Raw genomic sequence first — 112153 nt, forward strand, 5'->3', positions numbered from 1 at the left:
AAACAGCGATTCGCAAAATACGAAATAACTAGCTTTCATACCTAAATCACAATTTTCATGACGCGGCACCTTTTCGATGGCTGAAATGAAATCGTATCCTAAAAACCCGACCGCGCCGCCTGTAAACGGCACTACTTCTCTCAACGGTCGGACATCAAGCGCCTGCTCAGCCCATTGAAACGCCTCTTTCAACGTCGGCATTACAACTTGTTCGTTTCCATTTTCGTCTTTCACGGAAAACGTCTCGCCTGTTTCGCTTTCGAGTGTCAAAAACGGCGCGACCCCGATAAACGAATAGCGAGCCCATGGCGATTCATCGTCTTTGCTTTCGAGCAAAAACACCGCTTCATCACGCAAATTGCTAAATACTCCAAGCGGTTCAATGACATCGGCTAAAAATTTGCGCACAATCGGGATAGTGCGGAACTCGTTGGCATCCGCTAAAAAAGCGGCTAGCCCATTCGTGGACATCCCTTCTCCTCCCTTCATGATCAGCGGGCGGAGAATGAGGGTTTATGAGGCGAAAAGAGGAAAGAAAACGCCCAAAGACGACCGTCTTTGGGCAGATGTCAGCAAACAAATAACAAACGCTCACCTCAGCTAAACTCGCTCATTCTCATCTACCCTACACTCGTTCTCAGCTCTCGCTCCACTTCTTCCGAAGTCCGCCATGCGGCGGGCAAAGAAGTTATTTTAACTATATTACATTTCTGTCTTTTTTGTCAACGACAAATCCGGGCGCAGTATGGCCGCATCCTTTAAATATACATGGCAAATCTCATCCTGCTTTTTCTCCGTCGCCACCGTCATCATGACTCGGATGCAACGTGGCAGCGAGCCGGGCACCGGAATTTCCCTTGTGCACATGACCGGCACGTACGTCCAACCGTCAATCCGGCGCAACGCCTGTGCCGGAAATGCGGCGTTGATATCATCCGTGACGGAAATGAGCACAAACGAAACATCATCGGCGACGACCCCGTTCGCCTTAATCATTTCACGCAACAGTATTTCGGTAGCCGTCACGATTTCTTCGGCTTCATTTTGTTCAACCGTAATCGCTCCGCGAATGCCGCGAATCATCGTCCTCCCCCCTGTTTGGCGAACTCATCTAGCCAAGCGAGCAGCTTATCATCTTCTAATTCCACGACTTCGACGTCGCCGATCTCGCGCAAGAGCACCATCCGCACCGTCCCGGCGTATGCTTTTTTGTCACCTTTCATTTTCTCAAGCAACCGATCGGCCTCCACCGTCGTCGGCAGCGACACCGGAAAACCGTATCGGGCAAACCATTCGGCAAAGCGGTGCTCAGCAAACGAGTGGCCATAAAGCCGTTCACTGACAAACACGGCAAACAGCATGCCGATGGCGACTGCTTCCCCATGGGTGAGCGTACCGTAACCAAGTTCACTTTCAAGCGCATGGCCGAGCGTATGACCAAAATTTAAATGGGCACGCACGCCGGTTTCTTTTTCATCTTCACGTACGATAGACGCCTTAATATCGATGCCTTTTTCAATACAATAGGTGAGCGCTTCGCCGCGCAAATCGGCGAGCGTCTTCACTTCCGCACGCAGCCATTCATAAAAGCGGCGGTCACGGATGAGCGCATGTTTGATCACTTCGGCAAACCCCGACCGGAGTTCACGCTCAGGCAGCGTGCGCAAAAAAGTCGTATCATACACAACCGCTTCCGGCTGATGGAAGGCACCGATCATATTTTTACCAAGCGGATGGTTAATCGCCACTTTGCCGCCGACGGCGCTGTCATGAGCCAAGAGTGTTGTCGGCATTTGAATATAGCGGATGCCACGCATATAGGTGGCCGCGACAAATCCGGCTAAATCGCCAACAACGCCGCCGCCAAGCGCGATAATGACTGAACGGCGGTCTAAGCTGCACTGGAGCGCCGCTGTTTGGCAGGCGTAATAGTTGTCGAATGACTTGGCCGCCTCTCCGCTCGGGATGATATAGGCATATACGTCATACTCAGCAGCGGCAAGCATGGCGCGCACCTCATCCAAATAAAGCGGCGCCACCGCATCGTCGGTAATGATAAACAGCTTCGTCCCCGGTGGACAGGCGAGCGAGCGGAGCAGGCGCGGCAACGCGCGAGCCGCCCCATCGCCCAGCAGAAGCGGATATTGTTTCGTCGCCGTTTCAATCGTCCGTTCCATCATCGTTAAAACTCCCTTGCATAGCGGCGAGCGCGCTCAATGTTTTCTTTGATCAAGTCAATCCGATCTTGCCCGAATTGCTCAACGATCGCCGCCGCCACTTCCCAAGCGACGACCGCCTCGGCAACGACGCTTGCCGCCGGTACGGCGCAGCTGTCTGACCGCTCGATGCTCGCTGTAAACGGTTCTTTCGTGTCGATATCGACGCTTCCAAGCGGCTTGTACAACGTCGGAATCGGCTTCATCACCCCACGCACAACGATCGGCATCCCGGTCGTCATTCCGCCTTCAAAGCCGCCAGCTCGGTTCGTCCGGCGCGAAAACCCCTGTTCCGGGCTCCAAATGATTTCGTCGTGCACTTCGCTTCCCGGCCGGCGCGCCGCCTCAAATCCGATGCCGAACTCGACGCCTTTAAAGGCGTTAATGCTGACGATGGCAGCGGCAATTTTCGCATCGAGCTTCCGGTCATAATGAACATAGCTGCCAACTCCGGCCGGCACTCCTTCGACGATCACTTCGACGATGCCGCCGATCGAATCACCGTTTTTCTTCGCTAAGTCGATCGCTTCCATCATTTTTTGCCCTGCCTCCGGATCAAAACAGCGCACCGGGGATTCCTCTGTCACTTTTTGCAGCTCGTCAAGCGAGCGGTAATCGAGCTTCTCGGCACGCACGCCGCCAATTTCTAGCACATGTCCGGCGACGCGAATACCGACCTCTTCGAGCAGACGTTTCGCCACGGCCCCGGCGGCTACACGCACAGTCGTTTCCCTTGCCGACGAGCGCTCGAGCACGTTGCGCATATCGCGATGCCCGTATTTCAAGGCTCCATTTAAATCAGCATGCCCCGGGCGCGGGCGCGTTACTTTTCGCTTGACTTCGGTTTCATCATCAATCGGCTCAACAGCCATAATCGTTTGCCAATGTTGAAAATCACGGTTCTCAACAACAAGCGCAATCGGCGAGCCGAGCGTTTTGCCATGGCGGACGCCGCCGACGATTTTGACCTCATCTTTTTCAATTTGCATGCGCCGGCCGCGTCCATACCCTTTTTGCCGGCGAGCGAGCTCTTTATTAATATGCTCGGCGCGCAGCTCGAGCCCCGCCGGCACCCCTTCTAAAATGGCCGTCAATTGTGGTCCATGCGACTCCCCTGCCGTCAAATAACGCATATCTGTCTCTCCCTTCAGCTCTTTAACGCGTTTATGTAAAAATATATCATAAATTAAAAAAATGAAAATAGTTTTTCTGTAAAAAAAGTGGGCAAAGCCCGCTATGTTCTCCGATAAAAAAACGTCTCCTCGACTTCAAACCCGTACGAGCCGGGATTGAAAATTTGCTCCGTGCTGCCAACAAACAGCACACCGCCCGGCCGGAGCGCGTCACGGAATTTTGGATACAACGCCCGTTTCGCCTCTTCGGTGAAGTAAATGAGCACATTGCGGCAGACAATCAAATCAAATGGCCCCGGAAACGGATCGGCGAGCAAATTATGTTTTTGAAACGTGACCGCTTGTTTCACCTTTTCGTCTATTTTATAATACTGTCCGTCTTTCGTAAAAAACTTTTTTTTCATTTCTTCCGGCAGCTCAGCGAGCGACCGTTCGCCGTATACCCCAAGACGCGCGCGAGCGAGCGCATTTTCATCAATGTCAGTTGCCAACACCGACACACGGTGAAGCGGCAGGTATTTCGCAAGCACCATCGCGAGCGTATACGGTTCCTCGCCGGCCGAGCAAGCAGCACTCCATACTCTTGGACGCGGATTTTCCGCCAACAACCGCGGCAAAATAATGCGCTCAAGCACGTCCCACCGCTTCGCGTTGCGGTAAAATTCTGACACGTTGATCGTCATCCGGTCTAAACATTCATGCCATAGCACCGGGTTTTTTTCCATCTCCGCAAACAGTTCGGCAAAGCTGTTTAATCCTTTTTTTACATATAAAGACGTTAAACGCCGCTTCATTTGTGCCTCTTTATACAATGAAAGATCAATACCGGTTTTTCGTTTCACTTTCGCAATAAATTGTGCATAATCATCCATCGGTACTGCCCCCTCTCCCGTTATCGTGTCGTCCTCATAAAATGGCAAAAACCGGCCAAGTTGTGGCCGGTCTTCACATTAATATAGCCATTCGTTCATCAGTTTTGTATATGTAATGAGCTCTTCTTCTTTGAAGAACAAGTTGATCTCGCGTTCCGCGCTTTGCGGCGAATCGGAACCGTGAATGACGTTTTTGCCGACCGTCAAGCCGAAATCTCCGCGAATCGTCCCCGGTGCGGCGTCTTGTGGATTCGTTTTCCCCATCATTTGCCGGGCGGCAGCGATCACGTTTTCACCTTCCCACACCATCGCGAATACCGGTCCGGACGTAATGAAATCAACAAGCTCGCCAAAAAACGGACGCTCTTTATGTTCGGCGTAATGCTGCTCAGCCAGCTCACGCGACACTTGCATCAGCTTGGCGCCGACAAGCTGGAATCCCTTTTTTTCAAAGCGGGAGACAATTTCACCGATTAAATTGCGCTGAACCCCGTCTGGCTTTACCATTAAAAATGTCCGTTCTTTCATTGACTCTCCACCCCTACTGTCGTATGTACTAGGAAACGGGTTCCCCTCATCATAGTACCATTGTTTCGCGTCATTGGCAATAATGTCCTTGAAAGCGTTAATAATCCCTTTTCCCGATGTAGAGGGCGAGATCATGCAACAAGGTGCGCGCCTTATTGGCGGGCAATTCACCGAGCAGACGGAGCGCTTTTTCGAGGTAGCGGTCGCTTAATGCGTACGACTGGTCAATGGCATCCGTTCGCTTAATGGCGGAAATGACAGCTGCCATCTCATCCGCATTGGTTTCCGGGCTGACAGCGGTGATCGCCGCTTTCAACCGTTCATCACGAAGCGCGTACAGCACCGGGAGGGTGATGTTTCCTTGCAGCAAGTCGCTTCCCGCCGGCTTGCCCAATTGCTCTTCCGTGCCTGTAAAATCGAGGATATCATCCGTAATTTGAAACGACATGCCGACATAATGGCCAAACCAATACAGACGTTTAGCCACCGATTCCGGGGCGCCAGCGGCCAGAGCGCCAAGCTGGCAGCTAGCAGCGATCAGCAGCGCCGTTTTCCGGCGGATGCGCCGCAAATACGTGCGGAGTGGTTGTTCAAACCAGTATTTGTCTTTAATTTGCTCAATTTCCCCGCGGCACACTTCGACAATCGTTTTCGCGAGTACTTGGTGAGCGCGTGGGTCGTCAAGTTCCGCCATCCGTTCGAGCGAACGGGCAAACAAATAATCGCCCGTGTACATGGCAAACCGATTGCTCCATTTCGCTTTGATCGTCGGTCGGCCGCGGCGCAAGTCGGCATCGTCGATCACGTCGTCATGGACGAGCGATGCCATGTGAATGAGTTCGAGCGCTACAGCTACATGCTTGATCCGCTCGAGATCATAATGGCCAAAGCGGGCGGCAAGCAAGACAAAAACGGGACGGATCCGCTTTCCGCCCGCCTGCAATAAATGCAGCGCCGCTTCCCCAAGCGGCCCATATTCCGACTGAACCGTCCGCTCGAGCTCTTGTTCGACCGCCGCCAAATCCTTGCTTAAAAACGAATACATCGCCTTTAACTTCATGAATGTTCACCTTGACTCATCGTTTGTAACCTAAATGCATCGCCGCCACGCCGAACGTGTACGGTTTGACCTCGACATCGACAAAGCCAGCGGCGCGAAACATTTCCGCCAGCTCATCCCGCCCCGGGAACTCGCGCGCGGACTCTTGCAACCACGAATACTCCTCATAGCTTTTGGCCAATAGTTTGCCAAACAGCGGCATAATAAACCGGAAATAAAAATAGTAAAGCTGGCGGAAGCCAAATAGCGTCGGCTGCGACGTTTCCAAACAGACAGTCATGCCGCCCGGTTTCGTGACCCGGTGCATTTCTTTCAGCACCGTCATATAATCAGGGACGTTGCGCAAGCCGAAACCAATGGTCACGTAATCGAACGAATTGTCAGGAAACGGCAGCTGCATGGCGTTGCCATGAATGAGCTTCACATTGTGCAAGCTGCGCTCTTTCACCTTTTGCTCGCCGACTTTTAACATGTTTTCGCTGAAATCGAGGCCATACACTTCCCCCTCTGGCCCGACCGCCTCGGCTAAGGCGATCGCCCAGTCGGCCGTCCCGCAGCAAACATCGAGCGCTTTTTTCCCTTTTTGCACATTCATCCGTCGCATCACGTCTTCGCGCCATTTTAAATGGCGACGGAAGCTGATGACGGAGTTCATCCGATCATAATGAGTGGAGATTTTTTCAAACACACGATGAACTCGCTCTTCCTTTGATTGATGCATCATTCTACCCTTCTTCCACCGTCTTTTTGGCGATGGCTGAAAATCCACCGGAAAGCTCAGTCACGCGGAGCGCCAGCACGTCGTTTGGCAGCAATTTCGCCGTGAACAAAGCTTCTTTGCAATGGTCGATATAGCGGTTGCAAAGGCGAAGCAAATACCGTTGTTGCTCGTTTGTCAGCACCTTCGCCCGCGGGAATGCGATATGCGCCATTTGCTCAAAGAGCACTGACGTCCCAGTGCCGACGAACGATTCCCGTTCTTGAAGCAGACGCCGCAGCAATAAGTAATGGTACGCAAACTGCCCCCACTGCGGCACTGCCATGCGATCGGCAAGTTTTGCAAGCAACGCTGATTCGATCGTGCCGACCGCTGCAAATAGCGTCTCGATCCGCTCCGAGCTTTTTTCATAAAGACGTACTTTTTGTTCGTTAATGTCGCGGATCGCTTCGGCGAACAAACGGATGAGCGCGATATCGCCAGAACGCGCCAACAACTCGTAATACAGTCCGCTGTACAAATCGCCGGCGAGGACGATAAGCTGCCGCGTCTTCAAATCATCGCCGCTATCTGTTACCTCATCATGGGTATCAAGGGCGATCTGCACGAGCATCATGGCGATGATATACCGATCCGATTCATTCGGCGCCGCTGGAGCATCAGCAAACATCGACAGCGCCAACAGCAACCGGTCTTCATCGACAGCCGGCGCCGGCACATGCTCGCGCAAATATGAATGATTAAGCAGCCGTTCAATTTGTTCCTTCAATGACGCCAATTTCACCATGATGTCATTCACACGAATCACCCTTGTCCCCGAGAAATATCCGCACCGCAATGACGGACTCATTATAACACAATTTTGTCGAAAACGCTCTAGTTTGCTAGAAATTTGCGCGGTTACTTTTTCCCTTCCGATTCGATTGCGCCATGGCGCGTTTGAATATACGCCTTACCTCTCACTTTAATGGCTGACGTATGTTCTGTAAACTGGGCGATCAGCACTTCACCTTTATCGAGTTTTTCCGAATGATGAAACCTCGTATCCGCGCCGCGCGTCAGCCCAATGACGTTCACTCCGTCTTCGAGCGCTTTAATGACGACAAAATCGCTGTTCGTATACATCATTTGCCCTCCTTACGCTTTAATTAACGAAAGCACTTCGGACCGAGCGTTGGCGTCTGTTTCAAACACACCACGCACCGCCGTTGTGACTGTTTTCGCCCCCGGTTTCTTTACGCCGCGCATCGTCATACACATATGCTCCGCCTCAACGACAACCATGACTCCGTGCGGCTCGAGCGCTTCGACGATTGAATCGGCCACTGTCGCCGTGATGCGCTCTTGCAACTGCGGACGGCGCGCCACCGCTTCGACAGCCCGGGCAAGTTTGCTCAACCCGGTCACTTTTCCTTCGCGCGGAATATAAGCGACATGAGCGACGCCGAAAAACGGCACTAAATGGTGTTCGCACATCGAATAAAACGGAATGTCTTTAACAAGCACGAGCTCCTCATGTTCCTCGCTGAATACGGTTTGAAAATGCTGCTTCGGGTCTTCCCGAAGCCCGGCGAACACCTCAGCATACATTTTTGCCACCCGTTTTGGTGTATCAATAAGCCCTTCACGGTTCGGATCTTCGCCGATCGCTTCCAAGATGAGGCGGACCGCATATTCAATTTGTTCATAATTGATCTCTGACATACAAACAACATCCTCCTGCGTCATAAAAGCTGCATGTAATCCGATTCTAGCATAGGGAGCGAAAAAAAACAAAAAAGAAGGGCAGTTGATCACCTGCCCTTCCCTCCTAAGCTCCTGCTTCGGCTATGTAGGCTTATTTTACAGCATCTTTTAATGCTTTGCCTGGTTTGAATGCAGGAACTTTGCTTGCCGGAATTTCCATTTCTTCACCCGTTTGCGGGTTGCGTCCTTTCCGGGCAGCGCGCTCGCGCACTTCAAAGTTCCCAAAGCCGATTAATTGCACTTTATCGCCTTTTCGCAACGCTTCTGTAATCGAGTCAAATACCGCATCAACGGCTTTTGTTGCATCTTTTTTGGAAAGACCGCTTGTTTCAGCTACTGCGTTGATCAATTCCGTCTTGTTCATGCCATTCACCTCCTCCCAAGGGAGCTCATCTTGTTTACTACCATTTGTGCACACTTTTCTGCTTTTCTATACATAGACATTAACAGATTTGGCGGCGAAAAGGTTGGCGCACGCAAGAATAAGCGCTGCACCCGCGTAGCCAATGATTCTGTTTTCATTCAGAACGACTGACAGAAAATGCGCCCGCACCCGCCGCCGATCGAGGCGTCCCCTTGACAGTTCAGGCGCCACCCGCCTCCTCAAGATGAGGCGGAAGGAGCGACGGAACTGCCTTCGTTCCGCCAAGATGCGGTGACATGCCTAATCTTAACCAATTTATCGCGATAATTCAACATCTTTTTCGCCAAAGCGGCCAATTTTAGGCATATTTCACCAAAACAATGATTTCAGATAAAAGATTACCATAACGCCATGCGCATAATCAAGTGCCAATCCTGATTTCTCAAGGGTTTCAGCGATTTTTTTCTCCTATGAAAGATTAATGGCGAAAAAAAAGAGCTCCCGGATTGGGAGCTGAGCGCGCGGTCTTCGTTTTTCTATAAAATAATGGCGATGAGGCCGCCGGAGCCTTCGTTGATGATGCGTTCGAGCGTTTCTTTCAGCTTGTAGCGGGCGTTTTCTGGCATGAGCGCAAGTTTCGCTTGGATGCCTTCGCGGACGATCGAGCTGAGCGATCGGCCGAAAATATCGGAGTTCCAAATCGACAGCGGATCGTCTTCAAAATCTTGCATTAAATAACGAACGAGCTCTTCGCTTTGTTTTTCCGTACCGATAATCGGCGCGAATTCCGATTCGACATCGACTTTAATCATATGGATGGACGGAGCAACCGCTTTTAAGCGAACGCCAAAGCGCGATCCTTGGCGGATGATTTCCGGTTCGTCAAGGCTCATGTCAGACAAAGCAGGCGAAGCGATGCCGTATCCTGTTTGTTTGACCATTTTCAATGCGTCAGCGATTTGATCGTACTCTGCTTTTGCATGGGCGAAGTCTTGCATAAGCTGGAGCAAGTGATCTTTGCCGCGAATTTCAACGCCGACGATTTCTTTTAAAATTTGGTCGTACAGCTCATCCGGCGCATACAAGTCAATTTCGGCGATCCCTTGCCCCATTTCGATGCCGGCAAGCCGTGCCTTTTCAATGAAATCGTACTCAGCAAACTGCTGAACAACCCGATCAACATCGCGCAGCCGCTTAATGTCTTTCACCGTGTCGCGTACCGCTTCCTGATAGCTTTCACGCAACCAATGGTCCTCACGAAGCACCATCACCCAACTCGGCAAGTTGACGTTCACTTCGAGCACCGGAAATTCATATAATGCCTCACGAAGCACGTTATATACATCGGTCTCGCGCATGCTTTCCACGCTCATAGCGAGCACCGGGATGTCGTACTTTTCAGCAAGCTCGCGGCGGAGCGCTTCGGTTTCCGGATGATGCGGCCGAACGGTGTTGACGACCATAATAAACGGCTTGCCGACTTCTTTCAGTTCGCCAATGACCCGCTCCTCAGCTTCTACGTAGTCTTGACGTGGAATTTCCCCGATCGAGCCATCCGTCGTAATGACAACCCCGATCGTCGAATGTTCTTGAATGACTTTCCTTGTCCCGATTTCTGCCGCCTCTTGAAACGGAATCGGCTCTTCATACCAAGGGGTGTGGATCATCCGCGGGCCGTTTTCATCTTCATACCCTTTCGCGCCAGGCACGGCATAGCCGACGCAGTCGACAAGGCGAATGTTGACTTCAAGCCCGTCATCGACTTTCACCGTCACCGCTTGGTTTGGCACGAATTTCGGTTCCGTCGTCATAATCGTTTTGCCGGCGGCGCTTTGCGGCAGTTCGTCTTGGGCGCGCGCTTTATCGGCTTCGTTTTTAATGTTTGGAATGACAACAAGCTCCATAAACCGTTTAATAAATGTCGATTTTCCGGTACGGACAGCGCCGACAACGCCTAAATAAATGTCGCCGCCAGTCCTCTCGGCGATATCTTTAAAAATATCGACCTTTTCCAAATGACTCCCCTCCAGTCCTTCGGTCGTTATTAGAAACAACGAAATCAACTAGTATGATAGGACACTATATGCATATGATGTTGTCCTATTCGGTTATGACTAAAAAGCGATGAAAAAATCCCTTCTCTAGAATGTATTTTCCTAGAGAAGGGATGATGACTCATTTCGTGAAAAAAATCGGCTCGTTCGTTTTGGCATCGATCGTATACGGAAGGGAGTACGCCGGTACAAAGAGAGAGTGATCCGTCAACAGAGCACGGATGTCATCTCCCGGCTTATAATGGTGCGGATATTTTTTCAAGGCGTTATACAGGTCAGAACGGTAATCAATGTAAATTTCCCCCCTGCCGTCAATGACAAACGACAAGTTGTTGCCGGAAAACGGACTGACCGCGTATGGCGGCTCTTTGTAGCCGAGTTTCTTGTAATCGAGTGTAAACACACCTGGCGCGACAACATCTTTAAACGGCGGATAACGGTGCTCATCCGTATACATCTTCAGCCGCAGCTTCAGATCGCGGATGCGCTCAGCTAAGCGTAAATCGAGGAGCTTGACCGTTGGGTTCGTTTCCGCATCAATAATGACATATTGAAAGACGCCTCCACTTTCATAGGCGTTTCCTGGCGGTTCCTGCATATAGCGCGGAACGAGTTTTTGGAAATCAATTGGGTACTTTAAGTAAACCGGCGTTTTCATATCGCGCGTTTTAATCGGCAACAGTCCGCCGGTCGCCTTCCGGTACTCATTAACCGCCGATTGGACGGCCGCCACTTGGTCTTTGTAAGGGATTTGGTTTTGTTTTAGCCGCTCTTGCGGATATAAACACCCAGAAAGCGGCACGATAAACAGGCAGACTAAAAGGAAGCGAGCAATCTGTTTCATGAGTTCCTCCATCCTTTGACTATTGCGGCGTCGGTCCGCTGAACACAACGAAAAAGATGATGATGCCAGCTAACACTAACAGAATATAGGCAATAAACGACAAAAGAAAGCTTAACCATTTGATCTTGATCTTATAGCGGCTCAAATAAATGAAGCCGACTGAAATAAACATAAATACCATCGAGGTGATGGCGATCCACATTTTTGCCAAAGCTGGTGACATGGGCGTTCCTCCTTTTTCGACAACTACTATTATAGCATCGCCATAAAAAAAGCTGAAGTAAAGCGGGGCTTTCTTTACTTCAGCATCGCCTTATACCCTTCCGGAAGCTCGAGCCGATGATGGTTCGTCATATTGTATGCAAAACAGAGACGACTTGTATCACCATCCGCCTATTTTCGGTGTTACTGTTCGGCAAAAATGTTCATTAAATCGTTCATTTCCTGCTTTTTTCCGCGCGCCATGAGTGAATCGACCGCTTCTTTCGGATTTTTTCCGTCAAACAGCACTTCATAGAGCACTTCGGTAATCGGCATTTTCACACCGAGCTCTTTTGCCAACTCATAGGCGGCTTTTGTCGTCCGCACTCCCTCAACAACCATCCCCATGCTTTCAAGCACATCATCAAGCTTTTTTCCTTGGCCAAGCATATGGCCGGCTCTCCAGTTGCGGGAATGAACACTTGTGCACGTGACGATCAAATCGCCGACCCCAGCCAGTCCGGCAAACGTCAACGGGTTAGCGCCGAGGGCGCAGCCAAGACGGGCTATCTCAGCCAATCCCCGCGTAATCAGAGCCGCCTTTGCGTTATCTCCATAGCCAAGCCCATCGCTGATGCCGGCGGCTAATGCAATAATGTTTTTCAGCGCCCCGCCGACTTCGACACCGACTAAGTCAGGGTTCGTATAAACGCGGAAATAGTGGTGATTCATAAATACATCTTGAATACACTGTGCCGCTTCCATGTTCGGCGATGACACTGCCACCGTCGTCGGATGGCGGAGCACCACTTCCTCAGCATGACTCGGCCCGGAAAGGACGACGACGTCCTCTAGCCATTCACTGATTTCTTCGGTGACAATTTCCGACACGCGCTTATGCGTCCCCGGCTCGATTCCTTTACTGACGGCAACGATCGTGATCGGCGCAGCCAAACACATGCGCGCTCTCTGGAGTACCTCGCGGATCGCTTTCGTCGGCACGGCTAGCACAACAATGGAAACGCCATCAAGCGCGGCGCCAAGGTCGTCATAACCGATAATAACCTCCGGCAGGCGGACGCCTGGCAAATATTTTTCGTTTGTCCGCTGTTCATTGATCTCCCTCACTTGTTCAGCCCGATGGCTCCAAAGCCGAACGCGGTGCCCATTGTCAGCTAAAACGAGCGCCAACGCCGTCCCCCAACTTCCTGCCCCCAATACGGTAATGTTCTCCATCGCTTCCCACTTCCTTTGCCCGATTGTCACTTTCCTGAAAAACGCTGCTCGAGGTCAAATCACCTTCGCCTTTGGATGGCCAGTCTCTTCCGGCGAAGAACATGTGCCCGCCGCGACAAATCGCTCACGCTTTTCTTTCTGTCTAGCTTTGGCGCCTAGCTCTCTTCCACCAAATAACCTCCCCCTCGGGGTGCAAGCCCCCCTGTGGCCGGAGAATGTTTGACTTCGAGAGCTGGTCTCGGCGCCGCCGCTTTTCTTATTTCCGCGGGCGGGCAATGATTTTGATCGGTGTACCTTCGAAGCCGAACGCGTCGCGGATGCGATTTTCCAAAAATCGTTCGTATGAAAAGTGCATGAGTTCCGGATCATTGACAAAAGCGACGAACGTCGGCGGTTTGACGGCGACTTGCGTCATATAATAAATTTTTAGGCGCCGACCGTTATGCGTCGGCGTCGGGTTCATCGCCACCGCATCCATAATGACTTCATTGAGCACGTTCGTTTGAACGCGCATCGCGTGGTTGTCACTTACGAGTTGCACGAGCGGCAACAGCTTATGAAGCCGCTGTTTTGTCTTCGCCGACACAAATAAAATCGGTGCATAGTCCAAAAATGGAAAATGATCGCGAATTTTCCGCTCAAATTCCACCATTGTTTTATCGTCTTTTTCGACGGCATCCCATTTATTGACGACGAGAATGACGCCACGCCCTGCCTCATGTGCATACCCGGCGATTTTTTTATCCTGTTCAATAATCCCTTCCTCTGCGTTCAGGACAACGAGCACGACATCCGAGCGCTCAATGGCTCTTAGCGCGCGCAACACACTGTATTTCTCCGTGCTTTCGTAAATTTTTCCTCGTTTGCGCATTCCTGCTGTATCGATAATAACATATTTCTGACCTTCGCGGACAAACGAGGTGTCCACAGCGTCCCTCGTCGTGCCGGCGATGTCGCTGACAATCACTCGTTCTTCCCCTAAAATGGCGTTAACCAGCGACGATTTACCGACGTTTGGCCGGCCGATGAGGCAAAACTTAATCACGTCTTCCTCATATTCTTGGCCGTGATCTTTCGGAAAATGGCGAGCAACGGCGTCAAGCAAATCGCCAAGTCCCGTTCCGTGCGCCCCAGAAATGGGGTACGGCTCGCCAAAACCAAGAGCGTAAAAATCGTAAATCAAATCACGCATCTCCGGGTTATCGATTTTATTCACGGCGAGCACGACTGGCTTATTCGACCGGCGCAGCAGTTTCGCCACTTCTTCATCAGCGGCTGTCACACCGTCACGGCCGTTCGTCATAAAGATGATGACGTCCGCCTCATCGATGGCGATTTCTGCCTGCTGACGAATTTGCACAAGCAGCGGCTCATCACCGATGTCAATGCCTCCCGTGTCAATTAAATAAAATGAATGGTTCAACCATTCGGCGCTGCTGTAAATGCGGTCGCGCGTCACCCCCGGTACATCCTCAACGATGGAAATGCGTTCTCCGACGATGCGGTTGAAAATGGTTGATTTCCCCACATTCGGACGGCCGACAATGGCCACGACTGGATTTGCCATGCTACCACCCTTTATCCTCATTTTTACATCGTTTTGCTCTTGAAAAAAAACGCCCTGCTCCTAGGGCATCGGTTCACCACCGTTAAGCGTACTGACGCTCCATTTCTTTTACTGCCAAAGTTATGGGGAGCTGCCTCCTCTTTTTTTACATGTTTTGTCCATTTAGGTTACATGAACATGTGCAGTTTTACCCATCAAGGATATCTTTTGGTGATGAACCAAGACATGCTACAACTGCTTTATTTTATCAAAAAGCGAAACGTCCAACAACCGCTTTAATGCTTGACAATCACAAACAATCCGTCACTTAGTTCATGGGCGATGCCGTCTAAAATCGCCTCTAAATTGGTAGCGATCTGTTCCATTTCCTCTTTTGTGCGGCAAACGAAAATCGGGGCACCACCGGCCACGTTTTCAGCATTGGTCGTAATAATGGCCAAAATCATTTTTTCATGCGTCATCACTGCCGCCTCCTCTCCGTTTCCACCGCCGTTTCGCCGGCATGCGGATGGCGCTCTCAAGCACCGGAACATTTTCAATGACCGCTTTCGCCTTTTCGACATCCTTCACTTGCGGCAAAATGAAAACGCCGACGCGACCGTCGTTTAAATCGCGTTTGGCAAGCGGCACGAGCGCCGGTGTTCCCGAGTCACGGTAAATGCCAAGCGCCGTCGATACATCGTGCAAAATCGCTTGCCGCTGCCCAAGGTTGGCGATCGTTGTTCGGGCGTTGAAGTTTTTCGGCGTCAAAATAAAGCCCATCCCGTAACGCAAAATCTCTTCCCTTCGCGCCGGCAACCCGATATTCATAATGTAAATATTGTCGACATAAAGCCCTGCTCCTTCAAAATGAGGCTTGACATATTTCACATCGGCGATATCTTTCAACCGGCTTCCGCTCATAAACCGCCGCGCCACCATTATGCCGATGACGCTGACCACGAGCGCAGCCCAAACATTCCACATTAAATAAAAGAGCGTGGAGAAAAAAGAGACGAAAATAACTAAATAGTTCCGCCCTTCAAAAACAATCGCAATACCTTCAATGTATGTTTTTCCGCGCGGCACTAGTTCATACTGATCCAGCTCGTTTAACGTATTGCGCTCCATATTGCGTACGTCGCGAAACTGCGAAGCCGCCAACGCCAAAAACGTGATGGCCGCAAATTCTTTTTCCATAATCGCCGGCACAGCAATCGTACCCAAGCCGGCTGCGATGGCTCCTAACGCGATATGGATCGTCCGGCCGTGCAAGTATGTCGGGTATTGGCGGTAATCAGTGCGCAATAAATAAAGACGCGTTAATACCCCAACAGCCACACCGTATAAAATTGGAAATGTATATTCGTTCACGGCTGTCTCGTCCCCCCTACAGACCGTTTTTCCTCAAGCTGAAGTGAAAGGAAGCGAATCATTTCCCAAGCGAGCAAACATGACGCGCTAATCGCTGTCACATCTAAAAAAGAAAACGAACCGAGCACGTAGTCAGGCCCCATCCGGTGAATGGCCGCAGCGTACACCGCTTCCCCTTGGCAACCACCGAGCGCCAAACAAAGAAGGCGGTCGACAAGACCACGGTGGAACAGGCAGCTGACGAGGGCGAGCCACCAAGCGAGCATCCACTGGCCATCGAACCAAATCCAAACTGGGTCAAACAAGGCAAGCAAACGGAAGGCGGTGTAAGCAAACGCCAATCCGGACGCCGATAACGCCATCAACAGCGGGTGGCACGGCCGCCGCTCGACCGCTGTGTAACAGGAAAAGAAAAAAAGCACAAAAAAGGACAACGCCACATGAATAGAGCCAACTTCCACCGTCAACGAGGCCGAACTGATCATGAAAAGCGCAAACACCGCCAGTTTCGTGCGGACGGCGGTCTTTTTCATAAAAAACGTTGCCACAAGCCATACCGACCAAAAAAAGAGATAAAAATACATCCCTTCCATTTTTTCCACCCCTTATTATGTTCATTATGCCATTTTTTATCCTCTTCTAACCGGCAAGACCGGCATATAGAGATGAATGACTGTTTTCCATTGTTAAACATGCATAGAAAAACCATCGCCCGGTCATAGTAACAAATGATCATCACATAGAAAGGAGCGGGATTTGGTGGGAAAAGATCGGCAGGAGAAAAAGTTGAAACAGTCGCGGCAAGTTGAGTCAGACCGTGATCAGTCGCTTTCCTATAAAGGGGCAAGCCGGCTCGATACGCCGGAAGAGGCACGCGAACGGAACAGATCCTAAAAAGGTTGGCCGCTTTTCGAGGCGGCCGGCTTTGGATGAATCGCCAAAACTGTGGTTGGTGCTAATGTTCTTATTCTTGCGAAGCAACTGATGAGGAAGAAGTCCGCGGTTTCCGCCATTTGGCGACTAGCAGCAGAAACAACGGAATAACCGTTTGCACGATCGTTAACTAAAAAGAGCCGGCTGTTTCTACAAAATGTGCGATGTCCATTAAATCATTCGCCGACCAAATGGAACAGAGCCACAATGTAAGCCTGAGCAAAAAAACAAGCGGCTGATGCTGAGAGATAGTTAGCCACTGAGCTGTTGCTAATGCAAGGACATAATAAAAGATGGAAATTTTCATCCCCACCCCAAACCTCATGACAATCACCTCGACGTGCTCTAAAAAGATCCGCGATACTAATGTAGTGGACAGCATTCATCACCGGATACACAAAATCACCCGTAATATTTCCGAGCACAAAAAGAGTCATTACGTTGGCGACAAATAAGGTAAGCATAATTAAAATAACCGTGATGTTTCCCCACTTTTGCCCGCGATCCTCGTCAATGACATGCGGAAGCAAAAACGCCATTAAAAGCTTTTGCGGGGCTGCTGTGCCCATGATCGACGGCAAAAGCCTGTTTTCAAACATCGACAACATATTTTTCGGATCGATATCCGGGAGCAGCAAAATCGCGATGAGCATCAGTAAAATCATGACGACAGGTACAAGAATTTGCGCCAGCCGCCCGAGCACGTGAATTCCGCTGCGGGCGACGACAGCACATCCCCCATCGTTCCCATCACGAAACTCATTGGCGCACGAACCAAAAAATGACCGACAATAAACTCCCCATATTCACGGATAGTAATTCCGGTAATATGAAAATAAAACAAAAAAGCAATCCGACTAGTTTTCCGAACACTTTCCTAAAATGTCTGCACTATATTCAATCGGCATTTTTTTCGGATAAAGACAGTGCAACTGAACAGACAGATGCACTGTCAAAAATCCGATGAGCGAAGTCCAAAACGGCGACATCCACATATCTTGCCTGGTGTGTTGAACCGTCCCCCCCTAGGACAAGCAGGATGGCTGTAGCAATAATGCTGGATACAGCAGCAACATCATGTACGGACGGAATTTTCCCCTTTTGCAATTGCCTTCCACTTCCTTGTCGTTCCATGTTTGTTCCGTACAAATTAAGCGTTTTTACTTTTCTAACATTTTCCCGAAGGGACGGAACAAACGATCCACTGCTTGCGTCGGTCCGGGAAGATCTGGATTCACCATTAATATGACTCCCAACAGCATAGCCAGGCAAAGCAAAATAGCGACAGCTGCCTTCTCCTTTTTGTACTCCCGCTCAAGCCGAGACCATTCGTACCACCAAATCAGCCCGACAATGATAAGCATCCCGACGACTAACCATGCTTTCATTCTTTCACCTCTTGTTCTGGCACACCTTGCGGAGGGAAATTCATTCCCGGCCGGCGCACTTTCACCGTTATGTTCAATTCTACAGGCAAATCAGGAAATACATCGTTCCAACGTTTTTTCAGATGGCGCCAACGCGATGGATATTTTTTATGAATCGCGTCAGCAAAACCGAACACATCAACTTTCATGTCTTTCTGCAGCTGATCCAGGGCGCTTCTCATTCGTCGTTTTATATCTTTTTCCAGCTCTGTTTCGATGCGCTGAATATTTCTTTCACTTAATAAATCGAGTTTTGTTCCATTTAATATAATGTCATGTTCCGATGTGACATTGACGATAATCTTCCATCTCCCTTTCTCATGCTTCGGTGTGATATCAGTATGCGCGCGGATCATTCGCGATGTAATATTTCCTCTTTCTCCTGGAACCCTCGCCGTCACATGCGCCAGTTTGATTTCGTCGCGAATCCATAACACGCCGCGCGTTATATAATCGTCAATCTGTCCGATCATTCGATCTTTCTTAAAAACCGCCGTACTGTAAATAAAGGGGATCGTCTCTATTTCTTTCTTTCCTTTTGGAGGTGGCAACACTTTCACCATCGGCAGCAACACCGTTTCTGCTTCGCTGTTTAGCGTTTGCAACGTTTCTTTCGCCGTTTTCCGCATCAATGTTCTTGATTCCGCCATTTCCCTTAGCACTTCCGATGCACTTTGTTCAATCGGGGGAATGAGTTCGAGCATACTTTTCGCCGATCCTTTGCCGACAAACACATTACAGCGAGTACGGGTTTGTGGATGGCGAATCAAAAAGTCGAGATGCTCACGAATGCCCACTTTCGCTGCCTGTTCACCGAATATGACGATCTTCATATGCCCCCAAAACAAGCGGCGGGGCAACCGCTCCTGCAATTGGGCAATGGCGTCAGCGATTGTCACGCCTGTCCCTGACCGAATGATTGTTTCTTCTTTGTCACCGCCTGTCCCCCCCATTTGTCCACTCCCGATCACCCGCGGCACGGCTATCTCTACTGTCAGTCTAATGTTTCCGTTTTTCACCCGATCAATGCCGATTCCGAGCACGATCGCAATGTCGTTAATTTCCTCCCGGTCCCAACAGCCACCGAGTATGACGACATTGATGCTGACTAGAAGAAAAACAAGTGCTCGTCTCACTTTTTTCCCGATCGCCAAGGCAGTTCACCCTTTTTTTGCTTAATAGCAGTGGACGTTATTTTCTTTCTTGGTGTGAAACAGCCGGCTGCGGGGACGCAGCCCGATTTCGCCATTTCGCCACTAACAGGAGAAACAACGGAATGACGGTTTGCACAAATGACAAGTAAAACGAGCCGGTTGTCCCTAGAAAATGGGTCAGCTCCACTAAATCATTTGCCGACCAGTTAGAAAGCAAACATAAAAGCAACCCGACAGAAAAGACGAGCGGCTCGTATTGGGATAAGTTCAACCACCGGGCTAAGCCAGTCACAAGAGCATAATAAAAGACCGAAATTTTCAAAAATACACCGACGACCCAAAGCGCCATGACGACCACCTCGACATGCTCCAAAAAATCAGCGATGCTAATATACCGGGCGACACTGATCACCGGATATACAAAGCTGGCAGTAATGTTTCCAAACACGAAGAGGGTCGCCAAATTCGTGAAAAATAATGTCAACATAATCGATACAACCGCGATGTTTCCCCATCTCCGTCCATGATTTTCATCGATGACATGCGGAAGCAAAAATGCCATTAAAAAGCATTCGCTAAACCAGCTTTGCGGGGTTGCTGCGCCCATGATCGACGGCAAAAGCCCGTTTTCAAACATCGGAAACATATTTTCCAGCTCGATATCCGGAAACACCAAAATAACAATGATAGTTAACAACAAGATGACAACGGGCACGAGAATTTGTGCCAGTCTCCCAAGCACAGCAATCCCACTGCGAACGGCAACAGCACAAACAAACACCATCGCTCCCATCACAAAGTCAATTGGCGTGCGAAACAAAAAGTTACCGACGACAAACTCTCCGTATTCGCGGATAATAATCGCGGTGACATGAAAATAAAAAAATAACAAAAGCAAGCCGATGAACTTGCCGAAAAACGGACCAGCGATATCCACGCTATATTCAATCGGTGTTTTTTTTGGATAAAGCCGGTACAACTGAACGGTGATGTGCACCGTCAAAAAGCCGATAAGCGAAGCCCAAATCGGCGATAGCCACATATCTTGCTGGGCATGTTGAGCCGTCACCCCTGGGACAAGGAGAATGGCAGTAGCGGTAATAGCCGGATACAGCAACATCATCATCTGCACGGACGTGATTTTTTCATTTTCCATCCTCTTTCACTCCTTAGCTTTGACGGTTATTCCTCCTCCGCTCATTTATGCGTGGACGAGCGTTCAGCTTCCACCACGGAGTGCGGGTAAGGACATCTTTTGCTTGATGCTCCATGTTAGGGACGTGAGCATTCAAATACGGAACGCCAAGAGAGCGAAGGGAAGCCATATGTATCAGAATCAACAGCAGTCCGAGCATAATCCCAAGCAGCCCAAGCGACCCGGCTAAAAACATCATCGGGAAGCGCAACATTCTCAATGCAATCCCGGCCGTAAACCGCGGGATCGTAAACGAAGCGATACCCGTCAGCGCTACAATCATAATCATCGGCGCGGAGACAAGACCGGCCTGAACCGCTGCCTGGCCGATGACGAGCGCCCCGACGATACTCACCGCCGCCCCTGTCTGTTTTGGGAGTCGCACGCCGGCTTCACGCAACGCTTCAAATACGACTTCCATTATTAGCGCCTCAACGAGCGCCGGGAAAGGTATGCGTTCCCGCGAAGCAGCCACCGTTAATAAAAGGGTCGTCGGGATCATTTCTTGGTGAAACGTCAAAATGGCGATATACGCGGACGGCAACAAGAGCGAAATCAAGAGAAACAAATACCGCAACCAACGAATGAGCGCGCTGATCAGCGCGCGCTGATAATAATCTTCGCTAGATTGGATCAAAGAATAAAACGAAACCGGCATCACCAACACAAACGGGCTGCCATCCTGCATGATGACAATGCGCCCTTCAAGCAAATTGGCAATCGCCACATCCGGCCGCTCCGTGTTTAATACTTGCGGAAACGGCGAGTACGGATGATCTTCAATCAGCTCTTCGATATACCCGCTTTCAAGCACGCCGTCCAATTCAATGCGCTGAAGCCGTTTTTCCGCTTCCGTGACAAATGCCTCAGGAGTGATGCCTTCCATATAACAAATTACGACTTGTGTTTTTATATACTTGCCTAAGGTGACTGATTTCGTTTTTAATAGCGGGCTGCGGATTCGGCGTCGCAATAAGGAAAGGTTCGTTTCCAATGATTCAATAAATCCTTCACGCGGGCCTCTGATCACCGATTCGGCTATCGGCTCTTCAATCGGCCGTTTTTCCCATTCGGACAATCCTAAAGCGAATCCTTCGCTTTGTCCATCAATCAACAGCACCGGACTTCCAGCGGCGATATACTGAACGCACTCGCCAATCGTTTGTACCTTGTTGACTTTCGCAACGGTCAATTGTTGCTCGAGAAGGCTCGTCGCATTCAGCTGTTCGGTAGGCGACGCGCCTTGCCTACTGTCTGAATTCTTCTCCATCAACGGACGAAGCACATTTTCATTCATTTCTTCCATATTGGCGAGCCCGTTGATATAAATTAAAACGGCGCTTGTATGCCCACCGATTTTAAAAGAACGGAAGATGACATCGATGCAGTCTCTATAAATATTCTGTATTTTTTGTAAATTATCATTCATGTTGACCGCTAGGGCGTCTTGCGTTCCGCTTGGCTTTGTCACCGCTGGCTGCGACGGACGGCCCTTTTTCCCTCTTTGAAAAAAACGCATGCTGTTCCCCCTCTTCCTCGCTGTGCACATGTTTTATTTATAAGACTGTTGATTTCGTAATCCATCCCCTTTTCAAAGCAGGAAATCTTGTGAACTCTGTTTTATGTCGTGTTGCGAAGCTGTTGATTGGTCCGAAACAGCTATTTTTCGTCAGTCTTTTATAGAATTGCCGTTTTTAAATGAAAATATAATGGTCACTTCAAAGCTAAGATTCACTTTCCCCTCCACTTTCCTTTTGCTTGGAAGCAGAGATCTCTCGATTGAGAGGGCAAAAAGCGTGCTCTCTTTATTCGTGTTCGACAGATAAAACAAAAACCTCATCTTGATGGCAAATGCCATCAAGATGAGGTTGCTTGACGGTTCATTATTTTAATTTTTTCAGCTGTTCGCCGATGACTTCGCCGAGCTGGAAGCCGCGCGTTTCCGCCACTTTCGTATATTGGCTGTAATCCTCCGCCGGCGCAGCTGTTTCTTCTTCAAGCAGCGCGCGGATGCTTAAGGAAATGCGGTGCTCAGCCTCGTTGACATCGAGCACTTTCGCTTTCACTTCATCGCCTTCCTTCAGGACTTCATGCGGTGAGCCGATGCGGCGGTTGGCGATTTGCGACACGTGAACCAATCCTTCGACACCCGGGAAAATTTCCACAAACGCACCGAATGAGGCGAGCCGCTTCACAGTCCCAGTGACGACATCACCCGGTTTTACTTTTTCGCTGATACCTTCCCATGGACCCGGCAACGCTTCTTTGATCGACAGCGACAGACGACCTTGTTCCGGGTCGACAGCCAACACCTTCACTTTTACCGCATCGCCTTCTTTCACCACCTCAGACGGATGGGCGACACGCGTATGAGAAAGCTGGGAAATATGTACGAGTCCGTCAAACCCGCCGACATCGACAAAGACGCCGAAATCGGCAATGCGGCGGACGACGCCATCCAGCACTTGCCCCGCCTCAAGACGGGAAAGCAGTTCTTTTTGCTGCCGCTCTTGCTCTTCCTCAACGACCGCTCGATGCGATAAAATGACGCGGTTTTTCTCGCGGTCGAGTTCAACGACTTTGACCGTGAGCGTTTTTCCTTTGTAATCAGAAAAATCTTCGACATAGTATGGTTCAACAAGCGAGGCCGGGATAAAGCCACGCACACCGACGTCGGCGACAAGCCCACCTTTAACGATGTCTTTCACAACCGTTTCGAACGTTTCGCCGCTCGCGAACTTGCGCTCAAGCTCCTCCCACGCCCGTTCGGCATCGACAGCTTTCTTTGATAAAATGAGCAGCCCTTCTTCCCCATCTTTGCCTTCTTCCACTTTTTTCACTTTAGCCGTCACTTCATCGCCGACCGCGACAGCATCGCTCGGTTTCTCGATATGCAAGTTTGACAGCTCGCTGATCGGAATGATGCCGCTTTGTTTGCTGTTTTCCACCTCAACAAGCACTTGTTTGTCTTCGAGCTTTACCACTTTGCCGCGGACAATATCGTCCACCCCATACACATTCACTTGTACATTCATCTCTTCTGTCATCGTAAAACCCCTCCTTCATCGACTGACCATCCTGCAAAAGCGCGCCTCGCGCCGAGGCCGCGGCCGGCTGTCGGCAAAAATAAGGACGCTTTTCTAGTTAGTATACCATATTTTCTCAATCAACATGTACTATAATGCTTATCGATGTTGTTCAAGCAGCTGGCGGATATGATCCATGATATAATCGGCCGCTTCTTCCGGACTGGCCTTCCGCTCACGAAGCGGCGCCATATCAATTGGCGCCCCGTATACGACTTTGAGCGGCACAAACGGCCGATACGGACCGATGATCGCGCATGGGACGACAGCTGCATCGGTGCGCAAGGCGAAAAAACCGACGCCAGGCAGCGCCCGTTTCAGACGCCCGTCTTTGCTGCGCGTTCCTTCAGGAAAAATGCCGAGCACCTCTCCTTGTTTCAGCACCTCAATCCCTGTGCGCAGCGCCTGACGGTCGCTCATGCCACGTTTAACCGGAAAAGCGTGCAAGCTTTTGACGAGCGTTTTCACCACTGGGGTGCGAAACAATTCTTCTTTCGCCATAAACCGGATCGGCCGCGGTGCTGTAATGCCGACGATCGGCGGATCTAAGTTGCTGATATGGTTGGCGCACAGAAGCACCGCTCCTTCTTTTGGAAATTGCTCAACCCCGGTAACTTGAATGCGGTACAAAGGGGTTAATATGCTTTTTACCACTCCTTTGGCCAACGAATAAAAATCCACCCTCATCCAATCCTTTCGTTGACAATTTCCATAATGCGCGCCGCCACTTCCTCGACCGTCAGCGACGTCGTATCAATTTCTACCGCATCCGGCGCCTTGCGAAGCGGCGCTGTTTCTCGCTCTGAGTCGATCCGGTCGCGGTGAGCGATCTCTTCTTTTAGCTTTTCGAGATCAGACGGAAAGCCGCGGGCGATATTTTCTTCATGCCGGCGCCGCGCACGCTCCTCGACCGAGGCTTTCAAGAAAATTTTCACCTCAGCATTCGGCAGTACGTTCGTCCCGATATCGCGCCCGTCCATAACAACACCGCCCCCTTCGGCCAAGGCGCGTTGGCGAGCAACCATCTCCTCGCGCACAAGCGGGTGCTTCGCAACAAACGACACCGCATTCGTCACCGCCTCGCCGCGAATAATATCGGTGACGTCTTCACCGTTCACGAATACGAGTTGCCCTTGCGGTGATGGCTTCAGTTCAATCGATGTATCACCAAGCAATGACAGCAGCGCCTGTTCATCATGGATGTCAACACCGCATTGAAGCGCCCGGTACGTTAACGCACGGTACATCGCACCGGTATCGATATATACATAGGAAAGGCGGTTGGCAATGAGTTTAGCGACCGTACTTTTTCCTGCTGCCGCAGGTCCATCGATCGCGATGCAAATTCGTCGTTCCATAACTCCTCCTGCTTCATCGAATCATGTAATGACTGCACAAAGAAAAATGCAGGAAAACCCTGCATGTTCTCATATTCATTGTATCATATTTGCCGTCAACGGTCGACGGCCGTTTCAATTGTTTCCGTTTTTTTCGGCTTAGCTACCCCTTCATATTCGTATATTTTGCCAATATAAAGCGCCGCCGGCGTGTACAATACGAGCCATTGAGCAACCAACAAACAAATTGCTTGGATCACAACAAGCTTCCATAACAGCTGCTCGATCCGCTTCATGGCACAAACATCCTGCCTTCCGTTTTTTCTAGCAGTATTCCACCCAGCCCGTTCATTTATTCTCTTCTTTTTCCCTTTTCTTTTCGTCAAGCTGCTGCTCAAAGCTGTAACGAATGAGTCGAACACGGTCTTGGGGAAGAAGATCCGTGAACTCAACCGACATTTTTGCGATGCCGTGCTCATCAGTAACTATGCGGACGAGCTTAGCTTTCGTTTTCACATAATAGTATTCACCCGAGCGCATCGGCAGCACAAGCCAAAGCTCAACCGCCTTGCCTGGTTGAAGAAGAGGAGCATGCGTTGGCGGAATGAGGAGCGCGGCTCCGCCGGCGCTAATATCGATCGTCATCGTTACAAACGGGGCGAATTCACCATTAAGCGGATGGACGGCAGCATCGACCTTTGCCTTCACCCGCACATACCGGCGACGCTGAATGCGCGTGACATATTTGTCACCCGGATAAGTCAAAATAACCATCGGTGACGGGTCGCGCATTTCCCCTTTCACTTCCGTATCAAACATGTACAAAGCCCCATCTCGGCCGATAAAACTCGCCTTAAATTGCATGCCGTTTAACAAATACACCGTTTTTCCGCTCTGTTCATCGACAGGATAACTAATATGGATCACCCCGTCGGCGACGGAGAGCATCTTACTCTGGTATTGCCGCGTTGAACCGTCGAGCGGCTCAAGCCAGATCCGATCCCCAATCTTGATCATCATCTTGCCTTTTGTCCCCTTTCGGCCAACCGTCGAATCACCGAATACTTGCCGCTGACCCGCGTCGTTACATATGACTATTATACCATACAACTTTCACTTCGGGTCGACGGGAACAAAAAGGAGGAAAAGCCCTGTTTTTGGCCTTTCCTCCTTTCCTCTTATCCATAGTTCGGTTCTACGCTTTCGAGTTTTTCCACTTTTTCTTCAAGACCGGTCGACGCGTTAATAAACAGCTGGTACGTCTCGTCGCCAAGCGTTCCTAAGAACTCGTAGCAAAGCACGGGTTTTTGCAAGTCGTTCATAATGACTGCTTGGCGCTGTTCCATCACTTTTAACTGCGGGTTGACCTTTTTCTTCACCGCTTCGACGGTGAGTTTCGGTTTTGGCAGCGGACGCGGGATCGACGATGACAAATAATCGCGCGCTGTAAAGCCGACAATTCGGCCGTTATCGAGCGCCACTTTCATTTGGACTGCTTCCGGGTAAATGCGGATACCGTTTTCACTTTTGACAAACGTAAGCACGACGACATTATCGTATTGCGTGCTGTCGTACAGTTCAAACCCGGTAAATTGATGCCGTTTTAAAAATGCCATTCCTCGATTCGTCGCCTCATGCAAGCTGATCTTTGGCTTGCCGATCGGCCGGCTGTTGAGCGCCCAAATCGGGTAACCGCCATTTTTCGTAATGTCCATATAAATGTCGCCTTTTGTTTTCGGATCGCGAATCGTTAAGCTATAAAAGCGGTCGTCCGCTCCTTTGCCGCTCTCTGTCACCTTGATCTCCTCAGTCCCTTTTAAGCCGAGAAAATCGCGGGCAATTCGTTTCGCTTCGTTTTTGGTGATCGGACGTCCTTGCGCCCGAACAAACCCTTTTTCTTCATTAGCAAGGCCGATGAATGATGGTCCAAACTCGGACGAGCTTGAGAACGTATCAACATTTTTTTCGACCGCTTTGAAACCGTCAATAATAATGTTGTCACCTTTCTCGTCATTCGTGGCCAGCGCCAACTCGACATCCATCCAACGCAAATTGTTTTCAAGCACTAAATGTTGCACATTGCGCAGCTCTTGACGGATGGTTCCCGCGTTTTTGTACAGCGCCTGCAACGTCTTGTACTCTTCTTTGGTCAACGGCTCTTCTTCCAAATCGCGCACCGCCGTTCGGTAGCTGAACTCACCGATTTGTGATAAAAACTCTTGCGTCTTGTTAAACGGCAAGAGCGACAGCGGCAGCTGACCGACGTCTGAGTGCGCTTCTGCTGCGATTTTCCACACTTCGGCAAGCGCCGGCGACAATGATGCGTGCGAGTTCATCGCCAGTGTTGCGCCGAGCTTGTCATGAAGCAAGTCGATTTGGTAGGCCAAATCGTGGAACGCACGCTGGTAATTGTTTTCTGCGTGGATTAAAATCGCGTTTTTCTCCGAGTGCTCGCGGTAGCCCCAATAACCGGTGCCGACGACGGCAACGACGAGCACCGCAAGCAATAGGTTTCGCACCATTCCGTCTCCCTCCTTTTATTTGCAGAAAATATGCTGCCCGATCCGTTTAATTTGCGGCCGACTCCAAATCCAAGCGCTCGTCGCGGTTGCCGGGTTGAAATAGTAAATGGCGCCACCGCTCGGGTCCCAACCGTTAATGGCATCAAGCACTGCCTTTCTTGCTGTTTCGTTTGGCGTCAGCCAAATTTGTCCGTCAGCGACCGCAGTAAACGCGCCCGGTTGAAAAATGACTCCAGCAACCGTATCCGGGAACGACGGGTGTTGGAGCCGGTTTAAAATGACGGCGGCGACGGCTACCTGGCCGATGTACGGCTCGCCGCGCGCTTCACCATAAACCGCGTTCGCCATCAACTGAATATCGTTTTGCGAAAACCCTTTCGGCACGTTCGACGCCGTCGTTTTTGCCGTTCTTCCCCCGCTGCCGCGCTTTTTCACTTGCTGGCTGAGCGGGATGCCCCCGTAATGGGTAAATTCGTTTCCTTGGCGAATTTGCTCTTTGACAAACTGCTCATAATATTTGGAGGCCTTCACCAACTTCCGTTTCGTCTCGGCACCGGCCAACCCGTCGACTGGCAGGCCGTATTTTTGTTGGAAGTTGCGCAGCGCCCAATACGTGCCCCAACCGAACACGCCGTCAATTTTTCCCTTGTAAAAACCGAGATATTGCAGTCGCGCCTGCAATTCAATGACATCATCGCCGACCGCTCCACGCTGGATGACTTGCGGGGAAAAGGCGGCAGCATCGCCTGCTGGATGCAGGCATACTAAGACGCCTATTAAGGTGAACACAATGAGTTTCCTTACCATATGCAAACCTCCCGTCGACCATCGCCGTTTTTATCCTTATTTTCCTCCGGTCTTTCCTCTTTATACAGAAAAAAGAAGAAGGGGCCGTCCGGAAAGCCGTGTTTTCGACTTTCGGATGCCCCTTTTCACGTTCCAACATCTTGCTATAGCAACCATCTTCATTTTTTAAGGCAGTTCTACTTTGCGAACGACTCCTTGCGCCGACGACGTCACTTGACAGCGGATGTACCCTTTTGCCTTCTTCACTTTGCGCAGCGCCACCCACCATAAGGCAAGCATAAACGGCCCCATGTAATAACCCCATTGTTTCTCGGCCAACAAAATCCAATCATAGATGCCATGAAGAAAAAACGGCAGCAAAAACGATGCCCATAAATAATAACGGCGCTTTCGGCCAGCAAATTTCGCCTTGCCGAAATAAAACCCCATAATGACGGCAAACAGCGCATGGCTTGACACCGGCAGCAGTGCCCGGGTGACGGCTGTCTCCAATCCGTTGGCTAGCAAGTATAAAATGTTCTCTAACGTCGCAAAACCTAATGAGACGCTGGCACTATACACAATGCCGTCGTACGGCTCATCAAATTCGTCGTGGTCATACACAAAAAAATAGATAATAAACCATTTGACAAACTCTTCGAGCAACGCCGCAGATAAAAACGCTTCAGCCGCCGGCGACGAAATGATTTTTTCTTCCACCAACACGTATTGAATAAACATGATGGGAAAAACAAGGAGAACACCGAAGAAAAACATGCGCAACACAAAAGACAACGGTTCAGCTTCATACTCGTCCTTTAAATAAAAATAACTGAGCAGCGCCACCCCAGGGGCGACGCCGGCAGAAATGAGCGAAAACATATCGATCCCCGTTTCTCTGTCTTTTTACCTCTATCGTAACACGAAACTAGGGAGTGAAAAAGAGAATTTACTAGGCAACTTCACCTAATAGGCAAACAAGTTGTCGATATCCGCGTTGGAGGCGAGGGCGACGGCGAGCTTGATGCGCGCTTTTTTTGCGTCATAATCGCTGCCGAGAATCACGCCTTTTTTATGCAAGTCATAAGCGCTCCCTAAATAATCGTACGTCGTATACACCGCCCCTTCCTCAGCGCTCGTCGTCACAACGACTTTGATGCCGGCTTCGAGAGCCTTGACGATTTCACCGACCATGTTCGGCGCCACTTGCCCGCGACCGACCCCTTCAAGCACGATGCCGGCCACACCGCTTTCGCGGGCTGCTTTAATAAATTTTCCGTCTGCTTCCAAATAACATTTCACAATATCGACGGGCGGAAGCGGGCGCACGAGCTCGTAATATTCACGGCGGATCGGTTTTTGGTACACGTGCACTTCGTCGTTGTCAATAATGCCTAAATACCCGAAGCCAAACGAGTTAAACCCTTGAATGTTCGAAGCATGTTCTTTTTTCACGTATTTGGCGGCAAAAATGCGTTCATTGAACACGACGACTGTTCCCGCTCCTCGCAGCGACTCAGCGCACGCAGCGTAAATGGCATGGCGGATGTTGATATACACATCGCTGCCCAAATCGGCCGGAGCCCGCTGCGAGCCGGTGACGACGATCGTTCGCGGGTCATTCACAGTCAAATCAAGAAAGTACGCCGTCTCCTCAAGCGCATCAGTCCCGTGGGTGACGACGATACCATCGACGGACGGATCGGCGAAATGCGCCTCAATCCGTTTTTTTAGCTCAAGCCAATGCGCAAATGTCAAATGCATGCTCGGCAACTGGAACACGCTTTCGACTTTGACCTCGATCTCTTTCGGCAAATGGCACATCGCGGCAAGCTCTTCGCCACTTAACGCCCCGGCATTCAAGCGGCCGGAGCGTTCATTCCGTTTGCTGGCGATCGTGCCGCCAGTCGTCAGCAGCACTACTTTCCGTTTCGTCACATCCGTCACCTTCGCTTTCCGATTTTAAACATGATGCCCGCCTAATTTCTACCGCACTCAAATGGTGTTGTTACAGCGGCTTCCGAGCCGATGCTTCCTGCTCTCGTTGGGCGATGCAGGCAGCGATGTGATCGCCATGAAAACGGCCGTTTTCGATAAAAATTTCATTGGCATTATTACCAGCGGCGATCACCCCTGCGATAAACACCCCCGGCACGTTTGTCTCCATCGTTTCTGGGTCATAGTGCGGCCGTCCGCTTTCCGGATCGACGCGAACGCCGATATTCGTTAAAAAGCTATGGTCGGGATGATAGCCAGTCATGGCGAACACAAAATCGTTTTTGATCGTTTTCGTTTCCCCGTTTACTTCGTAAGTCACAGCATCTTCCGTAATTTCTTTCACGTGAGCGTGAAATTCCATGCGAATGACGCCTTTGCGCACCAATGCATCAAACTCCGGCAAAATCCACGGTTTGATGCTTTTGGAATACTCGCTGCCGCGATACAGCACCGTGACGCGCGCCCCAGCTTTCACAAGTTCCATCGCCGCATCGACGCTCGAGTTTTTCCCACCAATAACGACGCAGTCGGTGTTGAAGTACGGATGCGCTTCTTTAAAATAATGCATTACTTTCGGCAACTCTTCCCCCGGTACATTCATATAGTTTGGATGGTCGTAATACCCGGTGGCAACGACAATGTATTGAGCGCGATACTTGCCTTTTGTCGTTTCGACCAAAAAAGTCCCGTCTTCTTGCTGCTTGACGGTTTTCACTTCTTCAAACGTGTTGACGCGCACTTGTTTACGGACGACGACTTCGCGGTAATACGCGAGCGCCTGGCTTCTCGTCGGCTTTCGATTTTCCGTAATAAACGGCACGCCGCCGATCTCCAACCGGTCACTCGTGCTGAAAAACGTTTGATGCGTCGGAAAACGGTAAATCGCATGGACGATATTCCCTTTTTCGATCACAAGCGGTGAAAACCCAGCGTCCTGCAAAGCGATCGCCGCCGCCAGTCCGCATGGTCCGCCGCCAACGATGATAATTTTTTCTTCTCTCATGTTTTTTGTCACCTCACACGAAGCAAAAAATCCCCTATCTTATGATAGGGGATTTCACTCCAGCATGCAAACGTCTGTGCTCGCCGCGTTTACACCCAGCCGCGGAATCGGCACGCTTCCGCCATTTTACGGACGCCGACCATGTATGCGGCAAGGCGCATATCAACGCGGCGCGTTTGCGCCATGTCATAAACATTATTAAACGCCTTGACCATCACTTTCTCAAGCCGCTGTTCGACTTCTTCTTCCGTCCAATAATAGCCTTGGTTGTTTTGCACCCATTCAAAGTACGACACTGTCACGCCACCAGCGCTTGCGAGCACATCCGGGACGAGCAAAATGCCGCGTTGCGTTAAAATTTCGGTTGCCTCGAGCGTCGTCGGGCCGTTCGCCGCCTCAACGACGATGCTCGCCTTAATGCGTGGGGCATTTTCGGCCGTAATTTGGTTTTCGATAGCCGCCGGCACTAAAATGTCGCAATCGAGTTCAAGCAGTTCTTTATTGGAAATCGTATTTTTAAACAGCTTCGTCACCGTGCCAAAGCTGTCACGCCGCTCGAGCAAATAGTCGATATCAAGCCCGTTCGGATCGTACAACGCACCGTATACGTCGGAAATACCAACGACTTTCGCACCGGCGTCATGCATAAACTTCGCCAAATAGCTGCCGGCGTTGCCAAACCCTTGAACGACGACACGCGCTCCTTCGAGCGACAAGCCGCGTTTTTTCGCCGCCTCGCGGATACAAATCGTCACCCCTTTGGCCGTCGCTGTTTCCCGACCATGCGAACCGCCGAGCACGAGTGGCTTTCCGGTAATAAAGCCCGGCGAATCGAATTCACGGATGCGGCTATACTCATCCATCATCCACGCCATAATTTGCGAGTTCGTAAACACATCAGGTGCTGGAATGTCTTTGGATGGTCCAACGATTTGGCTGATGGCGCGCACATAGCCGCGGCTCAACCGTTCAAGCTCGCGGAACGACATCGTGCGCGGATCACAGACGATACCGCCTTTGCCGCCGCCATACGGCAGATCGACGATACCGCATTTTAAGGTCATCCAAATAGACAGCGCTTTCACCTCACGTTCAGTGACATTAGGATGGAAGCGCACGCCACCTTTTGTCGGACCGACCGCATCGTTATGCTGTGCCCGATAGCCAGTAAAAATTTTCACCGATCCGTCGTCCATGCGCACCGGAATGCGGACGGTCAGCACGCGGATCGGCTCTTTCAGGAGCTCGTATACTTCTTCCGGGTAGCCGAGCTTTTCCAATGCTCTATGTATAACAATTTGCGTCGACGCCAACACGTCGTACTGTTGTTCTTTGTCTTCCGTATGCTTATCGGCTGCCATCACGTAAACCTCCTATAAGCTCGCTATAATAGTTTGTCGCCCTCCATGTCATAGTATACACCTTCTGATGGCGGATGCAAAGGAAAAAAGGCTGAAACGGACCAAACATTCCAAACATTGTTTCCTGCGAAAAAATAGACTCCTTGTCCATATACAGGAGTCTAGTCGTGCTTAGTTAGCCCGGAAATAATGAACGAGTTGCTCAATGGCGCGGCGTTCCATTAATCGTTTCCCATATTCTTGCACACGGTGTATCGTTATCGTAGCCGGGTTGCCGAACTCGGCCAGCAAGGCGACAAAATTGTCGAGCGGAATCGGTGGTTCTTCGGCAACATGCAAGTAAAAGCGGCCCTGGTACGAATAGAGCGTGCCGTCGAGGCAGCCGACCGCACACAAACGATGGGCGAGCTGAATGACATCTTCGAACGTTTGAAATTCGTAAAATATGTCATCGCTCTCATCGAGCGTTACTTGCATTTCAATGTAATCGTCCGCAAATTCTTCTTCGATGTCGTTGTAGTCGCCCTCATTCGTAACGATAACGACCATGCCCTGTGCCGGTAAAGAGTAAACTTCGACCGCGATCGATCCGTTCACTTCGAAGCCGAGCTCTTCGCTTGCTTCCTCAATCATATCTCGGAACAGCTGATGCACTTTAAACGTGTCTCTCCACAAATCGTCTTTTGTCAATCCGCGGTCCAGCAAATCGTCAAACGTCAAAAAGATTTTTATTTTATTGTGGGTCAAGCGCTCAAGACGCATCGGCAACCCCTCCTTACCTACAGAGCCATCTCTTACCGTTATTGTATGTTGCAACTCGCAATTGGTTCGTTTGTTATTATTAATGAGTTTACATCGTTTTCCCGGTTTTAGACAAGCATTTTTTCTCGGTTGCCAGTTTCCCAGGCACAATTTTGATGAGATGGGTTTCTGCCGGCGCCCCAAGGCGAAGCGGCACCCCGGTCGTCCCGTAGCCGTTACTCGTGAACAACGCCGTGTTGCCGTGCCATTTGAGCCCTCCTTTTTCATACAACCCAAACGAAAACAGCCGAATTTGTCCACCATGTGTATGGCCGCTCAACACGAGCGAAATATGTTGCTCATCTTCGAGACGAGCAATGATTGCCGGATTATGACAGGCTAAAATGCGAAATGATTCAGGCGGGACGTGTTCGAGCGCCCGAGCGATATCCGCCTCCTTACGGCTGACATCACCGACGCCGATGAGCGCGATCGGCACACCGCCGTGCTCCCATACTTCCGCTTTGTTTTTGAGCACATAGACGCGTTCTTCCTCGAGCAATGATTGAAGATCGTAGTCGACTTCGTCATCATTGTTTCCCCAAACAAAATAAACAGGAGCGACCGTTTGCAGCCGACGTACGTTTTCACGGACGCGCGCAGCCGGCACCCCTTTCTCAGCCAAATCGCCGCCAATCACGACGAGGTCCGCTTTACCTTTCACCGTCTCAAGCATGCGGCACGAAACGCTCCGCCGATGAATATCAGAAATAAAAAAAATCGTAAGCGGAGGCCCATTGTCGGGAAAATGAGGAAACGACAGCGTCACATGACGAATCCGATTGCTGTGCGCTTCTTTCCACATATATCCAAACAAAAACAGAAAACTAATGATCGCTCCCCCGATGAACATACTTCCTCCTGCTAAAGCCGGTCACCTTCGCTCAACCGGCGTTCTCTCAACGTCATCATACCATAAAAGAAGGAAAAAACGAAAAAAAGCGCCGCCGTTTGCCAATGAAACTGAAACGCCCAATAAAAATGGCTAAGCGCCGCCATACTCACTACCCATTCACCAACACGAAACCGCCGGCCGGACAGTAGGCGCACGCTCCCGATGATCACCATGCGGATGAGGGCTCCATTAGCGGCAACACCAAGGAAAAAACAAGCAAGTGCAAGCCATGTCCGCAGCGGGACAAACAGAAATCCTGTCAAAAACTGAGCCAAGGAAAACGGCTGAAGCGGCGGCAGCCAGCGAAAAAACAAATAGGCGCCTAAAACAGCGGCCATGGCTGTCATCCATAGACGACCCATTTTTTCCTCCTTCGTTTTATTCCTATGATTCAGCATGCCAAACAGACATGAACGATGTCGCTCTATCATACATATAGACTGAACTTTACCAAAAAAGGAGGGGTTTTGTGTTTACGACGCGCAAACAATATGAGCCGTATATTAGTCCGTTTGATCCGTGCCCGCCGATCCGCGTCAAAACGTACGTCACCGCGCCGAACTTATACATCGGATTCCAGCCTCCAAACCTGCCGCAATTCCCTCTGCGTGAAGCATTAATGAAAGGAACGCTTTGGAAAGTGTTTTACGACCCTTATTACAGCCCTTACGAAACAAAAACAAAAGGTGATGGCTCATGAAACAAATGCCAAAGGAGTATTACGAGCGTTTGGAGGAGCTGCAAGCGGTCGACTTTGCCCTCGTTGAGCTCACGCTTTATTTAGACACCCATCCAACCGACTACCAAGCGATTCAACAATTTAACCAACTCGCTCAAAAGCGGAGACAGTTGAAAAAACAGTTTGAAGCCGCCTACGGGCCGCTTGAGCAGTTTGGCCATAGCTATTCCAACTACCCGTGGAACTGGGACGACACGCCGTGGCCTTGGCAAGTGTAGCCGATACATCACGAGCGCAAGGAGGAATGGATGATGTGGATTTATGAAAAAAAATTGCAATACCCGGTCCGCGTCAGCACGTGCAACCCGAGACTGGCAAAATATTTGATCGAACAGTACGGCGGGGCGGACGGAGAGCTCGCTGCCGCACTCCGTTACTTAAACCAGCGTTATACATTGCCATCGAAAGTGATCGGATTGCTAAACGACATCGGCACAGAAGAGCTCGCCCATCTCGAAATGATCGCAACCATGGTGTACAAACTAACGAAAGACGCGACGCCGGAACAACTGAAAGAAGCCGGGCTTGAGCCTCATTACGTCGACCATGAGCGCGCCCTCTTTTACCATAACGCTGCCGGCGTTCCGTTCACGGCAACGTACATTCAAGCGAAAGGCGACCCAATCACGGACTTGTACGAAGACATCGCTGCTGAAGAGAAGGCTCGCGCTACGTATCAATGGATTATTAATATGAGTGACGACCCAGACTTAAACGATGGGCTCCGCTTTTTACGCGAGCGGGAAATTATTCATTCACAACGATTCCGCGAAGCGGTGGAAATTTTAAAAGAAGAACGGAACCAAAAAAAATTTTTCTAAACTGAACACAGCTGGATGGAATCGCCCATTCAGCTGTGTTCATAATACAGGTTAATGTCGTACTCCCGCTTCAGCCACTCAAACAACCGGTGGCGCCCGTTCCACTGCTCTTCGTCTTTCCATAAATCGATACTTTTTTGAATAATTTCGCAACGGAGAGCGTGAAAATCATCTTCCGCCTTTTCGCTTTTTCCTTTGTAATAGACAGCTAACCAATACACCGTGCATAAAAGAAGCAAGATGAAAATGTGGACAGGTGCGGCAAAAAACCAAGCAAGCCGCTCGCTCCACGTCGCAACGGCCGAAACATTGGCAATAACATAAAGAAGGAAAGCAGCTAAGCCAACAAATGAAGCAACTTGCAAGATGGTCGTTCGCTTTTCGAGCCGCTCCCATTTTTTCTTCTTTTCAATGACAGCAAGCAACATTTCTTTTGTTACTTCATCGAGGGAAAATTCACTCGGAAAATGGGCCATCGTGCTCTCCCCCTTGTCCTCTTCTATTGTCCATCATATGCCGCTTCAAGCGACATTAGAACAAAGGAGAAAACACCGATCATCGATTGTTTGCATGCCGGGGTCGGCCGCACTCAGTTTTGTTCATGAAGCGGAATGCGCAGCGTTTGCCCTGGCTCAAGCCGGTTAGTTGACAAGCCGTTTTCTTTTTTGATGAGTTCCATCGCGCTTGGCGTGCCGTAATATTTCATGGCAATGCTGTATAGCGTTTCGTTCGCCGCGACAACATGGGTGACCGTCTTGCTGTTCGTTTGATCCACATCTTTTTCGTCCGCTGACCGCTCCCGTTTCGGCGTTTGTTCGGCAGCCTTCACGTCGTCGGCTTGAATGATGCGCACCTTTTCCCGGTTGCTGCTTTCCTCATGGCGGACGACTGTAACCGTCCCGGAATCCGATCGGGCGTGGTAGATGGCCATCACCGTGGCTGGCAGCGCCAAAAACAAAAGCGCCAGCAAGCGAACTGGGATGTATTTTCGCTTTTGTTCTTCTTTTTGCCGCCGCCTTTTTAGGCGTGATAACGGCGTATTCGTATCCGCCGCCGACCGTTTTCTCCGCTCTAGACGCTTCGATGTCCCTTCCATCTCTTTACTCCTCTTCCTCCTCCGTCTCCCGACTCAATCGAATATGTAAAGCAAGCACAAAATCAATTAAAAAATGAGCGATGACTGTCACCCATAAACTATCCGTCCGTTCATACAGCACGCCAAGAAACAGGCTAAGAAGGATAACCATGAAGAATAAAAACCATTTTTCCAAATAACGGACATGCAGCACGGCAAAGATCGCACTCGCCACCCAAAGCCCCCAATGTGTCTGCACGATGCCGCGAAACAGCCACTCTTCGGTAACGGCAATCAGCACACATAAAAAAAAGAGATGGGGAATGGAGCGGTTGCGAAAAATTTTTTCATTCACTCCGCCGTCATCATGCCAGTCTTCCGGCAAATAACGCATCGCCAAAAAGTCAGCCGTCAACACGAGCGCCGCCGCACCTACTCCGTATAACAGCACATCGCTCAGATCAAACCGCCAAAGCTGGCGCCACTCGGTCCAATCGAACAAAAAGAATGAGACGACGCCGGCAACGATAAGCAACAACGCTTGCGTCAAATAAAGATGAAAAAGCACTTCGCGGTCTGTCATATGTCGGATTTGTTCACTTTGCCGTCTCATCTTGCCGCCCCCTGCTGAAAAACATTTGCCATAGCTCTTCACGCCAATGGCGAATCGGCGCCGCAGCCAAGCGACGGGTGTCACGCATATAGGCATCGAGCCGCAGCCCACAACAGTCGCAGCAGTCACCCGGCTTGTCCGTCAGCTCTTCCCCGAACGCGCGAACGATCATCGCGCGCCGGCAGGAAGATGTGTGCACCCAGTCGTCCATTTCATGCAGCTTTTTTCGCTTCCAGCGCCGCCGCGTTTCAATCGCCGCGGCCATTCTTTCGTACAGTTGCTCCTTCACCTCTGCCGTGAGCCGACCAGGCGGCGCTGTTTGTCCCCATTCTAACAAGTACGTCAAGAGCCGTTTTTGTATCTCCGTAAACCCGCTTGCTTCGATGGCAGCATTCCATTGCTCCACAGCAACGTTGTCCGGGAGCCGCCAACACCATTCACGCAGCTCGTGCGGGTCGGGAAGCTCGGCTTCAGCCACCGCTTGGGCGATGGCCCGATCGCCATCAGCGTAAAACAGCACAGCCAAGCTCGGCGCCCCGTCGCGCCCGGCGCGCCCAATTTCCTGGACGTACGCCTCGAGCTGGGCCGGCATATGAAAATGGAGCACAAACCGAACGTTTTCTTTGTTCACGCCCATGCCAAACGCACTCGTGCAACAAACGATATCGAGCTGACCGTATAAAAATTGCTGCTGCACGAGCAGCCGCTGCTCTCCGTCCATGCCGGCGTGGTAGTACGCCACCCGCCCCGCTCCGCTCTGCTCAAGGCGGCGCGCCATTTCTTCCGCCCATTGACGGCTCGAAAAGTAAACGATCCCTGGCCCTTCAAGCTGCCTCGCATATTCAACTAAACGCGCTGCTTTTTCCTCAGCCGACAAGCAATACTCAACCTTTAAGGCGATGTTGGGGCGGTCGACAGAATAAATATGGAGGCAGGCGCGCTCCATCCCGAGCGTACGGACGATATCATCCCGCACTTCCGGCGGCGCCGTCGCCGTCAGCGCCAAGCACGGCGGCGAACCGAGCGCGCGCCGGACCGTCCCTAGTTTTAAAAAGTCGGGGCGGAAATCATAGCCCCATTGAGAAATGCAATGCGCTTCATCGACAACAAATAAGGAAATGCGCGTACGCCCAAGCGCCGTCAAAAATTTTGCCGATTGCAGCATTTCCGGCGAAGCGTAAATGAAGCGAAAATCGGGCAGCGAGGCGAGCGCCTGCCATTTTTCTTCGGCATCGAGCAAGCTATGGAAAGCAATCACCCGCTTTTCCCCTCGCCGGCGCAGCTGTTCGACTTGGTCTTCCATGAGCGAGACAAGCGGCGAAACAACAAGCACGCTTCCGGGGAGCAAATACGCCGGCAGCTGATAGCAAAGCGACTTGCCGCTTCCAGTCGGCAACATCGCCAACACATCGCGTCCGGCGAGCACGTCTTCAACCACTTCCCGCTGCCCCGGACGGAACGAGGCATGTCCGAATTGCGCATGCAAGATTTTTATTAATTCATCCAACGTCCCACTTCCTTTGCTAAAACGAGACGAATTTCAAAATAACTGACTGCGCCGCCGAGCGCCTCGCGGATGTGCTTTAACTTGCGCGTCCCGAGCGCCCGCGCCGCCGCTTGAATCGAAGCCGCCTTCTCATCTGTCACAAACGGTGCGATCGAAAAACTAGGTACATTGGCAGCAATTTCGACAATATGATCCTCAATCGTACTGCGCTTTAGGCGGCGAAGGAGTGCGATTTCTTCCATCGTTTTTCCTTTCTGCAGCCATTCGTACGTTTTTTGCGCCGATTGCGTCAGCTGCACCGGCACGAGTCCGTCCATCAGCTCCGCCATCGTCGGAGCGCGACCGGCCTCGGCCTCCGCCATCATATAATGGAGAACGTTGCGAAATTGAAACTGCACATAGAGCACATCTGTTTCCAAATAGGCAGCGATTTGCTCCGCCGTCCAGCCGATGCGCACGGCGCTCGTCAACCGCAGCGTGAACACTGTCGCCTCCTCTTCAGAGACGGCCTCAAGCAGCCGGATGAGCTCCTCGTAGAGCGAGGCAGCGAGCGTTTGGCGCGAGCCGTTGGCGAGCAAATATTGCTTCACCCATAGAAGCGTTCGCTCATCGCGACAAATCGGTGTAAAGCGCTGCCTGTAAACGAGGTTGGATAACGTTTGGCCAACGAGAGAGAGCCGCTGCCAAAACAGCTGTTCTATATCATGATAGCGCCACCCGTTCAAATGGCAGGGAAGCATGCTTTCTTGCGTATCAAGCCATCGCTTTCCGGCTTCTGTCAACCTATACGTCCGGTTCGCCCCCGGCGCGGCCAACTGCTGTTCGATCAGCTCCTGTACGGCCGCTTCAAGCTTGGCCACCGTCACATCTTTCCACGTGCCGAAAAACGGCTCAAGCTGAAACCATTTGCTGTCTTGCAACGTTTGAGCCGACTTTTTTCCGGAAAATAAATGGTACACCGCCGCCAGCGTCCGTTCGCCGTTGAAGCGGCGCAAGCAGTGCGCAAGCAGAAACGAGGCATAACCATGCCGCATCACTTGTTCCTCCCTCGCCTCTATTGTAACAAAAATCGTCCGTCTGGTCGGCACGAAAAATATTCAGTTTGACACCCCTTCCATATGGTAACGAAAATAAACGACATGCATATGTGTAAAAATACAGGAGAGCAATTTTTTAGTTGAAAAGCATGGCAAACGGTCTTATTATAAAAGTGAAAGTTCATTTCCGAGCAGGCAACACGGAGATGGCACGTCCGTTTCCAATAAACTTGGGGAGGTTAGATCTTTATGCCAAAGTACACGATCGTCGATAAAGAAACCTGTATTGCCTGTGGAGCGTGTGGCGCAGCAGCTCCAGATATTTACGATTACGACGAAGACGGCATTGCCTACGTCACCCTTGATGACAACCAAGGAATCGTCGAAGTGCCGGATATTTTAATTGACGATATGATGGATGCGTTTGAAGGCTGCCCGACCGAATCAATCAAAGTCGCTGACGAACCGTTTGACGGCGATCCGAATAAATTTGATTGAGATTCCCCCTCTTGCCGATCGGCAAGAGGTTTTTTAGTGAAGACGTGAAAAAATCCCCTTCCATAAGTAGCGCATACTGGGCGAACATGCTAAAATAAGATTGTCTTGTCCGCCGTCCATTGGCGGACAAGTTTTCATGCATACATAACGAGCAAAACAAGGAGGAACGGGTTATGGCATTCGAAAATAAAGTTGTCGAAGCGTTTATTGAAATTCCGACTGGCAGCCAAAACAAATATGAGTTCGACAAAGAACGGGGCATTTTCAAACTTGACCGCGTTTTGTACTCACCGATGTTTTATCCAGCCGAATATGGCTACTTACAAAATACGTTGGCGCTTGATGGCGACCCGCTCGATATTTTAGTCATTACGACGAATCCGACATTCCCAGGCTGCGTCATCGATACGCGCGTCATCGGCTTTTTAAACATGATCGACAGCGGCGAGGAAGATGCGAAACTAATCGGCGTACCGGTTGAGGATCCTCGGTTTGATGAAGTTCGCTCAATCGAAGACTTGCCGCAGCATAAACTGAAAGAAATCGCCCACTTCTTTGAACGCTATAAAGACTTGCAAGGCAAACGAACAGAAATCGGCACATGGGAAGGTCCAGAAGCCGCTGCCAAATTGATCGAGGAATGCATCGCCCGCTACAATGAGAAAAAAATCAATAATCGACACTAGACACTAACCAGAACGGACATTGTATCTATTTCCGAACTATCTCGCCCATATTCTTTAATATGGGCGTTTTTCTTTTTCTAAAACCGAACATTATCAAACAAGAAATCGTTTTCATTTGTATAACTTCTTCAAACCCCATTGACAGACACCGCTTTAGTATGTTAAATTATCAGAAATTTAACATCTTCGAAAAAGAAAGGAGCACTAGCCGTGTTTCGCGTACTCGTTTCCGACGCCATTAGTGAAGAAGGTTTGGCGCCATTGCGCACATCAGCACATATTGACATTGTGCAAAAAAAAGTTGGCGAAGTTGAAGACGAATTACATACGTTCGACGCCTTGCTTGTGCGCAGCGCGACGAAAGTGACGGAAGACCTATTGGAAAAAATGACGAACTTGAAAATTGTCGGTCGCGCCGGTGTCGGTGTTGACAACATTGATATCGACGCGGCGACAAAACGCGGCATCGTCGTTATTAACGCACCAAACGGCAATACAATTTCCGCTGCTGAACACACATTTGCGATGATGGCGGCGCTTGTTCGCCATATCCCGCAGGCGCACATTTCCGTCAAATCGCGGGAATGGAATCGCTCAGCGTTTGTCGGCAAAGAACTGTTTGGCAAGAAGCTTGGCGTAATTGGCTTTGGCCGCATCGGATCAGAAGTCGCCAAACGGGCGCGCGCGTTTGGCATGACCGTGCACGTATATGACCCGTTTTTAACGAAAGAGCGGGCGGAAAAACTCGGTGTCTCCATCCATTCGCTCGATGAAGTGCTTGCTTCCGCCGACATCATCACCGTCCATACACCGCTGACAAAAGAAACGCGGGGGCTGCTTGGCACGGAAAACTTGGCAAAAACGAAAAAAGGAGTTTATCTGATCAACTGCGCCCGCGGCGGCATCATCGATGAACAGGCGCTCATTCCGTTTTTAGAAAGCGGCCACGTCGCTGGCGTCGCCCTTGACGTCTTTGAACAAGAGCCGCCAGGCGACCATCCGCTTTTGGCGTTCTCCAATGTCATCGCTACGCCGCACCTAGGGGCATCGACCGTTGAGGCGCAATTGAACGTTGCCACGCAGGTCGCTGAAGAGTTGCTTCACTTTGTCGAAGGACAGCCGGTCACGTCGTCGATTAACTTGCCGGCCTTGTCAAAAGACGTCTATGAAAAAATTCAATCATTCTATCATTTAGGACGGAAGCTCGGCTTAATCGCGTCGCAATTTATGAACATCCCGGTGCAAGAGCTGTCCGTCACCTATGCCGGCACAGTCGCTGATTTGGAAACGACGTATATCACCCGCAGCTTGCTCGCGGGCTTCTTGCAACCGCGCGTCGCCTCCACCGTCAATGAGGTAAACGCCGCCATGGTCGCCAAAGAGCGCGGCATTACGTACGGCGAAAAATTTTCTGATGAAACGCATGGGTATGCGAACTGCATTTCGCTTACCGTCCATGGCGAGAACAAAACGTTCACGATTAAAGGGACGCACGTGCCGAACTACGGCGATCGCATCGTCCACTTCGACGGCGTCGCCATTGATTTCGCTCCGGAAGGCCATCTTCTTTACATCCAGCATCAAGACCGTCCGGGGATGATCGGGAAAGTCGGGAACATTCTCGGAGCCCACGACGTCAACATCGCAACGATGCAAGTCGGTCGTCAAGAGGCAGGGGGAAAAGCGATGATGATCCTCTCGCTGGACAAACCTGTTGACGATGCCGTGTTAAAAACATTGGCGCAAATTGATGATATTGAGACCGTCAAACGCCTTGAGGCGTAGTCATAAAAAACGCAGGCTTCTTGTTTCGAAGCCTGCGTTTTTTCGGCCGTTACGTCAAACAGTGAAACGGCGTCCGTCCCCCACCGGAATTTCTCTTGCATCACGCCACAATCCATCCCGTCCGGCCATAAAACATGCAGGCTCCCAGGATTGGAAACCTGCATGTTTTTTCATCGTATCATTCCGTTCAACCGAGCGGCACTGCCTTCCGTTCTCCTTTCGAGAACGTCATCAACTCAGTATAACCAACGCTGCGGGCAAGTTCAATTGCCTTATCAAAGTCGGCACCGACATGTTCCGGCACGTGCGCGTCAGAGGAGAAGACGATTGGAATGCCTTTTTCATAGCACATTTTTAGCAAGCGTGGATCCGGGTACAGCTCACCGACCGGCTTACGCAGCCCGGCCGTGCTGATCTCAACGCATGTTTTTGAATTAGCGAGCGCCGTTGTCGCCCGGTCATATTGCTCGAGCAAAAATTCTTCATCTTCCGGAACATATTTAAAAATTTTCACCAAATCGAGGTGACCGATAATATCAAATAAGTTCGATTCAGCAAGCGTCACGACTTGATCAAAATATTTGCGGTATGTATCGTACAAATCACGACGTTCCCACTCGCGGCGATATTCGACTAAGTCAATGCCAAAGTCGTCGACCCAATGGATGGAGCCGATGACATAGTCAAAATCGTACGAGCGGATGAACGCCGCCATCTCTTCATGCTTGCCTGGCGTATAGTCCATTTCGATGGACATTTTCACATCGATGCCGGCATCCCACGCTTCATGGAACAGCTGGACATAATCAGCCATATCGTAGCAGCGGCGCGCTTCCACCCACGGATTGGACAAAATGTTTTTTGTTTGATAAAAATGATACGCGTGTTCGGAAATGCCGAAATGCTCAATCCCTTTTTTCGCCGCCTCATCCGTAAATTGACGCAAATAATCAAGCGTCAATGTCCCCCGTTCAAGATGGTTATGGTAGTCGGTCAACATCTGTCTTTCTCCTCTCCTGATGTTTTTCTCATTATAACGCATCACCGCGAAAGAGGACAACCGTTTTTCGAATATTCATCCAATCATCCGTTGGCACCGACGAGAAACAACAGACCGACGCATACTGCCACACCCGCAACCGCTAGGATCCGTCTCATGACATCATCCATTCTCCATTCCTCCTTCCTTCTTCGCACCATATATGTCTTATGTCAAAACGATGATCGATAGAACAACACGACGCCGACATTAACAAAACTGTAACAAAACGCCCCCGTAAAATGACCAAAAGGAGGCATCGGCCGCTATCGGCCGCCTGCCGTCAATAGTTCCTCGTTCGGACCGGCCGGCACCTTAATCCGCTCCCCGAGCGGATACGGACCGATGGACGAGCGGCCATTAGCCGCCAACGTCACCTCAAGCAAGCCAAACTCTTTCGCCGTCAATAAAATCGCTTCTGCCATGCGCGCCGCATCCGCTGCGTCCAGCGAAGCGGAAAAGCGAAGTGAAACAGTGGCATGACGCCCACTGGCATGAACGTGATCCACCTTCACTTCCGGTGGAATCGCCGGCTCAAGCCCACGGCCGCCCGGTTTTTTCATCCGCTGCACCGCCTCGGAAAACGAGCGGGCGGAGCTCGGTACTGAAATGAGCACGGCATGGCCGAACGAAGAAAGGCGGTTTATATAATAAATTCGTTTTTGCTGATCCACTTTTGTCGTTTTCAACGGTCCAGATGCTGATAGGTCAAGACCTTCCTCCGCTCCGGTGAAAAAGCGGATATTCTGTCCGCCCATTTGCCGCACGGTTTCCACCACCGCCATGAAAAACAGCTGCTGCTCCTCGCGATCAGCGGTAAATATGCGATGGTCGGCCGGAACGCGCACCGCCCAAGTGCCCCTGTTGCCTGCTTCTGGTGCCATCGTTATGCCATCAAGCCATTTGGCTGCGCTTCGTAACGAGGAGCGGTTGAGCTCATCCAACGCTGCCGTCAGCCGTTCTTCCAGGGCAAAACGGCCGAAAAGCGGGACAACTACCGGTACAACCATGCCGATTTTCCGGTCAGGTAAGGCGATTACCACTTTACTTACCGCTTCATTCGACACCTCGGTCGCCATCATCGCTTCTGGATGGGAAGAAACATCGTTCGCTCGCCATGTCTGAACGGCAGATGAAGAGGCTACCTGTTTGTCCGCCGGTTCCGGAATGATTAGACGAGGAGCGGCAAACGCAGCCGCAACAAGCACCGCCGCCGACGCAACTGCCGGAAGCCAGCGCCGTTTCCAGCGCGCCGCTCGTCGGGCGCGCTCTAGCCGCTCGTAAATATCCTCTTTCGCGCGGCGGTCTTTGACAACGGGCAACTGTTCAAGTCCGTGTTGAATACATCGCTCATTCCAGTTGAGCTTTTTCATGTTGCCACCCCTCCCGTTCTGCCTCTTCCTCCATATATTGCTTCAGCGCCTTTAACGCGCGGTGTTGCGTCGTTTTTACTTTGCTCTCCGTCCAGCCAAGCGCTGCTGCCGTTTCCGCGATCGACAGCGACTGGATGAATCGGAGGACGAGCACAAGCTGCTGATCGACCGTACAGCGCGCCAAACAGCGATACATGAGTTGAATTTCCTCCTTTTGAATGGCAACCTCCTCCGGCATCGGTTCATCGGCGCCGATCGACTCTTCGCTCCATTCCGACGGACCAGCCCATTTGCGCCGATGTTTTTGCCGGCGGAAAAAATCGATCGCCACATGGCGCGCAATGGACAGCAGCCACGTTTTTTCACTGCATTGCCCTTTAAACCGCTTATACGAACGCAGCACTTTCACGTACACTTCTTGGACCAAATCTTCGGCATGCTCTCGATTCCGCACCATGTAAAACAAAAAATTAAACAAATCGTCATGATACTTTTCATACAACTGTTCAAAGACGGGGTCCATCGTCTCTCTCCCCCTATCCTTTTCCATGGACCGAAACCAAAAAAATCCCATTATCTTCATGATAACGGGTGGAAAACGAAAAGGAAACTGTTTTTTATCTAAAAACATCAGGCGATTACAGCTCGGCAAACAGCGAAAAAAAGAGACGTCCAGCCTGCTTCCTTAACACCTGCTCTCCAGCCGGGTCATAACTGATCAGCAAAGAGGTTGCCGGACCGCCGGAAGCAAAGAGCGGCAGCGGGCACGCACAGGCGCACCACTGACGGCCGTTGGCGGCCAACAGCTGTGTCCATTCATAATAAATACCTTTTGAACCGATAGGGATCAATTCATAAACATACGGAGAAGCGAGAAGTTCGGCAACGAGTGAAAGAGGCGCGATCCAGTCCGAGTGCACCAACACGGCTGAGCCGACGAGCGGACGACCGATAACGGCAAACTTGGCTGTCTCCGGTGTGATGCCGATTCTCTTTTGTCCATGAGCCACTGTTCCGATCGCTGTCACCCCAAGCGCCGACTGTACGGTGGCAAAATTTGATTCACTGCTGCCTGTAATTGGGAGATCAAGTCCCAGCTCACTGCCCGCTTGCCTAATGCCACGGCAAAGAGCTTCCCATCGCTCATCAGCAATAAAGTTTTGCAGCACAACCGCCTTTGCCTCTGCCCCGACGCTTACTAATTCCATTAAGGCGACGCGGGCAGCAAAATAGGCAGTTGTCTCGGCCGGAACAAACACCGCATCACCTTGTTTTTCCCCAACCGCTGCTGAACCGTCGGCGGCAATCGCTAGTTCAACACCATCGGTGAGCGGGAGAAAAAGCACATCACGCATGCGGCGCCTTCCCCCCTACTTTCGCTGCCAAGCGGACGACAGACGGCATAACCGCCATGGCGATCAATATATTCATAGCAGTGGCCACCGACAGCGGCGGAATGACCGCGATAACCAACGGCCAACCGAACGCAACGACAAGCGGCAACGGCGCCAAGAACACGTTACCGACAAAAAAGGCGATCGCTCCACCAAAGCGCCAGCCCCGCCCGTACATCGCGGCAAACAACGCACCAAGCACCGCCATTTCACAAGCGACAAGCCAATGGAACGGGCCGAGCGGCCAGCCGCCGATATAGGCGGAAATGAAGTGGCCAAGCCCGGCGACCGTTGCTCCGGCTTGCGGGCCGAGAACAGCGGCGGCAACGAGTGCCGGCGCACTGTCTAAAGCGATGCTACCGACAAACGTCGGTAGCTTGATGAACGAACCGATGACAGAAAGCGCCATACAAACGGCCAGCCAGGCAAAACGGCGGTTCATTGTTTTTCCTCCTTGTCTCGGAACACAATGGCACTCCGTTCGTATTCGATGTCGGCCACCCCTAAGCGCGCGTTCACCACCCGGGCAGCAGCGAACAAATAATCCGATAGACGATTCATATATTTGAGTACGGCATCATTGATCGGTTCCGCTTTTTGCAAGGAAACGATGCACCGTTCCGCCCGCCTTGTCACCGTGCGCGCCATATGAAGCGCAGCCGCCGCCTTCGAACCGCCTGGCAAAATGAACTTCTGCAGCGGCGGAGCCTCTTGCACGTACTCATCAATGCGCTGTTCTAAAAACGTGACCATCTCCTCGGTCACTTTATACGGCATCTTCCCGTTAACGATGGCCAAGTCACCGCCGCAGTCAAACAGCTCGTGCTGGATTTTTTGCAACTCGGCGCAAAGGTCACGAAACCGCTCATCGCCTGCCAATAAAGCGAGCGACCAGCCGATGAACGAATTCGCCTCATCAACCGTTCCGTACGCCTCGACGCGCAAATGATCTTTATCGACGCGCCCGCCGACTAAACTCGTTTTTCCTTGATCCCCTGTTCGTGTATACAGTTTCATTCGTCCTCTCCCCTTTATTTTAATCGTTCTGCTAACCCGCACCAAAGCCGGTCGACACGGCAGCACATGGCAGCAAGCCGCTGGTAGCATACCCCAACGGCATCGCGCCAGCGACGATCCGCTGGATCGGTAGGAACGATGCCTTGCGTTACGTCTGTCCCAACCCAGACGACGGTGCGGCCAGCCACTTCGTCTTCCCACTGCTTCCAAGCGTGGAAAAATCGCTCCCATTCCGCGGTATCCGGAAGGCGGCGAATGGCGGCTTCGAGTCCCTCAAAGACGACCGTTTTCGCCACCTTGACGCCGTTCGGCGGCCCGTATGGCTCTTGATAGCCGTCATGCCATACAATCTGAACGCCGTCTCCTATTCCATATCGTTCCCGCACCCATTTTCGTTTTCCTTGAAACGCACCGCCGACAACGAAATGCATCGCTCTCCCCCCTTCCAGCGCCCGATCGTTGAATCAAGCGTATACCCGCCTGCAAACGGCACGTCCCATTCCCAAAAGGAACGCGAAGTCGGTGCATATTGCTCGAGCATGAAGCGGATCGGGCCGCCGTGGGTGATGACGGCGATATGGCGGGCACCGCTTCGCTCAGCCAAAGCGAGCGTCTTTGTGAACGCCTGTTTGATGCGCTTCTGAAAACCAGCATAGCTTTCTCCGCCAGGTGGCGCCACAGAAAACGGCGCTTCAAGCCATTGGCGGTATGCCGGATCCTCGTTTAACTCGGCGAAGGTCTTTCCTTCCCAATCGCCAAACGACAGCTCGCGCCACCAGCTTGTCCACCAGTCCGCTGGACGGCCGCCGAACAATAAGGCAGCCGTTTCCCGGCAGCGGCGAAGATCGCTCGAAACAATCCGGTCAACCGCCATAGGCAGCTTGGGCTTTAGGCTGCTGAGCCGAACGCGCTCAGCAGCAGCCAACGGCGCATCCGTCCAACCAATATACGCCCGCTGGCGGTTCAACGCTGTCATCCCATGGCGGATGAATGTAATAGCCAAACGACGCCCCATAAAAGCGTCTCCCCTCCTTCAATCAGCGCTCCGAGCACATCGCCGGTAACGCCGCCAAACTGTTTTTCCACCCATGGCTTGGCTCCTAACGCCAAAAGCGCCATCGCCACAGCGAGCGCTGCACTTGTCCATACAGGGACGCCCCCGAGCACCGAGAGAAGTGAAAGGACGAGGAAAGCGAGCACCAACGCCCAGACAGCATCGTGCCATGAAATATATTCGCGCACTGATGCCGCCATTCCTGTCGGTTTCGCCAGCTTGCCGACAGAAAGCAGCCAAGCGGCCCCCGAACGCGATAAAAGCGGAATCGCAACAAACAAAGCTGGCGGAATCTCGGCCTTAATCGTCTCATACAAAAACAACCAACGAAATGACAATAAACAGGCAAGCGACAAAACAGCGAATGCGCCGACACGCGAATCGGACATAATCTCTTGTCGCCGTTTGGCGTCGCGATATGAAAAAAAGGCGTCGCTCACATCCATCCAGCCGTCGGCGTGCAAACCGCCAGCCAGCCAAATACCGAGCCAAAGAAGAAAAAGCGCCAAAAAGAGCGGCGTGCCGAACGAAAACATAGAACATAAAGCATATGTCCCAGCAGCCAGCGCCCCGATCGCCGCCCCCGCAAGCGGCATACTGCGCACGAGCCAACGGACATGGATGTCATTCCATTCAATTGATCGCCGAATTGGAATGACGGTAAACAACTGCAACGCCAACAGCCAGCCGTTCCACATCTGCCTCATTGCGGCCACCGCCCTTTTTTCACTCGAACGAGACCGCATTCAACCACCGCGGCAACCGCCGCTTCTGCAACCAACTGTTGATGAAGCCAACCGAGCGTTTTCATATAGCAAAACGTGCCAGGATCAGTCGGTACACCGCCAGAAAACAGTTCGTTTGAAACGATGACAACAGCGCGGCAAGCATCCGCTAAACTCCGCACGTCATCTAACAGATGGCCGGCGATGGCGAATGACGCCTCCTCCGTTCGCCAACTGTCGCCGACAAACAAGTCATTCGCCAGCCACATGGTTAAACAATCAATGAGCACAACGTCGGAAGGACGAAGCGACTCGGCAAGCTGCTCAAGACGTGCCGGCCCTTCCCACACCATCCAGTACGCCCCACTGGCTGTGCGCCGCTCTTGATGGCGACGGATGCGCGCCGCCATTTCCTCATCCGTCGCCTGCGCAGTGGCAAGATAATGGAGACGGCCGCCATGAGCGAGACTCCTAGCACATGCTTCCGCCACTTCGCTTTTGCCGCTGCGCACCGCGCCGCTCACAAACACGATCATCCATCCCACCCCGCAAGCGCTTCGAGAAGCCGGTCGTTTTCCATCGGTGTTTTGACGGCCAGCCGAACATAGCGGCCGTCAAGTCCGGGGAAATTCATCGTATGCCGCGGTACAATCCCTTTCTTTAATAAATGGAAGAGCAGCGCCTCCGTCCGCCCTGTCCGTGGACGCAACAAGTAAAAGTTGACGACTGACGGCGAGACGTCGTACCGTTCGGCTGGAAGCGCTTGGAACACCCGCTCCCGCTCAGCCGCTAGTTGCTCTTTTGTCCACGTCACAAACGAATCCATTTGCAAAAAGCGAATGGCTAGCTGTTGAGCAACTTGACTCACACTCCATGGCGGCTGCCTCGTTTTTAACGTGGCAACGATCTCCTCATTGGCAACGACATAGCCGAGTCGTGCTCCTGCTAAATGATGGATTTTCGTCAATGACCGGAGCACGATGAGGCGTGAGTAGCGGTCCAACCAGCGCACAGCAGTAAACCCGCCGCGCCAAAACGGATAAAATGCTTCATCCACAACGATATATGTACCGGCTTGATCGGCCGCATCAATGAACAATCGAAGTTCATGTTCCGGCATCACCGTCCCGGTCGGATTGTTCGGATGGCATAAAAAAACGATGTCCTGCCCCGCCGCCCATGCTGCCGCCTCATCAATATCATATGAAAAGCCGCATTGTTCCTCGGCCATCAACGCCGCTACCTCACAACCGTAGGCGAGGCAGGCACGCCGATATTCCGAAAATGTCGGTTCTAACACACCGACCCGCCGTCCGGCAAACAGCGCCGCCAACAAATAAATTGCCTCTGCCGCCCCGTTCGTCATGAGCACTTGTCTACGCTCAATCCCTTCCTGCTTGGCGATCAATGCGACGAGCGCTTCCGCTTCCAAATCGGGATATTCACCAACCCAGCGAATCCACTCCTCACTGTCCGGCCAGGCGGAAGGCGGCAGCTGGTACGGGTTCGTATTGACGCTGAAATCAACATACTTATGTGGAGGGGTAAGTCCGCACTGCTTATAGAGCACGTGCGGATTCGCCCCATGCGCCGGCCAATACAACGATCATCCCTCCGATCCATAGCCATAACGTAAAAACAAGCACCGTTCCGATCATGATGCCGACCGCCCGACGAATATGGACGGAGCGAAGCGGGACGTCCGGGCGGCCGATCGTCGGCCGCTCGGAAACAACGCCACCATATGTATTCGTTCCACCCAGCTGCACCCCGAGCAGCCCAGCCATCGCCGCCTCGAGCCAACCACTGTTGGGGCTCGGATGGCGGCGGGCATCGCGAAACAAAACTGCCAAAGAGCGACGAAGCCGGCGGCCACCATAAATGAACACCATGACAAGTGCCGTCAACCGAGCCGGAATATAGTTCAGCACATCATCCAGCCGGGCGGCTGCCCAGCCAAATTCGCCATACTTCTCATTTTTATAACCGATCATCGAATCGCACGTGTTCACCGCCCGATACAATAAGGCAAGCGGCGCCCCACCAATGGCTGCGTAAAAGAGAGGGGCGGTAACGCCGTCGCTCGTATTTTCCGCCACCGTTTCCACACAGGCACGGGTAATGCCGGCTTCATCGAGCCGCTCGGTATCGCGGCCGACGATCATCGACAGCGCGCGCCGCGCCTCCGGGAGATCGCCCGCTTCGAGCGGCCGCCGCACATCCTCAGCTGCTTCAGCAAGACTTTTTGTCGCAATAGTCGTAAAAATGAGCACCCCTTCGACCGCCACGCCAATGTATACTGACAAGGCATAGCTCATATGAACGATGAGCGCGGACACCCCATACACGATGGCCAGCACGGCGGCCACGGCCGCCACTCCCTTAGCCCGGCGGCCGCTTCCTTGATTCCAGTGCTGGTCGAAATAAGCAATCAGTCCTCCCATCCCGCGCACCGGATGCGGCAGCCAGCGCGGGTCACCAAACAGTGCGTCAAGAAACAATGCCAACGTCAGCGCCAACAGATGCGTCATCGTCTTCCCCTCCGTCGCTCATAGCGGTCGAGCGCCTCGATCGTCGCCTCATACACGAGCCGACCGAGCTCGCGGCCAAGCTCAGTCGCCGTCCCAGCATAAGCGAACGTCCGTCCAGTTTGTGTCGCGGCCACCGCGAGCGAATCGGTCGATGTCCCAGTGGCAACCGTTCCAGTTTCTGGATCGTAAACTCGATGATCCGCCAGCGCTTTCGCCTTCGCTTCCGTCGCTGTCATGACCGCCTGAACGAATGCCGCCTCGGTCAGCGTCCCGTCAATGATGATGACCATATTGATTGTCCCAGGCTTCGCTGCGAGCGGTTGGTGCTGCCACGCCCGAGCGGCGTCGACTGCATTCCCGACGCCGGCCGTCACCATGACCGCAACCGAAAATGCCTCCTTATCTTCCCAACGCCAGACCACATCGTGCACATCGACGGCGGTCATCATGCCGATCGTCTGGGCAACTGAAAATCCGTGCTGTTCCAAATAACGCCGCATGTCTTCGTCCGCATAGGGATTATCGTAATCCAGGCCGACATGTCGATTGACGAAGTGGGTCACCCACTGAAACCCGCTGCCAACAAGAGCGGAAGACAACACACGAAGTGGTTTGTGAGCAACGAGAACGACGGCGTCGTCGAGAAAAGACGGGTGCAGCCCACCGATAAGCGGTGCCTTCTTGCGTTGTTGTTGCGGCACAAACGAAAACATCGGCTTCGCCGCTACCGGATGTGCTTGGCGCACAACCGGGGCGGCAAACACGTCATTCAGCAGCCTCGGCGTCATGACGTCCGCCGGCGCGCCGAGCGCAGCTGTTTTCCCCTCTTTTAAAACAAGCACCCGATCGCAATAAAGACTGGCAATGCTCATATCGTGAAAAACAGCGACAACCGTCAAGCCGCGCGCACGTGCGGATTGGGCGAGCTGATCAAGAAGCCGAACTTGCCCGCTTATATCCATATGATTGGTCGGCTCATCCAATAAGAGCAACTGTGGCTCTTGGGCAAGCGCCCGGGCCAAATAGGCACGCTGCCGCTCGCCGCCGCTTAACCGCTCAAGCGGCTCATCGATTTTATCGGCTAAACCGACGGCGGCAATCACCTCTTGAACCACGGTTTCATCTTCTGCCGTCCATGTTGGAAACAACCCGTGCTGATGGGCGTAGCGGCCGAGCGCTACTGTTTCTTTCACCGTATAGCCATACGCCGTTTCCACCGCTTGCGGCAGGACGGCGGCCAACTGCGCCCATTGTTTTGCCGACAACTCGGAAAGCAGCCGACCGCTCATGACAATCTCACCGCTCGCAAGCGGAAGCTCCTTGCTGATCAGTTTCAGCAACGTCGTCTTCCCGCTGCCGTTTGGCCCTAAAATGCCAAACAACTCTCCTTTTTTGACGGAAAACGTCACGCCGTCAAGCACTTGTTTCTGTCCATACCGATGCGATACGGCACGCACATCGAGCATCATCATCCCATCTTTCGTTTCGTTTTTCGGAAAAATAGGGCGGCAAACAACGGGGCGCCGATGAGCGATGTAATGACACCGATCGGCAGCTCACGCGGCTCAATGATCGTCCGTGCCACCACATCGGCGAGCACAAGAAACGACCCACCGTACAAAAGCGACAGCGGCAAAAGCACCCGATAGTTTGGTCCGCACACAAGCCGAACCATGTGTGGGACAACAAGCCCGACAAAGCCGATCGTTCCCGACACCGACACCGCCGCACCGGTGAGCAGCGCGGCCGCTGTCAAAATGATAATTTTGCGGCGAGTGACATCGACGCCGACGTGAAGCGCTGCCGCTTCGCCGAACGCGAACGCGTTCAGTTCACGGGCGTTGACGATAAGCGTTGTCGCACCAATGAGAAAAAACGGAAACAATAATCCGCTATACTTCCACCCGCGCATCGCCACGCTCCCCATCAGCCATGAGATAATTTGCCGCAGCTCCTCACCCGTCAAGGCAATCATGAGCGAAATGAAAGCACTGAAGAAGGCGCCGAAAATAATGCCGGCTAAAATGATCGTCTCAACCGACATTCGCCGTTCAACCGCGCGGGTGAACGCCAACACAGCGGCAAGCGTCGCCATGCCGCATAAGATGCTCACAATCGGCAGCGTAAACGTGCCAAACAACGGCCATTGCCAGCCGAGAAAAATGACGAGCACCGCCCCGACGGAGGCACCAGACGAAACGCCCAGCGTATATGGATCAGCGAGCGCGTTTTTCAACAGTCCTTGAAATGCGGCTCCGGCAAGTGCCAATGAAGCCCCGACCAAAAAGGCGAGCACCACGCGCGGCATGCGGATCTCCATCACAATCGGCACCCAATCCGCCGGCATGTCAGGCGGAAGTGGTATGCCGGTCCATTCAGCAGCAACAATCCGAACAATCGATGAAAAGGGGATCGACAGCGACCCGGTCGATATCCCTATGAGCAGTGAAAAGACGGCCGCAGCAGCGGCCGCGATATATAGCCACGCTTTACTTAAACACATCCGGGTAAATAGCTTTGGCAAGTTCCTCGACTCCTTCAACAAGACGCGGACCCGGCCGGCTCACTAAGTCGGTGTTAACGTCATACACTCGCTTATTTTTCACGGCCGGTACGTCCTTCCAAGCCGTGCGTTTAAGCACTTGTTCGGCTCCGCTGTATGTTGTAATGATGACATCAGGCTTATAGGCAACCGCCTGTTCCTCTGTCACCATCGGCCAACCTTCTAAATCGCCGGCAACATTTCTGGCAGAAATCACCTGAAGCATCTCGTCCATAAACGTCCCCTTGCCGGCTGTATAAAGTTGCGGCGGTGGCTCCACCTCAACCCAGACGTTCACCTGCTTGTCCGCCGGAATTTGTTTTGCTTTTTCCTTCATTTGCGCCAGTTTCGCCTTCATGTCATGGATGACTTGCTCCGCTTTATCCGCTGTTCCGGTTGCTTGGCCGATGAGCTTGATCGATGCATACACATCGTTAAACGACGTGGCGCTATTGATAACAAGCACGGTAATGCCGGCATCTTTTAGTTGCTGCAGGCCGTCTTTCGCGTTATGAGCGCTTGACGCATGGGCGAGAACAAGATCCGGTTTCAAGGAAATAATTTTCTCGACGTTAAATTCCATGCTGCCGACTTTCGTTTTCGTTTTGACGTCGTCTGGATAATTGTCAAAATCGCTGACACCGACAATTTTCTCACCAAGCCCCAACGCGTAGGCAATTTCCGTATTGCTTGGAATAAGTGAAACGATTTTTTGCGGTTCTGCTTTGATCGTTACCTCTTCCCCCAGCCCGTCTTTCACCGTCACCGGAAACGCTGCTTGTTCCGGGTTCTGTTCCTCTTTTTTCGCCGGCTGGGCGCTGTTCCCCGTTCCGCTGTTGCAGCCGACAAGCATAACGGCCAAAGCGACCAGAGCAGCCAATACCGCTGACCATTTCCAACGCTTCATCAGTCGTTCCCCCCTTTAGGTGATATATGTAAAAGAAAAGCGCCCATTCCGTCTAAATCCGGGAATGAGCGCGAAACGGCCTAATGTAAGCACAAAAATGCCTAGGCGACCGTTTCCGCGTCTCACCCCCCGAAGATTCGGAAACTTTTGCGCAAGCAAGGCAGGTCTACTGACTCATGCTTCATCCTACTCTGAAGCCTTCCCATGCGGGAGACGGCGCAAGCCATCCAGCCGCACAGTGGCAATTTCATTTCGTCCGCATTGACAGTTGCGGGGACAGTTCCGGATTCCCACCGGATTCCCTATTAAGCCTTCGCGGCACCTTGCTGCGAGTCTATGAAACTATTCGGATATGGACAATTTTTATATTAAAGCAAGGTTTAACATTTGACAACTATGAATTTATGGTGGCTGACGGCAGGCTATCAGCGGCCCTCTCCCCAGACGGCTCAGCTTCCTTCACCATGTTTCACGCGGAATACAGCACCCGTTCATCGTATTCAATGCCCGCAATTTATCTAGGCACATCACGCACCACCAACAGAGGGTGCGTTAATCGAAATGAACTTCGTCAACTGTATTTTGAAAAAAATAAGGAAAGGTGCCCCTTCTCCGGAGCGCGTCCTTTCCTTGTACAAAATTTATCTCATCACTGTTGAATATATTTGTCAAACACAAATCCGAAATCTTTCACTGTATAGTTCTTTTTCGCTTCAGTAAGCCATTGAAACGCATACTCATTGATCGCCTTAAAATCGGCCGCAACGTTGGTGCCGTCGCCACGCATGTTGGCAAACAGGTTGGCCGCAAGCTCCATACTGCGCTGGGCATAGTCGAATTTCGTTTCGTTTTCCTCACAAATCGTGGCAATGGCCAATAGCGATTTATACAAATCTTTCAATTCCTCGATATGTTTTTTATGAACATCGATCGAGTAGGAGTGCGATCCGATTTTAAATTTGATTTCCGCATCCAAATCGACCGTCCCAGCCGTCTCGAGCGACACATCGGAAATCGGATATTTATAGTAATCATAGCGGCGCAGCGTCCGCTTTTTGCTTGTGGCGCTCGTGCCGTCTAGATGAATGAGTGCAAGGTTGGTGAAACAATACTCATCTGATTTGGATTTAATAAGAAAGTAAATTTTTTCTCCGTCTTCATGCATCACATAATCATCAGCATCGACTTTATCGTAATCTTTCGTTTGAATGACCGAGCCGATGTCGCTCAGCCCAAGCACATCAGCGGCGACTTTTCCAAACATCCCGATTCTCCTCTCCGGTTTTCCTAGTTTTCAATTGACACCTCTGTTTCCGCGTGCCGCACATTGTCTTGCCAAATGAGAGCTGGATGGACGTGTGCGCGGCTTTCCGCCATCGTCAGACAAACAAAAGATAGCTATCGTCTAATGCCTTCCATCTAATATTACGTGCACAAAGGAGAAAAGTTTCATTCCCGTAAAAAACAATCACCCACAACTTAGCACTCGTAAATGCGGAAAGGGGCGATCACGCCATAAAGGCCACTCTCCGCATGCCAACAGCCGTTTCCGTTGATCACCCAAAACGGAGTGAACCGACGGTTTCGTCCTCAACTGCTCGGCAGCCGTCACATTTTCCTTGCCATCCGCAACACTTTTTGCTTGTTTTAGTCTTCAAAAAAGAGGCCGTATCGGCCTCTCAGCTTGTCGACAAAGTCGACAAGCTGTTTTATTATGAAGGTAAGACGAGGGAGAAATGGAGGAAAGGAACGATGCTTCGGCCACACCAAGAAGATGGGCGCTATACCGAAACCACGGTGAAACTGGATGATCTGGTTCCAGAGGATCACTTGGTAAGAAAGCTGGATGCGGCCATTGATTTTTCTTTTATCTATGATGTGGTGAAAGATCTCTACTCTCCTGATCATGGACGTCCGAGCATTGATCCAGTGATGTTGTTTAAAATGTATTTGATTCAGTATGTATTTGAGATTCGCTCCATGCGTGAAACCGTCGAACAAATCCGAACCAACGTCGCCTACCGTTGGTTTTTAGGACTTAGTCTTCATGATCCCGTTCTCATCACTCGACGCCAAGTAAAAACTATGCGCGTCGTTTCGCTGGAACGGATGTATTCCATCAAATTTTTTCACGGATTTTTAAAAGAAGCCTTTGAACACGGATTGGTAGATTCGAGTGTCTTGTACGTAGACTCCACTCATGTCAAAGCAAGCGCCAATAAAAAGAAGTTTACAACGGAAATGGCAGAAGTCGAAGCCAAAGCCTACCAACAGGAACTCGAAAAAGAAATCGAACGGGATCGGATCGCTCATGGAAAATCGCCGTTGCCATCTGAGAAAAAAAAAAAACGGGAAGTAAAAGTAAGCAAAACGGATCCGGAGAGCGGACTGTTGGTGAAAAATGAACGGGAGCGAGTGTTTGCCTATTCGTATCATACAGCTTGTGATCGCAACGGATGGATTCTACAGACCTACGTGACGGCAGCCAACGTCCATGACAGTCAAGCGTTTTTTGTGCTGTTCGAACGAGTGAAACGGGAAATCCAATCATGTCCGGAAGCCGTGTGTGTAGACGCAGGATATAAAACTCCTGCCATTGCCAAGTATTTACTCGAACAAGGGGTAAAGCCGATTTGGCCGTACACTCGCCCGAAAACAAAAGATGGATTCTTTCGGAAATCAGATTTTGTGTATGACGAATATTTTGATTGTTATCTATGCCCCAATGATCAAGTTCTATCTTACTCTACTACGAATCGGGAAGGGTACCGGGAATACAAATCGGACCCGGCGGTGTGCCGAAGCTGTCCGTATCTTCATCAGTGCACGCAAAGCAAGAGCTACACCAAAGTAGTCACTCGCCACGTATGGCAGGACTACTATGAAGAAGCAGAGCATTTGCGGTATGTTCCGGAATACCGGGAACTCTATGCCCTCCGAAAAGAGACGATTGAACGGGATTTCGCCGATATGAAAGAGAAGCATGGTCTGCGCTGGACGCATTACCGGGGATTGGAAAAAAATGAGGCGCAGGCGATGCTTGTTTGTGCTGCCATGAATTTAAAAAAACTGGCGAATTACCTATGGAAGGCGAAGCACCGCCCTTTCTTTTCCTTTGCATGGCTTCCCATCCTACCCACTTTTTTTGAAAACATAGTCTATTTATGGAACAAAATGGGTTTCAGACATTCGTCTGAAACCCATTTTGTCAACAGTCTGGGCCTCTCTCCTTACTTCCGTTCAGCGGGAACAGAAAAACCTTCTTTGTTGAGAATAAACAATTGTTATCTCAAGGGCGATCTTGCCATGCGAATGTACGTATGGCGTTTGCCGCGAATAGCGATGGAATATGCCATAATGTTCTCTGGAACGGCGATGCCATGATAGCCAGCGTCGCCGATATGGTGCATATCCGCTCCGGCCATTTTGCTCGCAAGCGCGATTTGGCGAATCGTATGCTCATCCGCTCCTTCCTGACTTGTGCCAATCGTCAGCATGACAAGCGCTCCATGTTCATGCGCCACCCGAACAAGCTTCTCCGTTTTGTCTAATGTTACCCCTGGCACGGTTCCTGGAGCTGGCATCAAAACGATGTCAGCGCCAGCGCGAATAAATCGCACCACCACTTCTTCCGATACGATACCGCTTCCCGCTTCGTCGGCAACGCCTGCTGCGTGCATTTTCCCGGCAATAATTAGAGCGTCTTCGCCTAAAACAGCCCGCGCCGTTTCGATGGCTTTCACAATCTCATCATTCGTCACGCCTGTTTTCGGGTTCCCGGTCAGACAAATAAAGTCAACTCCTAACCGCTTCGCTTGTTGCAGTGACTCTGCCGTTGCCATTCTCCCTTTTGGCAATGACGCCAACGCCTCGAGCTGCTTCGCGTTCGGGTCAACAGGTTCCAAATTGACGCCAACCGGGCGCCCTGTCAACTGTTTTAACCGCTCCACCATGTGATCGGGCTCATTCACGTCCAAACCGTTCACAACTGGACGGAACACATCGAACCAATTCAATAACAGCAAATCCGCCCCAAACGCCGCCGCCAGTTCGGCGTTGGTGATCGCTGGATAAAGCGGCGCAAATTCTCCGATGACTTCGGCAACGATCACTCTACCTTCTGACGCCTGAATCGCTTGTTTCAACTGCTTCCCTTCCATCTTGCGGAAATCGGAGGCGCTGCAATCCAACAATCGTTTCATAAGCGCTCTTCCTTCCTAACGTTCGCATACAAGAACGATCTGTCCATTTCACTTTTGATTATTTTCTCATCGCATTGGCTAAAAATTCGACATCCGTGCCAATGATCACTTGCAAATCCGTTTGGTTGAGACGAAGCACCCCTTTCGCCCCTAAGCGCTTCAATTCAGCTTCGTTGACTTTTGACATGTCTTTTACTTTTAAGCGCAAGCGTGTGACACAATTATCAATTTGTGTGAGGTTTTCTTTTCCTCCCAATGCCTCTATATATTTTACCGCTAGCTCTTCATATTTTACGCCCGACTGCGCCGCTTTGCTGTCGGTAAACTCTCCCTCTACGTCATCTTCACGTCCCGGCGTTTTTAAATTGAGCTTCGTAATCAGGAAATAGAAAACAACGAAATAGATCACAGCATAGATGAGTCCTTGAACAATTAATAAATACGGTTTTTGTGCAATTCCATAGTTTAAGAAAAAGTCAATCGCACCGGCCGAGAACGTAAACCCGTGATGAATATCAAATGCCGTCGCCACCGCCAGCGATAAGCCAGTTAACACGGCATGAACGACATACAAGAGCGGCGATAAAAACATAAACAAAAATTCGATCGGCTCTGTAATACCGGTTAAAAACGATGTCAACGCTACGCCAAGGAGCGCACCGGCAATCGCTTTGCGCCGTTCCTTCTTCGCCGCGATGATCATCGCCAATGCCGCCGCCGGGAGACCGAACATCATGACCGGGAAGAAGCCAGCCATAAAAATCCCTGCATCCGGGTCACCGGCAAAAAATCGGCTTAAATCACCGGTTTTACCGTCATACTCACCAAACACAAACCAGACGAAACTGTTTAACACATGGTGCAGCCCAACAGGAATGAGCAACCGGTTTAAGAACCCAAAAATCCCAACGCCAACGGCCCCGGCGCCCACGATCCAATGACCGATCGCATTAATGCCGTCTTGAATCGGCGGCCAAATGTATCCGAAAACGAGAGCAAGCACGATCATAACAAGCGATGTTACGATCGGCACAAACCGCCGGCCACCGAAAAAGCCGAGCCAGTCCGGCAACTTGATATCATGATAACGATTGTATAAAAGCCCGGCGATCACCCCGGAGATGATACCGCCTAATACGGACATATTGATGTCTTTATCAATCGCGGCAGCGCCTTTCGTCAAAACAAAATAGCCGATCGCCCCAGCGAGCGCGGCAGCACCATTGCCATCTTTTGAAAAGCCGATGGCGACACCAATGGCGAAAATCAACGCCAAGTTGGAAAATACCGCATCACCCGCAGCAGCGATAAATGGAATATCTAATAAGTCGTCCTGACCAAGCCGGAGCAACAGTCCAGCCGCCGGCAAAACGGCAATCGGCAGCATAAACGCCTTTCCTAGACGCTGTAAAAATCCTAACATAAACATTCCCCCTTTTTATTTTCTTCGTTCCATTTCAACGATGAATTTGTATCGGTCACCGCGATACACTGATTTCACAACTTCCAGTGGCCGTCCGTCAGTAAGGTATGTGCGGCGTTCGAGCAACAGCACCGGAGCTCCTTCTTTCACTTGCAAGTGTTCGGCTTCCAGCTTACGGGCGACGGACGCTTCAATCACTTGAACGGCAGTGCCGATGGCTAATCCAACTTCCTTTTCCATAAATTCATACACGGAACCGTTTACAATCTCGCGCGTCAAATGAGGCGCCAATGCGCACGGAATATAGAGCGTCTCGAGCGCCATCGGCGAGCCGTCGGCTAAGCGGAGACGGCGAATTTCGTAAAGGGCGTCCCCTTCCTTAACAGCGAGCCATTCGGCCAGTTTCTTTGAAGCCGGCACCGTTTCAAAGCCAAGAACAACGGTGTCCGGCTCCATGCCACGCGCCCGCATATCTTCGGAAAAGCTCGTCAGTCCTTTAAGCGGCTGCTCAATTTTTTTCGCTGCGACAAACGTTCCTTTTCCACGCCGGCGAACAAGGTAGCCGTCGTTGACCAAATTGTTGACCGCCTGCCGAACGGTCATCCGGCTAATATCGTACGTTTCCGCCAACTCACGCTCAGACGCAATCATCTCCCCTGGCTGCCACTCTCCTTTTTCAATTTTCTCCTTCATATATTGCTCAAGCTGGTAATAAATTGGAACAGGAGATTGTTTATCAATCACGGGATTCCACCTGCCGCTGTTCGTTTGGAATAAGTGACAGCGCCTCTTGGTCGGCGATGATCGTGACATCCGGATGGAGATGAAGCGCCGAAGCCGGCAGCTCAGGTGAAACGACCCCTTCGAACAGCCGGGCGAGCGCGGAAGCTTTTTCCGCTCCTGATGCGAGCAGCACGATGCGTCGGCTTCGTAAAATGGTTGCGATCCCCATCGTAATGGCGTGGTGCGGCACGTCATCCAATGACGGGAAAAAGCGGGCGTTCGCCTCACGCGTTGATGCGGCAAGCTCAACGACATGGGTCATCGACGAAAACGGGGTCCCTGGCTCGTTAAAGCCGATATGGCCGTTGCGCCCGATGCCTAAGAGCTGTAAATCAACGCCTCCTAGCCCTTCAATCAGCTGCTCATAGCGGCGGCACTCCTCACCTAAATCAGCGGCCAAGCCGTCCGGCACGTGCGTCTCGTCAAGCGGAATGTCCAGATTCGAAAACAAATGCTCATTCATATAATAGCGATAGCTGTTCGGATGATCCGGACCAAGCCCGACATACTCATCCAAATTGACCGTGCGCACAAACTGGTACGATGTTCCGTGCTGCCGATGGTCGGCAACGAGTTCACGGTACACACCGAGCACCGTCGAACCGGTTGCTAACCCGAGAACGGCATTCGGTTTTTCTTTAACTTGTTGGATGATCATTCTCGCTGCTTGGCGACTCATATCTGCATAGTCCATAGCCTCAATGACTTTCATGACCATCCCTCCCTGCCCCTTGTGGTTCGCTTTGTTGACAGTAAGCAAGTGCGCCGCGGCAAAACGTCATCGCCACCTTGTATTGTTCATCAAGCACGACAACATCGGCGTCTTTCCCCGGACGCAAACTCCCCTTTCGATCAAGGACGCGAAGCTGTTTCGCCGGATTCCAGCTCGCCATACGGATCACTTCTTCAAGGGTGCAGCCGGTGCAATCGAGTACACGGCGAAGAGCATCAGCAAGCTTTAACACGCTTCCTGCCAGCGTGCCGTCGGCAAGACGCGCCTCTCCACCGCGAACAGTCACCTCCTGGCCACCGAGATCGTATTGCCCATCGCCGAGACATTTAGCGCGCATAGCGTCAGTGATTAAGATGAGCCCATCACTCCTTTTGTTCCGGTAAGCAAAACGAACCATCGGCGGCGCAACGTGCAGCCCATCGGCAATCAATTCGCACATCACTTCATCATGCATGAGCACCGCACCAGCAACCCCCGGTTCACGGTGGTGAATGCCGCGCATCCCGTTAAATAAGTGGGTGGCATGCGTCACCCCCGCAGCGACCGCCGCTTTCACCTCCTCGTAAACAGCGTCGGAATGGCCGATCGAGGCGACGACCCCCGTTTTCTTTAAATAAGCGACAAGATCAAGCCCCCCGTCCCGCTCTGGAGCGAGCGTCACAAGGCGGATATTGCCGCCGGCAACTTCTTGCCAACGCTGAAACAGTGAAATGTCCGGGTCAGCGAGGTGGCGTGGGTGCTGTGCCCCAGCGCGCTTCGGCGACAAAAACGGCCCTTCCAAATGAACACCGAGCACTTCAGCCGCCCCAGGATCGTTCTCCCGCTCCATATAACGCGCTACATTCACAAGTGCTGCTTCGATTTGTTCACTCGGCGCCGTCATGGTCGTCGCTAGGAAGCTTGTTGTTCCTTCCGCCGGTAAAGCGTTGGCCATCGCCTGGATCGCCACTGGCGTCGCATCCATCACATCAGCTCCGGCTGCCCCATGAATATGAACATCAATAAATCCGGGCACGATAGCAAATCGCGGGGACAGTTCGATCACTTCCGCCCCGGCATCAGCCGGGCATAACGACATCGGACCGACATCGGCCACTTTCTCTCCTTCGATCAACACATATCCTTGGTCAATTTTCCCTGTTTCTGCATACACGACAGCGTTTTTTAACAGCCACCGTTTCATGTCGATCCCTCTCTTTCTATCACAATCATAACATCATATATTCTAGTTGTCTATACCACTAAACCAAAAAAGAGGCGGCCATCCGCCTCCTTTCACGACGTTACATCTCTTTTGGGCCGTGAGCCGGCAAATAAAATGAAAACGTCGTTCCTTCGTTCAGTTTGCTATGGACGGTAATGCGCCCTTTATGCGTTTCCACGATGTTTTTGGCGATAGCCAAGCCGAGTCCGGTGCCCGAGCGGCCGCGCGTCCGCGCTTTATCAGCTTTATAAAACCGTTCAAACACAAACGGCAAATCTTCCTCCGGAATGCCGGAGCCCGAGTCTTGGACGTGGATGGTCACGCCGTCGCCGCTTCGCTCGATAATTAGACGGACCGTACCGCCCGCTTCCGTATGGCGAATGGCGTTATCGATTAAGTTGGTTAACACTTGCTCGATCCGGTCTGGATCGAATGCGATTTCGATGTTCTCGTCGCGAAACTCGGCTGTCAGCTCGATCTGCTTTTCTTTCGCCAGCCCGTAAAACTTGCGGATCACCCGTTCCACGTAAGGGACGAGCTCCACTTGCTCATATTGCAGCTCGATATGGCCAGCCTCCATACGCGCGAGATCAAGCAAATCGTTAACAAGGCGGCCCATGCGCAGCGACTCGTCATAAATGACTTTTGCCATCTCTTTCTTCTCTTCCTCACTCGCAGCAATATCATCGATAATCGCCTCGCTGTATCCTTGCAACATAGCAATCGGCGTACGCAGTTCGTGCGAGACGTTGGCGATAAAATCTTTGCGCAGCTTATCAAGCCTCCGCTCCTCAGTCATGTCACGCAAAACAGCGACCGCACCACGCACCATCGTTTTGCCGTATAACGGCGTCATTAAAATGACCCATGTCCGCCCTTGTATCGTCACCTCGGTGGATTGCTCCTTTTCCTCCCGGACGACGCGAGCGAACAGCTCTTTCACTTGCGGCGGCAGCGGCGCCATCGTTTCCGCATCATTTCCTTGTTCGAAATACCATGCCTGTAAAAACCGCTCCGCCGGCGGGTTCGTAATTAATATTTCCCCCTCACGGCTAAATGTAATGACGCCGTCGGCCATGCTGCTTAAAATGCTGGCCAGTTGTTCTTTTTCCTGGTTTAATGCGTTAATGTTAAATTGAAGCCGCCGTCCCATTTGGTTAAACGCCATCGCCAGCCCGCCGATTTCATCATTCGTTAAAATCGGCACTTTAGTGTCAAAATGGCCGCGCGCCACTTCAAACGCGGCTTGGCGCATCTTCCTGAGCGGAGCGGTAATGCGCGTCGACAAGAAAAAGGCAAAAAACGTCGTCATCACAATGGCGATAAAGGCGGCGAGAAAAATGAGCTCTTTTGTATGTTCGGTTGCATCAGCGATCGCCTCGAGCGACTGGTAAATGAAAACGGCACCGCGGCTGCCGTCCGGCATCGACATCGGCACGCCGACGATGATCATATCGTGCTGCGGCTTTCCATTTTGTTCCCACTCCGTCGCATACAGACGCTTTTTCACCGTTTCTTGGTCAGTCAGCACGCGGCGCAAGTCTGAGTCTTCACGGATGGACGACAGTGGCATGTCTTTCAAGTCTGCCTCGCCAGGCGAATACCAATAATGCGACTCATCGGCGACAATGATCGCTTTTGAACGATTGTCGACAAGCGTCCAAGCAATCGAACGGGCAAGCTGCTCGTCACGATAATCGTGCATCACCTCTGCTACTTTCGTCGCCAGACGGGTTAAATCGTTTTCCGCTTCTTGTACATAGTACTCCTCGAAAAATTTAATAAGCAAAATGGTTAAAATAAACAACACGCATGAGACGAGCAGCAAAATGGTAAACCATAGTTTCCCAACGACACTGCGAAACAGCCACATCATTCGCTCACTGCCTCAAACTTGTAGCCGACGCCCCAAACGGTGACGATCATTTTTCCGGCTTGCGGCGACGCCTTATTGAGCTTTTCGCGCAACCGCTTAATATGAGTGTCGACGGTGCGCAAATCGCCAAAAAACTCGTAATGCCATACTTCTTTTAGCAGCTGCTCACGATCAAACACTTTATCTGGCGAGCGCGCTAAAAAGAGAAGCAACTCGTATTCTTTCGGCGTCAAGCTCACTTCTTTTCCATCGACCGTCACCCGATGGGCATCATTGTCAATCGTTAAGTGTGGAAACACCAACACATCTTTCGTCGTCGTCTCCACCGGTGCGTAGGTGGCATTCGCCGCACGGCGCAACAATGCTTTAACGCGCAAGACGACTTCGCGTGGACTGAACGGCTTGACGATGTAATCATCGGTGCCAACTTCAAACCCTTGAACGCGGTTCGATTCTTCTCCTTTCGCCGTCAGCATAATAATCGGTGTCGTTTTGTGCTCGCGAATTTCTTTGCACACCTCAATTCCATCTTTGCCCGGCAGCATTAAATCGAGCAAAATGACGTCATAGTCGTTCGCCAGCGCTTTCTCAAGCGCTACATTGCCGTCGCCAGCTTCATCGATCACATAGTTTTCCCGCTCTAAATACATTTTCAACAGCCGGCGAATCCGTTCTTCATCATCGACAACTAAAATGTGGATTGGTTTTTCTTGTTTTTCCATGTCAAACACCCTTCCTCACAAGATGGAAACAATCCCCACTTTCTAGTTTACTGAAAAAACGGATGCTCGCCAATAGAGCATCCGTTTGCCTTGCGATCAGGTCCCGGCGTACGAGTGCAGCCCGGCGATGACAAGGTTAACCGCCACTAAGTTAAACATGATAATAGCAAAACCGATGACGGCCAGCCACGCGGACTTTTCTCCATGCCAACCTTTTGAAAGCCGGAGATGCAAAAAGGCGGCGTAAAACAACCATGTGATGAGCGCCCACACTTCTTTCGGATCCCAACCCCAAAAGCGTGTCCACGCGATTTGCGCCCAAATCATAGCGAAAATGAGCGCCCCGAGTGTAAACACCGGAAATCCGATCGCTACGGCCCGATAGCCAATTTCGTCGGCCAAATCCAAATTGACGTTTTTCACAAGCGGCTGCAACGCCGCTGCAATACGTTTACGCAATACGAGGCGGAGCGCGATGTACAACACCGCCCCAGCCATCAGTGACCAAATGACGGTGTTCAACTTTTTTGCGTTAATGATCGCCGGCATCTCGACAAGCGGATCCAACCGGTCAGCACTTTCTTTGGCAAGCTCCCCCTTATGCGGTCCGACGAGCGCTGGCATATGATACTCAACTTCCGATGATTGGTTGTTTTTGTCAATCCACGTAAATTTCGCCTCATATCCGGAAAGCCCAAACGCCGTTGAAACGATGACAAAGCCGAGTGTCGTCACTAAGCCAAACATGACGACTTCAAGCCAAAACGTACGCTTGGACGGTTTCGACTGATCAACAACCCGGATTAAATAAATGAGCCCAGCGACAAAGCTAATGGCCAAAATCGCCTCCCCCGCCGCTGCGGTCGTGACGTGAATGTGCAGCCAATCGCTTTGCAAAGCGGGAATCAGCGGCGAGATTTCGCGCGGAAACATACTCGCATAGGCGATAATAAGCAACGCAATCGGAAGCGCAAACAATCCAAGCACGCTCAACCGATAAATGAAATACACGATAATGAAAGCACCGACAAGCATCATGCCAAAAAACGTCGTAAACTCAAACAAATTGCTCACCGGAGCGTGCCCAGCGGCAATCCAGCGCGTCACAAAATAGCCGAATTGGGCAAGAAAGCCAATGATCGTCACGGCAATGCCAAACTGTGACCAGCGGTCTTTTCCTTGCTGCTCCTTCCGCTTATCGCGAATGGCGCCGCCAAAAAGAAACGTGCCGATTAAATATAAAACAAACGAAATATATAGCAATGTGCTGCTAAGCTGTACCATGCGCTTGTCCTCCCTGTCCGGCTTGTTTTCTTTCTTCGAGCCGATCGGCCGGCATCGTTAAGCCGGTGCCATCGAGCAGGCGATGCAGCTCCTTTTTTAAGCCGAACCAGTTTTTGTTCGTATGTGCGGCAATCCATAACTCGCCATTCACTCGTTGCACCCAAATACGGCGATGGTTCCAATACATTCCTTGAACCAACCCGAACATGAAAATCGCGCCACCCACTCCTAAAATCCAAAGCGTGAAATCGCGGCGGACGGTCAAACCAGAGACGTTGCGCGTTTCAAGTTCTGCAAACGCCATTTTATATTTGTTATCGCCAAACGGTTCAAGCGTTTGTTGAATGGCGACGAAACTGACCTCCCCTTCCGGTCGGTCAGGTGCATACATTTTAAAGACGAATGCCGGATTATTCGGCACGCGTGATTTCGTCGACGGATTCCCATCTTCATCAAATTCAAAGTCAGGAAAATAGCTTAATAGCTCAACACGGTATCCGTTCCCAAGATTGTATGTTTCTTTTGGGTCATACAAGTCGATCGCTACCGTGCCCAACGTTTTTCCCGACTGCTTATCCGTCAGCTGGAACGACATCGTTTTCGGCTCGTTCAGCCGAAAATCAACTTGATAAAGCGCGTAATGGTCGAACTTCAGCGGTTCGTTGACGCGAATCGGATATTCTTTCACTTTTTCCAGTTCCGGTTTGGCACCGGCGACCGTTGGGCCGACGCGCTTATACAAGACGACATTCGTCTGATAGTTTTCTGCGATCATTCCATCGCCGACACGGTCGATGGCAGCGTTAAACACTTCATTGTCTTCGCCTTTTTTGTACGTATCAAAAATAAACTTTTCGCTTTTTAAAAAATATTGACCGTTAGTCCCGGGGATTTCTTTCGTTTCCCCTTCACGAACCCACATCACTTCATCAATGTACATGCCCGGCACTGAGCGGAGCATCGCCCCGATTAAGAAAATGATCAGGCCGACATGATTCACATACGGCCCCCAGCGGGAAAAGCGCCCTTTTTCGGCCAACAGATGACCGTCTTCTTCCCGGACGCGGTAGCGCTGCTTAGCCAGTCGCTCTTTCAACAGAGCAACCGCTTGGTCCATATCACTAATGCGCGAGACGCCAAACAGCCGTTGCCGCTCCAAAAAGTGTGGATGTCGTTTCACTCCTTGCCGTTTCAAGGCGCGGTAAAGCGGCACGACGCGGTCTAAGCTGCAAATGACGAGTGAAACGCCGATCAAGGCGATGAGCAAAATGTACCACCACGAGCCGTACAAATTGTTAAAACCGAGCTCGTAATATAGTTTTCCCGCCCAGCCATACTGCTCTTCGTAATAATCAGCCGGATTAACGTTTGGCGGAATATACATTTCTTGCGGAAAAATGGTGCCGATCACCGAAGCGATGAGCGTGATGACGATGAGCGCCACCCCGACTTTGACCGACGAGAAAAACGCCCAAATTTGATCGACAATCGTTCGTTTGTATGTTTGTGACCGGCGCGCGCTTCCTTCGTAACGCATATCTAAAAGCGCTTTTTCTCCCTGTTCCTCAAGCGGCTTACCGCACGATTCGCAAAACACCGTGCCGTGCGGGTTAACGTGGCCGCATTCACATTTCACTTGTTCCATGGCGCAAAACTCCTCACGGTTTAATGCTTTCTAGATGCTGCTTAATATCTTCTTTTGTCATTGTGCCGGTAATGATTTTTTTCACTTTACCGTTTTTGTCAATCAAAAACGTCGTCGGCAGCGGCCCGACGCCATATGCGTTCAACACTTGATCTTGGCGGTCGATGACGATTGGAAACGTTAATCCGAACCGTTCTGCAAACTTTTCGACATTTAGCTTCGGCTCACCGACATTGACAGCTAAAATTTCGACTCCTTGCTTTTGATAAATCGGGTACAACTCGTTCATGTACGGCATTTCCCGTTCGCACGGTTTGCACCACGTTCCCCAAAAGTTTAAAAAGACGCCTTTGCCTCGATAGTCTGTGAGGCGATGTTCACGCCCTTCAAGGTCAGACAGCACAAAATCGGGCGCTGTTGAACCGACAGCGACCGCCGTTTTCTCAGTGAAAAAGTTGGCGTAAATCGTATAACCGAGTGCGGCCAACAGCAAGAGCAAAATGACTGTTCTCATCACTAAGCGCTGTTGTTTTTTCATCGCTCAAACTCCTTCAGTTTCTCACCCCCTTACGGTCGATGCCGTAGGGGGTCTACGTGACAGTTCATAATCTTCCATTTTCCATTATAGCAAAGTCTATTTTTACCCTATCTATGAGGATATGAACGTTGTGTGACAAAGTTTGTCACTATTTCTTTCCCCCGGATTGGGCCATCGTCCGCAACAGCTTCACTTCATGCGGTGACAGTTCACGATATTCGCCGGGGCGAAGCCCTTTTAAATCAAGAAACGCATACCGTTCCCGCTTCAGCTTCAGCACTTCACAGCCGATCGCCTCAAACATGCGGCGCACTTGCCGATTCCGTCCTTCATGAATGCTAATCTCGACAATCGCTGTCCGCTTTTTCCGATCAGCTGAGAGCAGCTTCACTTTTGCTGGCGCCGTTATGCCGTCTTCCAACAGCACCCCTTTCTCAAGCTGTTTCAGCTGCTCGCGTGTCGGGATGCCTTTCACTTTAGCGACGTACACCTTCTCAATCTCATAGCGCGGATGCATCAGCAAATTAGCAAAATCGCCGTCATTCGTCAACAAGAGCAGACCGGACGTATCGTAGTCAAGCCGTCCGATCGGGTAAATGCGCTGGTGGATGTCTTTAAAAAAGTCGGTCACCACTTTGCGCCCCTTCTCATCTTTAACGCTCGAGATGACGCCGCGCGGCTTGTAAAGCAAATAATAGACCGGCTCCTCGCGCTCGACCGGAATGCCGTCAACTTCCACATCGTCACGCGGTCCGACTTTGACACCAAGTTCGGTGACGACGCGGCCATTGACCTTCACCCGCCCTTGCAAAATCATTTCTTCCGCCTTGCGCCTTGACGCAATACCGGCGCGGGCAATCACTTTTTGTAACCGTTCCATTTCCTTCTCACCTCTTTCATCATCTTACCCTTTCCGTTCGACAGATACAAGCATGTCGCTTTTATTTTTATCATCCCAAACTGAGAATCCTCGCTTCCAAGCGTGAACACAGATGCGAGAGCGTTCGACAAGATCAGTAGCTCCTTCTCTCCCGGTTGGCAGGAAAACAAAAAAATGAGCGCTGTCAGCGCCCAAATACAAACAAGACGATGAAAAAGGAGACAATAAAGCTAAGAATGTCCGCCAAAATGCCGACTTTTAACGCGTCACCCATTTTTTTGACGCCGACGGCTCCAAAATAGACGGTAAGCACATAAAGCGTCGTCTCGGTGCTGCCTTGGATAGTCGAAGCGAGGCGCCCGATAAACGAGTCAGGGCCGTACGTGGCAATTAAATCGGTCGTCATGCCGAGTGCCGCCGTTCCAGAAATGGTGCGAATCGCGGCAAGCGGAACGACTTCAGCCGGCAATCCAATCGCCTCAACGAGCGGCTTGATCACCTCCATGAGCGCCTCAAGTGCTCCCGACGCACGAAAAATGGCGACCGACACTAACATGCCGACTAAATACGGAATGAGCGAAAACGCAATTTCAATCCCTTCTTTGCCCCCCTCGACAAACGCCTCATATGTAGGCACTTTTTTCGCCGTGCCATAGAGCAAAATAAAGGCGATGAGCCCCGGAATAAGCCAAACTGAAAGAAGTTGGACGATAGCCATTATGGCTTCCTGCCTTTCCGCGTTCGTTTCCAATAATAATACCGATCAATCAACACCGCCCCGATCGTCGAAATCGTTGAAGCGACGACCGTCGTGCCGATAATTTCGCCTGGTGATGCTGAACCGTACGTCATGCGAATCGAAATGACGGTCGCCGGAATAAGCGTAATGCTTGACGTATTAATGGCTAAAAACGTCACCATTGACCGGCTTGCTTCGTCGCCACCGCCGTTGAGTTGCTTCAGCTGCTCCATCGCTTTAATCCCCATCGGCGTCGCCGCATTGCCAAGACCGAACATATTGGCGACCATGTTTGAGACGATATAGCCGAGCGCCGGATGGCCGGGCGGCACTTCCGGGAACAGGCGACGCACAAGCGGCATAAACAGGCGCGCGACTTTATGAAGCAAACCGGCCTGCTCAGCGATGGCCATCAGTCCGAGCCAAAACACTAAAATGCTGATCATACCGATGCTGATCGTCACCGCTTCTTTGGCGCTTTCGAACACCGCCTTATTCACTTCCTCCATCGTGCCATTGGCCGCAGCAAAGACGATACCGATAAGCGCCATCATCACCCAAATGAGGTTAACCATCGCTTCTCACACCTAAAAATCGAAATGCTTGCGAAAAGAACCCCCGGCTGCGTTCGTCCTTCTCCGGCTCATAGAAAAGCGGCACCGCATCGACCGCCTGTTTGCGCAAATAAAGCACCGCTTTCCCGACTGCCGTCGGAGCGCGGTTTGGGTTTTCCTTCCATTCATCGCGCGGCTTCAGCAAATACACTTTCACCCGCAGCTCTCCCATCTCCTTTTCAGTCACCGGATATCGCAAATCGCGGGCTGCCTGCAACCGCCCCTTGTAAAACGGGTCGGAAATTCTCTTCACGATGCGCTTGCCGCTGACTTTGGCAATACGGTAGTTGGAAAAGCCATACTCATACATGGCGATATGATCGTTCCAGTCATCCGAAGCGTCCAATGTCACAGCGACCAAATCAATCCCGTCTTTCGACGCTGTCGTCACAAGTGTGCGGTGTGCCCGTTTCGTATAGCCGGTTTTGCCGCCGGTGCAATATTCATAAAGGCTTGTCAGCAACTTATTTTTATTCCGCCATACACGCGCTCCGTCTTCGCCCGGCGGGGCAGGGGCGCGGTATACTTTCGTTCCGGAAATGCGGCGAAACTCTTTATTTTTCATTGCATATTGCATCAACAACGCCATGTCATAAGCGGTCGAATAATGGTTTTCCGCATCGTCCAAGCCGTGCGGATTGGCAAATTCCGTATCGCGCATCCCGATCTCGGCCGCCTTTTCGTTCATTAAAAACACAAACCCCTCGACACTGCCGCCGACATGTTCGGCGATGGCGACTGCGGCGTCATTGCCGGAACGAAGCATCAGTCCGTATACAAGATCGCGCAGTTTCATTTTCTCCCCTTGGCGTAAGTAAATCGATGACCCCTCCGTCCGGACGGCGCGGGCACTAACTGTCACCGTATCATCAAGCTTCCCGGACTCAATCGCCAAAATGGCGGTCATAATTTTCGTAATGCTGGCGATGCGCCGTTTTGTATGAGCATCTTTAGCAAACAAAATCCGTCCGGAATGTTGCTCTATTAAAATCGCGCTTTTTGCGCTCACCCCGTTCATGGCGTGCAGCTTTCCTGGAAGACATGACATGATCCCTGCAGTGAGCGCAATGAGCCAAACGAGTCGCTTCCACCTCTTCATCCGATATCGGCGAGGATCCCCCTCCTTCCGTAAGCAGGGAGGAATCGCCTGTTCCTCCTTTCCAATTAGGCTGAAATGAGCGCAACAGAGGGAACATCGCGACGGAAACAGGCTGGACATGGAGGCCATGCTTTGTACAAGTGTATGCGCCGATCGGACAAATATGATGAAAAATATGGCTACAGAAGCTAGCATAGGCACCCCTATCAATTGCATCATGTTTTCAGCGAAACCTCTCTAGGCAAGGGAGGCGGCTTTTGCCTGCTCAAAAAAAACAGGCGGGGAGACCCCTGCCTGTTTAAAATGGTTGCCAACGCAGCTTTCGTGCCTCGGCGAAGCGCGCTTCGACATTGCGCCAGTTGACGACGTTCCACCAATGTTCGATATACGCTCCCCGATCGTTTTTATATTGCAAGTAGTACGCATGCTCCCACACATCAAGCACAAGAAGTGGAATCGTATCCCATTGCGTCATGAGCTGGTGCTTTTCCGTCTGCAAAATTTCAAGCCGATGAGCCCGCGGCACCCAAACGAGCAACGCCCAGCCAACCCCTTCGACGCTTTTCGCCGCTTCGGTAAAGTGGCGTCGGAATGCAGCAAAGCTGCCGAAGTCGCGTTCAATTTGCGCCCGCAGCTCCCCGCGCGGCTCGCCGCCGCCTTGCGGATGCATGTTATGCCAAAAAATTGTATGCAAATAGTGGCCTGAACCGTTGAACGCCGCCTCTCGCTCCCAATGTTTCAGCAGTTCAAAATTGTTCGTACGGCGCGCCTCTGCCATCATGCGCTCCGCCTTGTTCAGACCGTCGACATAGCTTTGATGATGCTTCGTATGATGGAGACGCATAATTTCTTCGGAAATATGGGGCTCAAGCGCGTCATAGCTGTACGGCAGCGGCGGCAGCACATGCTTGCCAGGCGAAACCGCCCGTTGCCGCTCACCATCGGTCACACCTTCCTCCGGCAGCCGCTCCTTATCTGTCATGTCTGCATTGTGCCGCCATTCTTCGTCCATCGTATCTCCCTCATGCAGCTGTTCGCCATCAGGAGAATCCGTTGATGAGGCTATGAACGGCTCCGCCCGTTCAGCTGCAACGACCGGCTCTTGTTCGCTATCCCCCTTGTGTTCGCCTGACCGTTCAGTTCCCTTGCTCATTTGCTCTCTGTTGCCGCCCTCCTGTTCAGGCAAAGCCGAGACTTCTTCCTGCCGCGTCAAGTCTTCCTCCTGCCCGTCGGATAGCGGTTCGACAAGGCGGATGGCTCGAGCGTACACGTCGTCGACAAGGAGTTGCAGTTCATGAATTTCTTCCTCCGTCCACTCGTCGCCGTGTTCTTCAATGCGCGCCAATAAAGAAGAAAGCCCGATGTCCTCCGCTGCTCCGCGCATGGATAGAGCGTGTTCTACTTGTTTCCCCCACTCAGCCGCTTCGATGGCATAGTGACGAAGCGCAGCAGCGTACACGTCATCAACAAGGCACGTGAGCTCACGGACTGCCTCTTCCGTCCACTTCCCGTCATGTTCGGCGATAAACTGCAACAGTGTAGAAGCGCCATCAATGCTTGCCCCGCGCAGTTCCAGCACCTGCTTGACTTGTTCTCCCCATTCGTTCACTTCAGCCGCATACTGGGCAAACAACGTTTGGTCGTCCATTTGGTAAAAACCTCCTCCTGCACTTTTTTCGCCATATCGTATGCCAGCCTAGGAAAATCGTTCTTGTCCGCATTCACCTAAATTCCCAGCCGCACATACATATAGGAGCGAGGCGCCCAACACGTGTAAAATCGCCGCATTCCTTCACGGGGAGCATTCTGCAAAAAACGAACGGTTGGACCACTTGAGCAAAAAGCGCTTGTTGAACTCCGCTTTTGAATGCAACATTCTTAGCGGCCATTGCCGGTTCATTGTTGAAGCGTTCGCTGAAATGCGCCAAGTGGAAACCGCCACGTGTCCATCCGATCCGCCGCGACTTGCTTTGGCTGCTTGGCGCTGCCGACCCCGCCGAGGCCATTCATAATCGGCTCGACCATTCTGAAAAGCAGCTGAAGTCGCAAAATCGCACGTTTACGAAAAAAACGGGAAGCCACATTTAGTGAAAAGCAATGAAAATGGCCAGCTGCTTGCAGACCAACCTTTACAAGGTTTTATCGCTTCCTTCCTCAAATCGAGTTGGAAATGGCTGTTTTCCAAAGCTTTTTGCACGTGCTTGAGGGAAATGGAATGAAACCGTAAAGTGCTCGATGTGCTGTCTCCCATAGCCGACCATATGGCGCACACGGAATGTTACGATTTACAAAAGCTAACCGAGACAATCGGACAAGTGAAGCCGCCGGCGTGCAATCCAATGAAGACGCGAACGGAATAAACGCCATGAGAAAAAGCGGTTCGTCCAACGGAACCGCTTTAACGGATCGTGCCCGATAGATGGCGAACAACACCTGTGGACCGCTCTAAAACGGTCTTGTTGAGCGATGCCAGTTTCCTGCCGACATGTAAAAAACGCTATACCTTATGGACATTTTCTTGTTACGATGGCAACGGAAGGCGGCAAGCACCATTGGCCGCCCATTCGCTAACTACCGATTGCAACATCTTTCCGTCAATAGCAGCGAAATAGCGGCGCAATTCCTCCTCATCATGAATATAGACGCGGCGGCGCTGCCGATAGGCCGGGTTTTGCCATAAACAGACGAGGGCAACGATGTCGCGCAAATGAATGTCACGCCCGGCAACCGTAAATAGCGGGTCGCCTTCATACGGCAGCAGGTCGAATAGCGCCGCCTCAAAGTAGCGCAAATACAAAACAGACAGTGTTCGCTCTTCACCCCCGTCACGATAGGTGACTTCCGAGCGGTTAAAATAGTCTTCAAACGTGTTGGAGCGTGATTTTTGCAGCTCTTCACCGTACAAGCGGCAAACGTCCATGAGCGCACCCCTTCCCGATCAGCCGTTTTTTCTTTAGTTTACCATATTACGGCTTCTCGTCGCTCAAATTTTCTGCCAATTTCTCAAAAAACAAATCTGCTTCCCGTTCGAGCTCGCCATCATCCGCCCACTCCGGCAATGGAGGTAGCTCCTCGAGTGTTTTTAGCCCGAAATAGTCAAGAAATTCCGCCGTCGTGCCGTACAAAATCGGCCGCCCAGTTCCTTCGGCGCGCCCGACCTCTTTAATGAGCGCCCGAGCCATCAGCGTTTGCAGCGGCTTGTCGCTTTTCACACCGCGAATTTCCTCGATTTCCGCACGCGTAATCGGCTGACGATAAGCGATGATGGCCAACGTCTCAAGCGCCGCCTGCGACAGTGATGACGCTCCAGGTGCCTCAACGAGCTTTTTTAAATACGAAGCATGCTCTTTTTTTGTTGCCAGCAAAAACACACCCGCCAGCTCCATAAGCTGAATGCCGCGTTCTTCCCGGCTATAATCTTCTTGCAGCGCTGCGATTACCGCTTTCGCCTCCGATTCATCGACATCGAGTACGGCAGCGATTTGAGCGAGCGACAGCCCCTCATCACCAGCAGCAAACAGCAACGCTTCAACGATCGCCTTCGCTGGACGTGCTGAGCTGGCATCATCTTTTTTTACTGTTTCCTGTTGTTCCATCGCGCTTTGCCGCACCAAGCGTTTCTAGCTGGCGCAACCGTTCCTCCTTTCTATCCGTTTCCACCGGCCGCCGGAGCAGCATCGTTCCCCACAACGTCCCGCACCACCCACCAGATATCCGAAACGGGACATGCGGCGTGCCCTTTACCCAGTTAGCGACGCAATCGGCTCATCACTGCAAAAGGAAAGCGGCTCGCCGCTGCGAACCGCTGCAGCCAAACCGGCGCTGCTTTAGACGGCCGGATGTTTGGCCGCAATAAACAAATCGCTGAAATTTCGCTCTTGTTCAATGATAATTTCATTTTGCTTCATCAATTCCAAAATTGCTAAAAAGGTGACAACAATATACGAACGGTCATAAGAAGGAAATAGCTCATAAAAGTTTTTCCGCTCGTTCGTTTGCCTTAGCTCATGCAAAATTTCCGCCATCCGCTTTTCAACAGAAATGTCTTGGCGAGTGATTTTCGTCCGCATCGGTTTTTGCAGCTTTTTGCGGCGCAACAGTTTCGACAAGGCGCCCAACATATCGTATACGTTGACGTCAAGCGGCGCTGCCTTTTTTTCATCGGCATAGGCACTTAAATCGCTCGGCGGCTTTGTAAATAAAAGCGCCCGCTCTTCTTCACGCCGTTTCAGCTCGCGCGCCGCTTCTTTAAACTTTTTATATTCAAGCAGCCGCTGCATCAACTCTTCGCGCGGATCATCCACCTCGTCAAACTCCATGTCGCCGTCGTCCTCTTCCTCCGGCGCCGGCAACAGCATTTTACTTTTTATGGCCAACAAGGTGGCCGCCATGACCAAGTACTCACTGGCAATATCGAGCTCGAGCTCCTGCATGGCGTGAATGTACGCCATATACTGTTCTGTAATTTGCGCTACCGGAATATCGTAAATATCAATCTCATAGCGATTAATTAAATGCAAAAGCAAATCAAGCGGTCCTTCAAACGCTTCAATTTTCACACTGTATGGCAATTGCACATCCATCCCACCATTTTTTCCACAGCCATCGTCCATGCGTCCCGTCCTCGGTTGCGGTACATTTATTGTACCATAATCAAGCGATGAAGCGAACGGAAACCGGCTGCTTTTTGTCCTCAGAACCACCGCGGCGTATAATGAAGAAGAAGTCCCTCCCCTTCACCGCGACAACCGTTGCCGTCAGACAGAAGGAAGGATAGCAGTCTCCACTTCGCACCGCCGGCAAGGCTGCTTTCCAACCGGTTAGGCCTTTACGAAAGGAACGATGGTCGATGTATCCGAAAGCATATATTGATTATTTAGTTCATTTCCATGGCGACCGTGACTATTTCGAATGCCATGAAGTTTTAGAAGAACAATGGAAACGAGACGGCCGAAAAATAGAATGGCTTGTACTCATCCAAATTGCGGTCGCCTTCTACCATTACCGACGCAACAACACCTCAGGAGCACTGCGGCTTATGAAACGGGCGCGTGTGCTGCTTGAAGAAGCGCGCGGGATGATCCGCCGGCTCGGCCTCGATGATCGAGCGCTCGCTGCCTTGCTTGATGAGACGGCTAGGCGCATCGCCCAAGGTAAGCCATACGAAAGCATCGAACTGCCGATCGCTGACCGCTCACTCTATGCGCAATGCCGAGCCGCCTGCGCCGCCCGACAGCTCGTTTGGGGACAGGCAAGCGATACCACTGATATTGACCTCGTCGACAAACACCGGCGGCGCGACCGCACCGATGTCATCGCCGCCCGCGAACAAAAAAAGCGGGCCAGAGCGGAGGGGAAGTAACCTCCCCCCTCCGCCGCCCGCAAAAGCACGGCGCCGTGCCGATTTTCTTATTCAGCTAGCATGTTTGACATTTATCGAAAAATGAGGCAGTCCACTCATTGGCGCACAACCGACGGTCAGGATACGTCTCTTTTAACGCCTTGACCATCTGTTTTCCAATCCCTTGGTGGCGGTGTGACGGGTTGACGCTAATGTGCTGGATTTGCACAACATCGGGAGCACGCAGCAGGACGCCGATAATGCCGACGATGTCATCCCCTTCTTTCCATAAAAACAGTTGCCAATCGTTGTCGGTTTCGTATTGTTTGATCGTCTGCTGCAGCCGTTTCAAATCTTTTTCCATCGGCATAAACGACAACAGCCCCATGGCAATTTTTTCATAGTTTTTTCGGTAACGGATTAACATAAAAATCCCTCATTATCGACAAGCGCTTTTCCGAAATGGAAAAGTTTTTGTCATTTTCTCTATACGTATTATAAACATTCTCACCGATATTGTGAACCATTTCATGCCTTTTTACACAAATTACGCAAGCCCCCGTAAAACGTTCGCCATTTCGATCGCGGAAACAGCCGCCTCCCATCCTTTATTGCCCGCTTTTGTGCCGGCCCGCTCGATCGCCTGCTCGATCGTATCGGTTGTCAAAACGCCGAAAATAACCGGGACGCCGCTTGTAAGCGCGGCATGGGAGACGCCTTTGGCTGCCTCGCTGCACACGTAGTCAAAATGGCTCGTCGCACCGCGAATGACGGCGCCAAGCGTAATGATAGCGTCAAATTGCTTTGATTCAGCCATTTTTTTCGCCACAAGCGGAATTTCAAACGCCCCCGGCACCCATGTGACGGTGATATCGTTGTCGCTGACGCCATGGCGCGTCAACCCGTCGATTGCACCAGATAAGAGCTTGCTCGTAATAAATTCGTTAAAGCGCGAGACGACGATGCCAATTTTCAACCCGGTGCCGACTAAATTTCCTTCGATGACGTTCATGTTTCTTTCCCCTTTCATTAAAAATGAAGCATATGTCCTAATTTTTCATATTTCGTGCGCAAATATTTTTCGTTTTCCTTCGTCGGTGGCATTTGAAGCGGCACCCGTTCGACGACTTCGAGCCCATGCCCTTTTAAACCCGCGATTTTGCGCGGATTATTCGTTAACAGGCGCATTTTCGTCACGCCAAGATCTTTTAAAATTTGCGCCCCGATGCCATAGTCGCGCAAATCGGCCGGAAAGCCGAGTTTTTCGTTCGCCTCAACGGTATCATACCCTTGCTCCTGCAGCTTGTAGGCGCGCAGTTTGTTCATGAGACCAATGCCGCGCCCTTCTTGGCGCATGTAAAGCAGCACCCCGTTTCCTTCCGCTTCAATTTGCCGCAACGCCGCATGCAACTGCGGACCGCAATCACACCGGTACGAACCGAACACATCACCGGTTAAACATTCGGAATGGACGCGCACGAGTATCGCTTTGCCCGGAACGATCTCACCTTTCACAAGCGCGACATGCTCTTTTCCGTCAAGAATGTTCGTATAGCCGATAGCACGAAACTCACCGAACTCAGTCGGCAGCGAAATTTCCACTTCGCGTTTCACGAGTTTTTCTCTTTGACTTCGGTACGCGATTAAATCTTTAATCGTAATCATTTTTAGTCCGAACTGATCGGCAATGTGCCGTAAATCAGGAACACGCGCCATCGTCCCGTCTTCTTTAATAATCTCACAGATGACGCCAGCCGGCTTCGCCCCGCATAAGCGGGCCAAATCGACTGCCGCCTCCGTATGGCCAGCACGTCGCAAGACACCGCCTTTTTTAGCAATCAATGGAAAAATATGCCCTGGCCGTTTGAAATCGCTCGCTTTTACGTTCGGATCAAGCAGCGCCTGAATGGTCGCTGCTCGCTCGTAAGCACTGATTCCCGTCGTCGTTGTTTTGTAGTCGACGCTTACCGTAAACGCCGTGCCATGCGCATCGGTGTTATGGGCGACCATCGGCTCAAGCTCGAGACGCGCCGCCAATTCTTCTGTAATCGGGACGCAGACGAGCCCGCGGCCATGCGTAATCATAAAATTAATGACATCCGGTGTCGCTTTTTCAGCCAGCGCGACAAAATCCCCCTCATTTTCCCGGTCTTCGTCATCGCAAACGATGATCACTTCTCCGTTTTTCAGTGCGGCCAACGCCGCTTCAATCGTATCAAACATGGCCACTTGCCCCCTTTTCTCGCTTATTTATAGCCGTGTTGCTCCAAAAATTCCATTGTCAATCCCGAAGGCGTCGTTTCCTTTCCTGCGAGAAAGGCAGCGACGTATTTGCCGATCATATCACATTCAATATTGACAAAGTCGCCAGGCCGTTTTTCGCCTAAAATCGTCGCCGCCCGCGTATGCGGGATGAGCGAAACGGTGAACGTGCGCTCGCTCAAGCCGAAAATCGTCAAGCTTGTCCCATCGACGGCTACCGACCCTTTCTCAATCATATACGAACGCAGCGGGGCCGGCACTTCGATTTCATAATAGACAGCGTTCGCTTTCGGCCATTGCCGGACAATGCGTCCGACGCCATCGACGTGTCCGGTAACGAAATGCCCGCCAAACCGCCCGCCAGCCGCCATCGCTCGCTCCAAGTTCACCTTTGTCCCCGGCTTGAGTGTACGCAACGCTGTTGCCTTCACTGTTTCCGGCATGACATCGACCGTAAACTGCCGATCCGTAAATGAAGTAACGGTCAAGCAGACACCGTTAACGGCGATGCTATCACCGAGCTGGACGTCTTCAAGCACCCGCTTGGCGCCAATCGTCATCACAATGGCGCTGCCTGTTTGCCTCATTTGTTCAACCGTGCCGATCTCTTCAATAATACCGGTGAACATCACGACTCCTCCTTCTTGATCGGTTTAGCGACGATCTTGATATCCGGACCGATTTTCTCAATCTGCCGGATGTCAAGCTCCATCGCTTCAGCGAGACGCGAGAAACCGAGACCGCCGACCGGCGTCGGCGCTTCGCGGCCGCCGATTAGTTTCGGAGCCATATAGGCAACGACTTCATTGACCATCCCGGAGCGAAGGAAGCTGTCATGAATTCGCGAGCCTCCCTCAACAAACAATGACGTGATACGCTGCTCACCAAGCAGGCGGAGCACCTCGCGCACATCAATGTGTGCGCTTGTCATCGGCACGATGCGCACCCCAAGGCGCTCATACATCTTCGCTTTTTCCCGGCTGACACCGCTGCCAGTGATGATCCACGTTTCTGCTTCCTTGTCGACGACAACATGGGCGTCGAGCGGTGTATGCAAGTTGGTATCCAAAATGACCCGAAGGGGGTTTTTCCGCTGTTGCCCAATGCGGACCGTCAGCTTCGGGTTATCCGCCATCACGGTGTTAACGCCAACTAAAATAGCGTCATGTTGCGCACGGAGACGATGAACATCCTCACGCGCTGCACTGGATGTGATCCATTTGCTCTCCCCTGTCGCCGTGGCGATTTTGCCGTCGAGGCTGCACGCATATTTGATCGTTACAAACGGCGTTTTCGTCGCAATATAATGGAAAAACATGCGGTTTAACTCATCCGCTTCTTCTTTTAATATTCCAACCTCCACGTCAATGCCCGCCCGACGCAGCTTATTAATTCCTTTCCCAGCAACAAGCGGATTCGGATCGGTCGTCGCAACGACGACACGGCGGACGCCGGCTTCAATGAGCAAATCAGCGCATGGTGGCGTTTTGCCATAATGGCTGCATGGCTCAAGCGTCACATATACCGTTGCCCCGCGCGCCTTTTCACCGGCCATGCGGATCGCATGCACCTCGGCGTGCGGCTCTCCTGCTTTTAAGTGGGCGCCAATTCCGACAATCGTACCGTCGTTGACGACGACGGCACCGACAGCAGGATTGGGGGACGTTTGCCCAACTCCGGCCTTGGCTACATCAAGCGCTAACCGCATGTAATGTTCATCATTGTACACGGTATCCACCTTTTTCCTACAAAATAAAAACCCCGGAAATATTCCGGGGCTCTAAGACGTGAGAGAATGGGTCAGGATGCGCATAACGACAAACAAGAACACTTGTTCGCTAAACAAGGTTATTCCTGTCGTGCGAAACCGAAAACCGTCGCCATACCGAGACGGACGACAGACGCCGCCCGCGCTGATACAGCCCGGCTCAAAACAGTCATGCGCACATCTTCATCCTTCTCCCATCCAGACTATACTGTCGGCTCCGGAATCGCACCGGATCGTGCCTATACGGCTCGCGGGCTGAGAGGCTTCGGCCTCATCACCGCCGGTCGGGAATTTCACCCTGCCCCGAAGGATGTACAGCTATATCATGATATTCCATTATACCACATTGACGGCTTTACATCATCACTTGGCGATCCAAAGCCAATACACGGCTCCCCATATGAAACTAGCCGCCAACAAGATGAAAAACAAAAGCCAATTCGTTCGGCTTGTCCGTTCTCCATCTTCCGTCCGCTGCTTACGGTTCGTCAACCACTTTCACTTCCTTCATCACATCACCGTTTTTCATCGCTTTGACGACATCCATTCCGGACGTGACTTGTCCGAAGACGGTGTGCACCCCGTCTAGATGCGGCTGCGGTTCATGGACGATGAAAAACTGGCAGCTGCCAGTATCGCGGCCGCGGTGCGCCATCGAAATCGCTCCGGTGACATGCCGGTGCGGATTATTGTCTGTCTCGCATGGGATTGTGTAACCAGCATCGCCCGTTCCATTGCCGCGCGGACAACCGCCTTGGCTGACAAAACCAGGGATGACACGGTGAAACGTCAGTCCATTATAAAACCCTTCGTTCGCTAATTTTTCAAAGTTGGCCACCGTCACCGGCGCCTCATTTGGAAACAGTTCAAATTCAATCTTTCCGCCATTTTCCATCAAAATATAGCCTTTTTTCGCCATCGCGCTTCCCCTCCTTTTTCACGCATAAACTGTCTTTATCATACCATGATTGACCAACAGAAAGAAAGCCAAAATGCCTTTTCATCCAAATGTTCCATGTTTTAAACATCATATATTGATATGAAATACCAATGGGCACGCCAGCAATGATCGGCGAAGTGAAACGGTAGAAAGGGGATGATCGTCTTTATTTATGATCATACTAAAATAGCTTTCGGCTCTTGAAATATCCACTACCTCGCTGTTTGCCATTTGCTTGGCCTCTCAACCGATGTATTTCTCGATCGCAATGAGCAGCGGAAGGCAGAACGCCGTTTCGATAGAAAAACAGGAGAGCGTACGGTATAATGATAGTGCATTTTTTATGAACAGGAGGCGAACTGCGTGAAACGAACGATCGCTTCATCGCTGCTAGCAGTCATGCTGCTGGCGTTTCCGGCCATGGTGGCGGCCGATGCTGCACCGGGCGACGTCATTGTAACACTCGGGGAAAACTTAACAAACGAACAAAAACAAAAAGTGCTCGAGGAAATGAAAGCGCCGGACGGAGCTCAGACGGTTACCGTCTCAAACGCTGAAGAGCATAAATATTTGGGTGGGCTCATCCCAAAAGCGCAAATTGGTACGCGCGCCATCTCATCGTCAATGATTACGATCGGCGAACCGGGATCCGGACTGAATGTTGAGACGCATAACATCACATGGGTGACGAAAGAAATGTACACGAACGCCTTAATTACCGCTGGAGTGAAAGATGCCGACATTTATGTCACCGCTCCGTTTCCGGTTTCCGGCACCGCCGCGCTGACCGGATTGATGAAGGCATATGAAATTTCATCTGACCAATCCATCCCGGACGATGTGAAAAAAGTAGCGAACGAAGAAATGGTGCAAACAGCGAAACTTGCTGACTCGATCGGTGCGGATAAGGCGGTCGCCTTGGTGGCAAAAGTCAAAGAAGAAATTGCCAACAATCCGCCGAAAACGGACGCCGATTTGCGCGCCTTGATTGAACGAATCGCCAACGACCTTGGCATTACGCTGAGCGAAGACGAAATCAATAGTCTCATTTCCCTCTTCCATAAAATGCAAAATGCGAATATTAACTGGGATCAAGTGAACGACCAACTCAGCAAAGCAAAAGAACGATTATCAGCCTTTTTGCAGTCAGAAGAAGGAAAAACGTTTATCCAAAACATTATCGACATCTTGAAAGAGATTTGGAATGCCATCAAGTCGGCACTCTCCTCGAATCAATAAAAAAACCCGCTTTATGCGGGCTTTTTTATTTTCTCACCTTCGTCTTAAACGGCAAATCATGCTGGATTAAATCTTCATATGTTTCGCGTTTGACAACGAGCTGAGCGTCGCCGTTTTCAACGAAAACGATCGCCGGACGCGGCAGGCGGTTGTAATTGTTCGCCATTGAATAACCGTAAGCGCCGGTGCAAAAAACAGCCAAATAATCGCCCGGCTTCGTCTCGGGCAGCGCAAGATCCCAAATGAGCATATCGCCCGACTCGCAGCATTTCCCAGCGATCGATACGGTTTCTGTTCGCTCACCTAGCACCCGATTGGCAAGCACTGCTTCATATTTTGCCCCGTACAACGCCGGACGGATGTTGTCGCTCATGCCACCATCAACCGCGAGATACGTACGAATGTTTGGCACGTCTTTGCGCGAACCGATCGTATAAATCGTCGTCCCCGCGTCACCAACGAGCGAACGCCCCGGCTCGATCCAAATTTCCGGCAACGGAAGCTGACACGCTTTAGCCTGCTTTTTCACTTCTTCAACAATGCAATCGACGTATGCGGACACCGGAATCGGATCGTCTTCCTCTGTATAGCGGATGCCAAAGCCTCCGCCAAGATTGATGACTGAAGGGATAAATCCATATGCCTTGTTCCATTCCGCCATCTTTGTAAATACTTTTTGTGCGGCAAGCACAAAGCCGGTCGTTTCAAAAATTTGCGAACCGATATGGCAATGAACGCCAAGCAACTGAAACGCCGACGATGCCATAACACGGCGAAACGCCTCATCTGCTTGGCCGTTGTTTAAGTCAAAGCCAAACTTGGAGTCTTCCTGTCCCGTTAAAATATAATCGTGCGTATGCGCCTCGACGCCCGGTGTGACGCGAAGCAACACCGGAACCACTCGACCGGAAGCGGCCGCCAGTTGTTCAATCAACTCCAGTTCGTAAAAGTTGTCGGCAACAATGCAGCCGATGCCATGTTCGAGCGCCATCGCCAGCTCATCCCGACTTTTGTTGTTGCCGTGAAAATGGATGCGCTCTGACGGGAATCCAGCAGCAATCGCCGTATACAGTTCCCCGCCCGACACGACGTCAAGCGACAGCCCTTCCTCAGCGGCGAGCTGCACCATGGCAATCGAGGAAAACGCCTTGCTGGCGTAAGCTACTTGCGCCCGCACACCTTGAAGATGGAATGCTTCCTTAAACGCGCGCGCCCGCGCGCGAATCAACGCAACATCATAAATATAAAGCGGCGTTCCGTACATCTTCGCCAACTCGACCGTATCAACGCCGCCGATTTCCAAATGCCCTTTTTCGTTGACGCGGCTCGTCCCATGAAAAAACATGAAAATCCCTCATTCCTCATCAAAATGGCGCAGAAAAAGCAAAAAGACAGTTCGCAACCGGTAACTGCCTTAAAAAACAAAGCCGCAGAGCGAACGGCTCTGCCGCGCAACAGGCTGTCATACAGCCATGCATCCGGGCGCGCCCAAACGGAGCGGACGACCCGCCAATCCTGCACTTTCAACGGTTTGAAGTATCAAGTATAACTTATCACAATTATGCAAAAGTTGCAATAGCGCCATCACGAGAAAAGCGGCCGTCAATATGTGCCATCGGAAACGACCGCTTAAACCGTGATGGAGAAAATAGACGCGATGGACGTCATGACGGCTGCTTTTGCTGGTCTTGTGGATGGACGATGCTCGGCCGCACTTTCGCTCCAGCGGTCGAACGGCGGACGATAATTTGCATAAATGCCGCCGGATCAAAGGGAATGAACGGCCATAAGTACGGTGTGTTCAGCGAGCGGATGCTGGCTAACCAAAGGAAATAAACGGTCGTACCGATAACGAGCCCAGGCACTTTAAATAAGGCAACCAATATAACAAGCGCTAAGCGGCAAATTTTATTGGCTATACTCAGCTCATAGCTTGGCGTTGCAAATGAGCCGATCGCCGCTACTGCGACGTACAAAATGACTTCCGGCACAAACAACCCAACATCGATGGCGATTTGCCCGATTAGGACGGCAGCGATTAAGCCCATTGCCGTCGACAGCGGCGTCGGTGTATGAATAGCTGCCATCCGCAAGAACTCAATCCCGAAATCAGCGATCAAAATTTGGATGACAACTGGAATGTTTGTCTGTTTGTTTGGACCGATAAACGCCCACGAGTCCGGCAAGAGCGACGGCTCGAGCACAAACAGCATCCAAAGCGGCAGCAAAAACAGCGACGACAAAATGCCTAAAAACCGCACCCAACGGACGAACGTCCCGACCCCTGGTGACTGCCGGTACTCTTCCGCATGCTGGACATGGTGGAAGAACGTTGTCGGTGTAATAATGACGCTCGGCGACGTATCAACCATAATAAGTACATGCCCTTCAAGCAAATGCGTCGCCGCGACGTCCGGCCGCTCCGTGTAGCGGACGAGCGGATACGGGTTATACCCTTGCTTGACTAAAAATTCCTCTACCGTTTTGTCGCCCATCGTCAACCCATCAATATTAATCTGTTTCAATTCGTTTTTGACGAGCTCAACAAGCCCTGGGTCGGCGACATCTTGAATATACGCGATGCATATATCGGTTTTCGACCGTTCGCCAACTTGCAAAATTTCAAAGCGAAGCCGTTCATCGCGAATGCGGCGCCGCGTCAATGCTGTATTGACGATAATGTTTTCAACATACCCGTCACGGGCGCCGCGCACGACTTTTTCCGTGTCCGGCTCTTGCGGCTGGCGGCCTGGATAGCTGCGGACGTCAACAGCAAATCCAGTTGATTCTCCTTCAATGAAGATGATGATCAATCCAGACAGCAGCTGATCGACTGCTTCATCAAGACTCGTCACCGGGCTCACTTGCTGATGGACGAGCCGGTTCTCGATAATTTGCCGCGCTTGGGCGGCTTGGCGCTCATCGTCGTTGACGCGCACGATTTGTTTTAACAATTCAATAATGTATTGCGTGTCACATAAACCGTTGCAGTAATAAATATGTACCTCCCGGTTTAGCACATGAATTTTTCGCACGCCCAAGTCAAAGCTTGTGCCGACACCGATTCGGTTTTGCAAAAACTTGGCGTTATCAACGAGTTTCTCCGCGATCGGCACTTTTCCCTTCTTCTCTTTTTCCGGCATAGCCACCACTCCTTTCCAGAATCAACTCGACCGCCTTGCGCGTAATGGGCGCTCCGTTTTTCGCATTGTCGCGATACCCCATTTTGCCGATATCGCCGATGCCGACGACAAGCGGAATATTCAGTTGGTCAAGACAGTAGACGGTATCGCCGTTAATCCGCCCGACATCGAGATCGCGAATGCCTTCTTTATCGACCCCGTATTCCGTAATCAAGCCGTCGCGGTCGATGCTGACGTGCACTTTTGTCCATTCGCGCCGGTGCGTATTGGAAGCGACCGCCAGCGCCCCAAGCACCTCGATTTGCTCGTGCGTCGCTACGTAGCGGAGCGCCTCTTCTCCGGCTCCCTCTCCGATGGCGCCGCAATCATCAAACATAACAAACACCGGATCATGCGGCGTTTTCAAAATGAGTTCCACGAGCTGTTCGCCGCTTAGTTTCGTCGGATTTCCTTGCGAACACGAGATGCAGCGACCGCCGAGATCGGCAGCCACCCGCTCGATCGCTTGGCAGGCGAATTCATCCCCATCTGTCACTAAAATCACCCGTCGTTTTTTCATGATCTCTACCCTTTCGGTTTGCAAATGAGCGAGGCGAAAAACGAGCCAGCCACGATAAAGGCGAACAGAGCACCGGCAAAGCGGAACACTGCCGCTCCGGTTTCGACTAAGCCGTCCGGCCGCGGTTCAACCATCACGCCTTTCGCCAAAAAATAGCCAAATCCGCTTAGCGGCATCGTTGCCCCGGCGCCAGCCCAAGCAACAAACCGGTCGTATACGCCGCTAAACCCAAGAAGAACGCCTAGAATGACAAAGGCGCTGGCGACGTCCGCCGGCGTCCATTTGCCGCGGTCGAGAGCAAGCTGGGCGAGGGCGCATAGCAGCCCACCGGCCAAAAAAGCACGGACGTATTCCATCATTGCATTCCCCCTTGACCAGACCTGAAAGCCCCGTTATGGAAGCGAATCCGGCTCTTGTTTGGCCGCTTCAATGACGACGCCGTGGGCGACGGCCGGAATCGACTGTTTTTGCTGCACCATCGTTTGGCTAAGGAGCGCTCCGGTGGCAACGACAAACAGACGGTGAAACGTGCCACGATCAAGCTCGTGAAACAAATAGCCGTACGTGACGACTGCAGAACAGGCACAGCCGCTGCCGCCGGCAAACACTTTTTGATCGGGGCGGTAAATCATCAGTCCACAGTCGTTATAGACATCGCTAATATCATAGCCCGATTCGGCGAGCAGCTCGCGGACGATGACGCTACCGACGCGCGATAGGTCGCCGGTGACAATCAAGTCATAATCGCTTGGTGATGTACCTAAATCGCGGAAATGCTGCTCGATCGTATCCGCTGCCGCTGGAGCCATCGCCGCCCCCATATCGAGCGGATTCGTGAGCCCTGCATCGATGACTTTGCCGATCGTCGCCGCCCGGATGCGCCAGCGCCCTGGGGTGCGGCCAACGAGCGCGGCGCCAGCGCCCGTGACGGTAAATGTCGCCGTTTTCGGCTTTTGCACGCCAAGTTCAGTCGGATAACGAAACTGCCGTTCCGCAGTCGCGTTATGGCTGCTCGTCGCCACAAGCGCCGTATCGGCGAGCCCACCAGCAACAAAAGCGGCGGCTGCCGCCAGCGTCTGCATCGAGGTAGAACAGGCGCCGAACAAGCATAAAAACGGAATGGGCAGCTCGCGCGCAACATAGTTGGACGTCGCATTTTGGTTCAATAAATCGCCGGCTAAAAACAAATCAACATCGTGGGCAGAAACGCCGGCCTTTTGCAGACAACGTGCCACCGCCTCGCTCATCAACCGCCGCTCGGCCAACTCCCACGTCTCTTCCCCGCAATATAAGTCGCGATGCCAAATGTCAAAATAGCCACCAAGCGGGCCATCGGCCTCAAGCGGACCGACAGCGGTGGCAGCAGCTCTAATATAAATGTCCTCATCAAACACCCACGTCTGTTTTCCGACACGCTTCATGTCCTTCCCTCTTTTCGTCATGGCCAAAAGAGGCCGAGCACATAGGCAACAATGATGCCGTAAAGAATCGTTGCCCCGCCGGCTTTCAACATCTGCCCAGCCACCCCGGCCGTCCATCCTTCGCTCCGATGCTCGATCGCCGCGCTGGCGAGGGCGTTGGCCAGTCCCGTCATGAGCATCATCGCCCCCGCACCGGCAAACTGGCTGAAATCGTCATATTTTCCGGCAGCCGTCAACACGATCGCCAACCCGGACATCACCGTCACCGCCCATAGTTGAGCGGCAAACGGCGAAACAGCAAACAGGCGGCTATGCCACTCAGCAAGCCATTGCGCCAACGTGCAAAGCGCTCCGCCGACAAGAAACGCCTTGATCGCGTTGGCGGCGTATGGGGGAGAAGGCTGAAACGCCTTCACTTCACGGAGGTAATTCGCCTTTAATCCCACGTTTTCTCCCCCCTTTTTCAATGAAAGTAATCGACAAAATAAACCCAATGGAATAATGAACCTGCCACTTTTCCGAAGGCGAGCGCCATCAATAAAATGACAATTTTATCATCAACACCAATGCGCTTCGCTAAAATCGGCCAAACGTTCAATACTTCCGTCAGTGCCGCAGCGAGCATCCCGATAAATATGCCATGTAGCAATCCGATCGGCGCCAGCCAATACTTCGACAACTGCCAGACAGGATGACGCAAACTTATCCAGCCGCCGACGATGGCACCAGCAATGGCGCTCCACTCATACGCGTGGATGCGCTTGACCGTTTTCGTTAGCTGCGTCAGACGCGGAATGACGCCAAGCACGACTAAAAAAGCGACAAATCCCGTTCCAACCGCCAGCCCTCCAGCGAAGCCGACGAACACTACCAGCAAAATCTCAAGCGTCGTCAAGCTGTCTCATACTTTCTTTGTTTTCATGCAAAATGACGTATTGATCAATGGCTTGCTGGTAGTTGAACATTTCGACTTCAAGAGGGCTAGGCTCTTCATTAATCCGCTTGCGGAACCAATGGTTGAAAAATAACACCATTCCAATGCCAAGCCCGAACGAATACGGAATTTGCAAAAGCAACGGTTTGTCGACCGATTGGCCGGTCATGACTTCATACAGATAGCGATGCACTTTTTGCATGCTCACATCTTCGTGAAAGTTCATAATGGCCATCGCTGAACCAACAAACAAAAGAAGCCAAACAAGAATAAAAGCAACCGTCGAAAACCGCCGTTTTTCATACAAGACTTCCACGATCGTCTGCGACGGGCCGACCATCTGCACATCGAGCGAATCGTCGACATCGAGGACAGCACGAACGACTTGCATCATATCGATAATGACGATATTTTTATCGCTCGGTTGAACGCGATAGAGTGGAATCGCCTTCAACCGCCGAATGAGCCCGCCATCTGTCGCGGCAATTTGTGCCACCTGCCCCAAGGTGACGAGCGCCTCCGGTTTCACTTGCACACGATGGCGCAGTTTAATAAACACGGTATTTGCCATCTGTCCCACACCTTTATCCCCATTTTGTTTTTCTTTAGTTTGTTTGGATGAAAAAAGGATCATGCAGCTTGCTGACATTCACCATCGATTTCATAAAAATAGAAAAGAATGGGCCTCACAATACCCATTCTTTTAAAAAAATGTTTTCAGTTGTTCCGTGACGCGAAAAAGCGGGCTATCTGCCCGCTTTTTCCCGCCTAGGTGCGGAAAAATGGACTACCCATCCACTTTTTCCCGCGCACATGCGTAAAAAATGGACTACCCATCCATTTTTTCCTTTATGTGCTGCAATATTTTCTTTTCCAGCCGGGATACTTGCACTTGAGAGATGCCGAGTCTTGCTGCCACTTCGGACTGGGTTTGGTCTTTGTAATAACGCAAATAGACGATGAGCCTTTCGCGCTCATCGAGCTCTTCAATCGCTTTTTTTAAGGCAATTTTCTCAAACCATGACGCCTCGTCAGCATCGGCGATTTGATCGAGCAGCGTGATCGGATCGCCGTCGTTTTCATACACTGTTTCATGGATCGACGCCGGCGAGCGAACCGCCTCTTGGGCGAGAACGACTTCTTCCGGCGAAACACCCAAATGGTCGGCGATTTCGGTGATCGTCGGGGCCCGCCCGCGCGTCTTGGACAGTTCGTCCTTCGCTTTGCGGATTTTATTGCCCATCTCTTTCAGCGAGCGGCTGACTTTCACCGTGCCGTCATCGCGGAGAAATCGCTGAATCTCCCCGATGATCATCGGCACGGCGTACGTCGAAAACTTGACGTCATACGATAAGTCAAACTTATCGACTGATTTTAACAAGCCGATGCAGCCGATTTGGAACAAATCATCCGCTTCATAGCCACGATTTAAGAAACGCTGGACGACCGACCAGACGAGGCGCATATTTTTTTCAATAATTTCATCGCGGGCTTCTTGGTCGCCTTCCTGACTGCGGCGGATCAGCTCCTTCATCTCCTGGTCTTTGATTGGCGACTGATCTTGCTTGACATCGACATCCATAGGCATGTCTCCCTTAGTTACATAACGCTTTGCTTTTGGCAATATGCTTTTTCAAATAAACGGTCGTCCCTTTGTTCACTTCCGACTCGACAACGACTTCATCCATGAAGTTTTCCATAATGGTAAAGCCCATCCCTGACCGTTCGAGCTCCGGCTTTGTTGTAAACAGCGGCTGGCGTGCCTCGTCGATGTTAGCGATGCCGACTCCTTCGTCTCTCACCGTCAAGTGGACGATACCGTCTTCAATGACGACGGAAATGAAGACGATGCCGTTCGGGTCGTTGTTGTAGCCGTGAATGATAGCGTTTGTCACCGCCTCCGAGACGACCGTTTTAATTTCCGTCAGCTCATCTATCGTCGGGTCGAGCTGGGCGACAAACGCCGCCACCGTCACACGGGCAAACGACTCGTTTTCGCTGCGGGCGGAAAATTGGAGGTGCATTTCATTGCGCATTTATGCCACCCCCAGTGCCTGCAAAGCAAATTGTTCATCTGCTTCAAAGCGGATGATTTTAAACAGCCCTGACATGTCAAACAGACGCTTGACCGTCGGTGACACAGCGCAAACGACCATTTGCCCGCCGACGTTTTTAATTTGTTTATAGCGCCCCAAAATGACGCCGAGACCGGAACTGTCCATAAATGTCAATTGCCCTAAATTAAGTACAATATGGCGCACAGTCCGGTTTTCAAGCACGTCCGTCACTTTCTCGCGCAATTCCTCCGCTGTATGGTGGTCAAGCTCTCCAGAGAGGCGAACGATGAGCACGTCTTGCTTCACTTCCAAGTTGATCGCGAGACTCACAGCGCGTTCCTCCTTGTCCATTTCAGGATACGGAGAAGTTTCGCTGTCGCCCTCCGGAAATCCTGCCGCCCGACAAAACTAGTGGCCGTTCGCCAAAGAGAGTGAAAAGATCACAAAAATTGACATTACCCAGCCTGAACGAAACGGCCGAACACTCGCTTAAACAAATCCCAAAAGCTGGCCTCTGCCACCGTTTGTTTGGCAACAAGCGGGCTGCGCAAAATCTCTTTTCCATCCTGCTTCAAAATAAGGACGCCAAGCTCATCGCCTTTTCGAACCGGCGCTTTCACGCCATCTTTCACTTTAACCACTTTCTCGATTTGCTCGACTGACTGCCCTTTTTTCGTCAGCACCGACACCGGCTCCGACGTTACGGCTGCGACCGACTTTTGTTTCCCCTTGCTGACATCGACACGGGCGACTGTTTCATTGCGCTTGTATACCGGATGGGCTTGATAGTGATGAAACGCGTAATCGAGCATTTTGGTAATTTGCGCGTTGCGCGATTTTGGTGTCGGCGCTCCAAACACAACGGCAATGACGCGCATGCCGTTCTTTTTCGCCGTCGCCGTCAAACAATATCCTGCTTCGCTTGTAAAGCCGGTTTTCAGCCCGTCAACGCCTGGATAAAACTTGACAAGCCGGTTAGTATTCACAAGCCAAAACTTTTTATCGGTGTTTTCGCGCAAATAGTCTTCGTACTTGCTTGTATATTTTGTAATTCCCTCGTATTTCAACAGTTCGCGCGCCATGATGGCCATGTCATAGGCGCTGCTGTAATGCCCTTCAGCCGGCAGGCCGGTCGTATTGGCGAATTTCGTTTCCTTTAAACCAAGTTCTTTCGCCTTTTCGTTCATCATTTCAACAAACGCTTCTTCCGATCCGGCAATCCGCTCAGCCATGGCGACAGAAGCGTCATTCGCTGAACCGATGGCGATGGCACGCAGCAATTCATCAACCGTCATTTCCTCGCCTGGCTCGAGAAAAATTTGCGATCCGCCCATCGAAGCAGCGTATTCGCTTGTCCGTACTTTCTCATCGTAGGAGAGCTTTCCTTCGTCGATCGCCTCCATGATCAACAACATCGTCATAATTTTTGTCATGCTCGCCGGCGGCAGTTTTTCATGAGGATTTTTTTCATATAGAACCTTGCCGGTGTCGCGTTCAATCAAGATGGCCGACTTCGCCTCATCAGCCAACTCAGTCTTTGTCCCCTTTGTTTCTTTCTCCTCAGCATATACAGAAAGGGGAAGGAAAAGAAGAAGCGGCAATAAAAGCAGACGGATGACTGTCGTTTTCATCTCCCAAACCTCCATTCTTTATACATGCCATTTTTTCCAATGGAGATATTTTTATACAAATGAACCAAAATAAAAAACGCTCGAAACGAATGTTTCGAGCGTTTTTCCTTGAACAACGCCTTCTTTAATTTGTACATCAGCCACGGTCTTGTCTTTATACAATCGTCTCATAAATGAGCGGCGGCGGAGCGACTGGCTGCGGTGAGATCCGAATGGCAGTTGCAAGTTTTTCTTCCACTGTGCGCACATCTTGCCGGTTGCTGTGGATGGTAGCAAGCGCCTCCCCTTTCCGCACACGGTCGCCAACCTTCTTATGGAGCACGATTCCGACCGCCAAGTCAATCTCGTCCTCTTTTTTTGCTCGTCCGGCACCAAGCCACATGGCAGCAGTACCGATTTCATCTGCAACAATCTCAGCAACATAACCGTCCTCGCTAGCTGCAACGTCAAACGTATACGCTGCTTGCGGCAGTTTGTCCGGGTCATCGACGACCGACGGATCGCCACCTTGGGCCGCCAAAAACGTTTTGAACGCTGCGATGGCGGATCCATCATGCATCGCCTCTTCAAGCAGGCGGCGCGCCTCATCAAGCGACGACACCTTCTTCGCCAAGTAAACCATATGGCTGCCAAGCGTCAAACAAAGTTCTGTCAAATCGCGCGGGCCGTTTCCTTTCAGCGTAGCGATCGCCTCTTTCACTTCCAAAGCGTTGCCGACCGCATAGCCGAGCGGCTGGCTCATATCGGAAATAACGGCCATCGTCTGTCGGCCAACACGCTTGCCGATATCGACCATCGCCCGGGCCAGTTCGCGTGCCCTGTCGAGTTCCTTCATAAACGCCCCGGCGCCGGTTTTCACATCTAAGACGATGGCATCAGCCCCGGCAGCGATTTTTTTGCTCATGATTGAGGAAGCGATAAGCGGAATGCTGTTGACAGTCGCTGTCACGTCGCGGAGCGCATACAGCTTTTTGTCAGCTGGTGTCAAGTCGCCAGTTTGGCCAATAATGGCGATCTTATTCTCATTGACGAGCCGGAGAAATTCATCTTTGCTGATTTCTACGTGAAATCCAGGCACGGACTCGAGCTTGTCAATCGTTCCGCCCGTATGACCGAGGCCGCGCCCAGACATTTTCGCCACCGGCACGCCAACGGAGGCGACAAGCGGGCCTAAAACGAGCGTCGTCGTATCGCCGACCCCGCCTGTTGAATGTTTGTCAACTTTCATGCCACGAATGCCTGACAAATCGATGACTTCGCCGGAGTGCACCATGGCCATCGTCAACACCGCCGTTTCTTCGTCCGTCATGCCGCGAAAATATACCGCCATCGCCAGTGCGCTCATTTGGTAATCTGGAATGTCTCCGTTTGTATAACCGCGGATGATCCATTCAATTTCTTCTTTCGTCAGCGCCTGCCCATCTCGTTTTTTGGCAATCAAATCGACCATTCTCATCCCGATCACCTTTTCTCCTTATTTCGCCAGCTCGGCGACAACCGCTTTAATAAGCCGCAAAAAGTCGGCTTTCACCCGTTCGGCTGTTTCGACGACTTCGTCATGATGAAGCGGGGCGTCGGTCATACCGGCCGCTAGATTGGAAATGCACGAAATGCCAAGCACTTCGATGCCGGCATGGCGAGCAACAATGACTTCCGGAACGGTGGACATGCCAACCGCATCACCGCCAAGCACACGGATCATACGAATTTCCGCCGGCGTTTCGTACGAAGGCCCCGTGTTGGCGACGTACACTCCTTCACGCACACAAACGCCGAGCTTTGCCGCCGCTTCCTTGGCGAGCTGACGCAGGCGTCGGCTGTACGCTTCGGTCATGTCCGGAAAACGAGGGCCGATCTCCGGGTCGTTCGGACCGATGAGCGGGTTCGTACCAAGCAAATTGATATGATCGGAAATAATCATCAAATCGCCAGGGCGAAACTGTTCATTCACACCGCCGGCAGCGTTTGTCACGATCAATTGGCGGATGCCAAGCTCCTTCATCACCTGAACAGGGAACGTCACTTCGCGAAGTGAGTATCCTTCATAATAATGAAACCGTCCTTGCATAGCGACGACTGTCGCCCCTTCAAGCTGGCCATACACGAGCCGACCGGCGTGCCCTTCAACTGTTGACACTGGAAATCCAGGAATATCTTCATACGGAATGCGAATCGCCTCTTCGATTTCATCGGCGAGCACACCGAGCCCCGAACCGAGAATCAAGCCAATGACGGGCGGAGCCGGCATACGCTGGCGCAAATAATCAGCTGCTTTTTTAATCGCTTGTCGATCCATTCCTTTTCCCCCTCACAACATGTTCTCATCATAGACGGCTGTTCACTGCTGCGCCAATTCCGCTAAAAAGCTTGTTCCGTAGGGCGGCATATGGACGCGGAAATTATCGGCGATCGTTGCCCCGACATCGGCGAATGTCTCGCGGATCGGGAGAGGCTTTCCACCTTGAAAACGCGGACTGTACACTAAAAGCGGCACATATTCGCGCGTATGGTCCGTCCCGTGGTGCACCGGATCGTTGCCGTGATCAGCCGTGATGATCAGCAAATCATCCGTTGTCAACCGCGGCAGCACCTCAGCGAGCCGTGCGTCAAACTCTTCAAGCGCATCGCCGTATCCTTGCGGGTCGCGGCGATGGCCGTACTTAGCGTCAAAGTCAACAAGATTGACGAAGCTGAGCCCGGTAAAGTCCATGCTGAGCGTGTCGATGAGCTTATCCATGCCGTCCATATTCGACACCGTCCGCAACGACTGCGTCACCCCTTCATTATCGTAAATATCGGCGATTTTTCCAATGGCGATGACATCATACCCGGCGTCTTTCAGCTCGTTCATCACCGTGCGGCCGAACGGCTTGAGCGCATAGTCGTGCCGGTTTGGCGTCCGCTCAAAGCGGCCCGGCATTCCGACAAACGGCCGGGCGATGACGCGTCCAACCATGTACGGCTCATCGCGCGTCAGCTCGCGGGCGATTTCACAAATACGATACAGCTCATCAAGTGGCACGACCTCTTCATGGGCAGCGATTTGCAAGACGGAGTCAGCTGATGTATAGACGATGAGCGCCCCCGTTTTCATATGTTCCTCGCCCAACTCTTCGATGATCGCCGTCCCACTCGCTGGTTTGTTGCCAATCACTTTCCGTCCCGTACGCCGTTCGAGTTCGGCGATCAGTTCGTCTGGAAACCCGTCTGGGAAAACGCGGAACGGCTTGTCGATGCGAAGGCCCATCAGCTCCCAATGGCCGGTCATCGTGTCTTTGCCGGCGGATGCCTCTTTCATTTTTGTATAATAAGCGAGCGGATGATCGACTTTCGGCACCCCTTGAATCTCGCGAATATGACTGAGTCCAAGCTTTGCCATATTCGGCATGTGCAAGCCGCCGCGATGTTCGGCAATATGGCCGAGCGTGTCCGCCCCTTTATCGTTATATTTCTCAGCATCAGGCGCTTCACCAATGCCGACCGAATCGAGCACAATTAAAAATACGCGCCGATATGTTGTGTTCACAATTCATTCCTCCCGCCTGCAGTGAAAATAGATTCTCTTCCTATCGTTCCCATATTTCCGGTAAAACACGCCCTTATTGTATTGGTCAGAAGTCTGACAACTAGATCAATAGAAGTGTGCCTAGCATCAGCGGTGCGCCGTGACTAGGCACGAGGATGATACTGTTTATACACGTCTTTCAGGCGCGTTTTCGTTACGTGCGTATACATCTGCGTCGTCGAAATATCAGCGTGCCCAAGCAGTTCTTGGACAGCGCGCAAATCGGCTCCGTTCTCAAGCAGATGAGTCGCAAATGAATGACGGAGCGTGTGAGGCGTCAACTCTTTTTCAATGCCCGCTTCTTTGGAAAGACGTTTTAAAATTTTCCAAAACCCTTGTCGCGTCAGGCGCTGGCCGTAATGGTTCAAAAACAATGCCTCCGTTGCCCGCTTGCGCGGATTTACAAGCTGCGGGCGCCCATACTCCAAATAGCGGGCAAGTGCTTCAAGCGCCATCCGTCCGATCGGGACAATCCGCTCTTTCCGCCCTTTCCCATAGCAGCGGACAAACCCCATTGTCAAATGCACGTCACCTAAGTTGAGCTGTACAAGCTCGCTGACGCGCATGCCGGTCGCATATAGCAGCTCAAGCATCGCCTTGTCACGCAAGCCGAACGGCGTATTCGTCTGTGGCGCCGCCAGGAGCGCTTCGACTTCTTCGACGGACAGCACTTTTGGCAGCGTCCGCTCAAACTGCGGCGTTTCGATATGGACCGTCGGGTCTTGCGCCGCCATTTTCTCCCGCAGCAAAAACTGATGAAACGAACGAATCGACGCCAAATGTCGAGCAATCGTCCTTGCTGACTGCCCTTGCTCGCTTAAAAACTTTAAAAAATGAAGAATATGCAGACGCTCGACTTCGCCCCACGCCTCAAGCTGCTCGACCTCGCGCAAGTAGTGGACATATTTCTTTAAATCCCGTTCATACGAAATAATCGTATTGTGCGCCAAGTTCCGCTCTACCGTCAAATAATGCAAGAAATCCTTTAATTCATGTTCCAATGTTCTCTACTCCCCATCGCGATAAAAAAATAATAGCCGGTTGAGCCAGTCCGGAGGCGTGTGTTCGATCGTCGATACTTTCACCGCCGATCCTTCCGGTTCATCGTATCGGTGATAATACTCGTACTCGCGATTAAACCATACAAGACTATAATAAAATAAAATGGTGCATCCCGTAAACAAAAGAAATACTTTCACCATTTGCCAAACTGTTTTCATGGCACCCTCCCCATCGGCTGCTTGCCCATTTGCTAGTATGAGGATATGCCATTTGTTTCCCTATTTATACGCAAAAAAACCTTTCCCGTTGGAAAAGGTTTTTACTTTTCTTCATGTTTTTGCTGGCAGCGGTGGCAAATGCCGTGAAACGTCAAGCGGTGATCTTTAATTTTAAACTTCCATTCCCGTTCAACAATCGCTTCGACGTCCTCAAGCAAATCTTCTTCAATTTCCGCCACCGATCCGCACTCGAGGCAGACAAGATGGTGATGGAAATGCGCCGCCCCTTCTTTGCGAAGGTCATAGCGCGATACCCCGTCCCCGAAATTGATTTTATCAACGATTTTCAGCTCGGTTAGCAGTTCAAGCGTCCGATAAACGGTCGCCAGCCCGATCTCTGGAGATTTTTCTTTTACGAGGAGGTAGACGTCTTCAGCGCTTAAATGGTCTTCTTCATGTTCAAGCAGGACTCTTACCGTCGCTTCCCGCTGCGGCGTCAGCTTGTAGCCGGCCGAGTGCAGCTGCTTCTTAATTCGTTCCACACGATCTTCCATTTTTTCATTCCTCCCTCGCCATTCACCTCCCATTATAGCAAATGTATAAGGTAAGTATCAAAGTAAAATGACTATTATAAGATAAAAATAATGATTATTATATAATAATATTTATTAAATTAACCACCCATTTGACCGTCTGTTTCATCAATACCGGTGAGAGGTACGCTTCCACCACCGAGGAAACGAGCAACCCTGCAGCGATCGCCACCATCGCTGCCGCATAGCGCATGATCATCGGGAATACCGGCTCGTGCGGCCGCTTCATAAACTGGTTGCGCACCATTTGCAAGGAAAACGAAATCGAAATCACACCCATTACAATCATGAGCGGAATGACGATCAAGTTTTGCGGCATGACAGATACAAACGACAATAAAAATCCTTGCCAGCTCATTTGGTTGACCAAAAAGCCGACCGTGAAGCCGACGACAATCCCTTTTAAGAACAGTAAAATAAAAATGATTGGCAGGCCGATGACGGAAATGCCAAGCACCCACATGAGGGCAATGTATTTGACGTTATGCATATAGCTTTGACGGAACATATCATGGGCGCTTGCCAAATTGTCTTTCGATACTTGTCCAAAAAATTGCGTCAAGTAATAGTACAAGTCTTGCTTTTGGCTAAATCCGAGGCTGTTGACGACAATGGCCCCAAAAATCACACCCATTAAAAATAGGACGATAACAAATACGTATAGTGAGGCGTGTTCGCGCAAATGAACGGCGATGGCCGATTTCAACGGATGGGTTCTCATCGTACTTCGTCCTCCTATTTGGCTCTTAGTAGATTGTATGTCCATCCGTTTCGTATATGACTGTTTTTCAAAAAAACGGGATTGCCCGTCGGCAACCCCGTTTTCAATAACCATCACTCCGCCTGTGCACGGCCATCGTTCGCTCCTTTGTGGGTCCCCTGCCCTCGGCGTTTTCTCACCCGTCATTTTTCCTGCACTTTTCCGTATTTCCCGCCGCCGCCAGCTTCGATGGCGAGCGCGCCGCTGCGGGCGAGAACGATCAGTCGTGCGAGCTTTTGGCCGACCGTCTCGGCTATCTCTTCTTCTGTCGCCTCATGCAGCACGCGCATTTCCGTGCCAAAACGGCTGAGCAGCTTTTCGTACGACTTCAAGCCGAGTCCAGGGATAAATTCAAGCGGCACCTGATATACATACGGCGGCCGTTTCGGTCCGTGCTCCGCCGTTTTTAACTCCTTGAGCCGGTCTGACACCCCTTTAATAAAGCGATGGTGGCCGCACGCTGGGCAGCGCTCAGCCTCAGGCGAAACCGGCGTCAGGCACCCCTCGCACACCGTTCGGTGGTATTTACCAAGCTTTGGATTTAAGCCATAATTGGCGATGATTGTGCGCCCGTCCTCGTTGCGGAACGCTTTTTCCAGCTCAGCAAACGTCGGGGCGGCAAGCTGCACTTGTTCATATTCCCGGGCAATTTTTCGCAATGAATGGGCATCCGAGTTTGTCAAATACGGATAGCGGTGTAATTCGGCGATTTGGTCAGCCATTGACGTATCGGCGCTCAATCCAAGCTCAATGGCGTCGATTTGATCGGGGTCGAACACTTCCGTCAAACTGCGTTCGACTCCTTTTCCGTACAAACTTTTAAACGGAGTGAACGCATGCGCCGGGATAAACCAGCCACCCCACTCTTTTACCGCTGCTTGCAGCTCGCGCCCTGAAGCATAAATGCGCTGCGAGCTGAGTGATACGTTTTTCACCCGCTTGCCAAGCCAAGCGGAAAATGCGCGCATCGCTTGAACAGTCGGCAAAAAAGCGAGGACATGAATCGGTCCGTGGCAACGGTCGTCATACACTTCGATTTCGCTGCCTAAAAGCAAGGTCACTTTCCCGGTACTAATGCCGCCCTCACGATGTTCGCACCATCCATGTTCATCCATGGCCCGTTCGAGCTCATCAAGCACTTCCGGCACATGACTGTCAATGACACCGACCAAATCGATTCCTTTCACATGCGCCGCTTCATGCAAAATGTTCGCAAGCGTCAACGTCCGTGCCCCAGTAATTTTCACCGGACGGCCGGAAGCGGTGCGGCCGATATGAATATGTAAATCAGCGTAATAGCGGCCGAGGACGCCATCGTTTTTTCCGTTAGTCATCGTTTCTCAAGCGCGCGGCGCAGCTGCAAATATTGCAAGGCATACGCCGTTTTAGCATCATAAATGTCACGTCGTTCAAGCATATCCAGCGCCTCCTCTAACGTCACTTCCAGCAGTTCAACAAATTCATCTTCATCTAAACCGGCACCATCTTCGACTTTTTCCAACCCCTCGGCGACGTACAAATGGATGAGCTCGTCGGCAAATCCGGGCGATGTATAAAACGAAATGAGGTGGTGCATCGATTGGGCGCGGTAGCCGGTTTCTTCTTCAAGTTCGCGGTGTGCGGAAGCGAGCGGCTCTTCCCCATGTTCTAGCTTGCCCGCCGGAATTTCAACCAATGCGCGCTCGAGCGCTTTTCGATACTGACGGACGAGGACGATCTTCCCATCGGGCAAGAGCGGCAACACCGCTACCGCCCCCGGATGTTTAATCACCTCGCGCCGACTCGTTTTCCCGTTTGGCAGCTCCACCTCTTCAACATACAGTTCGATGATGCGTCCGCTGAATAATTTTTCTTGGCGGATCGTTTTTTCATACAACTGATCCATTCTTATTCTCCCCTATCCATTGATAAATTCTTTTCCATTGTACTACATATTTGGCCATTTTTTCGCCCCTGTTGTACAATGATCATTAAGAAGGGAGCGTAACGCAATGAACAAACGACGCATCGGTACATCGGATTTGTATGTGAGCGAAATCGGACTCGGCTGCATGTCGCTTGGCACCGATGAACGCGAGGCGATCCGCCTCATTCACGAAGCGCTTGATCGCGGCATCAACTATTTGGATACAGCCGACTTGTACGATCGTGGCCTGAACGAAGAATTTGTCGGCAAAGCGGTGAAAGGAAAACGCGATCAAGTGATTATCGCCACCAAAGTAGGCAACCGTTGGCGACCGGACGGAAGCGGTTGGGATTGGGATCCGTCCAAAGCATATATCAAGCAAGCCGTCAAAGACAGCCTGCGCCGCCTGCAAACAGACTACATTGACTTATACCAGCTCCACGGTGGCACGATCGACGACCCGATCGACGAGACGATTGCGGCATTTGAAGAGTTAAAGCAAGAAGGAGTCATTCGTTGGTACGGCATTTCCTCGATCCGTCCCAACGTCATTCGCGAATATGTGAAGCGTTCAAATATCGTCAGCGTCATGATGCAATATAGCCTGCTTGACCGCCGTCCGGAAGAGTGGTTCCCTCTCTTGCGCGAGCATAACATCAGCGTCATCGCCCGCGGTCCGGTCGCTAAAGGCTTGCTTACTGACCGCCCGCTCGAAGCGGCAGGAGCGGCGGTGAAAGAACACGGCTATCTCGACTACTCGTACAGTGAACTGCAAGCACTCATCCCGAGGCTGAAAGAGAAAACCGGGGAACGCCGTTCGTTAACTGCGACCGCGCTCCAGTTTTGCTTGTATGATCCGGTCGTTGCTGCCGTCATTCCAGGTGCGAGCCGGCTTGAGCAGCTGGCGGAAAACATCGCTGCCGCATCCGCGCTGCCGCTTGACGCTGACGAATACAAATGGTTAAAACAAGCGACGAAGCGCTCGGTGTACGAAATGCACCGATAAGCACAGACGGCGACATAAGAAACCTCCCAACTTAGCTCACGGGAAACAGATTGGCATCACGTTGCCTGCAAAACGAATCGTACCCCAGTACGAAATGTCCGCACGGGCGCAGCATAATCGTGCCAAAAATAGCTGCCGAGCCGATGAACGACCGCCAGCATCGCAGCTAAACAAAAAGAAGAGCCCAAGGCGCCAGCACGGCCGCTTACGGGCTCTTTTTTCTGCCTATATGAGTCAGGCGATACGTCTTGTTTCGCCCCTCCCACTACACAACATCATCATCCACATACTTGTCCTTTGCCGCCCCCAAACCGAACACCATCATGGCGGCACAGACAATCAACAGTAAAACGAGGGAGGGGATGAAATGGCCGGCCTTATCGTACAACGCCCCAAACAACGGTGGACCGGCCGCCGCCAGTAAGTAACCAACGAACTGGGCCATAGCAGAAAGTTGGGCAGCCTCTAGCGGGCGGCGCGTCCGCAGCGTAAACAGCATCATCGCAAGGGAAAACGACATGCCAGCACCGACACCGGCAAAGAACGCCCCCGTCCACAGCCACCATCCTTGGCCAACTAACAACGCGACGATCCCAGCCACTTTCAACAGCACCGATGAACCGATCAACACTTTTTGATCTTTCATCCGCTCGGCCAACATCGGAGATAAAAACATCATCGGCAGCTGGGCAAATTGGAAGAAAAACAATAACCAGCCGGCCGTATCGGCCGCCATTCCTTTGCCTTGCCCAAGCTCTGGCAGCCACGTAATCACGCAATAAAAGAAAAATGATTGCATTCCCATAAATAACGTCACTTGCCAAGCAAGCCATGAACGCCAAAATGACGAACGTCGTTTTCCCGATGGAGCGCTAGCGGATTTCCATCGATAAATTTGCGGCAGCCAGACTACAATTGCGACCAGAGTAAGCAACGCCCAAAAGCGAAACGCTCCTTCCCAGCCAATCCCCCACCCGTCAGCAAGCGGAACAGCAAGACCGGAAGCAAAGGCGGCACTGACGTTCATCGTCACCGTATAAACCCCCATCATTAAGCCAACACGCATAGGAAACGCGTCTTTAACAAGCGCTGGCATGAGGACATTGTTGACAGCGATCGCCGCACCGATGAGCGCTGTACCGGCAAACAGCCAGAAACTGCCTGCCAGCGGACGGATGAGTTCGCCTACGAGCAAGACGACGAGTGAACAAAACAGCGTTCGCTCCATCCCGATCCGGCGGGCAAACGTAGCCGCCGCCGGCGCCAACAAAGCAAACGCCAACAGCGGAATCGTCGTTAGCGCCCCGGCAGCGGCGTAGGAAAGGCCAAGCTCCCGCTGCAGTTCAGGAACGAGCGGGCCGACCGTAGTGATCGGTGCGCGCAAGTTGGCAGCTAAGACGACGACTGCGGCCACCATGAATACCGAAGAAGTCGCTGTACTCGCCGCCGCACTTTTTTGCCTCATCTATCTTTTCCCCCTTCATTTAAACTTGCGCCAATCAAGTTCACTTTCTTCAAGCAGCTCAGCAAACGACTTCTGCTCATCGCGTCGGCGCGCTTCCTCGCGGCGTCGCGCTTCTTCCGCTGCCCGCCGCCGCTGTTCTTCCTCGGCAAGCGCCCGCTTTTTCGCGAGCAACTTCGCTTCGACGTCCGCGCCGACTCGATCGGCAAGCGTCACCGTCTGCTGCTCTTGCCTCTTTTTCCGCCCCGCATGCTTCTTCACCATTTTCACCCCCTTGCATAACGGCCGCCCATTTGTCAAACGATACAACTAAACAACATCGAAAAGGAGAGATGACCAGTGGCCAAAAACCGCGCCCAAAAAGGAAAGCCGTCTGCCGATACAGTCAAACCAATGATCGCCAAAGAAGATCTAGAAAAAGCGATCCATCCGACAAAACGGCAAAACAGCCCGCAATAATAGGCGGACGATAGAAAAACCGTAACCGACCGGGTTACGGTTTTTACAGCACTTCAGTAATATGCGGCATATGCTCGCCAAGCCAAGCAATCGCGTCATCAAGCGTCGCAAACTCTTTCGTCTCAAATGTCATCTCATTTTGCAAAAGCCAGACGTCTTTTTTGTCGTGGTACGGACCGGCGACCGACCAATGAAGCAAGCTGTACGGGTCGTTTTCATGGGTGAATGACACCCATGTTTTTTGCTTCGCCGTCTCCGCCAGCTGCCGAAGTTTACCGTTCATCGCCAGATCCCACCTTCACAAGCGGCATATGCCCATTCAGCATTTGCCCGGGGCTTTTTAGCTGAAAGACGGTCGTCCCCGGCTTAACATCAATCGTCATCGTCTCATCAAAAAAGATGAGACGCGACCGCTCTAAAAGCACCGGAACGAAATTCGTCTCAACGGCAAGATCGTCCTCATCGGCCTCGTCAACGAGCCATAACGCCGGCACGCCGTCGACTAAACAGCCGCAGCCGTTCGTGTCATATTTGAGCTTTAACTGCCGCCCCGATTCGGCTACAATAGGGGTAAGCATTTCTTTTGCTGCATCAGTAAACGTGATGTTCACGCTCATCGTTGCTCCTTTTTCCGTTTGTTTCTTTATTATTCTACCTGTTGGCACATAACACTGTCAAAATGAAAAGGAGGAAAACCTGATGGCAAAAGTGCAAATCAAAGTCAATGACAACGGCTCGCTCCGCATCACCGGCGATGTCGAGCTCTTAGACGGCGAAGGAAAGCCGTTTGTAACAAAACAAACGTTTTCCCTCTGCCGCTGTGGGCTGTCGAACAACAAGCCGTTTTGCGACGGCTCGCATAAAGGGCGCTTTCAGTCGATCGTCCGCGCCCCTTCGCCGGAAACGGATGAACAGTAAGAAGCGCCCGTTCCCTCTCATTCCGAAAAGCAATCACTTCCTTATGCGAGTTTCGTAACGGACGGTGGAGTCAATGGATAAACGATGGCTGCAAAAACAAGTGCGCAACTGCTTGCGTCACTACGGCTATGACGATGAGATGATGCCGCTTAGCGAAGACGAGTGGCGCGACCTTTGCGCCCATATCGCCGCCGCCAAAGAAAAACAGCAAAACACTAACATGTACGAGCTTGTTCATGACGCTGTTTACCGATTTATTACGAGCGCATGATTGAGACCGACAACTATTCCATAAAAATGAAACGGCTGGCTCTGTACTAAGGGCAGCCGTTTACTTTTGGAAAAATGCCCGTTTCGCCACCTTTTCCACAAGACCCGGGGCGAGCCGGTACAACCGGCTGCCCACATCCATCCAGCCCGGCATGTTCACTTCGCGCGTTGGAGTCATCATCACTGCTACGACGCGCTTTGCCACCGCTTCCGGTCGAAGCATCCAGCGCGACACGTTGCGCACATAATCGCCTGTCTCATCCGCTAAATCAAAAAATCGAGTTTCGACCGGTCCGGGATTGACAGCGGTGACAAACACGCCAAACCGGCTCGCTTCGAGGCGCAAACTGTCAGTAAACCCGATGACAGCATGTTTTGTCGCCGAGTAAACGCTAGACTTTGGCGTTGCGATTTTGCCCGCTTGCGAGGCGATGTTGATAATATGGCCGCTTCCCCGCTCTTTCATATGGGAATACACCGACTTCGTGCAAGCAATAACACCGAAGACGTTGACGGCAAACATTGCTTCCATCTCAGCCAAATCAATGTCTTCGATGTAGCGGAAAACGCCAAAGCCAGCGTTATTGACAAGCACATCGATGCCACCAAGCTCCTTAAGCAGCTGAGAAAATACCGCCTCGACCATCTCACGGTCGCTCACATCAAGCTCCATGTGCGGCGCGGATACGCCGTATTGCGCTTTGATGCGGGCGCTTATTTCCTTAAGCCGCTCAACATTTCGCGCCAACAGCACCGGCACCGCCCCTTGTCGCGCCGCTTCATAGGCGATTTGCTCACCAATGCCTCCTGACGCTCCAGTAATGACAACATGACGGCCCTTCAACCGCACACCGACACCCCCGCCGCTTCATAAATGTAATGACCATCTTCCTGCTTTTTCCGCACATAACCGTTTACTTCCAAATAGTCAAGCTGGCCGATCGTCTCAGACATCGTCAGCATCAGTTGGCGTTCATAAGCAGTAGGAAACAGTTTTCGGCACACGTCAAACACGGTATGCGGACGTTCTTTCACCATGTCGAGCACCCGCTCGGCGCGCTGGCGTTGCTTAGCAAGCCGTTCGTGGACCAGACCGGAAATGTCAGTCGTATCGTCACCGTGGCCGTTTAGCGAGCGGTCGATATCATACTGTAACATTTTTTCAAGCGATTCGTTATATTGCAGCAATGGTTTCGGCCGCTCCGTTTCCCCTTCAGCTGGCGGCTCCATCATCGGGTTCGGGGAGATATGCAAAAGCAAATGGTCGCCGCCGATCAGCAATCCGTCATCCTCGCGATAGAGCGCGATATGGCTTTGTGCATGCCCCGGTGTTTCGATGACACGCCAGTGCGGCAATCCCGGCACCGATTCCCCTTCCGTGACAGCGATATCGATCGCCCGTCGGCTTGCATAGCGAAGTGATCCGCCTTCTTTAGACAGTTGGCTGAACAAGCGGCGGTCGACACCGCATTCAGAGAAAAATTCCTCAAAGAATTGAACGTACCGCTCTACAAACGCGCGTTCACGGCGCAAAAACGGATCGGCTTTTGGATGGCCGATGATCGGCGCATGCGGAAAATAATCAAGCAGACCAACATGGTCCGGATGATGATGAGTAATGACGATTTGCTCGATATCTTCCGGCCGATAACCGATCTCACTCAGACGCTGCACAAACTGCTGCCACGCTTCCTCTGTTTTCACCCCGGCATCGACCAACGTCAACCGATCGCCGGCAATCACGTACATATGCACATCCCCGACCGGAAACGGCGTCGGCACCGTGATCCGATGCACTCGCTCCTTGTTCATCACATTCCCTTCTTTCCCTATAAGTTCATAAATGCTCCCGCTCAAACTTAATTAAAATGAATGGCTATTCATTATATTGTAGTTTACAACGATTTCGTTCGTTTGTCATGCCTTTTTCTTCCGTGTGCTGAAATTGCAAAAAAATTCGCTCTCCTCTCTTGACAATCATGCCTGTCCCGCGGCATAATGACAAATAAAATCACGATACAGCCAAACCGGCGATGAACAGGGCCAGTAAACCGGAAACGGCAGCCAGAGAGCGAAGCCCGCGGCTGGAAGGCTTCGCTGCCCTCTTTGCGGTTGAACCTACCCTAGGAGCTGTTAGGCCAACCTAAACGCTTCCCCTGCGTTATCGGGGCAAAGTTGGGCTCGTTTGGCGCAGGCCAAATCAGCCAAAAAAGGTGGTACCGCGGAAACGAAGGTTTTCCGTCCTTTTGCAGGACGGGAAACCTTTTTCTTTTGCTGGACAACAAGGAAAGGAAGTGAATGCGATGACAACAACTCGGTCCATCGCCTTCATCGGTGCCGGCTCGATGGCGGAAGCGCTCATCGCCGGCATGACGAAAACGTTTTGCCATCCGACGCAAATCGTCGTGACAAACCGACAAAACCGCGCCCGGCTTGAAGAACTCAAGCGCACATACGGCGTCCATGCCGCCCAAGACGCACAACGCGCTGTCCAACATGCAGACATCGTTATTTTGGCCATGAAACCGAAAGATGTTGCCGAAGCGATGGCCGCTGTTGCGCCGGCCATTCGTCCGAACCAGCTCATTCTCTCATTACTTGCCGGCGTCACAACCGAGACGATCGAACAGCTCGCTAGACGTGATGTCGCCGTCGTGCGCGCCATGCCAAACACATCCGCAGCCGTCGGCTTATCGGCCACCGCGATCGCCGGGGGGCGTTTCGCCTCGGAGCAGCATCTTGAAACGGCAAAACAGCTGTTTGAAACGGTCGGCATTGTGACCATCGTGCCGGAGCGCGATTTGCATGCGGTCACCGGCCTATCGGGAAGCGGACCAGCGTACGTCTACTACTTGGTTGAAGCGATGGAAAAGGCGGCCGCCGACATCGGCCTCGAGCGCGATGTGGCGAAAACGCTCATTTTACAGACGATCATCGGCGCAGCGGAAATGTTAAAAGCGTCCGACAAACACCCGTCCGTCCTGCGCCGTGAGGTTACAAGCCCGGGTGGCACGACCGAAGCCGGCATCAAAGTGCTTGAGCAATACCGGTTTCAAGAGGCTATCGCCGCCTGCATCCGCCGGGCGACCGCCCGTTCCGAAGAACTCGGCAACGCCTTGCTCACTGCGATCGCTGAATCATAACCGAACACACCGTTAAACGCCGAGGCTGTTTGTATCGAGTTGGGCAAATCATCGGACCGTTTCATTTTGTTTTTTGACCGGCAGCATGCTATCATTCAGTCATGAACCGTTCATTCGCATAGAAAGGAGTGGATTGTCATGAACACGGTATTGTTTTCGCCATATACAACTCGCGGGCTAACGTTGAAAAACCGGATCGTTATGTCGCCGATGTGCATGTACTCGTGCGACACGAAAGACGGCACGGTACGCACATGGCATAAAATCCACTACCCGGCACGCGCGATCGGCCAAGTCGGCCTCATCATTGTCGAGGCGACCGGCGTTACGCCACAAGGCCGCATTTCTGAACACGACCTAGGCATCTGGGACGATGATCATATCCATGGGCTTCACGAACTCGTTGGACTCGTGAAAGAGCATGGAGCTGCTATCGGCATCCAACTCGCTCACGCCGGAAGAAAGTCGGAAGTGCCGGGAGAAATCATCGCCCCGTCCGCCATTCCGTTCAATGAATCATCGCCAACACCGAAAGAAATGACGAAAGCCGACATCGAAGAGACGGTGCAGGCGTTCCAAGACGGCGCGCGGCGGGCGAAAAAAGCCGGGTTTGACGTAATTGAAATCCACGCTGCCCACGGCTACCTTATTAACGAATTTCTATCGCCGCTGTCCAACCGGCGTCAAGACGAATACGGCGGCTCGCCGGAAAACCGGTACCGCTTTTTGGGCGAGGTGATCGACGCTGTCCGTGAAGTGTGGGACGGACCGCTGTTCGTCCGCATCTCGGCATCTGACTACCATCCGGACGGACTAACGGTGAAAGACTATGTCCCGTACGTCAAGCGGATGAAAGAACAAGGGGTCGACCTTGTCGACGTCAGCTCCGGCGCTGTTGTACCGGCGCGCATTGACGTCTATCCTGGCTACCAAGTGCCGTTTGCTGAATTCATCCGACGCGAAGCAGGCATTCCGACCGGCGCCGTCGGCCTGATCACTTCCGGCTGGCAGGCCGAAGAAGTGTTGCATAACGGCCGCGCCGACCTTGTCTTTTTAGGACGTGAACTGCTGCGCAACCCGTATTGGCCGTATGCTGCCGCTAAAGAACTTGGCGTAAAAATTGAAGCACCGGTGCAATACGAGCGCGGCTGGCGATTTTAACGCGGAATCGAAAATGAAGCAAAATCGGCGGCGAGCTCGGTGTTCGGAAACACGCGGCGCGCCTCCTCCAATAACTTGAGCGCCGCTTCACCTTGGTAGCGCGAGCTGATGTGAGTTAAAATGAGCCGCTTCGCTCCGGCTCGTTTCGCCACTTCGGCCGCGTCCGTAGTCGTTGAATGGAAATAATCGCGGGCAAGCCGCTGTTCCGCCGCGGCAAACGTCGCCTCGTGGATGACGACATCGGCCTCATGCGCCAGTTCGATTGCCGCTTCGCAAAAGCGGGTGTCACCTAAAACGGCAACGATCCTTCCTTTTTGCGGCGGGCCGACAAACTCGCGCCCGTCAAGCACGGTGCCGTCCTCAAGTACGACCGTTTTGCCTTGCTTAATTTGTTGGTAAATCGGGCCCGGGCGGACGCCGAGCGCCTTTAACCGGTCGACAAGAAGCGGCCCGGGCAAATCTTTTTCTGCGACGCGAAATCCGTATGACGGCATGCCGTGGTCGAGCCGCTTCGCGGTCACGGAAAACCGTTCATCGTCAAAGATGACACCTTCGTCGATCTCAGCGATGTTCAATTCATACCGAAGCCTTGTCCCGCTGACGGTGAGCGCGGTTTCGACAAACTGGCGGATGCCCTTTGGACCGAAGACGGTCAGCGGCGTCTCACCACTTTGAAACGAGCGGCTGCCGAGCAGGCCGGGCAATCCAAATAAATGATCACCGTGCAAATGAGTAATGAAAATATGCTCGATGCGGCGCGGGCGAATGGCGGTATGCAAAATTTGGTGCTGCGTCGCTTCGCCGCAGTCAAACAGCCATGTCGCCCCCCGTTCTTCGAGCAGCTGCAAAGCGATGGATGACACGTTGCGCTCTTTCGCCGGCACGCCGGCGCCGGTGCCTAAAAACAACAATTCCAAGCT

The 112153-nt window shown here is 51.7% G+C and carries 130 protein-coding genes, 1 pseudogene and 2 riboswitches (1 of these 133 running past the window's edge); of the genes and pseudogenes, 17 read left to right on the forward strand and 114 right to left on the reverse strand.

Features of this window, described 5'->3' with window-relative positions:
- From trpE to IC804_RS03055, 20 genes are all read right to left on the reverse strand, one after another.
- Window positions 1-471, reverse strand: the 5' portion of a protein-coding gene (trpE, locus tag IC804_RS02960) for an anthranilate synthase component I (RefSeq protein WP_008879612.1). The gene continues 1056 nt to the left of window position 1, outside the view; only the first 471 of its 1527 coding nucleotides appear in the window; its start codon is at window positions 469-471; its stop codon lies beyond the left edge, outside the window.
- 231 nt (window positions 472-702) lie between these two features.
- Window positions 703-1083 carry a chorismate mutase gene (gene aroH / locus IC804_RS02965; RefSeq protein WP_029760973.1) on the reverse strand — a complete coding sequence of 127 codons (381 nt, stop codon included), beginning with the start codon at window positions 1081-1083 and terminating at the stop codon, window positions 703-705.
- Window positions 1080-2180: a 3-dehydroquinate synthase gene (gene aroB, locus IC804_RS02970; protein ID WP_008879614.1), complete on the reverse strand. Its 1101-nt coding sequence runs from the start codon at window positions 2178-2180 to the stop codon at window positions 1080-1082. Before aroB ends, aroH begins: the two co-directional genes overlap by 4 nt.
- Window positions 2181-2182: 2 nt before the next feature.
- On the reverse strand, window positions 2183-3349 hold the full coding sequence (gene aroC / locus IC804_RS02975) for a chorismate synthase (protein WP_008879615.1): 1167 nt from the start codon (window positions 3347-3349) through the stop codon (window positions 2183-2185).
- Window positions 3350-3450: 101 nt separating this feature from the next.
- On the reverse strand, window positions 3451-4221 hold the full coding sequence (locus tag IC804_RS02980) for a CheR family methyltransferase (RefSeq protein ID WP_008879616.1): 771 nt from the start codon (window positions 4219-4221) through the stop codon (window positions 3451-3453).
- Between the two features lie 78 nt (window positions 4222-4299).
- On the reverse strand, window positions 4300-4749 hold the full coding sequence (gene ndk / locus IC804_RS02985; protein ID WP_008879617.1) for a nucleoside-diphosphate kinase: 450 nt from the start codon (window positions 4747-4749) through the stop codon (window positions 4300-4302).
- A gap of 97 nt (window positions 4750-4846) precedes the next feature.
- A complete protein-coding gene (gene hepT / locus IC804_RS02990; RefSeq protein WP_008879618.1) occupies window positions 4847-5809 on the reverse strand; it encodes a heptaprenyl diphosphate synthase component II in 963 nt (320 codons plus the stop codon).
- Between the two features lie 16 nt (window positions 5810-5825).
- Window positions 5826-6530, reverse strand: coding sequence for a demethylmenaquinone methyltransferase (menG, locus tag IC804_RS02995; protein WP_029760974.1), 705 nt, complete (start codon window positions 6528-6530; stop codon window positions 5826-5828).
- 4 nt (window positions 6531-6534) lie between these two features.
- The gene (locus IC804_RS03000) at window positions 6535-7314 is read right to left on the reverse strand and encodes a heptaprenyl diphosphate synthase component 1 (protein WP_029760975.1); all 780 of its coding nucleotides are present in this window, start codon (window positions 7312-7314) and stop codon (window positions 6535-6537) included.
- Between the two features lie 113 nt (window positions 7315-7427).
- Window positions 7428-7652 carry a trp RNA-binding attenuation protein MtrB gene (mtrB, locus tag IC804_RS03005; protein ID WP_008879621.1) on the reverse strand — a complete coding sequence of 75 codons (225 nt, stop codon included), beginning with the start codon at window positions 7650-7652 and terminating at the stop codon, window positions 7428-7430.
- Between the two features lie 12 nt (window positions 7653-7664).
- Window positions 7665-8231, reverse strand: coding sequence for a GTP cyclohydrolase I FolE (gene folE, locus IC804_RS03010; protein ID WP_029760976.1), 567 nt, complete (start codon window positions 8229-8231; stop codon window positions 7665-7667).
- A gap of 133 nt (window positions 8232-8364) precedes the next feature.
- Window positions 8365-8637 carry an HU family DNA-binding protein gene (locus tag IC804_RS03015; RefSeq protein WP_008879623.1) on the reverse strand — a complete coding sequence of 91 codons (273 nt, stop codon included), beginning with the start codon at window positions 8635-8637 and terminating at the stop codon, window positions 8365-8367.
- 536 nt (window positions 8638-9173) lie between these two features.
- The gene (gene spoIVA, locus IC804_RS03020) at window positions 9174-10652 is read right to left on the reverse strand and encodes a stage IV sporulation protein A (protein WP_008879624.1); all 1479 of its coding nucleotides are present in this window, start codon (window positions 10650-10652) and stop codon (window positions 9174-9176) included.
- A 160-nt stretch (window positions 10653-10812) separates the two neighbouring features.
- Window positions 10813-11535 (reverse strand): hypothetical protein, encoded by a 723-nt coding sequence (locus tag IC804_RS03025; protein ID WP_008879625.1) that lies wholly within the window; start codon window positions 11533-11535, stop codon window positions 10813-10815.
- 19 nt (window positions 11536-11554) lie between these two features.
- A complete protein-coding gene (locus tag IC804_RS03030; protein ID WP_008879626.1) occupies window positions 11555-11758 on the reverse strand; it encodes a DUF2768 domain-containing protein in 204 nt (67 codons plus the stop codon).
- 182 nt (window positions 11759-11940) lie between these two features.
- Entirely contained in the window at window positions 11941-12972 is a 1032-nt protein-coding gene (locus IC804_RS03035; RefSeq protein ID WP_008879627.1) for an NAD(P)H-dependent glycerol-3-phosphate dehydrogenase, read from the reverse strand.
- A 256-nt stretch (window positions 12973-13228) separates the two neighbouring features.
- The gene (gene der, locus IC804_RS03040; protein ID WP_008879628.1) at window positions 13229-14539 is read right to left on the reverse strand and encodes a ribosome biogenesis GTPase Der; all 1311 of its coding nucleotides are present in this window, start codon (window positions 14537-14539) and stop codon (window positions 13229-13231) included.
- A 275-nt stretch (window positions 14540-14814) separates the two neighbouring features.
- A complete protein-coding gene (locus IC804_RS03045; RefSeq protein WP_008879629.1) occupies window positions 14815-15000 on the reverse strand; it encodes a capping complex subunit for YIEGIA in 186 nt (61 codons plus the stop codon).
- Window positions 14990-15892, reverse strand: a complete 903-nt coding sequence (locus IC804_RS03050) for a YIEGIA family protein (RefSeq protein ID WP_008879630.1) — start codon at window positions 15890-15892, stop codon at window positions 14990-14992. Before IC804_RS03050 ends, IC804_RS03045 begins: the two co-directional genes overlap by 11 nt.
- Entirely contained in the window at window positions 15889-16485 is a 597-nt protein-coding gene (locus IC804_RS03055) for a YphA family membrane protein (protein ID WP_029760978.1), read from the reverse strand. Before IC804_RS03055 ends, IC804_RS03050 begins: the two co-directional genes overlap by 4 nt.
- A 166-nt stretch (window positions 16486-16651) precedes the next feature.
- Between IC804_RS03055 and IC804_RS03060 the strand changes: the two genes are divergently transcribed.
- Entirely contained in the window at window positions 16652-16786 is a 135-nt protein-coding gene (locus tag IC804_RS03060; protein WP_008879632.1) for a YpzI family protein, read from the forward strand.
- A 215-nt stretch (window positions 16787-17001) separates the two neighbouring features.
- On the opposite strand, the gene IC804_RS03065 is transcribed toward IC804_RS03060, so the two are convergent.
- From IC804_RS03065 to IC804_RS03155, 19 genes and pseudogenes are all read right to left on the reverse strand, one after another.
- Window positions 17002-17529 carry a hypothetical protein gene (locus tag IC804_RS03065; RefSeq protein ID WP_051358516.1) on the reverse strand — a complete coding sequence of 176 codons (528 nt, stop codon included), beginning with the start codon at window positions 17527-17529 and terminating at the stop codon, window positions 17002-17004.
- 456 nt (window positions 17530-17985) lie between these two features.
- On the reverse strand, window positions 17986-18213 hold the full coding sequence (locus tag IC804_RS03070) for a hypothetical protein (RefSeq protein ID WP_029760979.1): 228 nt from the start codon (window positions 18211-18213) through the stop codon (window positions 17986-17988).
- The gene (locus IC804_RS03075) at window positions 18210-19406 is read right to left on the reverse strand and encodes a Ger(x)C family spore germination protein (protein WP_216367089.1); all 1197 of its coding nucleotides are present in this window, start codon (window positions 19404-19406) and stop codon (window positions 18210-18212) included. Before IC804_RS03075 ends, IC804_RS03070 begins: the two co-directional genes overlap by 4 nt.
- A 37-nt stretch (window positions 19407-19443) precedes the next feature.
- Window positions 19444-20562 (reverse strand): GerAB/ArcD/ProY family transporter, encoded by a 1119-nt coding sequence (locus IC804_RS03080; RefSeq protein WP_081157168.1) that lies wholly within the window; start codon window positions 20560-20562, stop codon window positions 19444-19446.
- 13 nt (window positions 20563-20575) lie between these two features.
- Window positions 20576-22120 (reverse strand): spore germination protein, encoded by a 1545-nt coding sequence (locus IC804_RS03085; protein ID WP_051358517.1) that lies wholly within the window; start codon window positions 22118-22120, stop codon window positions 20576-20578.
- Between the two features lie 364 nt (window positions 22121-22484).
- The gene (gene rpsA / locus IC804_RS03090; protein WP_029760985.1) at window positions 22485-23648 is read right to left on the reverse strand and encodes a 30S ribosomal protein S1; all 1164 of its coding nucleotides are present in this window, start codon (window positions 23646-23648) and stop codon (window positions 22485-22487) included.
- 348 nt (window positions 23649-23996) lie between these two features.
- A pseudogene (locus IC804_RS19000) lies at window positions 23997-24374 on the reverse strand (lysophospholipid acyltransferase family protein); the annotation flags it as partial.
- Entirely contained in the window at window positions 24371-25045 is a 675-nt protein-coding gene (gene cmk, locus IC804_RS03100; RefSeq protein WP_008879640.1) for a (d)CMP kinase, read from the reverse strand. The gene cmk and the pseudogene IC804_RS19000, both read right to left, overlap by 4 nt.
- Before the next feature lie 95 nt (window positions 25046-25140).
- Entirely contained in the window at window positions 25141-25320 is a 180-nt protein-coding gene (locus IC804_RS03105) for a YpfB family protein (protein WP_008879641.1), read from the reverse strand.
- Window positions 25321-25372: 52 nt separating this feature from the next.
- Window positions 25373-26041 (reverse strand): flagellar brake protein, encoded by a 669-nt coding sequence (locus tag IC804_RS03110; RefSeq protein WP_008879642.1) that lies wholly within the window; start codon window positions 26039-26041, stop codon window positions 25373-25375.
- 161 nt (window positions 26042-26202) lie between these two features.
- Window positions 26203-27546 carry a germination protein YpeB gene (gene ypeB / locus IC804_RS03115; protein WP_008879643.1) on the reverse strand — a complete coding sequence of 448 codons (1344 nt, stop codon included), beginning with the start codon at window positions 27544-27546 and terminating at the stop codon, window positions 26203-26205.
- A gap of 15 nt (window positions 27547-27561) precedes the next feature.
- Window positions 27562-28353: a spore cortex-lytic enzyme gene (gene sleB / locus IC804_RS03120; protein ID WP_011887704.1), complete on the reverse strand. Its 792-nt coding sequence runs from the start codon at window positions 28351-28353 to the stop codon at window positions 27562-27564.
- Between the two features lie 165 nt (window positions 28354-28518).
- Entirely contained in the window at window positions 28519-29214 is a 696-nt protein-coding gene (gene prsW, locus IC804_RS03125; RefSeq protein ID WP_008879645.1) for a glutamic-type intramembrane protease PrsW, read from the reverse strand.
- 84 nt (window positions 29215-29298) lie between these two features.
- Entirely contained in the window at window positions 29299-30270 is a 972-nt protein-coding gene (locus IC804_RS03130; RefSeq protein WP_029760987.1) for an asparaginase, read from the reverse strand.
- Between the two features lie 70 nt (window positions 30271-30340).
- Entirely contained in the window at window positions 30341-31333 is a 993-nt protein-coding gene (locus IC804_RS03135; protein ID WP_008879647.1) for a YpdA family putative bacillithiol disulfide reductase, read from the reverse strand.
- A gap of 89 nt (window positions 31334-31422) precedes the next feature.
- The gene (locus tag IC804_RS03140) at window positions 31423-32694 is read right to left on the reverse strand and encodes a Glu/Leu/Phe/Val family dehydrogenase (protein ID WP_008879648.1); all 1272 of its coding nucleotides are present in this window, start codon (window positions 32692-32694) and stop codon (window positions 31423-31425) included.
- 171 nt (window positions 32695-32865) lie between these two features.
- Complete coding sequence (locus tag IC804_RS03145) at window positions 32866-33456, reverse strand: genetic competence negative regulator (RefSeq protein WP_008879649.1); 591 nt, start codon at window positions 33454-33456, stop codon at window positions 32866-32868.
- A gap of 88 nt (window positions 33457-33544) precedes the next feature.
- On the reverse strand, window positions 33545-34348 hold the full coding sequence (locus IC804_RS03150; RefSeq protein ID WP_008879650.1) for a metallophosphoesterase: 804 nt from the start codon (window positions 34346-34348) through the stop codon (window positions 33545-33547).
- An 11-nt stretch (window positions 34349-34359) separates the two neighbouring features.
- On the reverse strand, window positions 34360-34752 hold the full coding sequence (locus IC804_RS03155) for a hypothetical protein (protein ID WP_008879651.1): 393 nt from the start codon (window positions 34750-34752) through the stop codon (window positions 34360-34362).
- A gap of 107 nt (window positions 34753-34859) precedes the next feature.
- Here IC804_RS03155 and IC804_RS03160 point away from each other — a divergent pair, with 107 nt between their 5' ends.
- From IC804_RS03160 to IC804_RS03170, 3 genes are read left to right on the forward strand one after another with little or no spacing between them, the layout of a single operon-like run.
- Entirely contained in the window at window positions 34860-35090 is a 231-nt protein-coding gene (locus tag IC804_RS03160) for a spore coat associated protein CotJA (RefSeq protein ID WP_008879652.1), read from the forward strand.
- Window positions 35087-35347, forward strand: a complete 261-nt coding sequence (locus IC804_RS03165; RefSeq protein WP_008879653.1) for a spore coat protein CotJB — start codon at window positions 35087-35089, stop codon at window positions 35345-35347. Before IC804_RS03160 ends, IC804_RS03165 begins: the two co-directional genes overlap by 4 nt.
- 33 nt (window positions 35348-35380) lie before the next feature.
- Window positions 35381-35950, forward strand: coding sequence for a manganese catalase family protein (locus IC804_RS03170; RefSeq protein WP_029760988.1), 570 nt, complete (start codon window positions 35381-35383; stop codon window positions 35948-35950).
- A 29-nt stretch (window positions 35951-35979) separates the two neighbouring features.
- Here the strand turns inward: IC804_RS03170 and IC804_RS03175 are convergent, their stop codons facing one another.
- The 5 genes from IC804_RS03175 to IC804_RS03195 all read right to left on the reverse strand — a co-directional run bounded on the left by IC804_RS03175 (window position 35980) and on the right by IC804_RS03195 (window position 40179).
- The gene (locus IC804_RS03175; protein ID WP_008879656.1) at window positions 35980-36426 is read right to left on the reverse strand and encodes a YpbF family protein; all 447 of its coding nucleotides are present in this window, start codon (window positions 36424-36426) and stop codon (window positions 35980-35982) included.
- Window positions 36427-36539: 113 nt separating this feature from the next.
- Window positions 36540-37046, reverse strand: a complete 507-nt coding sequence (locus IC804_RS03180) for a LysM peptidoglycan-binding domain-containing protein (protein WP_011887709.1) — start codon at window positions 37044-37046, stop codon at window positions 36540-36542.
- Between the two features lie 4 nt (window positions 37047-37050).
- On the reverse strand, window positions 37051-37638 hold the full coding sequence (locus IC804_RS03185; protein ID WP_008879658.1) for a CPBP family intramembrane glutamic endopeptidase: 588 nt from the start codon (window positions 37636-37638) through the stop codon (window positions 37051-37053).
- Window positions 37622-39145 (reverse strand): RecQ family ATP-dependent DNA helicase, encoded by a 1524-nt coding sequence (locus IC804_RS03190; protein ID WP_008879659.1) that lies wholly within the window; start codon window positions 39143-39145, stop codon window positions 37622-37624. Before IC804_RS03190 ends, IC804_RS03185 begins: the two co-directional genes overlap by 17 nt.
- A complete protein-coding gene (locus IC804_RS03195; RefSeq protein WP_008879660.1) occupies window positions 39133-40179 on the reverse strand; it encodes a YpbB family protein in 1047 nt (348 codons plus the stop codon). The genes IC804_RS03190 and IC804_RS03195 overlap by 13 nt, the downstream gene beginning before the upstream one ends.
- A 252-nt stretch (window positions 40180-40431) precedes the next feature.
- Here IC804_RS03195 and IC804_RS03200 point away from each other — a divergent pair, with 252 nt between their 5' ends.
- The 3 genes from IC804_RS03200 to serA all read left to right on the forward strand — a co-directional run bounded on the left by IC804_RS03200 (window position 40432) and on the right by serA (window position 43151).
- On the forward strand, window positions 40432-40680 hold the full coding sequence (locus IC804_RS03200) for a ferredoxin (RefSeq protein ID WP_008879661.1): 249 nt from the start codon (window positions 40432-40434) through the stop codon (window positions 40678-40680).
- A gap of 173 nt (window positions 40681-40853) precedes the next feature.
- Window positions 40854-41366, forward strand: a complete 513-nt coding sequence (locus IC804_RS03205) for an inorganic diphosphatase (RefSeq protein WP_008879662.1) — start codon at window positions 40854-40856, stop codon at window positions 41364-41366.
- Window positions 41367-41576: 210 nt separating this feature from the next.
- Window positions 41577-43151: a phosphoglycerate dehydrogenase gene (serA, locus tag IC804_RS03210; RefSeq protein WP_029760991.1), complete on the forward strand. Its 1575-nt coding sequence runs from the start codon at window positions 41577-41579 to the stop codon at window positions 43149-43151.
- Window positions 43152-43338: 187 nt separating this feature from the next.
- On the opposite strand, the gene IC804_RS03215 is transcribed toward serA, so the two are convergent.
- From IC804_RS03215 to IC804_RS03290, 16 genes are all read right to left on the reverse strand, one after another.
- A complete protein-coding gene (locus IC804_RS03215) occupies window positions 43339-44151 on the reverse strand; it encodes a histidinol-phosphatase (RefSeq protein ID WP_008879665.1) in 813 nt (270 codons plus the stop codon).
- Between the two features lie 305 nt (window positions 44152-44456).
- The gene (locus IC804_RS03220; protein WP_081157170.1) at window positions 44457-45563 is read right to left on the reverse strand and encodes a GerMN domain-containing protein; all 1107 of its coding nucleotides are present in this window, start codon (window positions 45561-45563) and stop codon (window positions 44457-44459) included.
- Window positions 45541-46086 carry an RNA polymerase sigma factor SigX gene (gene sigX, locus IC804_RS03225; RefSeq protein WP_029760992.1) on the reverse strand — a complete coding sequence of 182 codons (546 nt, stop codon included), beginning with the start codon at window positions 46084-46086 and terminating at the stop codon, window positions 45541-45543. Before sigX ends, IC804_RS03220 begins: the two co-directional genes overlap by 23 nt.
- 115 nt (window positions 46087-46201) lie before the next feature.
- A complete protein-coding gene (locus IC804_RS03230; RefSeq protein ID WP_008879668.1) occupies window positions 46202-46918 on the reverse strand; it encodes an AIR synthase related protein in 717 nt (238 codons plus the stop codon).
- Window positions 46911-47399, reverse strand: a complete 489-nt coding sequence (locus tag IC804_RS03235) for an ECF transporter S component (RefSeq protein ID WP_029760995.1) — start codon at window positions 47397-47399, stop codon at window positions 46911-46913. The genes IC804_RS03230 and IC804_RS03235 overlap by 8 nt, the downstream gene beginning before the upstream one ends.
- A complete protein-coding gene (locus tag IC804_RS03240) occupies window positions 47396-47974 on the reverse strand; it encodes a cob(I)yrinic acid a,c-diamide adenosyltransferase (protein ID WP_029760996.1) in 579 nt (192 codons plus the stop codon). Before IC804_RS03240 ends, IC804_RS03235 begins: the two co-directional genes overlap by 4 nt.
- Before the next feature lie 14 nt (window positions 47975-47988).
- Complete coding sequence (locus tag IC804_RS03245) at window positions 47989-48405, reverse strand: bifunctional adenosylcobinamide kinase/adenosylcobinamide-phosphate guanylyltransferase (protein ID WP_029760997.1); 417 nt, start codon at window positions 48403-48405, stop codon at window positions 47989-47991.
- Entirely contained in the window at window positions 48339-48989 is a 651-nt protein-coding gene (locus tag IC804_RS03250) for a histidine phosphatase family protein (protein ID WP_029760998.1), read from the reverse strand. Before IC804_RS03250 ends, IC804_RS03245 begins: the two co-directional genes overlap by 67 nt.
- Entirely contained in the window at window positions 48947-49735 is a 789-nt protein-coding gene (locus IC804_RS03255; protein ID WP_029760999.1) for an adenosylcobinamide-GDP ribazoletransferase, read from the reverse strand. The genes IC804_RS03250 and IC804_RS03255 overlap by 43 nt, the downstream gene beginning before the upstream one ends.
- Complete coding sequence (locus IC804_RS03260) at window positions 49732-50289, reverse strand: bifunctional adenosylcobinamide kinase/adenosylcobinamide-phosphate guanylyltransferase (RefSeq protein WP_029761000.1); 558 nt, start codon at window positions 50287-50289, stop codon at window positions 49732-49734. Before IC804_RS03260 ends, IC804_RS03255 begins: the two co-directional genes overlap by 4 nt.
- The gene (gene cobD / locus IC804_RS03265) at window positions 50286-51356 is read right to left on the reverse strand and encodes a threonine-phosphate decarboxylase CobD (protein ID WP_081157171.1); all 1071 of its coding nucleotides are present in this window, start codon (window positions 51354-51356) and stop codon (window positions 50286-50288) included. The genes IC804_RS03260 and cobD overlap by 4 nt, the downstream gene beginning before the upstream one ends.
- Window positions 51313-52284, reverse strand: coding sequence for an adenosylcobinamide-phosphate synthase CbiB (cbiB, locus tag IC804_RS03270; protein WP_029761002.1), 972 nt, complete (start codon window positions 52282-52284; stop codon window positions 51313-51315). Before cbiB ends, cobD begins: the two co-directional genes overlap by 44 nt.
- Window positions 52281-53756, reverse strand: coding sequence for an adenosylcobinamide amidohydrolase (locus tag IC804_RS03275; RefSeq protein WP_011887714.1), 1476 nt, complete (start codon window positions 53754-53756; stop codon window positions 52281-52283). The genes cbiB and IC804_RS03275 overlap by 4 nt, the downstream gene beginning before the upstream one ends.
- Window positions 53753-54787: a FecCD family ABC transporter permease gene (locus IC804_RS03280; RefSeq protein ID WP_029761003.1), complete on the reverse strand. Its 1035-nt coding sequence runs from the start codon at window positions 54785-54787 to the stop codon at window positions 53753-53755. The genes IC804_RS03275 and IC804_RS03280 overlap by 4 nt, the downstream gene beginning before the upstream one ends.
- Window positions 54774-55733 (reverse strand): ABC transporter substrate-binding protein, encoded by a 960-nt coding sequence (locus tag IC804_RS03285; RefSeq protein WP_060476043.1) that lies wholly within the window; start codon window positions 55731-55733, stop codon window positions 54774-54776. The genes IC804_RS03280 and IC804_RS03285 overlap by 14 nt, the downstream gene beginning before the upstream one ends.
- 141 nt (window positions 55734-55874) lie before the next feature.
- Window positions 55875-56074, reverse strand: a riboswitch (cobalamin riboswitch).
- Between the two features lie 308 nt (window positions 56075-56382).
- On the reverse strand, window positions 56383-56997 hold the full coding sequence (locus tag IC804_RS03290; RefSeq protein WP_081157172.1) for a PH domain-containing protein: 615 nt from the start codon (window positions 56995-56997) through the stop codon (window positions 56383-56385).
- Window positions 56998-57485: 488 nt separating this feature from the next.
- On the opposite strand from IC804_RS03290, the gene IC804_RS03295 reads away from it, so the two are divergent.
- The gene (locus IC804_RS03295; protein ID WP_223812886.1) at window positions 57486-59117 is read left to right on the forward strand and encodes an IS1182 family transposase; all 1632 of its coding nucleotides are present in this window, start codon (window positions 57486-57488) and stop codon (window positions 59115-59117) included.
- Here the strand turns inward: IC804_RS03295 and IC804_RS03300 are convergent.
- The 15 genes from IC804_RS03300 to IC804_RS03370 all read right to left on the reverse strand — a co-directional run bounded on the left by IC804_RS03300 (window position 59018) and on the right by IC804_RS03370 (window position 75123).
- Window positions 59018-59935: a DUF7916 family protein gene (locus IC804_RS03300; protein ID WP_008879681.1), complete on the reverse strand. Its 918-nt coding sequence runs from the start codon at window positions 59933-59935 to the stop codon at window positions 59018-59020. The genes IC804_RS03295 and IC804_RS03300 overlap by 100 nt on opposite strands.
- 58 nt (window positions 59936-59993) lie before the next feature.
- Entirely contained in the window at window positions 59994-61358 is a 1365-nt protein-coding gene (gene nagE / locus IC804_RS03305; protein WP_029761005.1) for an N-acetylglucosamine-specific PTS transporter subunit IIBC, read from the reverse strand.
- Window positions 61359-61373: 15 nt separating this feature from the next.
- Complete coding sequence (locus IC804_RS03310) at window positions 61374-62102, reverse strand: GntR family transcriptional regulator (protein WP_060476044.1); 729 nt, start codon at window positions 62100-62102, stop codon at window positions 61374-61376.
- On the reverse strand, window positions 62095-62859 hold the full coding sequence (nagB, locus tag IC804_RS03315) for a glucosamine-6-phosphate deaminase (protein ID WP_029761007.1): 765 nt from the start codon (window positions 62857-62859) through the stop codon (window positions 62095-62097). Before nagB ends, IC804_RS03310 begins: the two co-directional genes overlap by 8 nt.
- Window positions 62840-64057 carry an N-acetylglucosamine-6-phosphate deacetylase gene (gene nagA, locus IC804_RS03320; protein ID WP_011887720.1) on the reverse strand — a complete coding sequence of 406 codons (1218 nt, stop codon included), beginning with the start codon at window positions 64055-64057 and terminating at the stop codon, window positions 62840-62842. The genes nagB and nagA overlap by 20 nt, the downstream gene beginning before the upstream one ends.
- A 100-nt stretch (window positions 64058-64157) precedes the next feature.
- On the reverse strand, window positions 64158-65951 hold the full coding sequence (locus IC804_RS03325) for an ATP-binding protein (RefSeq protein ID WP_029761008.1): 1794 nt from the start codon (window positions 65949-65951) through the stop codon (window positions 64158-64160).
- Entirely contained in the window at window positions 65951-66676 is a 726-nt protein-coding gene (locus IC804_RS03330) for a response regulator transcription factor (protein WP_008879688.1), read from the reverse strand. The genes IC804_RS03325 and IC804_RS03330 overlap by 1 nt, the downstream gene beginning before the upstream one ends.
- Before the next feature lie 96 nt (window positions 66677-66772).
- Complete coding sequence (gene ccsB, locus IC804_RS03335) at window positions 66773-67960, reverse strand: c-type cytochrome biogenesis protein CcsB (RefSeq protein WP_081157337.1); 1188 nt, start codon at window positions 67958-67960, stop codon at window positions 66773-66775.
- On the reverse strand, window positions 67947-69605 hold the full coding sequence (locus tag IC804_RS03340; RefSeq protein ID WP_008879691.1) for a cytochrome c biogenesis ResB family protein: 1659 nt from the start codon (window positions 69603-69605) through the stop codon (window positions 67947-67949). Before IC804_RS03340 ends, ccsB begins: the two co-directional genes overlap by 14 nt.
- A gap of 13 nt (window positions 69606-69618) precedes the next feature.
- Window positions 69619-70143 carry a thiol-disulfide oxidoreductase ResA gene (gene resA / locus IC804_RS03345; RefSeq protein WP_011887723.1) on the reverse strand — a complete coding sequence of 175 codons (525 nt, stop codon included), beginning with the start codon at window positions 70141-70143 and terminating at the stop codon, window positions 69619-69621.
- 148 nt (window positions 70144-70291) lie between these two features.
- Window positions 70292-71023, reverse strand: coding sequence for a pseudouridine synthase (locus IC804_RS03350; protein WP_008879693.1), 732 nt, complete (start codon window positions 71021-71023; stop codon window positions 70292-70294).
- 184 nt (window positions 71024-71207) lie between these two features.
- The gene (locus IC804_RS03355; protein ID WP_008879694.1) at window positions 71208-71741 is read right to left on the reverse strand and encodes a spore maturation protein; all 534 of its coding nucleotides are present in this window, start codon (window positions 71739-71741) and stop codon (window positions 71208-71210) included.
- The gene (locus tag IC804_RS03360) at window positions 71741-72337 is read right to left on the reverse strand and encodes a nucleoside recognition domain-containing protein (protein WP_008879695.1); all 597 of its coding nucleotides are present in this window, start codon (window positions 72335-72337) and stop codon (window positions 71741-71743) included. Before IC804_RS03360 ends, IC804_RS03355 begins: the two co-directional genes overlap by 1 nt.
- On the reverse strand, window positions 72330-73475 hold the full coding sequence (locus tag IC804_RS03365; protein ID WP_081157336.1) for a D-alanyl-D-alanine carboxypeptidase family protein: 1146 nt from the start codon (window positions 73473-73475) through the stop codon (window positions 72330-72332). The genes IC804_RS03360 and IC804_RS03365 overlap by 8 nt, the downstream gene beginning before the upstream one ends.
- 298 nt (window positions 73476-73773) lie before the next feature.
- A complete protein-coding gene (locus tag IC804_RS03370; protein ID WP_081157335.1) occupies window positions 73774-75123 on the reverse strand; it encodes a superoxide dismutase in 1350 nt (449 codons plus the stop codon).
- Window positions 75124-75338: 215 nt separating this feature from the next.
- Here IC804_RS03370 and IC804_RS03375 point away from each other — a divergent pair, with 215 nt between their 5' ends.
- Window positions 75339-75563: a hypothetical protein gene (locus tag IC804_RS03375; RefSeq protein ID WP_011887727.1), complete on the forward strand. Its 225-nt coding sequence runs from the start codon at window positions 75339-75341 to the stop codon at window positions 75561-75563.
- A 433-nt stretch (window positions 75564-75996) separates the two neighbouring features.
- On the opposite strand, the gene IC804_RS03380 is transcribed toward IC804_RS03375, so the two are convergent.
- From IC804_RS03380 to IC804_RS03390, 4 genes are all read right to left on the reverse strand, one after another.
- Entirely contained in the window at window positions 75997-76395 is a 399-nt protein-coding gene (locus IC804_RS03380; protein WP_029761016.1) for a hypothetical protein, read from the reverse strand.
- A 46-nt stretch (window positions 76396-76441) separates the two neighbouring features.
- Window positions 76442-77071, reverse strand: coding sequence for an SMC-Scp complex subunit ScpB (scpB, locus tag IC804_RS03385; RefSeq protein WP_008879699.1), 630 nt, complete (start codon window positions 77069-77071; stop codon window positions 76442-76444).
- On the reverse strand, window positions 77040-77165 hold the full coding sequence (locus IC804_RS18805; RefSeq protein ID WP_255350174.1) for a hypothetical protein: 126 nt from the start codon (window positions 77163-77165) through the stop codon (window positions 77040-77042). Before IC804_RS18805 ends, scpB begins: the two co-directional genes overlap by 32 nt.
- A gap of 137 nt (window positions 77166-77302) precedes the next feature.
- A complete protein-coding gene (locus IC804_RS03390) occupies window positions 77303-78088 on the reverse strand; it encodes a segregation/condensation protein A (RefSeq protein ID WP_008879700.1) in 786 nt (261 codons plus the stop codon).
- 236 nt (window positions 78089-78324) lie between these two features.
- On the opposite strand from IC804_RS03390, the gene IC804_RS03395 reads away from it, so the two are divergent.
- Window positions 78325-78837 carry a DUF309 domain-containing protein gene (locus IC804_RS03395; protein WP_008879701.1) on the forward strand — a complete coding sequence of 171 codons (513 nt, stop codon included), beginning with the start codon at window positions 78325-78327 and terminating at the stop codon, window positions 78835-78837.
- 55 nt (window positions 78838-78892) lie between these two features.
- Here IC804_RS03395 and IC804_RS03400 read toward each other — a convergent pair whose 3' ends face one another.
- The 7 genes from IC804_RS03400 to IC804_RS03425 all read right to left on the reverse strand — a co-directional run bounded on the left by IC804_RS03400 (window position 78893) and on the right by IC804_RS03425 (window position 83765).
- Complete coding sequence (locus IC804_RS03400; RefSeq protein ID WP_008879702.1) at window positions 78893-79243, reverse strand: GNAT family N-acetyltransferase; 351 nt, start codon at window positions 79241-79243, stop codon at window positions 78893-78895.
- A 120-nt stretch (window positions 79244-79363) separates the two neighbouring features.
- Complete coding sequence (ribE, locus tag IC804_RS03405) at window positions 79364-79828, reverse strand: 6,7-dimethyl-8-ribityllumazine synthase (protein ID WP_011887731.1); 465 nt, start codon at window positions 79826-79828, stop codon at window positions 79364-79366.
- A gap of 17 nt (window positions 79829-79845) precedes the next feature.
- Window positions 79846-81039: a bifunctional 3,4-dihydroxy-2-butanone-4-phosphate synthase/GTP cyclohydrolase II gene (locus tag IC804_RS03410; RefSeq protein WP_008879704.1), complete on the reverse strand. Its 1194-nt coding sequence runs from the start codon at window positions 81037-81039 to the stop codon at window positions 79846-79848.
- 23 nt (window positions 81040-81062) lie between these two features.
- Entirely contained in the window at window positions 81063-81707 is a 645-nt protein-coding gene (gene ribE / locus IC804_RS03415; protein ID WP_011887733.1) for a riboflavin synthase, read from the reverse strand.
- Entirely contained in the window at window positions 81707-82807 is a 1101-nt protein-coding gene (gene ribD, locus IC804_RS03420; protein ID WP_008879706.1) for a bifunctional diaminohydroxyphosphoribosylaminopyrimidine deaminase/5-amino-6-(5-phosphoribosylamino)uracil reductase RibD, read from the reverse strand. Before ribD ends, ribE (IC804_RS03415) begins: the two co-directional genes overlap by 1 nt.
- Window positions 82808-83028: 221 nt before the next feature.
- A riboswitch (FMN riboswitch) is annotated at window positions 83029-83161 on the reverse strand.
- Between the two features lie 48 nt (window positions 83162-83209).
- A complete protein-coding gene (locus IC804_RS18810; protein ID WP_255350175.1) occupies window positions 83210-83338 on the reverse strand; it encodes a hypothetical protein in 129 nt (42 codons plus the stop codon).
- Window positions 83325-83765 carry a peptidylprolyl isomerase gene (locus tag IC804_RS03425; RefSeq protein ID WP_008879707.1) on the reverse strand — a complete coding sequence of 147 codons (441 nt, stop codon included), beginning with the start codon at window positions 83763-83765 and terminating at the stop codon, window positions 83325-83327. The genes IC804_RS18810 and IC804_RS03425 overlap by 14 nt, the downstream gene beginning before the upstream one ends.
- Before the next feature lie 384 nt (window positions 83766-84149).
- On the opposite strand from IC804_RS03425, the gene IC804_RS03430 reads away from it, so the two are divergent.
- Complete coding sequence (locus tag IC804_RS03430; RefSeq protein WP_008879708.1) at window positions 84150-85025, forward strand: DUF1002 domain-containing protein; 876 nt, start codon at window positions 84150-84152, stop codon at window positions 85023-85025.
- Window positions 85026-85050: 25 nt separating this feature from the next.
- Here IC804_RS03430 and lysA read toward each other — a convergent pair whose 3' ends face one another.
- Window positions 85051-86370 carry a diaminopimelate decarboxylase gene (gene lysA, locus IC804_RS03435; RefSeq protein ID WP_008879709.1) on the reverse strand — a complete coding sequence of 440 codons (1320 nt, stop codon included), beginning with the start codon at window positions 86368-86370 and terminating at the stop codon, window positions 85051-85053.
- On the opposite strand from lysA, the gene IC804_RS03440 reads away from it, so the two are divergent.
- Window positions 86359-86574 (forward strand): hypothetical protein, encoded by a 216-nt coding sequence (locus tag IC804_RS03440; RefSeq protein ID WP_029761020.1) that lies wholly within the window; start codon window positions 86359-86361, stop codon window positions 86572-86574. The two genes, lysA and IC804_RS03440, sit on opposite strands and share 12 nt — an antisense overlap.
- Window positions 86575-86689: 115 nt before the next feature.
- On the opposite strand, the gene IC804_RS03445 is transcribed toward IC804_RS03440, so the two are convergent.
- The 20 genes from IC804_RS03445 to IC804_RS03540 all read right to left on the reverse strand — a co-directional run bounded on the left by IC804_RS03445 (window position 86690) and on the right by IC804_RS03540 (window position 102793).
- Window positions 86690-88168: a spore germination protein gene (locus tag IC804_RS03445; protein WP_008879710.1), complete on the reverse strand. Its 1479-nt coding sequence runs from the start codon at window positions 88166-88168 to the stop codon at window positions 86690-86692.
- Window positions 88116-88727, reverse strand: a complete 612-nt coding sequence (locus IC804_RS03450; RefSeq protein ID WP_029761021.1) for a stage V sporulation protein SpoVABEA — start codon at window positions 88725-88727, stop codon at window positions 88116-88118. The genes IC804_RS03445 and IC804_RS03450 overlap by 53 nt, the downstream gene beginning before the upstream one ends.
- 5 nt (window positions 88728-88732) lie before the next feature.
- Window positions 88733-89083: a SpoVA/SpoVAEb family sporulation membrane protein gene (locus IC804_RS03455; RefSeq protein ID WP_035499242.1), complete on the reverse strand. Its 351-nt coding sequence runs from the start codon at window positions 89081-89083 to the stop codon at window positions 88733-88735.
- A 36-nt stretch (window positions 89084-89119) separates the two neighbouring features.
- On the reverse strand, window positions 89120-90148 hold the full coding sequence (spoVAD, locus tag IC804_RS03460; protein WP_008879713.1) for a stage V sporulation protein AD: 1029 nt from the start codon (window positions 90146-90148) through the stop codon (window positions 89120-89122).
- 17 nt (window positions 90149-90165) lie between these two features.
- Complete coding sequence (locus IC804_RS03465) at window positions 90166-90594, reverse strand: SpoVA/SpoVAEb family sporulation membrane protein (RefSeq protein WP_008879714.1); 429 nt, start codon at window positions 90592-90594, stop codon at window positions 90166-90168.
- A gap of 17 nt (window positions 90595-90611) precedes the next feature.
- Window positions 90612-91043 carry a stage V sporulation protein AB gene (locus IC804_RS03470; RefSeq protein ID WP_008879715.1) on the reverse strand — a complete coding sequence of 144 codons (432 nt, stop codon included), beginning with the start codon at window positions 91041-91043 and terminating at the stop codon, window positions 90612-90614.
- Entirely contained in the window at window positions 91030-91653 is a 624-nt protein-coding gene (locus IC804_RS03475; RefSeq protein WP_008879716.1) for a stage V sporulation protein AA, read from the reverse strand. Before IC804_RS03475 ends, IC804_RS03470 begins: the two co-directional genes overlap by 14 nt.
- Before the next feature lie 258 nt (window positions 91654-91911).
- Window positions 91912-92664, reverse strand: a complete 753-nt coding sequence (sigF, locus tag IC804_RS03480; RefSeq protein WP_008879717.1) for an RNA polymerase sporulation sigma factor SigF — start codon at window positions 92662-92664, stop codon at window positions 91912-91914.
- A 13-nt stretch (window positions 92665-92677) separates the two neighbouring features.
- Window positions 92678-93118 carry an anti-sigma F factor gene (spoIIAB, locus tag IC804_RS03485; RefSeq protein WP_008879718.1) on the reverse strand — a complete coding sequence of 147 codons (441 nt, stop codon included), beginning with the start codon at window positions 93116-93118 and terminating at the stop codon, window positions 92678-92680.
- Window positions 93119-93469 carry an anti-sigma F factor antagonist gene (spoIIAA, locus tag IC804_RS03490; RefSeq protein WP_008879719.1) on the reverse strand — a complete coding sequence of 117 codons (351 nt, stop codon included), beginning with the start codon at window positions 93467-93469 and terminating at the stop codon, window positions 93119-93121.
- Between the two features lie 125 nt (window positions 93470-93594).
- A complete protein-coding gene (locus IC804_RS03495; RefSeq protein WP_008879720.1) occupies window positions 93595-94770 on the reverse strand; it encodes a D-alanyl-D-alanine carboxypeptidase family protein in 1176 nt (391 codons plus the stop codon).
- A 154-nt stretch (window positions 94771-94924) separates the two neighbouring features.
- Window positions 94925-96226: a pyrimidine-nucleoside phosphorylase gene (locus IC804_RS03500; protein WP_081157338.1), complete on the reverse strand. Its 1302-nt coding sequence runs from the start codon at window positions 96224-96226 to the stop codon at window positions 94925-94927.
- Window positions 96227-96244: 18 nt separating this feature from the next.
- Complete coding sequence (locus tag IC804_RS03505) at window positions 96245-97066, reverse strand: purine-nucleoside phosphorylase (RefSeq protein WP_008879723.1); 822 nt, start codon at window positions 97064-97066, stop codon at window positions 96245-96247.
- A gap of 42 nt (window positions 97067-97108) precedes the next feature.
- Window positions 97109-98296: a phosphopentomutase gene (gene deoB / locus IC804_RS03510; protein ID WP_081157334.1), complete on the reverse strand. Its 1188-nt coding sequence runs from the start codon at window positions 98294-98296 to the stop codon at window positions 97109-97111.
- A 143-nt stretch (window positions 98297-98439) separates the two neighbouring features.
- Window positions 98440-99336, reverse strand: coding sequence for a site-specific tyrosine recombinase XerD (gene xerD, locus IC804_RS03515; protein WP_081157333.1), 897 nt, complete (start codon window positions 99334-99336; stop codon window positions 98440-98442).
- Between the two features lie 6 nt (window positions 99337-99342).
- Window positions 99343-99555 (reverse strand): YqzK family protein, encoded by a 213-nt coding sequence (locus IC804_RS03520; RefSeq protein WP_008879726.1) that lies wholly within the window; start codon window positions 99553-99555, stop codon window positions 99343-99345.
- A gap of 101 nt (window positions 99556-99656) precedes the next feature.
- A complete protein-coding gene (locus tag IC804_RS03525) occupies window positions 99657-100109 on the reverse strand; it encodes a ferric iron uptake transcriptional regulator (RefSeq protein ID WP_008879727.1) in 453 nt (150 codons plus the stop codon).
- Between the two features lie 97 nt (window positions 100110-100206).
- Complete coding sequence (gene spoIIM, locus IC804_RS03530; protein WP_008879728.1) at window positions 100207-100869, reverse strand: stage II sporulation protein M; 663 nt, start codon at window positions 100867-100869, stop codon at window positions 100207-100209.
- Between the two features lie 182 nt (window positions 100870-101051).
- Entirely contained in the window at window positions 101052-102242 is a 1191-nt protein-coding gene (locus IC804_RS03535) for an endonuclease Q family protein (protein WP_008879729.1), read from the reverse strand.
- Window positions 102239-102793: an NUDIX domain-containing protein gene (locus tag IC804_RS03540; RefSeq protein ID WP_008879730.1), complete on the reverse strand. Its 555-nt coding sequence runs from the start codon at window positions 102791-102793 to the stop codon at window positions 102239-102241. Before IC804_RS03540 ends, IC804_RS03535 begins: the two co-directional genes overlap by 4 nt.
- 106 nt (window positions 102794-102899) lie before the next feature.
- On the opposite strand from IC804_RS03540, the gene IC804_RS03545 reads away from it, so the two are divergent.
- Window positions 102900-103820 carry an aldo/keto reductase gene (locus IC804_RS03545; RefSeq protein ID WP_008879731.1) on the forward strand — a complete coding sequence of 307 codons (921 nt, stop codon included), beginning with the start codon at window positions 102900-102902 and terminating at the stop codon, window positions 103818-103820.
- 265 nt (window positions 103821-104085) lie between these two features.
- Here IC804_RS03545 and IC804_RS03550 read toward each other — a convergent pair whose 3' ends face one another.
- From IC804_RS03550 to IC804_RS03565, 4 genes are all read right to left on the reverse strand, one after another.
- Window positions 104086-105285, reverse strand: a complete 1200-nt coding sequence (locus IC804_RS03550; RefSeq protein ID WP_008879732.1) for a CynX/NimT family MFS transporter — start codon at window positions 105283-105285, stop codon at window positions 104086-104088.
- Window positions 105286-105300: 15 nt separating this feature from the next.
- Complete coding sequence (locus IC804_RS03555; protein WP_008879733.1) at window positions 105301-105546, reverse strand: YqkE family protein; 246 nt, start codon at window positions 105544-105546, stop codon at window positions 105301-105303.
- A 238-nt stretch (window positions 105547-105784) separates the two neighbouring features.
- Window positions 105785-106024, reverse strand: a complete 240-nt coding sequence (locus IC804_RS03560) for a YqkC family protein (RefSeq protein WP_008879735.1) — start codon at window positions 106022-106024, stop codon at window positions 105785-105787.
- Window positions 106014-106358: an iron-sulfur cluster biosynthesis family protein gene (locus tag IC804_RS03565; protein WP_008879736.1), complete on the reverse strand. Its 345-nt coding sequence runs from the start codon at window positions 106356-106358 to the stop codon at window positions 106014-106016. The genes IC804_RS03560 and IC804_RS03565 overlap by 11 nt, the downstream gene beginning before the upstream one ends.
- 82 nt (window positions 106359-106440) lie before the next feature.
- On the opposite strand from IC804_RS03565, the gene IC804_RS03570 reads away from it, so the two are divergent.
- Window positions 106441-106659 (forward strand): CDGSH iron-sulfur domain-containing protein, encoded by a 219-nt coding sequence (locus IC804_RS03570; RefSeq protein ID WP_008879737.1) that lies wholly within the window; start codon window positions 106441-106443, stop codon window positions 106657-106659.
- Window positions 106660-106732: 73 nt separating this feature from the next.
- Window positions 106733-106930, forward strand: a complete 198-nt coding sequence (locus IC804_RS03575; RefSeq protein ID WP_008879738.1) for a YqzH family protein — start codon at window positions 106733-106735, stop codon at window positions 106928-106930.
- A 60-nt stretch (window positions 106931-106990) separates the two neighbouring features.
- On the opposite strand, the gene IC804_RS03580 is transcribed toward IC804_RS03575, so the two are convergent.
- Both IC804_RS03580 and IC804_RS03585 read right to left on the reverse strand, forming a co-directional pair.
- On the reverse strand, window positions 106991-107779 hold the full coding sequence (locus tag IC804_RS03580; RefSeq protein ID WP_008879739.1) for an SDR family NAD(P)-dependent oxidoreductase: 789 nt from the start codon (window positions 107777-107779) through the stop codon (window positions 106991-106993).
- Window positions 107770-108741 carry an MBL fold metallo-hydrolase gene (locus tag IC804_RS03585; protein WP_008879740.1) on the reverse strand — a complete coding sequence of 324 codons (972 nt, stop codon included), beginning with the start codon at window positions 108739-108741 and terminating at the stop codon, window positions 107770-107772. The genes IC804_RS03580 and IC804_RS03585 overlap by 10 nt, the downstream gene beginning before the upstream one ends.
- A 491-nt stretch (window positions 108742-109232) precedes the next feature.
- Between IC804_RS03585 and proI the strand changes: the two genes are divergently transcribed.
- Together proI and namA are read left to right on the forward strand one after the other, a co-directional pair.
- Window positions 109233-110072, forward strand: coding sequence for a pyrroline-5-carboxylate reductase ProI (proI, locus tag IC804_RS03590; protein ID WP_008879741.1), 840 nt, complete (start codon window positions 109233-109235; stop codon window positions 110070-110072).
- 138 nt (window positions 110073-110210) lie between these two features.
- Window positions 110211-111233, forward strand: a complete 1023-nt coding sequence (gene namA / locus IC804_RS03595; protein ID WP_008879742.1) for an NADPH dehydrogenase NamA — start codon at window positions 110211-110213, stop codon at window positions 111231-111233.
- Here the strand turns inward: namA and rnz are convergent.
- Window positions 111230-112150 (reverse strand): ribonuclease Z, encoded by a 921-nt coding sequence (gene rnz / locus IC804_RS03600; protein WP_008879743.1) that lies wholly within the window; start codon window positions 112148-112150, stop codon window positions 111230-111232. The genes namA and rnz overlap by 4 nt on opposite strands.
- Between the last annotated feature and the right edge of the window lie 3 nt (window positions 112151-112153).

Source organism: Geobacillus sp. 47C-IIb (assembly GCF_014679705.1).
GTDB classification, from domain to species: domain Bacteria; phylum Bacillota; class Bacilli; order Bacillales; family Anoxybacillaceae; genus Geobacillus; species Geobacillus thermodenitrificans.

Coding starts and splice junctions, on each gene's coding strand:
- prsW (WP_008879645.1), bottom strand. CDS start 29,214: ATGTTTTCGCTCATTTCTGCCGGCGTCGCCCCTGGGGTGGCGCTGCTC.
- IC804_RS03140 (WP_008879648.1), bottom strand. CDS start 32,694: ATGGCAGCCGATAAGCATACGGAAGACAAAGAACAACAGTACGACGTG.
- IC804_RS03290 (WP_081157172.1), bottom strand. CDS start 56,997: ATGTTTGGAAAAGTCGCCGCTGATGTGCTTGGGCTGAGCGACATCGGC.
- IC804_RS03220 (WP_081157170.1), bottom strand. CDS start 45,563: ATGAAAAAGCTCAACTGGAATGAGCGATGTATTCAACACGGACTTGAA.
- IC804_RS03070 (WP_029760979.1), bottom strand. CDS start 18,213: ATGAAAGCATGGTTAGTCGTCGGGATGCTTATCATTGTCGGGCTGATT.
- IC804_RS03025 (WP_008879625.1), bottom strand. CDS start 11,535: ATGAAACAGATTGCTCGCTTCCTTTTAGTCTGCCTGTTTATCGTGCCG.
- nagB (WP_029761007.1), bottom strand. CDS start 62,859: ATGGTCATGAAAGTCATTGAGGCTATGGACTATGCAGATATGAGTCGC.
- IC804_RS03500 (WP_081157338.1), bottom strand. CDS start 96,226: ATGAGAATGGTCGATTTGATTGCCAAAAAACGAGATGGGCAGGCGCTG.
- hepT (WP_008879618.1), bottom strand. CDS start 5,809: ATGAAGTTAAAGGCGATGTATTCGTTTTTAAGCAAGGATTTGGCGGCG.
- IC804_RS03235 (WP_029760995.1), bottom strand. CDS start 47,399: ATGAACCGCCGTTTTGCCTGGCTGGCCGTTTGTATGGCGCTTTCTGTC.
- IC804_RS03400 (WP_008879702.1), bottom strand. CDS start 79,243: ATGTTAATCCGTTACCGAAAAAACTATGAAAAAATTGCCATGGGGCTG.
- ribE (WP_011887733.1), bottom strand. CDS start 81,707: ATGTTCACCGGTATTATTGAAGAGATCGGCACGGTTGAACAAATGAGG.
- der (WP_008879628.1), bottom strand. CDS start 14,539: ATGGCAAATCCAGTCGTGGCCATTGTCGGCCGTCCGAATGTGGGGAAA.
- IC804_RS03145 (WP_008879649.1), bottom strand. CDS start 33,456: ATGCGTCTTGAGCGCTTGACCCACAATAAAATAAAAATCTTTTTGACG.
- IC804_RS03445 (WP_008879710.1), bottom strand. CDS start 88,168: ATGCCGGAAAAAGAGAAGAAGGGAAAAGTGCCGATCGCGGAGAAACTC.
- IC804_RS03110 (WP_008879642.1), bottom strand. CDS start 26,041: ATGATCAAGATTGGGGATCGGATCTGGCTTGAGCCGCTCGACGGTTCA.
- menG (WP_029760974.1), bottom strand. CDS start 6,530: ATGCATCAATCAAAGGAAGAGCGAGTTCATCGTGTGTTTGAAAAAATC.
- cbiB (WP_029761002.1), bottom strand. CDS start 52,284: ATGACGCATCTGTTGGCGCTGACGTTGGCATTGTTTCTTGACGCACTG.
- IC804_RS03245 (WP_029760997.1), bottom strand. CDS start 48,405: ATGCATTTCGTTGTCGGCGGTGCGTTTCAAGGAAAACGAAAATGGGTG.
- IC804_RS03300 (WP_008879681.1), bottom strand. CDS start 59,935: ATGAAACGATTGTTGGATTGCAGCGCCTCCGATTTCCGCAAGATGGAA.
- aroB (WP_008879614.1), bottom strand. CDS start 2,180: ATGATGGAACGGACGATTGAAACGGCGACGAAACAATATCCGCTTCTG.
- IC804_RS03280 (WP_029761003.1), bottom strand. CDS start 54,787: ATGTGTTTAAGTAAAGCGTGGCTATATATCGCGGCCGCTGCTGCGGCC.
- IC804_RS03425 (WP_008879707.1), bottom strand. CDS start 83,765: ATGGCGAAAAAAGGCTATATTTTGATGGAAAATGGCGGAAAGATTGAA.
- IC804_RS03325 (WP_029761008.1), bottom strand. CDS start 65,951: ATGTGGCTGTTTCGCAGTGTCGTTGGGAAACTATGGTTTACCATTTTG.
- IC804_RS03080 (WP_081157168.1), bottom strand. CDS start 20,562: ATGGAAAATGAAAAAATCACGTCCGTGCAGATGATGATGTTGCTGTAT.
- IC804_RS03395 (WP_008879701.1), top strand. CDS start 78,325: ATGTATCCGAAAGCATATATTGATTATTTAGTTCATTTCCATGGCGAC.
- spoIIM (WP_008879728.1), bottom strand. CDS start 100,869: ATGAGAACCCATCCGTTGAAATCGGCCATCGCCGTTCATTTGCGCGAA.
- mtrB (WP_008879621.1), bottom strand. CDS start 7,652: ATGTATACGAACAGCGATTTTGTCGTCATTAAAGCGCTCGAAGACGGA.
- IC804_RS03260 (WP_029761000.1), bottom strand. CDS start 50,289: ATGATCGTGTTTGTGAGCGGCGCGGTGCGCAGCGGCAAAAGCGAAGTG.
- IC804_RS03455 (WP_035499242.1), bottom strand. CDS start 89,083: ATGGAATACGTCCGTGCTTTTTTGGCCGGTGGGCTGCTATGCGCCCTC.
- nagA (WP_011887720.1), bottom strand. CDS start 64,057: ATGAAACGGTGGCTGTTAAAAAACGCTGTCGTGTATGCAGAAACAGGG.
- IC804_RS03135 (WP_008879647.1), bottom strand. CDS start 31,333: ATGAGAGAAGAAAAAATTATCATCGTTGGCGGCGGACCATGCGGACTG.
- sigF (WP_008879717.1), bottom strand. CDS start 92,664: ATGGATGTCGATGTCAAGCAAGATCAGTCGCCAATCAAAGACCAGGAG.
- sleB (WP_011887704.1), bottom strand. CDS start 28,353: ATGGTAAGGAAACTCATTGTGTTCACCTTAATAGGCGTCTTAGTATGC.
- IC804_RS03170 (WP_029760988.1), top strand. CDS start 35,381: ATGTGGATTTATGAAAAAAAATTGCAATACCCGGTCCGCGTCAGCACG.
- lysA (WP_008879709.1), bottom strand. CDS start 86,370: ATGTTTTTTCATGGGACGAGCCGCGTCAACGAAAAAGGGCATTTGGAA.
- IC804_RS03185 (WP_008879658.1), bottom strand. CDS start 37,638: ATGAGACGGCAAAGTGAACAAATCCGACATATGACAGACCGCGAAGTG.
- IC804_RS03155 (WP_008879651.1), bottom strand. CDS start 34,752: ATGGGTCGTCTATGGATGACAGCCATGGCCGCTGTTTTAGGCGCCTAT.
- IC804_RS03440 (WP_029761020.1), top strand. CDS start 86,359: ATGAAAAAACATGAAAATCCCTCATTCCTCATCAAAATGGCGCAGAAA.
- scpB (WP_008879699.1), bottom strand. CDS start 77,071: ATGGAACAACAGGAAACAGTAAAAAAAGATGATGCCAGCTCAGCACGT.
- IC804_RS03195 (WP_008879660.1), bottom strand. CDS start 40,179: ATGCGGCATGGTTATGCCTCGTTTCTGCTTGCGCACTGCTTGCGCCGC.
- IC804_RS03230 (WP_008879668.1), bottom strand. CDS start 46,918: ATGCGTGATGTGCTTTTTCTCCCGCTCACCGATGGTGTTGAACTAGCG.
- IC804_RS03030 (WP_008879626.1), bottom strand. CDS start 11,758: ATGTCACCAGCTTTGGCAAAAATGTGGATCGCCATCACCTCGATGGTA.
- IC804_RS03035 (WP_008879627.1), bottom strand. CDS start 12,972: ATGGAGAACATTACCGTATTGGGGGCAGGAAGTTGGGGGACGGCGTTG.
- IC804_RS03150 (WP_008879650.1), bottom strand. CDS start 34,348: ATGTTCATCGGGGGAGCGATCATTAGTTTTCTGTTTTTGTTTGGATAT.
- IC804_RS03045 (WP_008879629.1), bottom strand. CDS start 15,000: ATGACGCATGAAAAAATGATTTTGGCCATTATTACGACCAATGCTGAA.
- IC804_RS03180 (WP_011887709.1), bottom strand. CDS start 37,046: ATGGAAGGGACATCGAAGCGTCTAGAGCGGAGAAAACGGTCGGCGGCG.
- IC804_RS03505 (WP_008879723.1), bottom strand. CDS start 97,066: ATGGATCGACAAGCGATTAAAAAAGCAGCTGATTATTTGCGCCAGCGT.
- IC804_RS03475 (WP_008879716.1), bottom strand. CDS start 91,653: ATGGCAAATACCGTGTTTATTAAACTGCGCCATCGTGTGCAAGTGAAA.
- IC804_RS03545 (WP_008879731.1), top strand. CDS start 102,900: ATGAACAAACGACGCATCGGTACATCGGATTTGTATGTGAGCGAAATC.
- IC804_RS03410 (WP_008879704.1), bottom strand. CDS start 81,039: ATGTTTGATACGATTGAAGCGGCGTTGGCCGCACTGAAAAACGGAGAA.
- IC804_RS03205 (WP_008879662.1), top strand. CDS start 40,854: ATGGCATTCGAAAATAAAGTTGTCGAAGCGTTTATTGAAATTCCGACT.
- IC804_RS03575 (WP_008879738.1), top strand. CDS start 106,733: ATGGATAAACGATGGCTGCAAAAACAAGTGCGCAACTGCTTGCGTCAC.
- ribE (WP_011887731.1), bottom strand. CDS start 79,828: ATGAACGTCATCGAAGGAAATTTAGTCGGCACCGGGTTGAAAATTGGC.
- IC804_RS03450 (WP_029761021.1), bottom strand. CDS start 88,727: ATGAAAAAACGACGGGTGATTTTAGTGACAGATGGGGATGAATTCGCC.
- IC804_RS03340 (WP_008879691.1), bottom strand. CDS start 69,605: ATGGAACAAGTGAAATGTGAATGCGGCCACGTTAACCCGCACGGCACG.
- IC804_RS03370 (WP_081157335.1), bottom strand. CDS start 75,123: ATGGACGACCAAACGTTGTTTGCCCAGTATGCGGCTGAAGTGAACGAA.
- namA (WP_008879742.1), top strand. CDS start 110,211: ATGAACACGGTATTGTTTTCGCCATATACAACTCGCGGGCTAACGTTG.
- IC804_RS03550 (WP_008879732.1), bottom strand. CDS start 105,285: ATGAGGCAAAAAAGTGCGGCGGCGAGTACAGCGACTTCTTCGGTATTC.
- IC804_RS03175 (WP_008879656.1), bottom strand. CDS start 36,426: ATGGCCCATTTTCCGAGTGAATTTTCCCTCGATGAAGTAACAAAAGAA.
- IC804_RS03525 (WP_008879727.1), bottom strand. CDS start 100,109: ATGGAAGATCGTGTGGAACGAATTAAGAAGCAGCTGCACTCGGCCGGC.
- sigX (WP_029760992.1), bottom strand. CDS start 46,086: ATGGACCCCGTCTTTGAACAGTTGTATGAAAAGTATCATGACGATTTG.
- IC804_RS03495 (WP_008879720.1), bottom strand. CDS start 94,770: ATGAAAACGACAGTCATCCGTCTGCTTTTATTGCCGCTTCTTCTTTTC.
- IC804_RS03330 (WP_008879688.1), bottom strand. CDS start 66,676: ATGGAAAAACAAGAAAAACCAATCCACATTTTAGTTGTCGATGATGAA.
- IC804_RS03585 (WP_008879740.1), bottom strand. CDS start 108,741: ATGAACAAGGAGCGAGTGCATCGGATCACGGTGCCGACGCCGTTTCCG.
- IC804_RS03365 (WP_081157336.1), bottom strand. CDS start 73,475: ATGAAGAGGTGGAAGCGACTCGTTTGGCTCATTGCGCTCACTGCAGGG.
- IC804_RS03275 (WP_011887714.1), bottom strand. CDS start 53,756: ATGATGATGCTCGATGTGCGTGCCGTATCGCATCGGTATGGACAGAAA.
- ccsB (WP_081157337.1), bottom strand. CDS start 67,960: ATGGTACAGCTTAGCAGCACATTGCTATATATTTCGTTTGTTTTATAT.
- IC804_RS03535 (WP_008879729.1), bottom strand. CDS start 102,242: ATGACTAACGGAAAAAACGATGGCGTCCTCGGCCGCTATTACGCTGAT.
- IC804_RS03350 (WP_008879693.1), bottom strand. CDS start 71,023: ATGGAACGGTTACAAAAAGTGATTGCCCGCGCCGGTATTGCGTCAAGG.
- IC804_RS03560 (WP_008879735.1), bottom strand. CDS start 106,024: ATGAACGGTAAACTTCGGCAGCTGGCGGAGACGGCGAAGCAAAAAACA.
- rpsA (WP_029760985.1), bottom strand. CDS start 23,648: ATGACAGAAGAGATGAATGTACAAGTGAATGTGTATGGGGTGGACGAT.
- IC804_RS03085 (WP_051358517.1), bottom strand. CDS start 22,120: ATGCGTTTTTTTCAAAGAGGGAAAAAGGGCCGTCCGTCGCAGCCAGCG.
- ndk (WP_008879617.1), bottom strand. CDS start 4,749: ATGAAAGAACGGACATTTTTAATGGTAAAGCCAGACGGGGTTCAGCGC.
- IC804_RS03215 (WP_008879665.1), bottom strand. CDS start 44,151: ATGTTGACCGACTACCATAACCATCTTGAACGGGGGACATTGACGCTT.
- IC804_RS03380 (WP_029761016.1), bottom strand. CDS start 76,395: ATGGACGTTTGCCGCTTGTACGGTGAAGAGCTGCAAAAATCACGCTCC.
- IC804_RS03055 (WP_029760978.1), bottom strand. CDS start 16,485: ATGGAAGGGATGTATTTTTATCTCTTTTTTTGGTCGGTATGGCTTGTG.
- IC804_RS03570 (WP_008879737.1), top strand. CDS start 106,441: ATGGCAAAAGTGCAAATCAAAGTCAATGACAACGGCTCGCTCCGCATC.
- IC804_RS03360 (WP_008879695.1), bottom strand. CDS start 72,337: ATGGTTAACCTCATTTGGGTGATGATGGCGCTTATCGGTATCGTCTTT.
- IC804_RS03520 (WP_008879726.1), bottom strand. CDS start 99,555: ATGAAAACAGTTTGGCAAATGGTGAAAGTATTTCTTTTGTTTACGGGA.
- aroC (WP_008879615.1), bottom strand. CDS start 3,349: ATGCGTTATTTGACGGCAGGGGAGTCGCATGGACCACAATTGACGGCC.
- spoVAD (WP_008879713.1), bottom strand. CDS start 90,148: ATGAAGCGTGTCGGAAAACAGACGTGGGTGTTTGATGAGGACATTTAT.
- IC804_RS03295 (WP_223812886.1), top strand. CDS start 57,486: ATGCTTCGGCCACACCAAGAAGATGGGCGCTATACCGAAACCACGGTG.
- IC804_RS03105 (WP_008879641.1), bottom strand. CDS start 25,320: ATGAAGCGGATCGAGCAGCTGTTATGGAAGCTTGTTGTGATCCAAGCA.
- aroH (WP_029760973.1), bottom strand. CDS start 1,083: ATGATTCGCGGCATTCGCGGAGCGATTACGGTTGAACAAAATGAAGCC.
- IC804_RS03165 (WP_008879653.1), top strand. CDS start 35,087: ATGAAACAAATGCCAAAGGAGTATTACGAGCGTTTGGAGGAGCTGCAA.
- proI (WP_008879741.1), top strand. CDS start 109,233: ATGACAACAACTCGGTCCATCGCCTTCATCGGTGCCGGCTCGATGGCG.
- IC804_RS03015 (WP_008879623.1), bottom strand. CDS start 8,637: ATGAACAAGACGGAATTGATCAACGCAGTAGCTGAAACAAGCGGTCTT.
- IC804_RS02980 (WP_008879616.1), bottom strand. CDS start 4,221: ATGGATGATTATGCACAATTTATTGCGAAAGTGAAACGAAAAACCGGT.
- IC804_RS03250 (WP_029760998.1), bottom strand. CDS start 48,989: ATGGGGCGTCGTTTGGCTATTACATTCATCCGCCATGGGATGACAGCG.
- folE (WP_029760976.1), bottom strand. CDS start 8,231: ATGTCAGAGATCAATTATGAACAAATTGAATATGCGGTCCGCCTCATC.
- IC804_RS03540 (WP_008879730.1), bottom strand. CDS start 102,793: ATGGATCAGTTGTATGAAAAAACGATCCGCCAAGAAAAATTATTCAGC.
- IC804_RS03390 (WP_008879700.1), bottom strand. CDS start 78,088: ATGGACGATGGCTGTGGAAAAAATGGTGGGATGGATGTGCAATTGCCA.
- IC804_RS03200 (WP_008879661.1), top strand. CDS start 40,432: ATGCCAAAGTACACGATCGTCGATAAAGAAACCTGTATTGCCTGTGGA.
- resA (WP_011887723.1), bottom strand. CDS start 70,143: ATGAAAAAACAACAGCGCTTAGTGATGAGAACAGTCATTTTGCTCTTG.
- IC804_RS03240 (WP_029760996.1), bottom strand. CDS start 47,974: ATGAAACTGTATACACGAACAGGGGATCAAGGAAAAACGAGTTTAGTC.
- IC804_RS03000 (WP_029760975.1), bottom strand. CDS start 7,314: ATGGTGAAATTGGCGTCATTGAAGGAACAAATTGAACGGCTGCTTAAT.
- IC804_RS03355 (WP_008879694.1), bottom strand. CDS start 71,741: ATGGCTATCGTCCAACTTCTTTCAGTTTGGCTTATTCCGGGGCTCATC.
- IC804_RS03255 (WP_029760999.1), bottom strand. CDS start 49,735: ATGAGGCAGATGTGGAACGGCTGGCTGTTGGCGTTGCAGTTGTTTACC.
- IC804_RS03555 (WP_008879733.1), bottom strand. CDS start 105,546: ATGGTGAAGAAGCATGCGGGGCGGAAAAAGAGGCAAGAGCAGCAGACG.
- cmk (WP_008879640.1), bottom strand. CDS start 25,045: ATGGAACGACGAATTTGCATCGCGATCGATGGACCTGCGGCAGCAGGA.
- ypeB (WP_008879643.1), bottom strand. CDS start 27,546: ATGGTGCGAAACCTATTGCTTGCGGTGCTCGTCGTTGCCGTCGTCGGC.
- IC804_RS03565 (WP_008879736.1), bottom strand. CDS start 106,358: ATGAGCGTGAACATCACGTTTACTGATGCAGCAAAAGAAATGCTTACC.
- nagE (WP_029761005.1), bottom strand. CDS start 61,358: ATGTTAGGATTTTTACAGCGTCTAGGAAAGGCGTTTATGCTGCCGATT.
- spoIIAB (WP_008879718.1), bottom strand. CDS start 93,118: ATGCGCAATGAAATGCACCTCCAATTTTCCGCCCGCAGCGAAAACGAG.
- IC804_RS03285 (WP_060476043.1), bottom strand. CDS start 55,733: ATGAAGCGTTGGAAATGGTCAGCGGTATTGGCTGCTCTGGTCGCTTTG.